Below are 111,421 nucleotides of genomic sequence, written 5' to 3'. Positions count from 1 at the left end.
TTCGACAAGCCGACGCAGAAGAAAGTGCTGGGTCGCTTCGCGCCGCTGCTCAAGCCGGGCGGACTGCTGTTCGCCGGCCACTCCGAGAACGCATCGCTGGTCGACCCCAACTTCAAGCCGCTGGGCCAGACGGTCTATGCGCTGGCGCGCGGCCGCGTCCCGGGCACGGACACAGGCACCTCATGAGCGCAGCGGAACCGGGCTCGGTGGCCAGCCTCCACTACTTCGACCGCGATGTCGGCCGCATGGCCGTCAAGCTGCTGCCGTCGGAGTACTACGTCACCACCACCGGCACCGTGCTGAGCACGGTGCTGGGCTCGTGCGTGGCGGCCTGCCTGCTGGATGCCGAGGCCGGCGTCGCCGGCATGAACCATTTCATGCTGCCCGAGGACGGCGAGCCCGCGAACCGCGATGCCGGCGCCGCGATGCGCTACGGCGCCTATGCGATGGACGTGCTGATCCGCGAGATGGTCCGCGCCGGCGCGCTGCGCGAACGTCTTTCGGCCAAGGTGTTCGGCGGCGCCGCGGTGCTGGCCAACATGACCACGCTCAACATCGGCGACCGCAACGCGGACTTCGTGCTGCGCTATCTGCAGGCGCAGCGCATCGCGATCGCTGCGCAGGACCTGCGCGGCCAGCATGCGCGCCGGGTGTGCTTCCTGCCGATCACCGGCAAGGCCGTCGTGCGCAAGCTGCGCGCGCAGACCGACGTCCAGCTGATCCAGCGCGAGGAGGGCGAGCTGCTGCGCAAGCTGTCGGGACTGCACGCTGCTCCCGGCGCGGAAAAGAACAGGGCCGTGGCCGGCGATGTCTTGCTCGCAGCCCGAAGAAGGGGAAGCTGGTGAGTCCGAACAAGATCAAGGTGCTGTGCGTCGACGACTCGGCGCTGATCCGCAGCGTGATGACCGAGATCATCAACAGCCAGCCCGACATGACGGTGATCGGCACGGCCGCGGACCCGCTGGTGGCGCGCGACCTCATCAAGGCCACGCATCCCGACGTGCTCACGCTCGACGTCGAGATGCCGCGCATGGATGGCCTCGAGTTCCTCGAGAAGCTCATGCGGCTGCGGCCGATGCCGGTGGTCATGGTGTCCTCGCTGACCGAGCGCGGCTCGGAGATCGCGCTGCGCGCGCTCGAGCTCGGCGCCATCGACTTCGTCACCAAGCCGCGCCTGGGCGTGCGCGACGGCCTGCTCAACTACACCGAACTGATCGCCGGCAAGGTCCGCACCGCCGCCGCCGCGCGGCTGCTGCCGGCGCGCCATGCCATCTCGGCGAAGGCCGCGCCCGAGCTGCAGGAGGCCTTGCTGCGCAGTCCGCTCCTGAGCACCGAGAAGCTGATCATCATCGGCGCTTCCACCGGCGGCACCGAAGCCATTCGCGAAGTGCTGCAGCCGCTGCCGCCGGATTCGCCCGCGGTGCTGATCGCGCAGCACATGCCGGCCGGCTTCACGAAGTCCTTCGCACAGCGCCTGGACGGCCTGTGCCGCATCGGCGTCAAGGAGGCCGAGCAGGGCGAGCGCGTGCTGCCGGGCCATGCGTACATCGCGCCCGGCGGCTATCACCTGTCGCTCGGCCGCAGCGGCGCCAACTACGTGGCCCAGGTCGACCAGGCGCCGCCGGTGAACCGCCACCGCCCCTCGATCGACGTGCTGTTCGATTCGGTGGCCCGGCATGCCGGCAAGAACGCCATCGGAATGATCCTCACCGGCATGGGCCGGGACGGCGCGGAAGGCCTGCTGCGCATGCGGCAGGCCGGCGCGCACACGCTGGCGCAGGACGAGGCGAGCTGCGTCGTCTTCGGCATGCCGCGCGAGGCGATCGCGCTCGGCGCCGTGGACGAAGTGGCGCCGCTGGCGGAGATGTGCCGCCGCGTGATGGCGCATCTGCGCACCTTCGGCGCGCGCGCGAACCGGGTCTGACGCGCGCGCACCGGACGACGAACTGAAGTGAACTGAACCGTTGGAGAAATCGTGATCGACAAGAGCATCAAGATATTGGTCGTGGATGACTTTCCGACCATGCGCCGCATCGTGCGCAACCTGTTGAAGGAGCTGGAGTTCCTCAACGTCGACGAAGCCGAGGACGGCGCCGCAGGCATCGAGAAGCTGCGCGGCGGCAACTTCGGCTTCGTGGTCTCGGACTGGAACATGCCCAACATGGACGGGCTGACCATGCTCAAGACCATCCGCGCCGATCCGGCGCTCGGCAAGCTGCCGGTGCTGATGGTCACGGCCGAGGCCAAGAAGGAGAACATCATCGCCGCCGCGCAAGCGGGCGCGAACGGCTACGTGGTCAAGCCCTTCACCGCGGCGACGCTGGAGGAGAAGATCACCAAGATCTTCGAGAAGCTCCACAAAGAGGCGGCCTGACATGAACCGCGACGCGTTCGAAACCGTGGAGCAGGGGAACACCGCCGAACAGTTGCTCGGCCGCATCGGGCAGTTGACGCGCCAGTTGCGCGAAGGCCTGCGCGAGCTGGGGCTCGACAAGGAGGTGGCCAAGGCCGCGCAGGCGATCCCCGATGCGCGTGACCGCCTGAACTATGTCGCTGCCATGACCGAGCGGGCGGCGCACCGCGCGCTCAATGCGGTCGATGCCGCGCAGCCGTTGCAGGAAGGCCTGGCGGCGGATGCCAAGGCGCTCAGCAAGCGCTGGGACGAATGGTTCGCCAGCCCGATCGAGCTCAACGACGCGCGCGAGCTGGTGCGCGACACGCGCGGCTACCTGCAGGAGGTGCCGCAGAAGACCGGCGGCATCAACACCCAGCTGATGGAGATCCTGATGGCGCAGGACTTCCAGGACCTGACAGGCCAGGTCATCAAGAAGATGATGGAAGTGGTCAACGATGTCGAGACGCAGCTGCTGCAGGTGCTGATCGACAACGCGCCGATCGAGAGGCGCCCGGAGGCCGTCAGCACCGTCAGCACCGTCAGCACCAGCTTGCAGAACGGCCCGCAGATCGTCCCCGGCAATCCCGAGGCGGTGACCGATCAGGCGCAGGTCGACGACCTGCTCGAAAGCCTCGGTTTCTGAGGCCGCGCGACATGCAGCCGATTGAGCGAGAAGGAGGACGAAGCCGGCCCTGATCGGTCGATTGTTCCGGCGCACCGAATCCAATAATCAGTCATGAGCAGGCGTCCTTCGCCGGCGCTCTTTCGGAGCATGAATGGCTGAGGAAAGCGATCTCGAGAAAACGGAACCTGCCTCCGCGCGGCGCCTGGAGAAGGCGCGCGAGGAAGGCAACGTGGCTCGCTCGCGCGAGCTGACCACCTTCGTCATGCTGGGCACCGCCATCGCCGGCCTGTGGTTCAGCGCCGGCTCGCTCGGCGGCAGCCTCGGCGGCGCCTTGCGCCACGGCTTGCAGTTCGAGCGCGCCACGGCCTTCGATCCCTCGCAGATGCTGGCCCGCACCGGCCTGATGGCGCTGCAGGCGCTGCTGGCGCTGGCGCCGCTGTTCGCGATGATGGTGGTGGCGGCCGTGGTCGCGCCGATGATGCTGGGCGGCTGGCTGTTCTCGACCAAGTCGGTGGCGCCGAATTTCGGCAAGCTCAATCCGCTGGCCGGCATCGGCCGCATGTTTTCCACGCAGACGCTGGCCGATCTGGTCAAGGCGCTCGTCAAGTCGATGCTGATCGGCGGTGTCGCCTACAAGGTGATCGTCGGCAACCTCGAGGCCGTGATGGCGCTGATGGCGCAGCCGGTGAGCGCCGCGCTGCCGCAGACCGTGATGCTGGTGGCGCGCAACTGCGCGCTGATCGCGGCCACGCTGCTGCTGGTGGCGCTGATCGACGTGCCTTACCAACTGTGGAGCTACTACCGCAAGCTGCGCATGTCGCGCGAGGACCTGCGCCAGGAGCACAAGGAAAGCGAAGGCGATCCGCACATCAAGGCGCAGATCCGCCGCCAGCAGCAGCAGATGGCGCGCCGCCGGATGATGGCCGAGGTGCCCAAGGCCGACATCGTCGTTACCAACCCGACCCACTTCGCGGTCGCGCTCAAGTACCTCGACAGCGACATGCGCGCGCCGCGCGTGGTGGCCAAGGGCACCGACCTGGTGGCTGCGCGCATCCGCGAGATCGCGGTGGCGAACAACGTCGCCATCCTCGAGGCGCCGCCGCTCACGCGCGCGCTCTACAAGCACACGCGGCTGGGCGACGAGATCCCGGGCGGCCTCTACACCGCCGTGGCCGAGGTGCTGGCCTGGGTCTACCAGCTCAAGCGCTGGAAGAGCGAAGGCGGCGAGGCGCCGCGCACGCCGACCGACCTGGCGATTCCCGAATCGCTCCAATATTCCTTGAAGACCGCATGAACGCGATGGCCAACTTGATGCGTCTGCCGACGCAGATGTTCTCCGGCACCCAGTTCAAGGGACTGGCCGGCCCGGTGCTCATCATCATGATCCTGAGCATGATGGTGCTGCCGCTGCCGCCCTTCCTGCTGGACCTGCTGTTCACCTTCAACATCGCGATGTCGGTGATGGTGCTGCTGGTCAGCATGTACACGATGAAGGCGCTGGACTTCGCGGCCTTCCCCGCGGTGCTGCTGTTCTCGACGCTGCTGCGCCTGTCGCTCAACGTGGCGTCGACGCGCGTGGTGCTGCTGCACGGCCACACCGGGCCCGACGCCGCCGGCAAGGTGATCGAGGCCTTCGGCCACTTCCTGGTCGGCGGCAACTTCGCGGTCGGCGTGATGGTCTTCATCATCCTGGTGCTGATCAACTTCATGGTGATCACCAAGGGCGCGGGCCGCATCGCCGAGGTCGGCGCGCGCTTCATGCTCGACGCCATGCCCGGCAAGCAGATGGCGATCGACGCCGACCTCAACGCCGGCCTGATCGGCGAGGACGTGGCCCGCAAGCGCCGCACCGAGGTCGCGCAGGAAGCCGACTTCTACGGCTCGATGGACGGCGCCAGCAAGTTCGTGCGCGGCGACGCGGTGGCGGGCCTTTTGATCATGGTCATCAACATCATCGGCGGGCTGGTGGTCGGCGTGGTGCAGCACGGCCTCGACTTCTCGGCCGCCGGCAAGACCTACACGCTGCTGGCCATCGGCGACGGCCTGGTGGCGCAGATCCCGGCGCTGGTGATCTCGACCGCCGCCGGCGTGATCGTGTCGCGCGTGACCACCGACGAGGACGTCGGCAGCCAGCTGACCGGCCAGCTGTTCTCCAACCCGCAGGTGCTGTTCCTCACGGCCGGCATCATCGGCCTGATGGGCCTGATCCCGGGCATGCCCAACCTGGCCTTCCTGCTGATCGCCGGCGGCCTGTGCTGGCTCGGCCGCCGCATCCTGATGCGCAAGCCGCTCGCGGCCGCCGAGCGCGCCGACGCTGCGGTGCAGGCCGCGGCCGCGACGGCCGCCGAGCCGGCCGAGGCGACCTGGGACGACGTCGCGCTGGTCGATCCGCTGGGCATGGAAGTCGGCTACCGCCTGATCCCGCTGGTCGACCAGTCGCAGCACGGCGAGCTGCTCGGCCGCATCAAGAGCATCCGCAAGAAGGTCGCGCAGGAGATCGGCTTCCTGGTGCCGGTGGTCCACATTCGCGACAACCTCGAGATCAGTCCCAACGCCTACATCGTCAGCCTGAAGGGCGTGGAGATCGGCCGCGGCGAGGCTTTCCCGAACCAGTGGATGGCGATCAATCCCGGCCAGGTGAACGGCACGCTGCCCGGCACGCCGACCAAGGATCCGGCCTTCGGCCTGCCCGCGATCTGGATCGACGGCACGCACCGCCAGCAGGCGCAGATCCACGGCTACACGGTGGTCGATGCCTGCACCGTGATGGCCACGCACCTGAACCACCTGATCCAGACCCATGCCGCCGAGCTGCTCGGCCGCCAGGAAGTGCAGCAGCTGCTCGACCAGATCGCCAAGACGGCGCCGAAGCTGACCGAAGACCTGGTGCCGAAAATCGTCACGTTGAGCACGCTGCACAAGGTGCTGCAGAACCTGCTCGACGAACAGGTGCCGATCCGCGACATGCGCACCATCCTCGACGTCATGGCCGAGCATGCGCCGAGCGTCAAGGACGCTACCGAGCTCACGTCGCTGACGCGCCTGGCCCTCGGCCGCGCGATCACGCAGCAGCTGTTCCCGGGCGATACCGAGCTGCAGGTGATCGGCCTCGACGGCTCGCTCGACGGCGTGCTGCAGCAGGCGATGACCAACAGCAGCGGCATCGAGCCGGGCCTTGCCGACAGCCTGCTGCAGCAGGCGCAGGCCGCGATCGCGCGCCAGGAACAGATGGGCCTGGTGCCGGTGCTGGTCGTCCAGCATCCGCTGCGCGTGCTGCTGTCGCGCTTCCTGCGCCGCAGCCTGCCGCAGCTGAAGGTTCTGTCCCATGCGGAGATCCCTGACTCCCGCAACATCAAGATCACCGCCACCCTTGGAGGAAGAGTTTGAGCATCCCGACCGACGTGCGCACCGCCGCACGCAAATTCGTCGCGACCACCAGCCGCGAGGCCTTGCGCCTCGTGCGCGAGGCCCTGGGCGCGGAAGCCATCGTGCTGACCAACCGTGCGCTGCCCGACGGCGTGGAGATCGTGGCCATGGCGCATGGCGACGTGGCCGAAGCGCTGGAAGGCGCCACGTCCGCGCCGGCACTCGCGCCGCCGATTCAGCCCGCGCCCGCCGACACGGTGCTCAACGAACTGCATTCGATGCGCGGCATGATCGAGGAACAGCTCGCGAGCGTCGTCTGGAACGACAAGCAGCGCCGCGACCCGGTGCGCGGCCGCCTCTTGCGCACGCTGCTCGGCGCCGGCTTCAGCGCGCGCCTGTCGAAGGCCATGCTCGAGAGACTGCCGACCGGCCAGAGCTATGCGCAGGGCATGGCCTTCGCGCGCGCCGAGCTGATCCGCGCGGTGCCGGTGCACGAGGACGAGGATGCGCTGCTCGCGCAGGGTGGCGTCTACGCGCTGATGGGGCCGACCGGCGTCGGCAAGACCACCACCACCGCCAAGCTCGCCGCACGCTGCGTCATGCGCTTCGGTGCCGACAAGCTGGCGCTGGTCACCACCGACAGCTACCGCATCGGCGCCTACGAGCAGCTGCGCATCTACGGCCAGATCCTCGACGTGCCGGTGTATGCGGTGAAGGACGCGGCCGACCTGCACCTGGTGCTGCAGGACCTGCGCGACAAGCACATGGTGCTGATCGACACCGTCGGCATGAGCCAGCGCGACCGCGCCGTCTCCGACCAGATCGCGATGCTGTGCAACAGCCATCGCCCGGTCAAGCGGCTGCTGCTGCTCAACGCGACCAGCCACGGCGACACGCTCAACGAAGTGGTGCATGCCTACCGCAACGGCGGTGGCGGCAATGCGCTGGCCGGCTGCATCTTCACCAAGGTCGACGAGGCCACGCATCCGGGCGCGCTGATCGACACGGTGATCCGTCACCGCCTGCCGGTGCACTACATCTCCAGCGGCCAGAAGGTGCCCGAGAACCTGATGCTGGCCGACCGCGCGCAGCTGGTCGACAGCGTGTTCCAGCCGCGGCGCCACAACCCGCTCTTCGTGCCGGCCGAGATCGACCTGCAGGACGAGCCCGCGGGCGCCGCGTCCTCGGCGCAGGTGGTGCAGGCGCAGGCCGAGACCGATCGACTGCGCGTGCAATACCAGAACCTGATCCGCGCGATGGCGCACGACGCGCAGGAACTCGCGACCGCCGCCGGCGCACTGGCCGGCGCGCAGATCGGCTTCGAGGCGGCGCGCCGCCTCTGGCGGCAGGCGGCCGACGAGGACACCGGCCACAAGGCTGTGCTGCAGGACTTGCTGCTGCATGCGCGCAGCGAGATCGCCGCGGGCTGCGAGACCCATGTGCTGGCGCTGTGCGGCCAGGTCGGGCTGCGCTCCAACGAAGGTGTCGATGCCTACGAATGCCAGGGCAGCCTGATGCTGTCCGATCGCAGCGGCCTGCCGCTGGCCGCGCCGAACCAGTGGCTCTCGACCGCGGCGACCGCGGGCGGAAGCGCCGCGGACGCGAAGCGCAAGCCCGGCATGCGCCAGATCCCCTGGCTGCGCGGGCAGGACTTCGGCAAGCCGCTGGTGCACCTGCTGTCGAAGCTGCCCGGTGCGGACTTCATGGTGCAGTGGCAGGCCCAGGGCCAGCAGTGGCTGGCGCGCGCACCGGGCTCCACCGGCGTGATCGATCCGCGCTCCGGCGCCGCGCGCACGCTGGCGCGCATGGACTGGGACTTCGCGCCGCCGCATCCGGTGGTCTTTCGCGGCAAGCCGGCGCGGCAATGCGAGGCGCAGGCCGAAGTGGTGTTGCGTGGCGCGGCCGTGGCCGATGCCGGCGACGCCGCGATGCCCGCGCTGCGCTGCGTCGTGACGCGCGTGATGGATGCGCAGGGCCGCAAGGTCCTCGCGCAGGGCTATCTGCTCACCAACATCGTCGTCGGCGTCGCCGCGCAGCAGCTCGCGCAGTGGCAGGCCTGGGCCGCCGAGGCGGAGCCGTGCTTTCGCCTGATCCGCCAGGGCGTGCAGCAGGTCGGCGGCATCGGCGAGCCGGGCGATCCGCACATGATGAAGCGCCTGTTGATCGCCGGCCAGGTGACGACCACCGTGTGGCGCCTGCTGCACGCGAAGGGCGAATGGGCCGACCGCACGCGCATGCTGCTGAACCAGCTCACCGGCCGGCCGGTGCGCTCCAGCCGGCCGCTCACCGGCAACGCGCTGTACGGGGGCGTCGGCAAGCTGTTCCTGCTGCTCGAGGCGCTCGGCACCGAATCCACCGCACCGACCCGCCGCTCCGAGGCGATGGCGCAGCATGGGTGAGGCGCGCGCCATGAAAGCCGGAGTGCACCGATGAGCGCCGCCCGGCCGCCCGAAGGCGCTCGCACCGCAGCCCGCAGGGCGGAGGTTGTCTTATGAGCAAACTGGTCACCGACCAGGCCGATGGACTGCGGCGCCTGCTGGCGCGCACGCCCACGCGCGTGATCGCCGTCGCCGGCATGGGCCGCGGCGTCGGCGCCACCACCACCGCGATGAACCTTGCTGCGGCCCTGGTCCACCAAGGCAAGCAAGTGCTGCTGCTGGACGAGCACGACGCGACACCGGCATCCGCCTGCGCGCTGTGGTCGATCGCGCCATCGGGCACGCTCGCCGATGTCGCCGGACGCCGCCTGGCTTGCGAAGAAACCATGGCACTGTCGGACTGCGGTGTCGGCGTGCTGCCCGCACGCCCCGATGCGCAGCCGGCCGGCCTGGACCCGCGCACGCTGTGGCAGGGCAGCGCGATCCTGATCGACGCTGCGCTCGACGGCGAAGGCTGCCTGTCGATGCTGGCGCGGCAGGCGGACGACCTGGTGCTCGTCTTCCGGCCGCAGCCGGCATCCATCACCGCGGCCTATGCGGGCATCAAGCGGCTGCACTACGCGCACGCGCTCAAGCAGCTTCGGCTGCTCGTCAACGGTGTCGGTGCGGGCGACGAAGCCGCGCAGGTGATGACCAACCTGGTCGACACCAGCCGGCGCTACCTCGCCGTTTCGCTGCAGCCTGCCGGAGGGGTCCGCGCCGACCGGCATCTGCGGGACGCGCAGCGCCTGCACCAGACCGTGGTGGAGGCATTTCCCGCCAGTCCGGCGGCCATCGATTTCCGCGGCATCGCGGCCGGCATCGGCCAATGGCCCTGGCGCGCCGCCGCCCTGCGGCCGCCGCCCGCGGGCCGCACGCATGGGGGCCCCGGCGCGACGCCGGCCCGCGACACACAAGCTTCGAACACAGCCGCCGTCTGAGACGGCGCATGGAGAAGGAACAGGACAGTCGTGTACACCGCACAGGGAACCATTGAGAAGTCGCACCTGCTGGAGCAGCACCAGCCGATGGTGCGGCGCATCGCGCTGCAGATGATCGCCAAGCTGCCCGCCAGCGTCGAGCTCGACGATCTGATCCAGGCCGGCATGATCGGCCTGCTGGATGCATCGAAGCGCTACGAGGACAACCGCGGCGCCCAGTTCGAGACCTTCGTCAGCCAGCGCATCCGCGGCGCGATGATCGACGAACTGCGCGCCACCGACTGGGGCTCGCGCGGCCTGCGCGCCTCGGCGCGCAAGGTCGAGCAGGCGGTCCAGGCGCTCGAACACCGGCTCGGCCGCGCGCCGAACGAGGGCGAGATTGCCAAGGAACTCCGGATGACGCTGGAGGCCTACCAGGGCCTGCTGCAGGAAGTGCAGGGCTGCCAGCTGCTGTATGTCGAGGACTTCTCGCAGGGCGAATCCGAGAGCAACTTCCTCGACGCCAACGCGCAGGAGGCGCGCAGTGCGCGCGGCAGCAGCGACGATCCGCTGGAGCAGCTGCTGCAGAGCGGCCTTCGCCATCAGCTGATCGATGCCATCGGTTCGCTGCCCGAACGCGACCAACTGCTGCTCAACCTCTACTACGAGGAAGAGCTGAACCTGCGCGAGATCGGCGCCGTGCTCGAGGTGAGCCAGTCGCGCGTCTGCCAGCTGCACAGCCAGGCCATCAGCCGGCTGCGCGCGAAGCTGAAGGATCTGCTGTAGCGGCGCACCGGCGGCCTCGGCCGCTGGGTGCCTCTACAGCTGCTTCAGGATCTCCTGCGCCATCGCCCCCAGCGCCACCGTGCGCTCGACACCGCCGCGCTTGATCGCTTCGCGCGGCATGCCGTAGACGACGCAGCTGTCCTCGTCCTGCGCGACCGTGCGGGCGCCGGCGTTGCGCATCTCGAGCAGGCCGGCCGCGCCGTCATCGCCCATGCCGGTCATGATCACGCCCAGCGCATTCATGCCGGCGCTCTTGGCGACCGAGCGGAACAGCACGTCGACCGACGGCCGGTGCCGGTTGACCAGCGGCCCGTCGACCACTTCGACCCGGTACTGCGCGCCGCTGCGCTGGAGCACGAGGTGCCGTCCGCCCGGCGCGATCAGCGCCCGGCCGGGCACCACGCGGTCGTTGTGCTCCGCTTCCTTCACCGCGATGTGGCAGAGGCCGTCGAGCCGCGCCGCGAAGGCGGCGGTGAACTTCTCCGGCATGTGCTGCACGATCACCAGGCCGGGCGAGACGCGCGGCAGCGCGGTGAGGATTTCCTCCAGCGCCTGCGTGCCGCCGGTCGAGGTGCCGATGGCGACCACGCGCTCGGTGGTCTGCACCATCGCGCGCGCCGGCTGCGGCGCGAGGATCACGTCGGCCGTGTGCCGCGCCACCGGCACGGCCGGCGCCGTCTCGCGCGCGGTGATGCGCCGCACCCGGGCCTGCGCCGCGCTGCGCACCGTGGCCACCAGATCGTCCGAGGCCTCGACCAGGAACTGCTTGAGGCCGAGCCGGGGCTTGGTGACGATCGCCACCGCGCCGGCGGCCAGCGCCTCGAGCGTGGTCCTGGCGCCTTTCTCGGTCAAGGTCGAGCAGATCACCACCGGCGTCGGCCGCTCCTGCATGATGCGGCGCAGGAAGGTGATGCCGTCCATGCGCGGCATCTCGACATCGAGCACGATCACGTCGGGCCACTGCTGCCTGAGCCGTTCGATGGCCAGGAGCGGATCGGCCACCGCGGCGATCACCTCGATGCCGGCCGCCGCGCCGAGCAGTCCGGCGACCACCTGCCGCACCACGGCCGAGTCGTCGACCACCATCACCTTGATCGGATTCATGCGCAGGGTCGTCCGTGTCTGTTCACGGTTTGCGGTAGATCGACGGCGCCACCTGCTGCACGGCGGTGCTGATCTCGTTCAGGGTCTCGGAGTGTCCGATGCAGAAGTGTCCGCCGGGCTTGAGCAGCGCGAGCACGCGCGCCACCACCTGGCGCTTGGTGTCGCCGTTGAAATAGATCATCACGTTGCGCAGGAAGATCATGTCGAAGCTGCCCAGGGCCGGCAGCACGGCGTTGAGGTTGACCTGCGCGAAGCGCACGCGCTCGCGCAGCGGGCGCTCGACCAGCAGCGTGCCTTCCTGTTCGCCCAGTCCGCGCAGGCAGAAACGCTTCAGGTAGGCCGGCGGCACGTGCCGCGTGCGCTCCAGCGGATAGTGCGCGGCACGCGCGCGCTGCAGCACGCGGCTGCTGATGTCGGTGCCGACCACCTCCCAGGCCGTGGCGCCCAGGCAGTCGGCCAGCACCATCGCGATGCTGTAGCACTCCTCGCCGGTCGAGCAGGCCGCGCTCCAGACGCGCAGCGGCTGCGGGCGCGATGCCGCGGCCAGCGCCAGCGTGCGCAGCAGCTCGAAATGCCTGGGCTCGCGAAAGAAGTAGGTTTCGTTGGTGGTCAGCAGGTCGATCGCGGTCTGCACCTCGGCCGCCGCGCGGCCGCTGTCCAGCAGCGCGAGGTAGTCGGTGTAGCTGTTCAGCCGATGGGCCTGCAGCCGCTTGAAGAGCCGCCCGCACACCAGCGCCTTCTTGGCCGGCGACAGGGTGATGCCCGCGGCCTCGTGGATGAAGCGCTGGAAGCGGCCGAACTCGATGTCGGTGAGGGTGTTGTCCAACACGGTGCGCGCCGGCTCAGTGGGCCGGCTCGTCCTGCGCTTCGGCCTGGAGCGCGGCGAGCGCGCCCGCCTCGTCCAGCGACAGCACGTGGTCGACGTCGAGCAGGATCACGAAGCGGCCCTTCACCTTGCCCATGCCCTGGATGAAGTCGCTGCGGATGCGGGCGCCGAAGTTCGGCGGCGGCTCGATGTCGGCCGGTGCGATGTCCAGCACCTCGTTGACCGCATCGACCATCACGCCGATGACCTGGCGCTCGCCGCCGGTCTCGACTTCGACGATCACGATGCAGGTGCGCTTGCTGACCTCGCTCGAAGGGCGGCCGAAGCGCGCCAGCAGGTCCATCACCGGCACCACCGCGCCGCGCAGGTTGATCACGCCGCGCACGCTGGCGGGCATCATCGGCACCTCGGTCAGGCTGTGGTATTCGATGATCTCCTTGATCGCCAGGATGCCGATCGCGAAGGCCTCGCCGGCCAGCATGAAGGTGAGGTACTGGGCCGGCTCTGCGGAGGCCGGCGCGCCGCCGGCGAGCCGGGCGGTCTGAGCCAATGCATTCATCGCGCCGGCTCCTCAGAACCTGGCGAACTGCGATTCGTCGGGCGCATCGACGCCCGCGAAGGCGAGGGCGCCCACCGGCGCGAAGCCGCCGCCCGTGCCTTTCTTCGCGGCGGCGCTCTTCTTCGCCGCGGCCGGCTTGCCTTGCGGCTTGCCGCGCGCCGGTGCGGCCGGGGCGCCGGCCAGCTTGAAGAAGGACATGGTCTGCTGCAGCTGCTCGGCCTGGCTGCTCATCTCCTCGGCCGTGGCGGCCAGCTCCTCGGAGCTCGACGCGTTCTGCTGCGTGGTCTGGCTCAGCTGCGTGACCGCGGAATTGATCTGGCCGACGCCGGAGGACTGCTCCTCGGAGGCCGCCGTGATCTCCTGCACCAGGTCCGAGGTCTTCTTGATGTTGGGCACGATCTGGTCGAGCAGCCGGCCGGCCTTCTCGGCCAACTCGACGCTGGAGCTGGCGACGGTGCCGATCTCCTGCGCCGCGACCTGGCTGCGTTCGGCCAGCTTGCGCACCTCGGCCGCCACCACCGCGAAGCCCTTGCCATGCTCGCCGGCGCGCGCCGCCTCGATCGCCGCGTTCAGCGCCAGCAGGTTGGTCTGGTAGGCGATGTCGTCGATGATGCCGATCTTCTGCGCGATCTGCTTCATCGCCAGCACGGTGGCTTTCACCGCCTCGCCGCCTTCGCCGGCCTCGCCGGCCGCCTGGGTCGCCATGCCGTCCGTCACCTTCGCGTTCTCGGTGTTCTGCGAGATCGAGGCGGTCATCTGTTCCATCGATGCGCTGGTCTCCTCGACGCCGGCGGCCTGTTCGCTCGAGGCCTGCGACAGCGACTGCGCCGTGGCGCTGACTTCCTCGGACGCACCGGCCAGCGCCTCGGCGCCGCTGTTGACTTCGGTCACCACGCGCGAGAGCTTCGCCACCGTGTTCTGCATCGCCTGCAGCAGCTGGCCGGTCTCGTCGCGGCTGGCGGATTCGACCTGCACCGTGAGATCGCCCTCGGCCAGCCGGTTGGCGACGTCGACGGCGCGCGCCAGCGGCCGGGTGATGCCGCGGCTGATGAAGAAGCCGAGCGCGATGCCGAACAGCACGCCGCCGGCGATGATGCCGATCATGGTCGTGCGGCTGGCGCGGTAGAGGTTGTCGGTCTCTTCCGCCGCGCGCCGGGCGCCCGCTTCCTTCTGCTCGATCAGCTCGTCCAGCATGGTGTCGAGCTTGTCGGCCTTGTCGCGCACCTGGTCCATCGCCTGCATCAGCGCGTCGTCGCGTTCCTGGAACTTGCGCGTCGCGGCCAGCGACAGCGCGCGCTGCATGTCGCGCTGGTACTCCTGCGCGAGGCTGTTGAAGGTCGAGAAGATCTCCTTGGCGCGCGCGTTGGCGAACAGCGGCTGCGCCTTCTCGATGAAGTCCTTCATCGCGGCGCTGCTCTTGTCGATCTGCGCCTGCTGCTTGTCGCGCTCTTCCTGCGACGTGGCCAGCAGGTAGTTGGAGCGCGCGCGGCCGGCGTAGATCAGGTGCACGTTGGCTTCCTTGACGTGCGAGAGCCCCATCAGCTCGTTGTTGTACATGTCGTCGGCCTTCTCGTTCATCTGGCTGGTGTTGCTGATGCCGATGAAGCCGACGACGGCGCTGATGCCCGCCACCAGCACGAAGCCCGCGATCAGCCGCACGCCGATCTTCAAGTTGCTGAACATGGTTGTCCTTTCTGGAGTCTGGAGAGGCCGCCTCAGGCCGGAACGGCGACTGCTGCGGAGGAAGAGAGGGAAGAAATCGGATGGCCCGTGGCCGCCAACACGCGGGTGGCCTGCTGCATTAGCATCGGCACATCGAGGATCAGCGCGACATCGCCGCTGCCCAGGATGCTGGAGCCGCTGATGCCCTGCACCTGGGCGAACATCTTCGACAGCGGCTTGATCACCGTCTGCGCCTCGCCCATCAGCATGTCCACCACCAGGCCGAACTTCTGCCCGGCATGCTTGACCACGACGATGTTCTGGCGTGCGGCGGGCGGGCCCGCGACCTCGAACAGCGTGCGCAGCCGGATGAAAGGCAGCACCTGGCCGCGCAGGTCGATGTAGTCGTGGTCCGCTTCGGCGGCGAACTCGACGCATTCGTCCACCACGTCCAGCGGCACCACGAACACCGACTTGCCGACGCCGACCTGGAAGCCGTTGATGATCGCCAGCGTGAGCGGCAGCCGCACGGTGACGGTGGTGCCCTGGCCCGGCCGGCTGTCGATGCCGACGCTGCCGCGCAGCGCGCTGATGTTGCGCTTGACCACATCCATGCCGACGCCGCGGCCCGACAGGTTGGTCACCTGCGCGGCGGTGGAGAAGCCGGGCTCGAAGATCAGCGCGTAGATCTCGGCGTCGCTCAGGCTGCGGCCGGCCTCGACCAGGCCGCGCTCGACGGCCTTGGCCAGGATGCGGTCGCGGTCGAGGCCGCCGCCGTCGTCGCTGACCTGGATCACGATGCTGCCCGAGTCGTGGTACGCATTGAGCGCTACCGTGCCCTGCGGCGGCTTGCCGCGCGCGGCGCGCAGCTCGGGCGCGTCGATGCCGTGGTCCATGGCATTGCGCACCAGGTGCATCAGCGGGTCGCCGATCTTCTCGACCACGGTCTTGTCGAGCTCGGTGTCCTCGCCGCTGACGCCGAGCGCGATGTCCTTGCCGAGTTCGCGCGCCACGTCGTGCACCACGCGATTGAAGCGGCCGAAGGTGGCGCCGATCTTGACCATGCGCAGCTGCAATGCGCTGTCGCGCACTTCCTCCACCAACTCGGACAGCGTGGCATGGCTTTCCTGCAGCTCGACATGGCGCGTGCGCCGCGCGATCAGGTTGGCGCCGGCCGCGGCGATGATCAGCTCGCCGACCAGGTTGATCAGCCGGTCGAGCTTGTCGGCATCGACGCGCACCGACTGGCTTTCCGGCGCCTTGGCGTCGCGCGGCGGCTTCGGTGCCGGTGCCGATGCCGTCGCGCGGTGTGCGGGCGATGCGGCCTGCGGCGCGGCTTCGATGCCGGGCGCGGGCGTGACACGCAGTTCGCAATCGTCGATCACGAACTCGAACACGTTCTCGATGGCCGCCCGTCCGGCCTCGCTGGCGAACAGGATCCGGAAGCCGAGTCCGCACGATTCCGCGTCCAGCGCTTCGAGCACGGGCACGCCGTCGTGCAGCGTGACGATGTGCTCGATCGTGCCCAGCGTCGCCAGGTAGCGCAGGAAGGACAGCGGGTCCATGCCGTTGCGCAGCACACTGTCGCCGAAGCGCAGCGCGATGTGCCAGCGGGCGGTGTCGCCGTCCGCGCTGGCGACGACCGGACCGGCGGCGGGTGCCTGGTTGCCGGCGCCGAGGTGGTCGTGCAGCCGCTCCAGCAGCGCGGCGCCGTTCTTCTCGTCCTCGGCCGCGAGCGCGCGGCCGCCCGACTCGGCCGCGTCGACCAGCCGGCCGATGTGATCGGCGCAGGCCAGCAGCAGCTCGATCAGCGGCTCGCCGAGCGGGATGGTGCCGCTGCGGACTTCGTCGAGCAGGCTCTCCACCACGTGGGCAAAGGCCACCAGCGCATCCAGGCCGAACAATCCGGCCGAGCCCTTGATGGTGTGTGCGGCGCGGAAGATCGCGTTGACGCTTTCGGTCGTGTCGTCCTCGCCGGCGATGCGCAGCAGCGCGGCCTCCATGTCCTGCAGCTGTTCGCGGGCCTCCACGAAGAAGGTCGGCAGCGCGTCGTCGAAGTTCATGCGGGCTCCTGCAGCAGCGCGCTCGCATCGAGGCCGAGGAAGCGCAGGGATTCGGCCACGGCCGGCGCGATGGCGCACACGTGCAGCACGCGCTGCGCGGCCGATGCGCTCTTCGCGGCAGCGATCAGCAGCTGCACGCCGGCGCTGTCGATCTCGGTGACGGCCGACAGGTCGAGCGCGATGTCGCCCTCGCTGCCGGCCAGCGCGGCCAGCAGGCCGGTGCGCAGCTCGGCGGCGCGATAGATCGTCATCTCGCCCTCGATCGCATGTGCAACGCTCATTGGTGCACCCTTGGCGCTTCGCGCCTTCCCGCCAGGCGGGGGCGAGCTTGCCTGGGGCGGCCCGGCGCGGCGCTCATGGCAGCACCAGCTTCTGCACCACCGCCAGCAGCTGCGGCGGGTTGAAGGGCTTGAGCATCCAGGCCTTGGCGCCGGCGGCCTGGCCTTCGCGCTTCTTGCCCTCCTGCGACTCGGTGGTCAGCATCACGATCGGCGTGAACTTGTAGGCCGGCAGCTCCTTGATCTTCTTCACCAGGCTGATGCCGTCCATGTTCGGCATGTTCACGTCGCTGATGATCAGGTGCACCTTCTGGCCGCCGAGCTTCTTCAGCGCATCGACGCCGTCGCAGCCCTCGATCACGTCGTAGCCGGCGCCCCGCAGGGCAATGCTCACCACCTGCCGCAGCGAGGTGGAATCGTCGACGATCATGATGGTCTTGGCCATGATGTTTCCTGGGGGCTCCGGGGAGGGGATCAGAAGAAGACGACATCGCCGGAGGCGGCCGCGGGGGTCGCGGCGCCGGTGTCGCCGCTGTGCGTGGCGCGCTCGTCGGCCATCGCGTAGCTCTTCTCGAGTTCGGACAGCAGCGCCGCGGCATCGATCGGCTGCAGCGTGCCGGCGCGCTCGAAGTGCTGGCTGCTGTCGGCCAGCAGCACCGGCAGGCGCTCGATGCTGTGGCGCACGTGCGTCATGCGCTGGCTCACGCGGTCCTGGAACTGCAGCTGCACCAGCGCTTCGACGATCTCGGACTGGATGCCCACGCTTTCCTGCTTGAGCACGTCGGCGGAGGCTTCCAGCACTTCGGTCACGCTGCGGAACTGGGCCAGCACGCCGTTGATCGCGGCTTCGGAGGCGACGGCGGATGCCGCCTCGCGCCGTGCCGAGGCCTGCGCGCTGTCGCGCGCCGCGGCGATGGCGGCGCTGATGATCTTCACTTTCTCGGTCATGTGCTTGCCGGTTTCGGCCGACATGGCCGAGAGCTTGCGCACCTCCTGCGCCAGCACGCCGAAGCTGCGTCCGCTGTCGCCCGCATGCGCAGCCTCGATGCGCGCATTGATCGCCAGCAGGTTGGTCTGGGCCGCGATGCTCGCGACCTCGAGCGCCATCTGCTGCAGCTCGTCGACGAAGCGGCCCAGGCTCTGCACCTCGGCATGCATCGCGCCGTTGCTGGCCATCGCGGCGCGCAGCGAATCGAGCACGCCGCGCAGTTCGAGGCCGCTGCGCTCGAAGACGCCGGCCACGCCCTGGTCGCCGCCCTGCATCGATGCCTTGAGCGCCTGGTCCAGCCGGTCCACGATGCCGGCGAAGCGCTGGGTGAGCGCGGCCACGGCATCCTCCATCTGCGCGCGCGAGCTTTCGATGTGCGCGCTCCACACCGGCAGCAGGTCGCGGCCGAGCCGGTCGGTGCCGGCGACGAAGCTGGCGGTCGCGCCGTGTGCGGCGGCCTGCTGCCGCAGCCGCTGGCGATCGGCGAGCACGCCGGCGCCGAGCAGGCCTGCGGCGCCGAGCGCGCCCCACACGGTCCATCCGCCGGCACCGAGCACGCCGATGCCGCCGGCCAGGCCGATGCCGGACGAGTGGAAGCGAGCCAGCGCGTCCTTGCCCGACGGCCACCACGCCCTCGCGAGGAAGGTCGGTCGTAGCGCTGCGCTGAGTGAGATGAAAGCCATGGCCTCTCTTCGGAATGAGTTGTCTGGTTCCGAATGTACGAAGCAGCGGCCGCTTGCAATGGGTCGATCAGCGGCACAAAAGTCCTGCAGATCGCGGGATCGGGCGCTTTGCGGCATCGCCCAAGTTCCTCCCAGATTGGTGGAGATCATTCGCTTCTTCACTCGGTGCTGGACCACCAAGGACTCTCATGAAATTGACATCGATCTGCGGCGCGATCGCGTGCGCCGCCCTGCTTCAAGGCTGCGTCATCGTGCCGCCACCGCCACCGCCACCGCCAGCGCCGCCGATGGCGATGGCGTTCGGCGAGAACCTGCCGCCGCCCGGGATGCGCGAGGCCTGCGATGGCCAGGAGGAGGGCGCGGCCGCGCAGCTGCTCGAGCGGCGCGGCGAGCGTGTCAACGGCATCTGTGCGCGGAACCCGGACGACACGCTGTCGTTCAGGTCCGCGCCGCATCAGTGAGCTTTCGACATGGACACCGGCAGCATCGGGCTTGCCCTCATCGTCGTTCTCGTGCTCGTCGCGTTCTGGCGCTCGCTCGCAGCCAACGTGGCGGCCTCGGCCTCGGCCATGCCGTCCGCGGCCGACACCGTTCGCGCGCCGCAGGCCGCGCCAAGCCGGCCCGAAGACCTGCGCCTGCTGCTGGATGCGATGTCGCGCAGCTGTGCGCCCAGCCTGCATCGCGGCGGCATCCATCTGGACATCCGCCTTCCGCGCGAGGCCTTGATCGTCTGCGTCGCGGAGGACGACATGCATGCGCTGTTCGTGCGCATCGCCGAGCATGCGTCGCAGGTGCTGGACGAGGGCGCGACGCTGCGGGTGCTCGCGTGCGCCGAAGGATCACAGGCCGTGGTGCGCTGGATCGAATCGGACACGGCCCAGGGTCGGCCGCAGCTCGCGCAGTTCCTCGATGCGAAGGACCGTGGCCTGTCGGCCAGTGCGCTCGCGTGCGAGCGGATCGCCCATCGCCACGGCGGGCGCATCTACGCGGCGCCGTCGGTGCTGGGCGGACTGGGCCTGACGCTGCGCCTTCCGCTGCAGGGCGCAGCGCCTCCGAAGTCCAACGCGCCGCGCGGGAGCGCGACCGCCCCATGGGCCTCGCATGCGCTGCGCAGCATGGGCTGCGCGGCGCTCTTCTCGGTCACCGCCTGCCAGGACCACGGCGGCGGTGTCGAGGCGAACGCGCCCGAGAGCCTGTCGACGCTGGCGCCGATCATGGCCATCGAACGGTCAGCCCTGCCCATCGTGGTCTCCGCCCAGCCGGACCGTCGCACGGCGCGGACCCTGCCGCCGCGACTCGCAGGCTCCGGCATCAGCGTCGCCGACGGTCCCGGGGTGGCCGACAATTGAGGTGCACCATCGATCCGGGCCGCGCCGGCCGGGCTCCCGCCGAGCCTCGGCCGTCGGCGCTCCCGCCACCATGCATCCTCTGACACTCTCGAAAAAGATCTTCCTGGCCCTGGCGACCTTGCTGGTGGTCCTGCTGCTGATCTTCGCGGGCTTCTCCATCTTCGGGCTGAAGCGCGGGCTCGGCCCCTATGTGGCCGAGATCGAGATCCGGCGCATGGACTGGCTGGCGCAGATCCTGCAGGTGCACTACGCGGGCCGTGGCAACTGGGACAGGCTGCGCGACGTCGAGGCCTGGCGTCGGATCGAGATGGGCGACATCGGCCTCGGCGCCAGCGTGACGGACGGCGTGGCGAACGATGCCGCCGATCGCCGGCTGCCGCCCTGGTACGCGCGCCAGCTGCCGCCCGGCTTCGGCAACTGGCCGCCGCCGCCGCCGCCGATGGCCGGGTTCTTCGAAGGCACCCGCGAGCTGCCCGATTCGCCCGACTCGGTCTACCAGCGTCTCGGTCTGCTCGATGCGGCCGGCAAGCCGGTGGCCGGAACCACCGGCGATCTGGCGGACGCCGCGCGATTGCCGCTGCACCAGCATGGCCGCACCATCGGCTATCTCGTGCTGTCGCCGCTGAAGGGGCTGGAGAGCGAAGCCGACCGCGCCTTCCTGGCGCGGCAATCGGGCTTCGTGATGCTCACCGGCGTCGCCGGGCTGGTCTTCGCGCTGGCGATGTCATGGCTGCTGGCGCGGCGCTGGTTCGCGCCGATCGACGACCTGATGCAGGGCGCCGAAAGCGTGGCGCGCGGGCGGCTCGGCACGCGCGTGCCGGTGCGGGGCTCGGACGAACTCGCGTTGCTGGGCCGGACCTTCAACTCGATGGCCGAGCGCCTGGACACCATCGACGCCTCGCGCCGCACCTGGCTCGCGAATGCGGCGCACGAGCTGCGCACGCCGCTGGCCGCGATGCGCGCCGAGATCGAGGCGCTGCAGGACGGCGTGCGCAGCTTCGACGACAAGACCGCCCTGCGCCTGCACCGGCAGGTCATGCGTCTCGCACAGCTGGTCGACGACCTTCGAAGCAGCATGCACGAGGCGGAGGATCAGGCACCGGTCCGGGCGCCGGTCTTTCCGCTCACGGTGCTGGCCGAAGCGCTGGCCGCCACGCGCGCGCGTTTCGAACAGCACGGCATCGCGATCGAGGCGCCCGGCGTCGGGCCGTCGAGCGCGGTCTGGAAGACGGTGGTCGACGGCGACAGCCGGCAGCTCCATCAGGTGTTCGGCAACCTGCTGGAGAACACGCTGAGCTACACCGATGCGGGCGGCTGCCTGCGCATCGATGCGAGCGTGGCCGAGACCGCGGACGGGCGCCGGCTGGTGCTGCACTTCGACGACAGCGCGCCCTGTCCCGCGCCGCAGGACATGCCCCGGCTGTTCGACCGGCTGTTCCGTGCCGAGGCCTCGCGCGATCGCGCCTCCGGCGGATCGGGCCTGGGCCTGTCGATCTGCCGCACGATCGTGGAGGTGCATGGCGGCAGCATCCAAGCCTCGGCCTCGCCGCTGGGCGGGCTGCGCATCACCCTGGTCCTGCCGCTGGGAGGCCACGCATGACGCGCATCCTGATCGTGGAGGACGAGCAGGACATCGCCTCGGTGCTGCAGGATTACCTGCGCCATGCGGGCTTCGAGACCGAGCACGTGATGGATGGCCGCACGGCGCTCGAGCGCATGCGGGCCGCGCCGCCGGACCTGAGCCTGCTCGACGTCATGCTGCCGCAGCTGGACGGCCTGGCCGTGCTGCGCGAGGCCCGCGCGCATTCGAGTCATCCGATCATCATGCTGACGGCGCGGGTCGAAGAAGTGGACCGGTTGATCGGTCTCGAGCTGGGCGCCGACGACTACATCTGCAAGCCCTTCTCGCCGCGCGAGGTGGTGGCGCGCGTGCGCGCGGTGCTGCGCCGCTTCGCTGCCGGCGGCGCCGAGGCGGCGACCGCCGCGCAGGCCGGCGCGCTGGCGCTGGACGAGACGCGCTGGCACGCCGCGCTCGAAGGCGCCACGCTGCAGCTCACGCGCAGCGAGTTCCGGCTGCTGCAGGCGCTGGCGAAATCCCCCGGGCGCATCTTCTCGCGCGGCCAGCTGCTCGAACTGGCCTACGACGATGCGCTGGACGTGACCGAGCGCGCGGTCGACAGCCACGTCAAGAACCTGCGCCGCAAGCTGGCGGCCGCGGCGCCGGGGCACGAGTGGATCCGCTCCGTCTACGGCGTCGGTTTCTCGTTCGAGGCGAGGCCCGGCAGCTAGGGCGCCGCGCGCCGCATGCTGCGGTGCCCCGCGTCATGCAGGGCACACGCGCTTGTTGTAATGTGGCGGACCACTGCGTCCTTCACAATCGCCGCCATGGACCCCATCACCTCGATCGATCGCTACGAACCCGATTACACCCAGACCTGCGAAGTCTGCGGCGGCACGCCCGTCGTCACGGGCACGAAGGCCGGTCAGGTGGTCTACAGATCCACCATGTGCGGGCCCTGCCTGTGGAGCGAGCCCAAGGCGGCCGACCCGGCGACGTGGAACGAGGACGTGGCAAGTTAGGCGTCTGCGCGGCGCTCAGTCGTCGCGGCCTGCGGCCGGCACGCGCGTCGCGAGCGGCGCAGGGTGGTAGTCGGGCCGCAGGTGGCAGCCCTTGCCGAAGGTGGGCTCCATCTGCGTGCACAGCTGCGCCACTTTCTGCGGCGTCGGCCGGTCGCCGCGTTCGACCCAGTCGAGCAGCGCGTGCATGAGCGCGGGATATTCGGCATCGCTCAGGTAGCTGTGCTCGGATTCGTCGGCGAAGTTCTGCACCAGCCATTGCGAGGCGCCCGCGCTGTCGACGATCTGGCGGTAGGCGCTTTCGAGTTCGACGAAGGCCGTCGGGTCGTGGATCGCATGCAGCGTCAGCACAGGCAGCCGCAGCCGGCCGCTCGGCCGGCTGTCCGCTGCCAAGGCGCCGACGGCCTGCGGATCGGCCTGGTAGCGCAGCACGCCGGCGTTGAGCGCGGCGTCATCGCTCGACCCGCTGTAGACCACGTGCGCATTGCCGAAGGGGTTGCGGTTGCCGAGGCGCTTCTGCGTCAGGTCCTGGAACAGCCAGGTGGCCCAGTTGAGGTGCGAGACCAGCGTGCGTTCCGGAATGCGCACCACCGACAGGATGGTCTTCAGATGTGCCTGCTGTTCGGGCGTGCGCTGCGCGGCCGGCAGCCCGACGCCGGTGCATGCCTTGACGCGCGCCGCCAGCTCGGCGCGCGTGAGTTTCGAATCGAGCGGCAGGCCCTGCCACAGCGGGTACTGCGGCTCGTCGGGCCGCGGGTGGTTGTGGCACACATACTGGTAGACCACGCGCAGGTCCAGCCGGAAATCGTAGGCATTGCCGCCACCGCCGAGCACGCCGCTGGTCAGCAGCACGCCGTCGTAGGCAGGACGCTCGCCGGGCACCGGGCCGTAGGTTTCGGCCGCCTTGGATGCGACGCCGCCGCCATAGCTCTGGCCATGCAGGATGGTGCGCTCGGGCTGGCCGAAGCGCTGCACGAAGAGGCGGCGCAGGCGTTCGGTGTCCTCGCCCGACATGGTGATGCCGTAGCCGCCGCGCCGGTAGGTCGAGCCGGCCCAGGCATAACCGGCCTTCACCATCACGGACCAGCGCTTCAGGTCCTCGGCGCCGCGCTCGAGCGTCGGCGCGCCGACTTCGGGGCCGCCGTGCGCATGCATGACCAGCACGTGACGATCCCAGTGCGCAGGGATCGCGATCCAGTAGAACGCGCCCTCGCGGTCGCGGCCGTTGTAGCAGTGCGCGTCGGCCGGCACGGTGGCGGGGCAGGTCGCGCTTTGCGGCTGAGTGGCGGGCTGCATCGGCCGTGCCGGAACGTGCGCGGCGAGCATGGCCAGCGACAGTGCAGAGGCGAGGCGGGCGATGAAAAGGACGGTGTTCAATGGATGTCTCCTGCGTGATGACGGGATCGTGTCGCGGACCTCAGCGTGCCACGTGCGCGGTCTTCGCGTTGACGATTTCCTCGGGCTCCTGGGCCTCGATCCAGCTCTCGTTGTTGAGCCCCGCCTGCAGCCGCGCCTCGTCCAGTTCGTTGGTCCACTTGGCCACCACGATCGTGGCCACCCCGTTGCCGATCAGGTTCGTCAGCGCGCGCGCCTCCGACATGAACCGGTCGATCCCCAGGATCAGCGCCAGCCCCGCCACCGGCACGTGCCCCACCGCCGACAGCGTCGCCGCCAGCACGATGAAGCCGCTGCCCGTCACACCCGCCGCTCCCTTGGACGTCAGCACCAGCACCGCCAGCAGCGTGATCTCCTGCACCAGCGTCATCGGCGTGTTGGTCGCCTGCGCGATGAACACCGCCGCCATCGTCAGGTAGATCGACGTGCCGTCCAGGTTGAACGAATAGCCCGTCGGGATCACCAGCCCCACGCAGGTCTTCCTCGCCCCCAGGTTCTCCATCTTCTCCATCATGCGCGGCAGCACGGATTCGGAGGACGAGGTGCCCAGCACGATCAGCAACTCCTCCTTGATGTACTTGATGAACTTCCAGATGCTGAATCCGTGCAAGCGCGCCACCAGCCCGAGGATCACGAAGATGAACAACAGGCACGTCAGGTAGAAGGTGCCCATCAGCTTGCCCAGCGAGAACAGCGAGCCGATGCCGTACTTGCCGATGGTGAAGGCCATGGCGCCGAAGGCACCGAAGGGGGCCAGCTTCATGATGTAGTTGACGATGGTGAAGAGCACGTGCGAGCCCTTCTCGATGACGTCGAAGACCAGCGTGCCGCGCCCGCCGAAGCGGTGCAGCGCGAAGCCGAACAGGATGGCGATCAGGAGCACCTGCAGGATCTCGCCCTTGGCGAAGGCGTCCACCAGGGTGTTGGGGATGATGTTGATGAGGAAGTCGACGGTGCCCTGCATCTTGCCGGGGCCGGTGTAGGCGGCGATGGACTTGGTGTCGATGCTGGCGGGGTCGACGTTCATGCCGGCGCCGGGCTTCAGAAGGTTGACCAGCAGCAGGCCCACGATCAGGGCGATGGTGCTCATGACCTCGAAGTACAGCAGGGCCAGGCCGCCGGTCTTGCCGACTTTCTTCATGTCCTCCATGCCGGCGATGCCGACCACGACGGTGCAGAAGATGATGGGGGCGATCATCATCTTGATGAGCTTGATGAAGGCATCGCCCAGGGGCTTCATGGATTCGCCCACCGAGGGGTAGAAGTGGCCCAGCAGCACCCCGATGATCACCGCGGCGATCACCTGGGCGTAGAGGGAGCGGTAGAGGGGCGGCTTGCGCGGCGGCGCTGAAAGGGACATGGTCAATTGCGGACTCCGAGTTGAAGAACGGCGCCGGTGCCGCTGGCAGGAACGAAGCCCAGCAGGCCGGCGTTGTAGATGAGGTTGCCCGCGCTCGTGCCGGTGCTCTGCACCACGCCGAGCACCGGGTTGTCGTAAGCCAGCGTGCCGCTCGCGCCGCCGAGGTTGAAACTGCTGCCGCTCACCGTGGCTTCCGAGGCGCCGCCGTTGTTGTCGGCGGTGACGAAGTGCCCGTCGGCCGTGCCCGGGCTCAGCGTGGTCTGCGGTGCATAGAGGCGCATGCCATAGCTGGTCGCCGATTCGCGCACCAGGAAGATCGGCACCGTGACTGCGCCGACCTGCCCGAAGATCGCCGAGCCGCTCGGCGTGCCGCCGGTGGTCACCGCGCCGCCGGTCGGCGAGGTGGCCAGCATGTCGAAGGCGTTGCGCGCACTGTTGTACGTGAGGTAGCCCTTGGTGGTCGAGGTGCAGTTGGCGTCGTAGGTGATGAAGCCGCCGCTGACCGGGGCCTGGCACGACTGGAAGGTGCCCGCATTGCGTACGCGCGACGAGGCCGTGTAGGCGCTCGCGGCACCGGCGCTGCCGTACTGCACGCCGACCACGTTGAAGATGTTGGCCACCGGATTGAACACCGCCGGTGTCGCGGCGTTCTGGAAGGTGTTCTGGAACGCGATCAGCGGCACGAAGCTCGCACCCGTCGGCGCCGCGACGCCGCCCTGCACCGCGCCGCCCGCGCCGAAGGTGAAGCCGGCGCCGTTCTCGCCGCTCGTGTAGTTGCAGTTGCCGTTGGACACCAGCGTGCCGTTGCGCTGCGTGCCGGCCGCGCGCTGCAGGCTCGCATCGATGGTGACGGTGTAGTGCAGCGTGGTGGGATCGACCGCCAGGCTGAGCTCTTCGCCGAACAGGTCGCCGCCCTTGTACGTGGTCGCGCTGGCCGGCAGGTTCGGACAGGCGAGCGGGTCACCGACCTCCTGCACGCAGCTGTAGTTGACCGCCGCGTCCATGCTGCCGCTGCCCTTGAACTTGGGCCAGGCCGGGAACTGGCACAGCGGCCGCGTGCGGCCATAGGTGCCGGCCACGCTGTCGGCGACCACGCCGGTCGCGGGCGCGAGGCCATGCTCGACCCAGTTCTCCAGCGCCGCGAGCGAATCCCAGGCGGGGATGAAGACGCCGGTGCCATGGCCCATGCCCGGCACGGTGTAGAAGCGGATGCCCTGGTCGACCGCGGCCTGTCCCAGCGTCGCGATGAGGCGGCCGTAGTAGTCGATGGTCGAGTTGTTGCTGATCACCTCGTCGGCCAGGCCCTGCATCATGATCAGCCGACCGCCGTGCGCGAGAAAGGGCGAGAGGTCGGCGTTGGTCGCATCGGTGATGGCCGAGACCGCGGCCACGCGCGCGGTGTAGGCGCCCGGGTCCAGCGGGTCGAGCGTGAGCGTGTCGAAGCTCGCGTTGCGCGTCACGAAGTACTTGGCCCATTGGTCGCCGGTGACGTACATGTTGGCATCGGCCGTGCTCGCCGGATTGCCCGGCACCGCGCGCGTGCCGAGGTCACGCGACGTGAAGGGGCCGGCCACCAGCGCACCTTCGAGCAGGTTGTAGCCGCCCGCACGCGTCACGCCGTTGGCCAGCGTGTAGTGGGTGAAGACCAGCGGCGACTCGATCGCGCGGATGCTCGCGAGCTGCGGATCCGACAGGCAGGTGTCGCCGTTGTCGGTGCCGCCCGCGCAGCGCAGCGAGGCCAGGACCTGTGCGTTGAGCTGGCGGCAGCTCTCGACGTTGCTGACGATGCCGTCGGTCGCGCCATCGAGCCGGTCGCAGGCCGCCAGCACGGTCTTCTGCACCAGCAGCGTCTTGGCGAGGTTGACCCAGCCCACGCCGCCGTTGGCATAGAGCGCGCGGCCGACCGCGACGTTCGACAGCCGCGTGCCGGTGTAGTTGAGCGCGGGCTCGTTGGCGATCACGCCGTCGTAGTCGTTCGGCCAGCGCTGGATGTGCAAGAGCGCGTCGCGCCCGCCGGTCGAGGTGCCGAGGAAATAGGCCTTGGCCGGCGCGGTGCCGTAGCGCGCCTTCACCAGCAGCAGTGCCACGTCGTGCGTCTTCTTGAGCGACTGGCCGCCGTAGTTGGCGAGCGCCTCGTCGTTGGCGGCGAACTTGCCGTCGGTGATGCTGCTGCTCTGGTGGCCGGCATCGTCGCCGAAGGTGGCGTAGCCGAGCGCCAGCGGCGTCGGCTTGTCGGCCGGGCCGAAGCGCACGGGCTCGGTGCCGTCGATCAGCACGCCGTCGAAGCCGCCGCCGCCGAAGTGGATCACCTTGCGGTTCCATGCGTCCGGCAGGTTGACCGCGAAGGTGATCGCGGGCGCCTGCGGATCGACCGGCTGGATCGTGCCGCGCAGCTGGCAGTAGTCGCCCGACACGTTGCCGGCATCGGCGGCCGCGATGGCGTTGGCGCTGGTGACGACGGCGCCCTGCGTCGGCAGGCCGATCTGGCCGGCGCCGATGGCCATGCCGGCGAGCGAGGCGCAGCTCGCGACCGGCACGACGGGCGTGCCGGGCGGCGTGATCGGTTCATCCGGCTCGGAGCCGCCTGCAGGCGGCGTGGCCGTGCCGCTCGACGGCGGCAGCAGCGCGAAGCCGTTGCCTCCGCCGCCCCCGCCGCCGCAGGCGGCAAGCATCGCGGACAGGCCGAGGATGCACAGGCGTGCGCCGGCATGGCGCATCGAACGCAAGGATGAAGAAAGGCGCGACAGGCGCATGGTGTGTGTCTCCGGCGCGAGGCCTCGCAGGGCCTCTTGAATGAAGGGCGGGCCGAAGATAGTTGGCAGGGTGACTTAGCGTCAAATAAAATAAAGAGCCACTTTCGATATGAAAAAAATATGGAGATGAGACCGCTTCGCTACTTCGCGGCCGTGGCCGAGACCGGCCACATGACACGCGCCGCGGAAAATCTCGGCATCCAGCAGCCGCCGCTCAGCCAGCAGATCAAGGCGCTCGAGCGCGAGCTCGGCGTCGAGCTGTTCCGCCGCCATCCGCGCGGCGTCGCGCTGACCGAGGCGGGCCGCCAGTTCCAGATCGAGGCCACGCGCATGCTGCAGAACATGGAGGCCATGCAGCAGCGCATGGCGCGCGTCGCGCAAGGGCAGGAGGGCGCGCTGTCGGTCGGCTTCACCAGCTCGGCCGCGGCCCACCGCTTCATGCCCGAGGCCTTGCGCGCCTTTCGGCGCACCTATCCCAAGGTCGAGCTGCAGCTGCGCGAGAACAACGCGGCCGAACTCACCGAGGCGCTGGCGGCCGGCCGCCTGCATTGCGGCCTTTTGCGCGTGCCGGTCGCGCGGCCCGAGGGCTTGCTGTTCGAGACGCTGCTGCGCGAGCCCGTCGTGGTCGCGATGCCGAGCGACCATCGCTATGCGCTCGCGCGCGTGGGCAAGCGCGCGCGGCCGCTGTCGCTCGCGCAGCTGTGTGCCGAAGGGCTGATCCTCGTGCGCCGGCCCGGCGCACCCGGCCTCTATGCCGACCTGCTCGCGCTGTGCCACGCGAAAGGGCTGCAGCCGCGCGTGGTGGCCGAGGTCGATCGCATGATGACCAACCTCAACCTCGTCGCCGCGGGCGTCGGGCTGTCGGTAGTGCCGGCCTCGATGACCGGCGCCCACGCGCACGCGATCACCTACTGCGCGCTGGCCGGCAGCGGCGCGCTGGATGCGCCGATCACGCTCGTTCGCCGCAACGACGAAGACAACCTTCCGGCGCGCCACTTCGCGGCACTGCTGCGCGAGCTCGCGGCACGATGAGCCTGCGGCGCCGCGATCTCGCGCGGCTGGCGCTGGGCAGCGCGGCCTTGCAGGGCATCGCACCCGCGTTGCGTGCGGCGCCGGAAGCCGCGCCCTGGCCGAGCCGGCCGGTGCGGCTGCTGGTGGTCTATCCCGCAGGCGGCGTGAGCGATGCGACGGCGCGTGCGCTGGCCGAACAGCTCACGCCTGCGCTCGGCGTGCCGGTGCTGGTGGAGAACCGGGCCGGCGCGGGCGGCAGCGTCGGCATCGAGGCGCTGGCCCGCGCGGCACCCGACGGCCACACGCTGGCCTTTTCCGCGCTGAGCCCGGTCACGCTGCATCCGCTGCTCGTGCACACCGCCGCCGACCCGCTGCATACCGTGGTGCCCGTCGCGAGCGCGATGCGCACGCCGGTGCTGGTGGCCGCCACGCCGGCCTTCGAGGGACACAGCTTCGACGACCTGATCGCGCAGGCGCGCGCGAATCCGGGCGCCGTGCGCTGGGCCAGCTCGGGCGTGGCGACCGTCGGCCACATGGTGCTGGCGCAGGTGCGCATGCAGAGCCGCATCGCGATCACGCACGTGCCTTACCAGGGCGGCGGCCAGCAGCTCAACGATGCGCTCGGCGGGCAGTTCGAGGTGCTGTCGACCAACGTCGCCGCGCTGCAATTGCAGTATCTGCGCGCAGGCCGCCTGCGTGCGCTGGCCGTCGGCGCGCCCGAGCGGCTCGACGTGCTGCCCGAGGTGCCGACGCTGGCCGAGCTCGGCTATCCGCAAGCCAACCTCGTGTCGCTGTTCGGCATCTTCGCGCCGGCGCGCACGCCGGCCGCGGTGGTGGAGCGGCTCAATGCCGAGATCAACCGCGCGCTCGACAGCGAACTCCTGATCGCGCGGCTGCGCGTGGCGCACAACATCGCGGCGCACGGCAGCGTCGAGGCCTTCGCGTGGGAAGCGGCCGAGGACCGGCGGCGCAATCGCGTGTTGGTTCGCAGCCTGGGGATGCGGCTCGATTAGGTGTGGTGCAGGATGGCGGCCCGTTCGGGCATGTCTGCGATTGCGATGTAGTGTGTTGAGCCACCAATCTCACGAAGCACGGCTTCGATCTGGCGGACGCGCAGCAGGTGATCGAAACCGGGCAGACCGTGCCTTTCGAGGATCGGCGGTTCGGCTACGACGAAGAGCGATTCGTAACGCTGGGCCCGCTGGAGGGCACGATCGAGGTGATCGAGACCACGGAAACAGGCGACCACATCCGCGTTATCTCGATGCGAAAGGCAGATCGACATGAGCAAAAAATCTACCATGACAACCATCGATGATGATGCGCCACTGCGCGCGGCAGACATCAAGGCCAACAAGCTCGTACTACGCAAGCGCGGCCGGCGGGCAGGTGCTACCGCGCAAACAGCGCGTCAATATCTTCCTCGACGGCGCGGTGGTCGAGTACTTCAAAGAGAAGGCAGGCGACCGTGGCTATCAGACCTTGATCAACGATGCGCTCAAGCACGCGATCGACGCGGAGTCGCTGGAGACCGTGGTCAGAAAGGCCATTCGCGAAGAGCTTTGCAAGGGCGTCTGAACGGTTTTGGCCCAGCCTCCATACATCCGAGGTGTTCAACTTCTTGCTGTACGTAAAACCAAGGGAGGGTCAACTCTCGGCCCCAAAGTTCTTTTAGATCGACCGTTACATCGCCAATGAGAAAGGCCCCGTTGTTATCGTCTGGACAGCAACAGGGCCTTATCTATATTGGTGCCGGAGAGATGAATCGAACACCCGACCTTCTCATTACGAATGAGCTGCTCTACCGACTGAGCTACACCGGCTAAGCCCGCGATTATAGCGGTTCGTGGTACCCGGTCAGCCGCTCGACCTCATTCTTCGATCCAAGCACCACCGCCACCCGCTCATGGAGCTTCGTCGGCGCCAGGTCGAGGATCCGTTGCCGCCCGTTGGTGGCGGCACCGCCGGCCTGTTCGACCAGCCAGCTCATGGGGTTGGCCTCGTACATCAGGCGCAGCTTGCCGGCCTTCTCGGGCTCGCGCTTGTCCCAGGGGTACATGAAGACGCCGCCGCGCATCAGGATGCGGTGCACGTCGGCGACCATGCTGGCGATCCAGCGCATGTTGAAGTCCTTGCCGCGCGGGCCTTCCTTGCCGGCCAGGCATTCGTCGATGTAGCGCTTCACGGGGGCGTCCCAGTGGCGCATGTTGCTCATGTTGACCGCGAATTCCTTCGTGTCGGCCGGGATCTGGATGTCCTCCTGCGTGAGCATGAAGGAGCCCTGCTCGCGGTCGAGGGTGAACATGGCGACGCCGGCGCCCACGGTCAGCACCAGCGTGGTCTGCGGGCCGTAGATGCAGTAGCCCGCGGCGACCTGCCGGCTGCCGGCCTGCAGGAAGTCGGACTCCTGCACGCCAGGCGTGTCGTCGGGCTTCTTGAGCACGCTGAAGATGGTGCCGATGCTGACGTTGACGTCGATGTTGCTGGAGCCGTCGAGCGGGTCGAACAGCAGCAGGTATTCGCCCTGCGGGTAGCGGTTGGGCACCACGTAGATGCTGTCCATTTCCTCGCTGGCCATGGCGGCGAGGTGGCCGCCCCATTCGTTGGCCTCGATCAGCACCTCGTTGGCGATGATGTCGAGCTTCTTCTGGATCTCGCCCTGCACGTTCTCGCTCTCGGCCGTGCCGAGCACGCCGCCGAGCGCGCCCTTGTTGACGGCCTGGCTGATGCTTTTGCAGGCGCGCGCGACGACTTCGAGCAGGAGGCGCAGTTGCCCGGGGATGAGGCCGTCGGCGCGTTGCTGTTCGACGAGGTAGCGGGTGAGTGAAATCTTGTGGTGTTGAGCCATGGATGAATCAGAGAGAAATGGTTCGCGGCCGAGGCTCAGCCCGCCAGCGCTCGTGTGACGACTTCGTGCGTGTCCTTGCTGAGGTCGGGTTTGGCGGCCACGCGCGCGATCGCCTCGCGCGCCGCGCTGCGGTACGGCTCGGCCAGCTTGCTCCAGCGGTCGAGCGCGCGCGCGAGCCGTGCGGCCACCTGCGGGTTGATGGCGTCGAGCTCGATCACGCGGTCGCTCCAGAACACGTAGCCCGCGGCATCGGGCCGGTGCAGCGCGCCGGGGTTGGCGCTGCAATAGCTGAAGATCACGCTGCGCGCGCGGTTCGGGTTCTTGATCGAGAAGTCGGGGTGCTTCATCAGCTGTTTGACCAGCGGCAGGATGTCGCCGCCGCGGTCGGGCGCGCCGGCCTGCAGCGAGAACCACTTGTCGATCACCAGCGCCTCGTCTTTGAAGATGGCGTGGAAGCGCGCCAGCGCCTGCGCTGCCAATGCATGGCCCGAGGAGACCAGCGCGCTCAGCGCATTGAAGCGGTCGGTCATGTTGCCGGCGTCCTTGAAGCGCTGCAGCGTCTTGCCTGGCCACACGGCATCGCCCGAGGCGCGCGCCGCGAGGCACAGGTGGGCGAGGGCCAGGCCCGCGAGCGCGCGGCGGCCCGACGAGGCCGGGTCGGGCCGGTAGGCGCCGGTGTCGTGGTTCTGCGCGTAGGCCTCTTCCCATTCGGCGAAGAGCGCGGTGGCCAGCTGCGCGCGCATGCCTTCGCGCACCGCGTGCACGCGCTGCGGATCGACCGATTCCAGGTGCTCGGCGATGTAGGTCTCGGAGGGCAGGGTGAGCACCAGATCCTTGAACGCGGCATCGAGCTTCGGATCGCGCAGCACGCGGCGCATCGCTTCGATGTACGCATCGCCGAGCAACGCCTGCGTGCCGTCGGCGGCGGGCGCGTTGATCGCCTGCATCGCCGAGCGCAGCGCCAGGCGCTGGCCGGCTTCCCAGCGGTTGAAGGGGTCGGGGTCGTTGGCCAGCAGCGTGAGCAGCTGTTGGTCGCTGTAGTCGTGGTCGAGGATCACCGGCGCGCTGAAGCCGCGCAGGATCGAGGGCACCGGCTCGGCATCGACGTCGACGAAGACGACCTGCTCGCTGTCGCGAGTGAGAACCAGCGTGCGCGTGCCCTGGCTGGCGCTCTGTTCGCCCTCGAGCCGCAGCGGCAGTTCGCGGCCGTCGGCGCTCAGCAGGCCGAGGTTGACCGGAATCACGAAGGCTTCCTTCACCGGCTGGCCCGGCGTCGGCGGGCAGCTCTGGATGAAGTTCAGCGTGTAGGTGCGGGCCTGCGCGTCGTACACGCCCTGGGCCGCGAGGCGCGGCGTGCCGGCCTGGCCGTACCAGCGCTTGAACTGCGGCAGGAGGCGTGCGAGGTCGGAGTCGGGGTTGGCATCGGCGATGGCCTGCGCGAAGTCGTCGCAGGTCACGGCCTGGCCGTCGTGGCGCTCGAAGTACAGCGTGATGCCGCGCTCGAAGCCCTTGCGGCCGACCAGCGTCTGCATCATGCGCACCACCTCGGCACCCTTCTCGTAGATGGTGACGGTATAGAAGTTGCTGATCTCGATGTAGCTGTCGGGCCGCACCGGATGCGCCATCGGCCCCGCGTCCTCGGGGAACTGCGCGGTGCGCAGCACGCGCACGTCCTCGATGCGCTTGACGGCGCGCGCCGAGGCGTCGGCGCACAGGTCCTGGCTGAACTCCTGGTCGCGGAACACCGTGAGGCCTTCCTTGAGCGAGAGCTGGAACCAGTCGCGGCAGGTCACGCGGTCGCCGCTCCAGTTGTGGAAGTACTCGTGGCCGACCACGCTTTCGATGTTGCCGTAGTCGGCATCGGTGGCGGTGGCCTGGTTGGCCAGAACGTACTTCGTGTTGAAGATGTTCAGTCCCTTGTTCTCCATCGCGCCCATGTTGAAGTCGCTGGTGGCGACGATCATGAAGCGGTCGAGGTCCAGCGGCAGGCCGAAGCGCGCCTCGTCCCAGGTCACCGAGTGGATCAGCGAGTTCATCGCGTGCTCGGTCTTGTCGAGGTCGCCGGCGCGCACGTAGACCTGCAGCAGATGGTCGCGGCCGTTGCGCGCGCGGATGCGCTGCTCGCGCGCCACCAGCTTGCCGGCGACCAGCGCGAACAGGTAGCTCGGCTTCTTGAAAGGATCGACCCATTTCGCGAAGTGGCGGCCCTCGGGCAGCTCGCCTTGCTCGACCAGGTTGCCGTTCGACAGCAGCACGGGATAGGTTGCTTTGGCAGCGCGCAGCGTGACCGTGTAGCTGGCCATCACGTCGGGCCGGTCGAGGAAGTAGGTGATGCGGCGGAAGCCCTCGGCCTCGCACTGGGTGAAGAAGGTGTCCTCGCTGACGAACAGGCCCATGAGCTTGGTGTTCTTGGACGGGCAGCAGGTGGTGAAGATCTCGAGCTCGAAGGTCTCGGGCAGGTTGTCGATCACGAGCTGGTCGGCCTCCATGCGGAAGGACGCGCCCTGGCCGTCGACCAGCACGCGCGCGAGGTTGAGCTCATCGCCGTCCAGGCGCAGCGGCTGCGCGTGCACGTCGGGATTGCGGCGCAGGCGCATGCGGTTGAGCACGCGCGTCTTGGCCGGATCGAGGTCGAAGGTCAGCTCGACGGTGTCGATCCAGTAGGCGGGGGCGGCATAGTCCTCGCGACGGATCGCGACGGGCTGGCCTTGGGCATCACGCAACAGCATCGAGTGTCTCCAGAAATTTTGAGTTTGCGAGTTCTTCGTAGTCACGCACGGCCGCGATCACGTGCGGCCCTGCAAGTTGTTCGGCGCTGTGGCTGCTGCAGATCGCCACCGCCTGCATGCCGCCGCGGCGTGCGGCCTCGATGCCGAAGGGCGCGTCCTCGAACACGATACAGCGCGACAGCGACACGCCGATGCGGCGCGCGGCTTCGAGGAAGATCGCCGGCTGCGGCTTGCCGGGCAGGCCTTCGTCGCCGCCGACGATGGCGAGCGGCGGCGGATCGAGCGCCAGCAGCGACATCGTGAAGGCGATGTTGTGCTTGTCGCCGGCCGTGCCGACCGCGGTCTTCAGGCCGCGCGCGGCCGCCGCGCGTGCGAACGCGCGAAAGCCCGCGACCTCGCGGAACTCGGCGCCGAAGAGCTCGCGGTAGATCGATTCCTTCTGGTGCGTGATCTCGGCGCTCTCGGCTTCGCTGACTTCGCGGCCCATCAGCTCGCAGGCGCACTCGAAGGCCGTGCGGCCGTTGGTGCGGCGCATGAAGTCGGGGATGTCGATGGCCAGGCCGTGGCGGCGCCCGAACTCGACCCACGCCCTGGCGTGCCAGGGCATGGAGTCGACCATGGTGCCGTCCATGTCGAAGATCAGCGCGTCGGTTCTCTTCACGCTAGACGCCTTGCTTCAATGAGGCCTCGATGAACACATCGAGATCGCCGTCCAGCACCTTCTGCGTGGCCGACACCTCGACGTTGGTGCGCAGGTCCTTGATGCGGCTGTTGTCCAGCACGTAGCTGCGGATCTGGTGGCCCCAGCCGACATCGGTCTTGCTGTCCTCGAGCTTCTGCTGCTCTTCCTGGCGCTTGCGCATCTCGTGGTCGTACAGGCGCGAGCGCAGCCGCTTCCAGGCCACGTCGCGGTTGCTGTGCTGGCTGCGGCCGTCCTGGCACTGCACCACGATGCCGGTCGGAAGGTGCGTCAGGCGCACGGCCGAGTCGGTCTTGTTGATGTGCTGGCCGCCGGCACCGCTGGCGCGGAAGGTGTCGACGCGCACGTCGGACGGGTTGATGTCGATCTCGATCGAGTCGTCGATCTCCGGGTAGACGAAGATGCTGGCGAAGCTGGTGTGCCGTCCGCCCGAGGAGTCGAAGGGCGACTTGCGCACCAGCCGGTGCACGCCGGTCTCGGTGCGCAGCAGGCCGAAGGCGTAGTCGCCCTCGACCTTGATGGTCGCGCCCTTGATGCCGGCGGTGTCGCCCGGCGTTTCGTCCTCGATCTGGGTCTTGAAGCCCTTGCGCTCGGCGTACTTGAGGTACTGGCGCAGCAGCATGCTGGCCCAGTCGCAGGCCTCGGTGCCGCCGGCGCCGGCCTGGATGTCGACGAAGGCATTCAGCGGATCGGCCGGGTTGTTGAACATCCGGCGGAACTCGAGCTGCTTGATGTCGGCCTCGAGCGTGGCCGCGTCGTCGGCGATCGACTGCAGGCCGTCCATGTCGCCGTCTTCCTTCGACATCTCGTAGAGCTCGGTGTTGTCCGAGAGGCCGCTGGTGAGCCGGTCGAGCGTGACCACCACGTCGTCGAGGGATTTCTTCTCGCGGCCCAGGTCCTGGGCCTTCTTGGGGTCGTTCCAGACGGTCGGGTCTTCGAGCGACGCGACCACGGTCCTCAGGCGTTCGGCTTTGGCATCGTAGTCAAAGATACCTCCGTAAATCGACCGTGCGGGCGCTCAGGTCCGCAAGGGTGGCGCCGATTTGGTTGATTTGTTCTGCATCCATGGGAGTGTCCTGACGGTGTTCGGGGAAAACCGTGCATTTTCTCATGGCCGCGGCGTCTTCCCGCGGCGGCGTTCGGCGGGCTTCAGCCGGCCTGCGGCGGGGGCTGCAGCGGCAGGCTCACGCGGAACAGCGCGCCCTCGCCGGGGCGGCTCTCCAGCATGATCTCGCCGCCGTGCAGGCGCACGATCTGGCGCGTGATGAAGAGCCCCAGCCCGAGCCCGGGCGCGTGCTTGCGGCTGTCGTCGGTGCGCTCGAACTGTTCGAAGATGCGCGCGTGGTCTTCGGGCGCGATGCCGATGCCCTGGTCGCGCACGCTGATCTGCGCGCTGTCGCCCGTCTGCCGCACCGACAGTTGCACCGGCCGGCCGCCGCCGTAGCGCAGCGCATTGGTCAGCAGGTTGGTCAGCACCTGCTCGATGCGGAACTCGTCCCAGGTGCCGTCGACGCCGTCCTCGGCATCGAGGCCGATCGCGCAGCCGGCGGCTTCGGCCTGCTGGGCCAGGCTTTCCATCACGCGCTGCGCCAGCGCCGACAGGTCGATCGGCTTCGGCTCGATCGACAGCGCGCCGCTGCGCATGCGGGTGACGTCGAGCATGTCGTCGATCAGCCGCACCATGCTGCGGATCTGGCGCTGATCGCGCTCGATCATCGCGGGCAGCCGCTCGGCCTCGAAGGGCGCAAGGTTGCCCTTGGCGAGATGGAGCTTGCGCACCTGCGTCTCCAGGTACAGCGTGTTGAGCGGCGTGCGCAGCTCGTGCGAGACCATCGACATGAAGTTGTCGCGCATGCGCACCGCGTGTTCGAGTTCGCGCTGGGCGCACTGCAGTTTCTGCACCAGCAGCTCCTGCTGGTGGTTCGACGCGGCCAGCGCCTCCATCTCGCGCTTGAGCGCCTTGCGGTGCCGGTGCAGGTCGACGAACACGCTGACCTTGCTGCACACCACGTGGGCGTCCAGCGGCTTCTGCAGGAAGTCGACCGCGCCGCTCTCGTAGCCCTTGAAGCGTAGTTCATCTCGCTGCCGGCCGCGCTCACGAAGATGATCGGGATATGCCGCGTGCGCTCGGGGCCGCGCATCATCTCGGCCAGCTCGAAGCCGTTCATGCCCGGCATCTGGACGTCGAGGATCGCGAGCGCGAACTCGTGCGCCAGCAGCAGGTCGAGCGCTTGCTCGGCCGAGCCCGCCTTGAAGACCTGGCGCTCCGGGCCGCGGATCAGCGCTTCCAGCGCCAGCAGGTTCTCGGGCAGGTCGTCGACGATCAGCAGCTTGCTTTCGACATCAAAGTGCATGGGCGGCGTCCAGTCGCAGGAGCAGGGTGCGCATCTCGCGCAGCGGCAGCATGAAGTCGGGGGCATGCCGGCGCAGCGCCGCCTGCGGCATGGTGGCGACCTGCGCCTCCATCGGATCCTGCACCGCGGTCAGGCCGCCCGCGCGGTGGATCTGCAGCAGGCCTTCGGCGCCGTCCTCGTTGGCACCCGTGAGCAGCAGGCCCGCCAGGGCCGAGCCATAGACATCGGAGGCGGAAGCCATCAACACGTCGATGGACGGCCGCGAGAACAGCACCGGCGGCTCGCAGCTCAGTGAGAAGCGGCGGTCGCGCTCGATCGACAGGTGGTAGCCTGGCGGCGCGAAATGCAGCGTGCCGTCGGTGACCGGCACCTTGTCCTCGGCTTCATGCACGGCGAAGGGCAGGCGGTGGCTGAACACCTCGGCCAGCCGGCTCTCGCGGCCTTCGGGCAGATGGATGACGACCACCAGCGGCAGTTTCCAGTGCGGCGGCAGGTCGTGCAGCAGGGTCAGCAGCGCGTCGACGCCGCCGGCCGAGGCGCCGATCACGGCGGCATCGATGCGGCGCGCGATCTGGGGAATGCGCTTCATGATGCCTTGCGGTAGATGCGCTCCGCGCGCGACAGCGCGTCGAAGCTCTCGGCATGGCGGGAGAAGTCGATGCTCTCCTTGGCGCCGAGGCCGAGGAAGCCGCGATGGCACAGCGACTCGTGGAACAGGCTCAGCGCGCGGTCCTGCAGCTGGCGATTGAAGTAGATCAGCACGTTGCGGCAGGACACCAGCTGCGTCTCGGCGAACACGCTGTCGGTCGCCAGGCTGTGGTCGGCGAAGATCACGTCGGCGCACAGTGCCGGGTCGAAGCGCGCGGCGTCGTAGGCGGCCGTGTAGTAGTCCGAGAAGGCACGCTGGCCGCCGGCGCGCTGGTAGTTGGCGGTGTAGCCGCGCACCGCCTCGAGCGGGAAGATGCCCTGGCGCGCCTTCTCGAGCGACATGGGGTTGATGTCGGTGGCATAGATGCGGCTGCGCGCGAGCAGGCCTTCTTCCTCGAGCAGGATGGCGAGCGAGAACACTTCCTCGCCGGTGCTGCAGCCGGCGACCCAGACCTTGATCGACGGATAGGTCTGCAGGACCGGCACCACCTGCCGGCGCAGCGCGAGGAAATACGCCGGGTCGCGGAACATCTCGCTCACCGGGATGGTGAGGAATTGCAGGAGCCGGCTGAAGACGGCCGGGTCGCGCAGCACCTTGTCCTGCAGCGCCGAGATGCTCGGCAGGTTGAGCTGGCCGAGCGCATACAGCACGCGCCGCTTCTGCGACGCACCGGTGTAGTCGCGGAAGTCGTGGCTGTACTTGAGGTAGATCGCCTCCATCAGCAGCCGCAGCTCGATATCGGTGTCGCTCGGCGGTTCGCTCGCAGGGTTCACGGCAGTCGTTCCATCTTCGGCATCCACACGCGCAGCAGCGAGAACAGGCGATCGAGGTCGACCGGCTTCGCGAGGTAGTCGCTGGCGCCGGCCGCCAGGCACTGGGCCTGGTCGTCCTTCATGGCCTTGGCAGTGACGGCGATCACCGGCAGCTTGCCGAAGCGCGGATCCTGGCGTAGCCGCCGCGTGGCTTCGAGGCCGTCCATCTCGGGCATCATCACGTCCATCAGCACCAGGTCGATGTCGGGCACCTGGTCGAGCTTCTCGAGCGCCTCGCGGCCGTTGCGGCCGATCTCCACTTTCGCGCCGCGCTGCTCCAGCGCGCTGGTGAGCGCGAAGATGTTGCGCACGTCGTCGTCCACCAGCAGGATCGAGCGGCCCTCGAACACGCGGTCGCGGCCGCGCGCGGTCTTCAGCATGGTCTGGCGTTCGCTCGACATGCTGGCCTCGACCTTGTGCAGGAACAGCGTGACCTCGTCGAGCAGCCGCTCGGGCGAGCGCGCGCCCTTGATGATGATCGAGCGCGAATAGCGCAGCAGCTCGGCCTCTTCGGCGTGCGTGAGGTTGCGGCCGGTGTAGACGATCACCGGCGGGAAGGAGCAGATCTCCTCGGTCGCCATCCGCTTGAGCAGCTCCGCGCCCTGCATGTCGGGCAGGCGCAGGTCGGTGACCATGCAGTCGAAGACGCGGGTGCGCAGCAGCGCCATCGCCTCTTCGCCGGACTCGACCGCGGTGATGACGACGTCCTCGTCGCCGATCAGTCTGACCACGCTTTCGCGCTGCAGCGCATCGTCCTCGACCAGCAGCACGGTCTTGACCTTCTGCGTGAGCTTCTCCTCGAACTTGCGGAAGACCTGCGTGAGCTGTTCGCGCGTGGTCGGCTTGAGCGCATAGCCGATCGCGCCCATGTGCATCGCGGCCTCGGTGTTGTCCTGCGCGGACACCACGTGCACGGGGATGTGGCGCGTCTGCGGATCGTCCTTCAGATGCTGCAGCACGCCCAGGCCGGGGCTGTCGGGCAGGCGCATGTCGAGCAGGATCGCATCGGGCAGGAACTGCTCGGCGAGGCTGAAGCCCTCGGCTGCGCCCTGTGCGACCAGGCAGCGGTAGCCGAGCTCGTGCGCGAGGTCGTAGAGGATGTGCGCGAACTGCGGCTCGTCCTCGATCACCAGCACGCGGCGCCGCTGGTCGTGCGGCAGCGCGCGATCGTCGGCGAAGGGCGGCTGGAGCGGCGCCGGTGCTGGCGCGGGGGCCACGATCGGCGCGGCGGCGAAGGCGGGGCGATGCGTGCCGGCAGCGGGCCTTGGCGGTGCCGGCTGCCTGGATTGCGGCGCCCGCGCCGGCAACTGCAGCGTGAAGGTGCTGCCCTCGCCGGGCACGCTCTGCACGCTGAGCGCGCCGCCGAGCAGATGGGTCAGGTCGCGCGAGATCGACAGGCCGAGGCCGGTGCCGCCGTAGCGGCGGCTGGTGGTGCCGTCGGCCTGGCGGAAAGCCTCGAAGATCACGTCCTGCTGGCTCGGTGGAATGCCGATGCCCGAGTCGGTCACGGCGAACAGCGCACCGCCGTCGGGCGCGCCGGAGACGGTCAACGCCACTTCGCCGCGCTCGGTGAACTTGATGGCGTTCGACAGCAGGTTCTTCAGGATCTGCTCGACGCGCTGGCGGTCGGTTTCGAGCGTGGCCGGCGCGCCGGGCCGCACGTCGAGCCGGAAGGCGAGGTGCTTCTGTGCCGCCAGCGGCGTGAAGGTCATCTCCAGGCTGGCTGCCAGCCGTGCGGTGGCGACGTCCTCGGCCACCAGGTCGAGCTTGCCGGCCTCGACCTTGGCGATGTCGAGGATGTCGTTGATCAGCACCAGCAGATCGTTGCCCGAGGCGTAGATGGACTCCGCGAACTTCACCTGTTCCGCGCTCAGGTTGCCCTGCGTGTTGTCGCCGAGCAGCTTGGCGAGGATCAGCGCGCTGTTGAGCGGCGTGCGCAGCTCGTGCGACATGTTGGCGAGGAATTCCGACTTGTAGCGGCTCGCGCGCTGCAACTCGTCGGCACGCTCCTCGAGGTCCTGCTGCACGCGGCGCAGCGCGGCGTTGCGCTGGTCCAGGGCCTCGGTGCGTTCGGACAGCTGGCTGTTGGTCTGCTCCAGCTCGGCCTGCTGATTCTCCAGCGTGGCCTGCGAGGCGCGCAGGGCGCGCGACTGCTCCTCGAGTTCCTCGTTGGCGGTGCGCAGCTCTTCCTGCTGCACCTGGAGTTCCTCGTTGAGCTGCTGGGTTTCGGCCAATGCGTCCTGCAGCTGCTCGCGAAAGCGTGCGGCGGCAACCGAGCTGCCGATGTTGCCGGCCACCAGTTCCAGCAGGGCCGTGCCGCGCTCTTCGACGGCCTGGAGCATGCCGAGCTCGACAACGCCGTTGACGATGCCGTCGTTGGCCACCGGCAGCAGCAGCGACGCGGCCGGCGCGCTGCCGCCCAGGCCCGAGTTGACCTTGAAATAGGCGGCCTCGACCGGCGCGACCCGCATCAGCCGATTCTCGGTGGCGGCCTGGCCGACGAGGCCTTCGCTCGGGGACAGCACCTGCGGCGTGGCTTCGGCCGCATCGGAGAAACCGTAGCTTGCCACGCGGCGCAGCGTGCCGTGGCGTTCGCGCACATACATCGCGCCGACCACGTTGCCGACATGGCGCGCGAAGAAGGCCAGCACCTTGCGGCCCATCTCCTGCGCGCCGAGTTCGCCGACCAGTTCGCCGGTGAGCTCGGTTTGCGCGGTGCGCAACCAGGCCTGCCGCTGAAGGATTTCGGCGTGCGCGGCCTGTTCCTGCAGCACGCCTTCGTAGCTTTGGGACATCTGCATGAGCTGGCGGCGTCCGAAAAAGGCCAGCAGGCCGGTGACTGCCAGGGTGAAGAAGACGAACACGCCGACCACCGCGTAGCTGGTGTTGTTCGCCTCGGTGTTGCGCTGGAAGCGCAGCGCCAGCTCGGTGCTCATGAAGTTGGTGAACTCGGCGCGGACGTCGTCGGTCAGCCGCTTGCCGCGGCCCAGCGCCACCGGCTGCTGGTAGTCGCCGCCGTCGCGGCGCAGCGCGATCATCTCGCGCGCGAAGTCGTTCCAGGTGTTCTGCAGCGCGCCGATGCGGTCGACGCGGTCCACTTGCGACTGGTTGTCCGAGACCAGTGTCCTGAGCGCCGCCAGACCGATCTTGACCCGGGGCAGGGCGCTTTCGTACGGTTCGAGGAAGCTGGTGTCGCCCGTGATCAGGTAGCCGCGCATGCCGGTCTCGAGATCGATGATCTGCCGCTGGACCTCGCTGGCGCTGCGCGTGACGCGATCGGTGTGTTCGACCCAGGCGATCGTCGAGAGCAGGTAGAAGATGAGCAGCGCGAAGACCACCGCCCCGATCAGGCCGCCGATGATCGGGATCTTCAGATTGCGATTCAGCAGGCGCTGGAAGTCCTCGGGATCGATCGCGGATGGGCTGTTCATGAAGGGGCTTTGAGCAAAACCCGACAAGTCTGCCCGACCCCCGGTCCTTTGCTTGTCGGAGAAGGCCGCGCGAACCGGCTCAACCGGCGAGGAAGGCGTCGATCAGCGCCGCCACGCGCGCGGGCTGGTCGTGGTGGAGCATGTGCCCGGCGTCCTCGACGCACGCGATGCGCGTGTCGGGCACCGTCTTCAGGCGCTCGTGGTAGTCGGCCAGCGTGTAGCCGCCTTTCCACCAGCGGCCGAGGCTGTCGTCAGCGGCTTCCACCGCCAGCAGCGGCGCGGCGATGCAGGCATAGAGCGCGAGCGTCTCGTCGACGCGGAACAGGTTGGCGTTGATGATCTTGTGCGCCGGATCGCCGAGGATCTCCCAGGCCTCGCGGCCATCGGGCTGACGCCTGGCGACCGACCAGTGGGCCGCGAGCCAGTCGGCCTTGTCCTGCGTGAGGCGCGGGTTGGTCTTCATCAGGCGCCGGGCCACGCCGCCGGCCTCGGGGTAGGTCGCGAGTCCCATCTCGCCGCGGTGCAGGCGCTTGAGCTGGTCGATCCACTTGCCGAAGCGCGCGGGCGCTTCGTCGGCCCGCAGCGGCGCCATGCCGAAGCCTTCGAGGTTGACCAGCCGGCGCACGCGCTGCGGGCGCACGCCCGAATACTGCATCGCGATGTTGCCGCCCATGCTGTGGCCCACGAGGTCGATCGGCGTATCGCCCGCGTAATGGTCGAGCAGCCAGTCGAGGTCGGCCAGGTAGTCGGGCATCCAGTAGTTGTCGACCCCGCCGCCGTCGGTGAGGCCGAAGCCGCGCCAGTCGGGCGCGAGCACCCAGCGCGCCTCGGCCAGCGCGTCGACCACGAACTGCCACGAGGCCGCGACATCCATCCAGCCGTGCAGCAGCACCAGCGGCGGCCGCGCCGGCGAGGGCTCGCCCCAGAGGCGCACGTGATAGCGCAGGTTGCGCACGGGAACGAACTCGCTGCGGGAGGGGCGCAAGGCTTGGTACATGCGGCCGATGATAAGCAGCGCCCGGCGGCGGGCCTGCCTCCGGGGCGACTCGGCGGCGGCCGACGGCCGGGCGCGTTAGCATTTCGCCCATGAAAAAAATCCGGCTTGGCCACAGCGACCTCTACGTCACCCCGATCTGCCTCGGCACCATGACCTTCGGCGAGCAGGTGGACGAACCCACTGCGCACGCGATCCTGAACCGCTCGTTCGAGCGCGGCGTGGATTTCATCGACACCGCCGAGATGTATGCGGTGCCGACCCGCAAGGAAACCTTCGGTGCGACCGAAACCATCATCGGCAACTGGTTCGCGAAGCATCCGGGCATGCGGGCGAAGACGGTGCTGGCCACCAAGGTCGCAGGCCCGTCGCGCGGCATGGACTGGGTGCGCCAAGGCAGCGGCATGACGGCCGAGGACATCGTCGCCTCGTGCGAGAACAGCCTGCGGCGGCTGCAGACCGACGTGATCGACCTCTACCAGATCCATTGGCCGGAGCGGCACGTGCCGGCCTTCGGCAACCTGTACTACGACCCGTGCAAGGAAACGTCGCGCACGCCGATCCGCGAGCAGCTCGAAGCGTTGGCGAAGCTGGTCGAGGCAGGCAAGGTGCGCGCCATCGGCCTGTCCAACGAGACGCCCTACGGCGTGCACGAGTTCGTGCGGCTGGCCGAGGAGCATCGACTGCCGCGCGTGGCCACGGTGCAGAACGTCTACAACCTGCTCAATCGCACGGTCGAGAACGGCCTGGACGAAACCATGCACCGGCTCGGCGTCTCGCTGCTGGCCTACTCGCCGCTGGGCTACGGCCTGCTGACCGGCAAGTACGACGCCGGCGGAAGCACGGGGCCCGGTGCGCCTGCCGGCGCGCGCATCACCCTCTACGAGTCGGTGCGCAAGCAGCGCTGGGGCCGGCCCGGCTCGCTGGCGGCGGCGCGGCGCTACAACCAGCTGGCGCGCGAGCACGGCATGACGCCGACGAAGTTCGCGCTGGCCTTCTGCAACAGCAAGTGGCAGGTCGCGAGCACCATCCTCGGCGTCACCTCGGTCGCCCAGCTCGACGAGAGCATCGACAGCTGGGGCGCCACTCTCTCGCCGGAAGTTCTGGCCGAGATCGACCAGTTGCGCCTCGAGATGCACGACCCCGCGTTCTGATGTCAGCCCCCCGGCTTGCCACTTCGTGTGCTTCGCCACCCCCCGAGGGGGAGGCGCGGCTCGCCTTGGGGCGGCCCGGCGGCGGCCGCTGTCCTCGCTTCTCATGAGCAGCCGCAAGACCCACGTCAGCGAAACGCCCGCCACGCAGATGCTGAAGGCGAACGGCATCGCATTCACCGGGCATCCCTACGAGTACCTCGAGCACGGCGGCGCGCAGCACAGCGCCGCCGTGCTCGGGCTCGACCCCTTCACGGTGGTCAAGACGCTGGTGATGCAGGACCAGGACGCCCGGCCCCTGATCGTGCTGATGCACGGCAACCGCACGGTATCGACCAAGAACCTCGCGCGCCAGATCGGCGCCAAGTCGGTGGAGCCGTGCAAGCCGGAGGCGGCGAATCGGCACAGCGGCTACCCGGTCGGCGGCACCTCGCCCTTCGGCATGCGGCGCGCGATGCCCGTGTATGTCGAGGCCACGATCCTCGAGCTGCCGAGGATCGCGATCAACGGCGGGCGGCGCGGCTACCTCGTGGGCATCGACCCGCAGGTCTGCGTGAAGCTGCTCGACGCCAAGCCGGTTCACTGCGCGCTGGCAGAATAGCCCGCCGGTTCAGCGGCGCATGGCCTGTCCGGCGCGCCTGGAGACAACGTGAGTTTTCATCTTCCTTCGATCGTCGCGATCGTCCTGTCCTACCTGCTGGGGTCGCTCTCTTTCGCCGTCATCGTCAGCAAGTCGCTCGGCATGGCCGATCCGCGCAGCTACGGCAGCGGCAATCCCGGTGCGACCAACGTGCTGCGCTCGGGCCGCAAGGGCGCCGCGCTCGCGACGCTGCTGCTCGACGCGCTCAAGGGCTGGCTGCCGGTGTTCGCGATCCAGCACTTCGGCGGCCGCTTCGACCTGGGGCCGGACACCGCGGCGCTGGGCGGGCTTGCAGCTTTCCTCGGGCACCTCTATCCGGTGTTCTTCGGCTTCAAGGGCGGCAAGGGCGTGGCCACCGCGGCCGGTGCATTGATCGGGATCGAGTGGCTGCTGGGGCTCGCGACCGGCACCACCTGGCTGATCATCGCGGTCTTCTTTCGCTACTCGTCGCTGGCCTCGATCGTGGCCGCCTTCTTCGCGCCGGCCTACTATCTGCTGGGCGGCGGCATCGCCTGGCCGCTGAACCGCACGGTGCTGCTGGCGCTGATCGTCATCAGCCTGCTCCTGATCTGGCGCCACCGCGCCAACATCCGCCGGCTTGCGGCCGGCACCGAATCGAGACTCGGCTCGACAAAGAAGGAATGACCATGACATCCATCCAGCGCTTTCACGTCGGTCCGCGCCTGAGCGAAACCGCCGTCCACAACGGCACCATCTACCTCGCGGGCCAGGTGCCCGACGACACCTCGCAGGACATCCGCGGCCAGACCGCGCAGGTGCTGGCGATGGTCGATCGTCTGCTGGCCGAAGCCGGCAGCGACAAGTCGCGCATCCTGATGACGCAGATCTTCCTGGCCGACATTGCGGACATCGGCGCGATGAACGAGGTCTGGGACGCATGGATCCCGGCCGGCCACACGCCGCCGCGCGCGACGGTGCAGGCGGCGATGGCGAACAAGGCTTACAAGATCGAGATTGTGGTGACGGCGGCAATGGCTTGAGCATCGAGCCCGTCGTTGACCACGTGCTCCCGATGCCAGGAGCACCGCGGATCCGGCTTGGCCAGTCCGCCGGTGTTGCCCCCGGTAGGGGGAAGGCGAAGCGACACGAAGTGCGCGCAGCCTGGGGGCGAGCCTAGTACCGCTTCTCGAGCACCATCTGATCGGCGTCGCGCCGCATCGAAAAGTGGCTGATGAAACTGTTGCCGAGCAGCACGTACGGCATCGGCTGCTGCGAGACGATGGCCTCGATGTCATACACCTCGACATCGCCGACGCGCACCGAACCGAGCCGCACCCGATAGCCCGGCGCCACGCCGTTGGCAGTGTTCACGCGGATGGGCTGCCCCTTGCTGTAGTCGAGCCCGATGCGCTGTGCGTCGGCGGCCGACATCGCGACGGTGGTGGCGCCGGTGTCGACCATGAAGCTGACCGCCCGGCCGTTGATGGCGCCCTGCGTCGTGAAATGGCCGCCGCTCGACGCCGGCAGCACGATGCGGGTCCCGCCGCCACTGCCGCCACCACCGCCGATGCTGACCGGCGTGTCCATGCGCAGCGCGACGCGCTTGCCGCCGGATTCGACGGTGGCCTGCTCGGCCTGCAGGGCCAGCAGCTTGACGCCCTGGTAGGTCTCGCCGACCGCCACGGTCTTGGGTGCGCCGCCGTTGACGATGAGGATCGCGCGGCTGCCGATCGTGCCGGTCAGCATGATGGATTGCGCGTGCGCGAACGTGCAGGCTGCGGCCAGCAGCCATGCCGAAAGGACCGGCTTCATGACGGGCCTAGTCCCGGAAGTTGTTGAACGACAGCGGGGTGTCGGGCACGTCCTTCTTGATCAGCGCCATCGCCGCCTGCAGGTCATCGCGCTTGGCACCCGTCACGCGCACCGCGTCGCCCTGGATGGCGGCCTGCACCTTGAGCTTGCTGTCCTTGAGCAGCCGGGTGATCTTCTTGGCCTGCTCGCTCTCGATGCCGCTCTTGACCTTGATCACCTGCTTGACCTTGTCGCCGCCGATTTTCTGCACCGCGCCCTTGTCGAGAAAGCGCACGTCGACGCTGCGCTTGGTGAGCTTGCTGCGCAGGATGTCCTCGACCTGCACCAGCTGGAATTCGGCGTCGCCCGTCAGGGTGATTTCCTTGTCCTTCAACTCGACGGCGGCAGCGGTGCCCTTGAAGTCGAAGCGCGTCGCGATTTCCTTGGCGGTGTTCTCGACCGCGTTCTTCACCTCGGGCAGGTTGGGTTCACAAACGGTGTCGAAAGACGGCATGAAGGCTCCGGCAGCAACGAATTGAATTGCGCCGCGTGCGGTGCCGCGCGGCGTGCGAATGCGACAATTCTCCCATGATCGTGGAGCACAACGTACCGCTGCAGCAGCACAACAGCTTCGGCATCGTCGCGCGCGCGCAGCACCTGGTCCGCATCACCGGCGAGGCCGACGTGGCCGCGCTGCGCGCGGATGCACAGTGGCGCGACGCGCCGAAGTTCGTGCTCGGCGGCGGCAGCAACATCGTGCTGACCGGCGACGTGCGGCCGCTGGTGCTGAAGGTCGAGATCAAGGGCCTGAGGCTGGTCGACACCACGCCGCGCGCCTGGATCGTCGAGGCCGGCGCCGGCGAGAACTGGCACGACACGGTGCGCTGGACGCTGGCCCAGGGCTTTCCCGGCCTGGAGAACCTGGCGCTGATTCCCGGCACGGTGGGCGGCTCGCCGGTGCAGAACATCGGCGCCTACGGCGTCGAGCTGCAGGACCGCTTCGAATCGCTCGACGCGATCGACCTCGAGACCGGCCGCGGCTTCACGCTCGATGCCGCGCAGTGCGCCTTCGGCTACCGCGACTCGGTGTTCAAGCACGCGGCCAGCGGCGGCAACGACTTCGGGCTTGCGGGGCGCGCGCTGATCACGCGCGTGCGTTTGCGCCTGCCGCGGCCGTGGAAGCCGGTGCTGGGCTACCTCGACCTCGAACGCAAGATGGCCGAGACGGGCAACTTCACGCCGAGCGCGATGGAGATCTTCGACTGGGTCTGCGCGATTCGCCGCGCCAAGCTGCCCGACTGGCGGGTGCTCGGCAATGCCGGCAGCTTCTTCAAGAACCCGACGGTGACGCCGGAGCAGTGCGCCGACATCATCGCGCGCGATCCGAAGATCGTTCATTACCCGATGGCCGACGGCAGCATCAAGCTGGCCGCGGGCTGGCTGATCGATGCCTGCGGCTGGAAGGGCAAGTCGGTCGGCAATGCGGGCGTCTACGAGCGGCAGGCGCTCGTGCTGGTGAACCGCGGCGGCGCCGCCGACCCGGTCACCGGCGGCGAGGTGATGACGCTGGCCAAGGCGATCCAGACCAGCGTCTACGAGCGCTTCGGCATCCGGTTGGAGCCCGAGCCTGTGGTGGTCTGACCCTGCCTGGTCAATCCTTGTTGTCGTTTTTCAGCTGCGGCAGCGAGGCGCCCTGCGTCGACGACAACAGCCCCGTCGCCGTATAGATCGCCAGCTTGTCGCGCGTGTCGACGATGTCGAGGTTGCGCATCGTCAGCTGGCCGATGCGGTCCAGCGGCGTGAACGCGCCCTCGACCTTTTCCATGCTCAGCCGCTCGGGCTTGTAGGTGAGGTTGGGCGAGACGGTGTTCAGGATCGAGTAGTCGTTGCCGCGGCGCAGCTCGACGCTGACCTCGCCGGTGATCGCGCGCGCGACCCAGCGCTGGGCGGTCTCGCGCAGCATGATGGCCTGCGGATCGAACCAGCGGCCCTGGTAGAGCAGGCGGCCGAGGCGGCGGCCCTGGTCGCGGTACTGCTCGATCGTGTCCTCGTTGTGGATGCCGGTGACCAGCCGCTCGTAGGCGATGAACAGCAGCGCCAGGCCCGGGGCCTCGTAGATGCCGCGGCTCTTGGCCTCGATGATGCGGTTCTCGATCTGGTCGCTCATCCCCAGGCCGTGGCGGCCGCCGATGCGGTTGGCTTCGAGGATCAGGTCGACCAGGCTTGCGTACTCGACGCCGTTGATCGCGACCGGGCGGCCCTCGACAAAGCGCACCGTGACCTCTTCGCGCTTGACTTCGACTTCGTCCTTCCAGAAGGCCACGCCCATGATGGGCTGGACGATCTTCATGCCGCTGTCGAGGTGCTCGAGGTCTTTCGCCTCGTGCGTGGCGCCGAGCATGTTGGAGTCGGTCGAGTAGGCCTTCTCGGCCGACATCTTGTAGGCGAAGCCGGCCTTCTGCATGAACGCGGACATCTCTGCGCGGCCGCCCAGCTCGTCGATGAAGGTCTGGTCGAGCCAGGGCTTGTAGATCTTCAGCGCCGGGTTGGTGAGCAGGCCGTAGCGGTAGAAGCGCTCGATGTCGTTGCCCTTGTAGGTGCTGCCGTCGCCCCAGATGTGGACGTCGTCTTCCTTCATTGCCGACACCAGCATGGTGCCGGTGACCGCACGCCCGAGCGGCGTGGTGTTGAAGTAGGTGACGCCGGCCGTGGTCACGTGGAAGGCGCCGGCCTGCAGCGCGGCCAGGCCTTCGGCGGCGAGCTGGGTGCGGCAATCGATCAGGCGCGCCTTCTCGGCGCCGTAGAGCATCGCCTTGCGCGGGATCTCGTCGTAGTCGGGCTCATCGGGCTGGCCGAGGTTGGCGGTGTAGGCGTAGGGGATGGCGCCCTTGTTGCGCATCCAGTGCAGCGCGGCGCTGGTGTCGAGGCCGCCTGAAAAGGCGATGCCGACCTTCTGGCCGGCGGGTACGTTCTGGAGGATGGTGGACATGCTCGGATCCCGGTTCAGCCGAAGTGGCAGATGTAGCTGTAGGGCTCGCCGCTCACGCGGATCTGAAAGCTCGAGTTGCCAGGCACGCTGAATTTTTCGCCGGCGCCCGAGGCCACCCATGCATCGCTGCCGGCCAGCTTGTATTCGCAGCGGCCGCCCGTGCCTTCCATCAGCTCGGGCGCGCCGGTGTTGAAGGTCAAGGTGGAGGGCAGGATCACGCCAACCGATTTCTTCGTGCCGTCGGCGAGCGTGAGGCTGTGGCTCACGCATTTGCCGTCGAAGTAGACGTTGGCCTTGGTCGACACCGCGACGCTGTGGAGGGATTCGGTTGTGCTCATTGGAAAGAAGGAGGGCCTGGCGCCGGTTGCGGTCGGCAACCGGCAGCGCGCCGTTGCCGGACGCTCCGTGCGATGGTTGGAAAGCCCGTGATTTTAGGCTTGCCGGCCGGCCCTCCGGCCCGAGGCGCCGCTCAGCGCCAGCGGCCGCCGTGCCAGCCGCCGCCCCAGCCGCGCGAGTAGCCGAGGTTCAGCGACAGCCCGATGGGCGGATAGATGTAGGGATAGGGCGCGTAGCCGTAGGCGTAGGCCGGCTGGACAACCACCGGCGCGGGGTAGTAGGCCGGTGCGGGCTGCGCGTAGCCGGGCGCCTGGTCGCCCGACACCACGACGCCGGGCTCCGGCTGCACGTCGTTCCAGGCTTGCTGCGGCTGTTCGCCGCCGGGTACCAGCTGCGGTTGCGGCGCCACGGGCGAGGTGGTGACGCCGTAGTTGTTGACCTCGATCGGGATGCTGGCGCCCGGGCGGGTGTCGGTGTGGATCGTGTACTGGCGGCCTGCGTATTCGTAGGTCACGGAATAGCGGGTGACGCCGGGGGCTTCTTCCACCGGCTTGGCCGAGATGACGCGGGCCATCACTTGCTGGGCCTGCGCCATGGTGGCGACGCCGGCCAGTGCCGCGAGAAGCGAAAGGCCCAGAATGTTGCGAACGATCTTCTTGCTCATGTCAGAACTCCTTGAGGGGGCGCGTACGCCGCTGAACGGGTTGGATGAGTCCGCTCGGGTCGGGTTCCGGCCCTTTACACAGCGTAGCCTTTCCACTGCGTGGCGTCGAATCCAGTCGTAACGCCGGCCTTCGCGCCCCAGTTGACCACCGGTCGCTTGATGAGACTCGGGTTGGCCAGCAGCACCGTGCGCGCCGATGCACGATCGACGACCGCCGCGCGGGTCGCGTCGTCAAGTCGACGCCAGGTGGTGCCGCGGCGGTTGACCAACGCTTCCCAGCCCGGCGCATCCAGCCATCGGTCGAGTTCGGCCTCGGGCACGCCGTCCTTCTTGAAGTCGTGATAACGGTAGGCCACGCCCTGTTCGTCGAGCCAGGCGCGGGCGCGTTTCACCGTGTCGCAGTTCGTGATGCCATAGAGAGTCGTCATGCGGCGATGATGCCCGCGCCGCGCGTCGGCGACAATGCCGGCCTCCATGAAAACCCTTGTCGACTGGCTGGCGCACGCCGAGCACCTGCATCCCAAGAGCATCGAGCTGGGGCTCGACCGCGTCCGCGCCGTGGCCGCGCGCCTCGGCCTTGCCTTCGATTGTCCGGTGATCACCGTGGCCGGCACCAACGGCAAGGGCTCGACCTGCGCGATGCTCGAATCGATCCTCGTGCGTGCGGGCTACCGCACCGCGGTGTTCACCTCGCCGCACCTGGTGCGCTTCGAGGAGCGGCTGCGGCTCGTGGGCGGGGCGGTCGACGGCGTCGAACTGGCGCGGCATTTCGAGACAGTGGAAGCCGGCCGCGGCGATGTCGCGCTGACGTACTTCGAATTCACCACCCTGGCCATCCTGCTGTGCATGGCGGCGAGCAAGCCCGATGTGGCCATTCTCGAAGTCGGCCTCGGCGGCCGGCTGGACGCGGTCAACATCATCGATGCCGATTGCGCGGTGATCACCAGCATCGACCTCGACCACATGGATTTCCTCGGCCCCGATCGCGAGAGCATCGGCTTCGAGAAGGCCGGCATCCTGCGCGCCGGCCGGCCCGCGATCGTCAGCGACCCGATGCCGCCGCAGAGCGTGATCGACCACGCCGAGGCCATCGGCGCCGACCTCTGGCGCGTGGGCCGCGATTTCAACGTGACGGGCGACAAGCAGCAATGGGGCTGGAGCGGCCGCGGACGGCGCTACAGCGGCCTGGCCTATCCGGCCCTGCGCGGCGCCAACCAGCTGATCAATGCGGCCGGCGTGCTGGCGGCGCTCGAATCGCTGCGCCCGCGTTTGCCTGTCACTGCCCAGGCGATTCGCACCGGCCTCGCGATGGTCGAGCTGCCGGGGCGCTTCCAGATCGTCCCGGGCGAGCCCGTGCTGGTGCTCGACGTGGCGCACAACCCGCATGCGGTCGCGGCGCTGGCCGAGAACCTCGATGCCATGGGTTTCTATCCGACCACCCACGCGGTCTTCGGCGTGATGGCCGACAAGGACCTGGCGCCGATGTTCGCGCGCATCGGGCCGATGATCGACCGCTGGCACTTCACCGATCTGCCGACTGCGCGGGCCGCGCAGGCCGCCGACTTGCTCGCCCGCTGGCAGGCGCAGAACACGCGCGCCGATGCCTCGGGCAGCGTGCACGCGGCACCGATGGCAGCGCTCCGGGCGGCCATCGAGCAGGCGAACCCCGCTGATAGAATCGTCGTCTTCGGATCGTTCTTCACAGTGGGTGGCGTGCTCGAAAACGGAACACCCCGTCTGCGCGCCAGGCACCTGTCGTCCGGCTCCTGATCCGCCTGATTGCCGGCGCCTTTTCCACCTCACGCTGTACTCTCTCAGGAAAACGAATTTCATGGCGTTCTTCAAGTTCCGCACCCGCGGTCCGCAGGGCAACGAAGGGCGAAACACGAGCGTCGCTTCGGCGCCGGCAGAGAGCATCGAGGCCATGCGCCGGCGCGCGCGCCACAGGCTGCTGGGCGCCGCGGTGCTGGTGCTGGTCGGTGTGATCGGCTTCCCCTTGCTGTTCGACACCCAGCCGCGTCCCATCGCGGTCGACATTCCGATCGAAATCCCCGACCGGGCCAAGGTCAAGCCGCTGCCCTTGCCTGCGACACCCGCGCCGGCACCCGCTGCGGCATCGACGCCAGCGCCGACCCCCGGCAGCGATGCCGGCAAGGCCGCCGAGCCGAGCACGCGCGTGGCGGCCGCACCGCGCAGCAGCAGCCCCGACATGATCACGGAGTCGGCCGACGGCGTCGAGATCGCGCCCGACAAGCCCTCGCTCCCGGCACCCGACGGGAAGTCCGAGTCCGCACCCGCCCCCGAAACCAAGCCGCATCCCAAGCCCGAGCCCAAGGCCGAAGTCAAGCCGAAAGCGGAAGCCAAGGCCGAGTCGAAGCCCGAACCCAAGCCGGCCCCCGCCAAGCCTTCGCCTGCCGACGATGCAAGCCGGGCGCGCGCGCTGCTCGAAGGCAAGAGCGCCCCGACCGTGGTCGCCGCCGCCAAACCGGCTGCTGCGGCCGAGGACTCGGGCCGCTTCGTGGTCCAGGTCGGCGCCTTCGCCGACGCCGACAAGGCGCGCGAGGTGCGGCAAAAGCTCGAGAAGGCGGGGCTCAAGACCTTCACCACCGTCACGAAGACGGCCGGCGGCGAGCGCACGCGTGTGCGTGTCGGTCCCTTCGGCTCGCGCGCCGAGGCCGACCGCGCGGCGGGGCGCGTCAAGGGCTTGTCATTGCCCGCGGCCGTCCTCAGCTTGTAGTCACCGCTGGCTGACGTGGCACCGCTCGACTGGATCGCCGTTGCGCTGCTGGTGATCTCGATGCTGCTGGGCCTGGTGCGAGGGTTGGTGTTCGAGGTGATCTCGCTGGCGGGCTGGGTGGTCGCGTTCCTGTGCGCGCAGTGGTTTGCGGAGGATGTGGCGCGCTGGCTGCCGTTCGGCGATCCGGCGGCCACATGGCGCTATGCGGCGGGTTTCGTGCTGGTGTTCGTGGGCGTCGCGTTCGGTGTGGGGCTGGTGGCCTCGCTGGTTCGCAAGCTGGTCACGGTGATCGGGCTTCGGCCGGTGGATCGTCTGCTGGGCGCGGCCTTCGGCCTGGCGCGCGGTGCGGTCGCGCTGCTGGCGCTGGCGGTGGTGGTTCATTTGCTGGTCCTGAGCGACAGCGTCTGGTGGCGCGAATCGCGCAGCGCCATTGTTCTCGATGCGGCATTGCAGGGCCTGAAACCCGCGCTGCCTGAAAAGTTGGCAAGCTACCTGCCCTGAGAGGAAACGTTCATGTGTGGAATCGTCGGCGTTGTCAGCAGCGCCCCCGTCAATCAGCTGCTCTACGACGCGCTGCTGCTGTTGCAGCATCGCGGCCAGGATGCGGCCGGCATCGTCACGCTGCTCGAACGCAAGTTCTTCATGCACAAGGCCAAGGGCATGGTGCGGGACGTGTTCCGCACCCGCAACATGCGGGGCCTGCCAGGCGATATCGGCCTGGGCCAGGTGCGCTACCCCACCGCGGGCAATGCCTACAGCGAGGAAGAGGCGCAGCCCTTCTACGTCAACGCGCCCTTCGGCATCGTGCTCGTGCACAACGGCAACCTCACCAATGCGCATGCGTTGCGTGCCGAGCTGTTCTCCACCGACCATCGGCACACCAACACCGAAAGCGATTCCGAGGTGCTGCTCAACGTGCTCGCGCACGAGCTCGATCAGGCGACACGCGGCGGCCAGCTCAACTCGGCGACGGTGTTCGAAGCGGTGCGCCACGTGCATCGCCGGCTGCGCGGCTCCTATGCGGTCGTGGCGCTGATCGCCGGGCACGGCCTGCTCGCATTCCGCGACCCCTACGGCATCCGCCCGCTGGCCATGGGACGCAATGCCGACGGCACGGTGATGGTGGCGAGCGAATCGGTGGCGCTCGAAGGCTCGGGCCACGTGTTCGAACGCAACATCGCGCCGGGCGAGGCGGTCTTCATCGACCTGCAGGGCCAGGTGCATGCCGAGCAGTGCGCCGAGGCGCCGACGCTCAACCCCTGCATCTTCGAGTTCGTCTACCTCGCGCGGCCCGACTCGGTGCTCGACGGCATCTCGGTGTACCAGGCGCGCCTGAATCTCGGCGAGACGCTGGCCAAGCGCGTGGTCTCGACCGTGCCGCCGAGCGACATCGACGTGATCATCCCGATCCCCGAATCGAGCCGGCCGAGCGCGACGCAGCTGGCGCACCTGCTCGGCATCCCCTACCGCGAAGGCTTCGTCAAGAACCGCTACGTGGGCCGCACCTTCATCATGCCGGGCCAGGGCGTGCGCAAGAAGTCGGTGCGCCAGAAGCTCAACGTGATCGCGAGCGAATTCAAGGGCCGCAACGTGCTGCTGGTCGACGACTCGATCGTGCGCGGCACCACCAGCCGCGAGATCGTGCAGATGGCGCGCGACGCGGGCGCGCGCAAGGTCTATCTCGCCAGCGCCGCGCCGCCGGTGCGCTTTCCGAACGTCTACGGCATCGACATGCCGACCAAGGACGAGCTGGTGGCGCACGACCGCAGCATCGAAGAGATCCGCCAGCTGATCGGCTGCGACGCGCTGATCTACCAGGACGTCGAAGGCATGAAGCGCGCGATCCTGAAGGCCGCGTCGAGTTCGCCGGCGCAGAAGCTCGACGGCTTCGATGCCTCGTGCTTCGACGGCGTCTACGTGACCGGCGACATCGACACCGAAGCCATCACACGCATGAACGGCAACCGCCCGCGCATCGAGGAGAACGAGGAAGACTCGTCGCGCCTCGCGCTGCCCAACCTGAGTTGAAAGTCGAACCACCCGTGACCGACCGATCCCTGCCCGCCGGCCTGCACCGCGACACCCTCGCGGTGCGCACCGCGCTCGACCGCAGCCAGTACGGCGAGAACTCCGAGGCGCTCTTCCTGTCGAGCAGCTTCGTGCAGCCCGATGCCGAGACCTCGGCGCGCCGCTTCGCCGGTACCGAAGAAGGCTTTACGTACACGCGAACCTCGAACCCGACCGTGAGCAGCTTCGAGCGCCGCCTTGCCGCGCTCGAAGGCACCGAGGCCGCCGTCGGCGCATCGAGCGGGATGGGCGCGATCCTGATGATGTGCATGGGCCTGCTCAAGGCGGGCGACCACGTCGTGTGCTCGCGCTCGGTGTTCGGCTCCACGCTCAACCTGGTCGGCCGCGAGTTCGGCAAGTTCGGAGTCGAGACGACCTTCGTCTCCCAGACCGACGCCGTCGAATGGAAGGCCGCGGTGCGGCCGACCACGAAGCTGCTCTTCGCCGAGACGCCGACCAATCCGCTGACCGACGTGTGCGACATCCGCGCACTGGCGGACATCGCGCACGACGCGGGCGCGCTGCTGGCGGTCGACAACTGCTTCTGTTCGCCGGCCCTGCAGCGGCCGACCGAGTGGGGCGCCGACCTCGTCATCCATTCGGGCACCAAGTACCTCGACGGCCAGGGCCGCGTGCTGGCGGGTGCCATCTGCGGCCCGCAGAAGCTGATCGACGTGTTCGCCACCGTGGTCCGCACGGCGGGCATGGCCTTGTCGCCCTTCAATGCGTGGGTCGTGCTGAAGGGGCTCGAAACGCTGGGCATCCGCATGCAGGCCCATTGCGCCAGCGCGCTCGCGCTCGCGCAATGGCTCGAGACGCAGTCCGGCATCGCACGCGTCTACTACCCCGGCTTGCCTTCGCATGGGCAGCACGAACTGGCGATGCGCCAGCAGGCGGGGCAGGGCGGTGCGGTCGTGTCCTTCGACGTGCGCGGCCAGCCGTCCAACGAGACGCCCGAAACGGCGCGCGCCAACGCCTTCCACGTGATCGACAGCACGCGCGTGCTGAGCATCACCGCCAACCTCGGCGACACCAAGACCACCATCACCCATCCGGCCACCACCTCGCACGGGCGCCTGTCCGAAGCGCAGCGGCAGGCGGCCGGCATCGGTCAGGGCCTGATCCGCGTCGCGGTCGGGCTCGACCATATCGACGACATCAAGGCCGACTTGCTGCGCGGCCTCGGCACCCTCGCATGACATCACAGAAGACCCGCACCCGTTTCGCTCCCTCGCCGACCGGCTTCATCCACCTCGGCAACATCCGCTCGGCGCTCTACCCATGGGCCTTCGCGCGCTCCACCGGCGGCGACTTCATCCTGCGCATCGAGGACACCGACGTCGAGCGTTCCACGCAGGCGGCGGTCGACGTGATCCTCGAAGGCATGCAGTGGCTCGGCCTCGATCATGACGAGGGCCCGTACTACCAGATGCAGCGCATGGACCGCTACAAGACGGTGCTGGCCGAGTTGCAGGCCGCGGGCCAGGTCTACCCCTGCTACATGAGCGTGGCCGAACTCGACGCGTTGCGCGAGCGGCAGATGGTGGCCAAGCAGAAGCCGCGCTACGACGGCACCTGGCGCCCCGAGCCCGGCAAGACGCTGCCGCCAGTACCGCCGGGCGTGCAGCCGGTGCTGCGCTTTCGCAATCCGCAGGGCGGCGCGGTGGCGTGGGACGACAAGGTCAAGGGCCGCATCGAGGTCAGCAACGACGAGCTCGACGATCTCGTGATCGCGCGCCCCGACGGTACGCCGACCTACAACTTCTGCGTCGTGGTCGACGACATCGACATGGCCATCACGCACGTGATCCGCGGTGACGACCACGTGAACAACACGCCGCGCCAGATCAACATCTTCCGCGCGCTCGGCAAGGAGCCGCCGGTCTACGCACACCTGCCCACGGTGCTGAACGAGCAGGGCGAGAAGCTGAGCAAGCGCACCGGCGCCAAGCCCGTCACGCAGTTCCGTGACGAAGGCTATTTGCCCGATGCGATGGTCAACTACCTCGCGCGTCTCGGCTGGAGCCACGGCGACGACGAGATTTTCACGCGCGCTCAGTTCATCGAGTGGTTCAACCTCGATCATCTGGGCCGCAGTGCGGCGCAGTTCGATGAGGCGAAGCTGCGCTGGGTCAATGCGCAGCATCTGAAGGCGATGGCCGACGATGCGCTGGCGCCGCTGGTCGCAGCGCAACTGCAGCAGCGCGGCATCGCCGCCGACGAGCGGCTGGCCGCGATCTGCGGACTCTTCAAGGATCGCTGCGACACCACGGTCGCGCTCGCGAGCTGGGCAGCGGCCTTCTACGCCGACGTGGCGCCAAGCGAAGCCGATCGCGCGCAGCACCTGACCGACGCGGTGCGCCCCGCGATCGCCACGCTGGCGGACAAGCTCGCGGGCGTCGCATGGGACAAGGCCGGCATCGCAGCCGCCATCAAGGAAGTGCTCGCGGCGCATGGCCTCAAGATGCCTGTGCTCGCGATGCCGGTGCGCGTGCTCGTGATGGGAACGCCGCAGACGCCATCGCTCGATGCGGTGCTCGCGCTGTTTTCTCGTGAAACAGTGTTGGCACGTTTGAAAACAGCCTGATTTCTCAGGCTATAATTCGAGGCTCGACACCCGAGGGGGTATAGCTCAGCTGGGAGAGCGCTTGCATGGCATGCAAGAGGTCAGCGGTTCGATCCCGCTTACCTCCACCATCAGGGCGTCGAGAAGAACAAGCGCTGATCGCAGCGCGGTTCCTAAGGTTTTGACCCTATCGTCTAGAGGCCTAGGACACCACCCTTTCACGGTGGCTACCGGGGTTCGAATCCCCGTAGGGTCGCCAGTTTTCACTGCAAGGTGAAGCGGGCACAAGTCGCAGCACTTGGCTCCAATCGGAGCGAACGTTGTCTACCAGGAGTGGTAGTTCAGTTGGTTAGAATACCGGCCTGTCACGCCGGGGGTCGCGGGTTCGAGTCCCGTCCACTCCGCCAGAACTTCGGCCTTCAGAGGGAAATCTCTGAGGGCCTTGTCGTTTCTGGGCTTTTCCCTCGAAGCTTTCCCCACATTGCATCGGACCCGCACCTGCGAGAGCGCGAGGCACTGGCAGCGCGCGGACCTCGAGGCACGAGAGGTCGTCCTGCGAGCAAACTCATCTACCATCCGATGAAGAACGAAAGGAATGCTTCTTGAAGGACGCCATCACGACCACGCAATCCATGGACTGCGGCGCTTCTGCCGGATCACGAATTCGCGAGATGTCGTCTTCGACCGAGGCCCCGATGGATCGCGTCGCGCGCAGCCTGCTGTTCGTTCCGGGTGATCGGCCGGAGCGCTTCGACAAGGCCGTGGCGAGCGGTGCGCACGCAGTGATCCTCGATCTGGAGGACGCCGTCGCGCCCGACGCCAAGGCTTCCGCGCGCGAAACCGTGGGCGCCTGGCTCGCTGCGGGACGCCACGCGATCGTTCGCATCAATGCCGCGGACACCGACTGGTACGACGATGACCTGCGCATGCTCCAGGCGGCATCGGGTGCCAGCCTGATGCTGGCCAAGGCCGATGGCGACTCGCTCGCGCGCACAGCCCGTGCATTGCCCGGCCGGCCGCTCATCGCGCTGATCGAAACCGTGTCCGCGTACCTGGACCTGCGGCAATTTGCAAAGACACCGGGCCTGGTGCGGCTGGCGTTCGGAAGCGTGGATTTCGCCGTCGAAAGCGGCATCGCGGACGAGGGCGAGGCGATGACGGGCATTCGCACCCGGATCGCGTTGGAGTCCGTGCACGCGGGGCTTGCTGCGCCGATCGATGGCGTCAGTCTGGAGTTGAGCGATGCAGAGCGGATGCGCTCGGATGCCTTGCGCTCGCGGCAGCTCGGCTTCGGCGGCAAGCTCTGCATCCACCCCCGGCAGGTTGCCGCGGTCAACGCGGCCTTCGAGCCGACACCCGCGGAGCTGGCGTGGGCGCAGCGCGTGCTCGCCGCCTTCGAGGCCAGCCGGGGCGGCGCGACGACCGTGGACGGCAAGATGGTCGACAAGCCCGTCGTCGAACGGGCCAGGCGCATCGTTGCCTCGGGTCGTCCCGCCGGCGCCGCCCAGATGGCCAACCACGGCATCACCGCGCCAACAGGTGAAGCTTTGTCTTGACCTGGGCCCATTCTTCCGCGTCGGGCAGTGCGCCCTTGCTGCGAACGATGGGCTTCCAGATGCTCGCCAGTTCCACGTTGAGTTCGATGAAGTGGGCCTGGTCGGGCGGGACGTCCCGATCGGCAAAGATCGCGTTGACCGGGCATTCGGCCACGCACAGCGCGCAGTCGATGCAATCGTCGGGTCCAATGGCCAGGAAGTTCGGGCCTTCGCGAAACGCATCGGTCGGGCAAACGTGCACACAGTCCGTGTACTTGCACCGGATGCAACTCTCGGTCACGACGTAGGTCATGCGAATCCACCATGCGCCCGGCGTCACGATCGCTTGATCAGCACCTTCGCCGGGCCGCCGCGTTCGGGGACGGGTCGAATCATCATCGGCACGAAGCGCCACAGATAGAGGGCGAACGCGCCGATCCACGCAATGGCCGCAAGCTGGAGCACGACGAAGCTGGCATTCGAGGGCGCGAGGGCGATCAGTCGCAGGACGAATGCCGCCAGCATCAGGCAATAGCATGCCTTCGACATCCGATCGAGCACCAGGGGCCGGCCCAGGTGGCCCAGTGCGGTGCGCGTCATCATGCCCACGATGAGGACGGAAAAGCCGCCGATCGCAAGGACGTGGACGTGAATCGCCGCGCGTTGGACCAGGCCCAGGGAATGCAATGCGGCGAGCAGCAGTCCCACGCCGAGGCATGCATGGCCCACATAGAGAATCCACAGGATCGGGCGGCGCCGGACCGCGAGCGGCTTCCAGTCGAGCAACTGCACTCCGCACAGGAAGGCCGTGCATGCGAGTGCCAGTGCCAGCGCGAAATGCCATTGCAGCAGCGTGAACAGCACGGCCAGTGCGCCTGCTGCCAGCTGCCACCGTCCGCTGCGCTCGTGCATCGGAATCTTCAGTCCTTCGACGGCTCTCATTGCGAAGAACGGAATCACCCGCCGTGTGATGAGCAGCGCGATGACGGCCATGCACAGCAAGCCCGCATCGAAACGCTGCATCAGCAGCGAATAGTCGCCTTGCCAGGCGGCCAGCAAATAGAGGCCGTCCGCCGCGCCGAGCGCGAGGACCAGCCACGGGATCCCGTAGTTGCGCCGGTTTCTGGCGGTGTGAACGGCACGCCCGAGCGCCGCAGCGGCCAGCGCGAAGAAGGTCAGTTCGCTGGCCGCGGCGATCACGAACCCCAGCGGCGATGCGCACAGGAAGCCGATGCGCGCGATCGTCCAGAGCAGGCACGCCAGGGCCAGGGTCTTGCCTTGCATCGGATTGATGCCCGTCCACGTGGCGCCGGCCGTCATCAGGAAGCCCACCGCCATGGTCGCCACGAAACCCCACAGCATTTCGTGCGCATGCCAGGCCGGTCCTGCCAGCGTTCCCGATGCAAGCCGGGGCGCGAAGATCCAGATGCCGATCGAGGCGGCGGCCCAGAAGGTGCCGGCCGGATAGAGCGGCCGGAATCCCATGCCGAGAAACGCCGACAACTGCGGCTGCGGACGCGGCGTCGTCTGGAGCGGCTCTGGGTTTTGCATGGCGTCTTAAGATCTATTTTGAATAGATCTTAAGACAAACCTGCCTGCAGATCAACCAGGGTCGCGCGAGTCCTGGATGGAAAACGGCCCGGCCCACTCCGCCGAAGTCACATGAAGCCCGGATTGCGAGGCAGGTATCGGGTCCAGTCGCCAAAGGCCTGTGCGGACATCAGCACCATCGGAAGCGTGATGCGCATCCCATGCGCGATGGCGACACCCAGCGTCGCGCTCACGCCGGGAAGGAATGCCGACACATTCGGCGCGCCGCTCTGCGCCGCCAGGTGCAACGCGGCCCGGAACGCCTCGCCGCAAGCCTCGGGATGCGTGACCGCCAGTGGCCCGACATGCCCGTCGGCACTGACGTAGGCATAGCCGACGCGATCGGCGCCTGCATGGAGGATGACGCCGCGCATCGCCTGGTCGTGGATCAAGTACCTGTGATGCTTCTCGCGCGACACGCCCAGGGCTTCGGCATCGATCCTGGCAAGGCTCTCCAGATCGGAAGCGGTGTCTTCGAGCGGAACGCAGCGAAGTTGCGTGCCTTGCAAATGAAGCGCCAAGGTCTGTGCATTGACCTTCAACAAGTAGATCGGAAGCCGCGGGAACAGCCCGTGCCGGATATAGAGCCCTTGCGATACCGTGTTGAAGGTGAATGTGATCAGCGCCTTGCGGGTGCTGGCCGCTTTTTGCGCATGCGCCAGCGCTCGCGTCAGTAGCTCATTGCCGATGCCGCGCCCCTGGTGAGCCGGAGACACGAACAATTCCGAGAGAAACCACAGGTCACCGCAGACCCAGCTGTGGGTGAAGCCCAGGATCTGCCCCGCCTCTTCGGCCACCCACAACCCATCCGGATCGTCCTGCAGCGAAAAGTTCTGAAAATGAGGCGGGCGCAAGCTGGCCATCCGGCCGAAGCCGTGCCGTTCGCAGAGGTCGTTGATGCTGGAAACGACGAGCTCCTCGGCGCGTCCCAGTTCCTCGGCATGAGCGGGTCGGAAAACGACTGGCATGGGCGGCTCCTTCAAGGGCATGGCCGGCAGGCTTGGGCACCGGCGCGACAGCAGCACCTGCAGCTTACATGCGTGAGGGCGCATCGTGCGCCCCGATCAACGCGCAATAGGCCCGGCGCGTCTCCGGCGCCACCGCGTCGATCAACTGCGCATACGAGGTCTTGTGCCGGGCCAGCATGCGCGCGGACGCCACGGTCTTCGAGCGGCAGAACCAGTGGCAGGTGTGCTGCATGAGGAACAGCTCGGCCGACATGAGGAAGGCATTGCTCTTCGGTGGCCGGCCCAGGCTGTTCTTTGCCGCGCTGTCGATGCCCTGCGCATGGATCGCGAAAACCCGGCGCGCGTCGAAGGTCAGGGCGGGGAACAGCCGGTCGGCGTAGGGGACGGCCACTGCGAGCCTGCTGACGCGCGTGTCGGCCTCGGCGAGGCGGGAAAAATCCGCGACAAAGCTGTTGAACTGCGTCGCCAGCGCTTCTTCCGTCGTGTTCAGCAGGCGCCATATCTGCGCGCGGCGCTCGGGATCGTCTTCGCCGAGGCAGCGCAGGTAGCCCTCGGTCAGGCTTTCCATCAGCCGCTCGATCTGGTATTTGCCGAGATGGCTTCCCAGGAGGGCGATGCGGCGGCTCTGATCTCTGGCCCGGAGGATGTAGGCGCCGATGACGATCAGCGTCACCAGGGTGAGGATTTCCATGGCGGGGGCAGGGTGTTGTGGATGCGGCAGTCCAGTGTAGTGAGCGCAGCGCAAGCACGAGATGCCGTGAACAGGCCGATCCATGGCGAGCCGCCGCGCTAGCCAGCCAGCCAGCCAGCCAGCCAGCCAGCCAGGGTCGCACCGAAATCGGCCCCGCGCTTCAACATTGGCAAATTGCCTACGCGCGTTCGCGCTTTCGCCTCCGATACTCTGAGGCTTTTTCCAAGGCACGTGCTGTGAACGTACTGATCGTCGACGACAACGAGGCCGCGGCCGACCTTCTGCAGGAGCTGCTGGCGCTTCAGGACCACGGCGCGCGTTGTGCCTACACGGCGCAGCAGGCCATGGATGCGGCCGCGCAGCAGGCCTTCGACGTCGCGCTGATCGATCTCACGCTGCCCGATTTTCCGGGGCACGAGGTCGCGCGCCGGCTGCGTGCCGGCGCCGCGGGCAAGCCCTTGCTGCTGGTGGCCATCTCGGGCTTCGCGGCCGATGAATCGCCGGAGGCCTCCGAGGCCGGCCTGTTCGACCATCACCTGCAAAAGCCGATCGACTTCGAAACGCTCGACCGCATCCTGGCGGCGTACGCCGCGCAATGAAGGCATCCCCCGGGGCCCGCAGCTGGATCGCCGCCGGCGTGCGTCACGAGCTGCTCACGCGCGTGCTGCCGGCGCTGCGCCACGACATGGCCGCGCCGATGTCGGTGATCCGCATGGGCCTGCTCATGCTTAAGCGGCAGGCCTCGGCGCCGGCCGTCGACGAGGCGGCCTGGGAAGAGCGCATCGCCCTGGTCGAGGACCAGGTCGTCGCGCTGGTCAGCGGCGTGCGCTCGCTGCGCGACTGGGAGCTCGCGGTCAGCGACGACGGCATCACCCGCAGCGCGCTGGTGGCGCAGTGCACGGGGCTGATGCGCACGGCCTTCGAGTTCAGCGGCATCGGCCTCCAGGTCGGCGACGGACTCGAGCCCGAAGAGGCCGAGCCGCGCTTTCCTGCGGGCGCCGCCGTGCGCTACATGTTCCTCGGCGCGCTGAGCTATCTGCACGACAGTGCGCCGCAGATCAGCGCCATCCGCGTCGAGGCCGAGGGTGCCGACGCATTGCGCTTCACCGCGGCGCGCGGCGCCTCCGACGCTGCGGACCCGATGAAGCAGGCGCACCGCGCGCCGCGCAAGCTGGCGATCGACGTCATCGCGTTGCAGTCGCTGGCCGACGATCTCGGCTATGCGGTGGCGGTCGATCGCAGCACAGTGCGCCTGACGCTCGCACCGGCCTGATCCGCGCAGCGCGGCGGCCGATAGAATTTGCCGATGTTTCGCGTCCGCGTGCTCCTGCTCTGGCTCGTGATGCTTGCCGTGCCCTTCCAGGGTTACGCGGCGGCGTCGATGGGCGTTTGCACGGCACGCATGCCGGCGCCGGCGGCGGCCGCCGTGGGAGGCCATGCGCAGCCGCATGAACATGCCATGCACGATCACGCATCGGCCACGCAAACCCACCATCCCGCACACGCGAAGAGCGCCAAAGCGCAGCCGGACCTCGGCGCCTCGCAGTGCGCGAGCTGCAGCCTCTGCGCCGCCTGCCATGCGGCGGCGTTGACGGGCGTGCTGGCGGTCGCACTGCTCGCGCCTGTGCCGCAAGCCGATCCGGCAGAGCCTGCCGACGCGATGGCGACGCTCGCGCCACGCGTTCCCGACAAACCTCCCCGCGCATAGGCGCGCCACGTCGCCGGCAGCCCGCGCTGCCGGTGCACGGGCATTCATTCCTGCATTGCTTGTCGTCGCAGGCCCCGGGGCCTGCGACGCCACTCCGTTCATGAACATTGCGAGGACCCCATGTTCCATTCATCGCCGGCCCGTTGGTCGGCCATCTTGCCTGCCGCCGGCACCTTGCTGCTCGCGGGCTGCGCCACGGTCGGCATCGACGACGCGCTGCAGCAGGCGAACACCCGCACCCGATCCTTCACCGAGGGCAAGCTCACGCTCGCCCGCACCGACGCCGAGCGGCAGGCACGCACGGCACTGGCCACGGACCTGCTGTCGAGGCCGCTGTCGCAGGACGATGCCGTGCAACTGGCGCTCGCCAACAGCCCGGCCGTGCAGGCGCTGCTGGCGCAGGCCGGGGCCGAGATCGCGGGCGCCGTGCAGAGCGGCCGGCCGGCGAACCCGGTCTTCACTTTCGAACGCATGCGGCTGAATCCGCAGCTGGAGCTCGACCGGCTGCTGTCCTTCGGCCTGCTCGACCTGCTCCTGTGGCCGCAGCGCCGGTCGGTCGCGCAGAACCGCGAGGCCGAGGCGAGGCTGATGCTGGCGGGCGCCATCGTCGATCAGGTCACGCAGGTCCGGCAGGCCTGGGTGCGCGCCGTCGGAGCGCAGCAGTCGCTGCAGTACGCCGGGCAGGTGAACGAGGCCGCCGAGGCCAGCGCGGAACTCGCGCGGCGCATGCAGCAGGCCGGCAACTTCAGCCCGCTGCAGCGCGCGCGCCAGCAACTGTTCCAGTCCGATGCCATGGCGCGGCTCGCAGCGGCGCGACATGCGAGCATCGCGGCCCGCGAGGCGCTGGTTCGTGCGCTCGGCCTGGACGATGCGCAAGCCGCGAGGCTGCAGTTGCCGCCGCGCCTGCCCGAGCTGCCCGATGCGCCGCGCGATGCGCACGAGGTGGCCGCGACCGCCGCCGCGCAGCGGCTCGACGTCCAGCTTGCGCGCGAACGGCTCGAGATCGCCGGCAAGTCGCAGGGCATGAACCTGCTGCCGAGCTTCGTCGGCGTCGATGCCGGCCTGCGGCGCGACACGGTGTTCGACAACGGCACCGGCGCGCGCGGCACGCGCCGCGGCTTCGAGCTCGACATCCGGCTGCCGCTGTTCGACTGGGGCACGGCCCAGCGCGGCGCGATGGATGCGCAGGCGCTCGCGGCCGCCCATCGCTACGACGCCACGGTGCGCGATGCCACGTCGCGGCTGCGCGAGGCCTATTCCGGCTACCGCAGCGCCTACGACATCGCGCGCCACGAGCGCGACGACGTCGTGCCGCTGCGCCAGAGCATGGCCGACGAGAACCTGCTTCGCTACAACGGCATGCTGATCGGCGTGTTCGAGCTCCTGGCCGATGCACGCGACCAGATCGCGGGCGTCGATGCCGCGCTGCAGGCGCAACAACAGTTCTGGCTGGCCGATGCCGCGCTCGCGGCGTCGGTGATTGGCAGGCCGATCGCATCGGCCGCGTCGACCAGCCCTCTTTTCGAATGAGCGACATGAATCATCATCGACGCAATTTTCTCGGCGGCGCGGGCGCGATCGCCGGCGCGGTCGCGGCCACCTCGGTCGCGCGCGCGGCCATGGTCGCGCTGCCCGAACCCGCGCTGCAGACCCGCCCCGACACCATGCCGCCGCTCGCGCCGACGAGCGGCCGGCCCTACAACCCCGTCGTCACGCTCAACGGCTGGACGCTGCCCTGGCGCATGAACGACGGCGTGAAGGAATTCCACCTCGTCGCCGAGCCCGTGGTGCGCGAGATGGCGCCCGGCTTCAAGGCCGGGCTCTGGGGCTACAACGGCCAGTCGCCGGGTCCGACGATCGAGGTCGTCGAAGGCGACCGCGTGCGCATCTTCGTCACCAACCGGCTGCCCGAGCACACCAGCGTCCACTGGCACGGCCAGCGCCTGCCCAACGGGATGGACGGCGTCAGCGGGCTGACGCAGCCGGCCATCCCGCCGGGCAAGACCTTCGTCCACGAGTTCGTCGCACGCCGCCCGGGCACCTTCATGTACCACCCGCATGCGGACGAGATGGTGCAGATGGCGATGGGGATGATGGGCTTTTGGGTCACGCATCCGAAGGCCGCCCATCCGCTGATCGCCGAGGTGGACCGCGACTTCGTCTTCCTGCTCAACGCCTACGACATCGAGCCCGGCAGCGCGACGCCGAAGATCATGACCATGCTGGACTTCAACCTCTGGTCATGGAACAGCCGCATCTTCCCCGGCATCGACTCGCTCAACGTGCGGCACAACGACCGGGTGCGCATCCGTTTCGGCAACCTCACCATGACCAATCATCCGATGCACCTGCACGGGCATGAGTTCATGGTGACCGGTACCGACGGCGGGCCGGTGCCGCAGGGTGCGCGCTGGCCCGAAGTGACGACCGACGTCGCGGTGGGCCAGATGCGCCAGATCGAATTCATCGCCGATGCGGAGGGCGACTGGGCGCTGCACTGCCACAAGAGCCACCACACGATGAACGCGATGGGCCACGACCTGCCGACGATGATCGGCGTCGATCAGAGCGACCTGGTCGGCAAGATCACGCAGCTGGTGCCCGACTACATGGCGATGGGCGGGCGCGGCATGGGCGACATGGCGCGGATGCAGATGCCTCTGCCCGACAATACCGCGCCGATGATGAGCGGCGCAGGGCCCTTCGGTCCGGTCGAGATGGGCGGGATGTTCAGCGTAGTCAAGGTTCGCCGCGGCCAGAAGCCCGGCGACTACACGGACCCCGGCTGGTACAGGCATCCTGCCGGCACCGTCGCGCACGAGCAGAGCGCCGCGCTGGCGCAGGTGCCGCGCGCACCGGGCGCCGGCCCGGCGGCCATGCCGGTGCGCAACATGCCGGCCGCCGAGGTGGAAGTGCAGGTGCGCAAACCGAACGGCCATGCCGGCCATTGAACAAGGGAAAACCGGATGCAAAAACCAATCGGCAAGATCCTCGCGGCGACCCTGCTCGCCCTCGCGGGCATGGCTCACGCGCAGGCGCCCGATCTGAGCGACGGCGAGGTCCGCAAGGTCGAGAAGGACCGCGGCCTGCTCACCCTCAGGCACGGGCCGCTCAAGAACCTCGACATGCCCGGCATGACGATGATGTTCAAGGTCAGGGACCCGGGCATGCTCGACGCCGTGCATGTCGGCGACAAGGTCCATTTCAAGGCCGAGATGGTCGACGGCAGCCTCACGGTCACGCAGATTGAACCGGCGCGCTGAAGCCGCGCGGCGGACTCAGTCGGCCAGCTCGTCGAGGATCGGGCAGTCCGGCCGCTGGTCGCCGTGGCAGCAGTCGGCCAGGCGCTCCAGCGTGCGCTTCATCGCGGCCATTTCCTCGATACGCCGGCTGAGGTCGGCCGCATGGGCGAGCGCGATGCGCTTCACGTCCGCGCTCGCGCGGCGCCTGTTCTGCCACAGCTTGAGCAGCTCCGCGATCTCCGCCATGCCGAAGCCGAGCGCCCGCGCGCGCCGGATGAAGCGCAGCGTGTGCACGTCGTTGTCGGTGTACTGCCGGTAGCCCGCGTCGGTGCGGTTCACGCGGGGCACCAGCCCCAGCGATTCGTAGTGCCGCACCATCTTGGCCGAGACGCCCGAGCGTGCCGCCGCCTGGCCGATGTTGAAGGGCGCCGCCGCCGTGTCCGAGTGGCTCATCGTGCGCTTCCTTTCCAGCGTCGCAGCAGCAGCGCATTGCCCACCACGCTCACGCTGCTGAAGGCCATGGCCGCGCCGGCGATCACCGGGTTCAGCAGGCCGAAGGCCGCCAGCGGAATGCCCACCGCGTTGTAGACGAAGGCCCAGAACAGGTTCTGCCGGATCTTGGCGTAGGTGCGGCGCGAGATGTCGATCGCATCGCCGACCAGCGCCGGATCGCCGCGCATCAGCGTGATGCCGGCCGCGTGCATCGCGACATCGGTACCGGTCGACATCGCGATGCCGACATCGGCCGCGGCCAGCGCCGGCGCATCGTTGATGCCGTCCCCCACCATCGCCACGCGCTCGCCACCGGCCTTCAGCTGCATGACGATCGCGGCCTTGTCCCCGGGCAGGACTTCGGCGCGCACGGTGTCGATCTTCAGCATCCGGGCGATGGCCTCGGCGCTGCCGCGGTTGTCGCCGGTGACGAGCAGCGTGCGGATGCCTTGCGCATGCAGGCCGCGGATGGCGTCGGCCGCGCTGGCCTTGGGCGCGTCGCCGAAGGCCAGCAGGCCGATCAGCGCAGGGTGCCCGCTCACGTCCGCCAGCCATGACACGGTGCGTCCCTCGGCCTGCAGCTGCGATGCGCGCGCATCGAGCCGGCCCAGCGGCACCGACAGCTCGTGCATGAAGCGGGTGCTACCCAGCCGCAGCGCGCGGCCCTCGACGACGGCCTCCATGCCGCGCCCGGCCACGGCCTGGACGCCGCTCGCACGCGGCACTTCGATGTCCGCCTTTTGCACCGCAGTGAGAACCGCGCGCGCGAGCGGATGTTCGCTGCCGGCCTGGATGGCGGCGCTGGCGCGCAGCAGGGCCGCGGCATCGCCATCGACCGCCTCGAAGGCCAGCAGCTCGGGGCGGCCTTCGGTCAGCGTGCCGGTCTTGTCGAAAGCCACGACCCGGATGCCATGCGCCACTTCGAGGGCCTCGGCGTCCTTGATCAGGATGCCGTGGCGCGCCGCGACGCCGGTGCCGGCCATGATTGCGGTCGGCGTGGCCAGCCCGAGCGCGCAGGGGCAGGCGATCACCAGCACCGCGACCGCATTGAGGATCGCGGTCTCCCAGTCGCCGGCCGCGAACCCCCAGCCCAGCAGCGTCAGCAGCGCAACGCCGATGACCACGGGCACGAACACGCTGCTCACGCGATCGACGAGGCGCTGGATCGGCGCCTTCTCGGCCTGCGCCGATTCGACCTGCCGCACGATGCGCGCGAGCGTCGATTCGGCGCCCACGGCGGTCGTGCGCAGCAGCAGCAGGCCCGAGCCGTTGACCGCGCCGCCCGTCACGGGGTCGTCGGCCTGTTTGGCGACCGGCAGGCTCTCGCCGGTGATCAGGGATTCGTCGATCTCGCTGCGGCCTTCGATCACCCGGCCATCCACGGGCACGCGTTCGCCGGGCCGCACCACCACCAGGTCGCCGACCTTCACCTCGGCAATGGGCACGTCCTGCTCGATGCCGTCGCGGCGCACGCGGGCGCGCTCGGGCCGCAGCGCATTCAGCGCGCGGATCGCCTCGGTGGTCTGGCGCTTGGCCCGCGTTTCCAGCCACTTGCCGAGCAGCACGAGGGTGATCACGATCGACGAGGCTTCGAAGTAGAGGTGCGGCATGCCGCCGCTGCCCGCGTGCTTCCAGAGCAGGTAGAGGCTCAGGCCGTAGGCGGCCGTGGTGCCGAGCGCCACCAGCAGGTCCATGTTGCCGGCGCCGGCCCGCAGGGCCTTCCACCCGGCGCGGTAGAAGCGCGCGCCGAGCCAGAACTGGACCGGCGTTGCGAGCGCCAATTGCAGCCAGCCGTCGAGCATCCATTCCCTGCCGAAGAGGAGGCCGAGCATCGGCAGTGCGAGCGGCACCGAGAGGACCGCGGCCGCGACCACGGGGCCGCTGCCGGCCCAGCCGCTGGTCGGCGCCGCGGCTTCGCTCGCGCTTTGGTCGACGGCGTGCGCCGCGTAGCCGGCCTTCTGCACGGCCTCGATCAGTGCGTCCACCGCGGTCCCGGGGTCGGCCAGCCGGACCTGCGCCTTCTCGGTCGCCAGGTTGACGGTGGCCGAGCTCACGCCCGGCACGCGCGCCAGCGCCTTCTCGACGCGCGCCACGCAGGACGCGCAGCTCATTCCCTCGATCTGCAGCGACCATTCGCTGGAATCGGTGCCGGCGGCGGCCGGCAGTGCCACGCTGTTGCTCATCGAACTCACGCTCCTGTCTTTCATGCAGCGTTGTCGCTGGATGAGGGAAGTGTCAACCCTCCCATCATGGGAAGGTCAAGGGCGCTGCGGGCGACCTTGCGCGGCACAAGGTCTCAGGCGGGCCAAATGGCTGTATCGTTCGCTGGCATCCTCTTGCAATCCCTTCCCGCAAACCCGTTGACAAGGAGACATTCCATGGCCAATGAAAGCAATCCCTTCGGCGACGTCACCAAGATCATCGAGCAGTTCAAGGTGCCCGGTATCGACATGGCCGCCATCGCCGAAGCGCGGCGCAAGGACATCCAGGCGCTGGTCGATGCCAACAAGGCGGCCTACGAAGGCATGCAGGCGCTGTCGCGCAAGCAGGCCGACATGCTGACGCAGACGCTGCAGGGCATCCAGGAAGTCGCGGGCGGCGCCGGCTTCGGCGATCCGTCGAAGCAGACCGAACTGGTGCGCAAGGCCTTCGAGAAGACGCTGGCCGACATGAAGGAGCTGGCCGAGCTGGCGCGCAACTCGCAGGCCGACGCGATGTCGCATGTCACGCAGCGCGCGGCCGAGCACATGCAGGAGCTCAAGAAGCTGATGCAGCCCAAGTAGGCCGGCCGGAGCCGGGGCTGCCGACGACGATGGATTTCTACGACGGGCTCGCGCCGTTCTATCACCTGATCTATCCCGACTGGAACGCGAGCATCCGCCGTCAGGGCGAGCAGCTGTCGCAGCTCGTCGCATCCGAATGGCCGGGCACGCACCGCGTGCTCGACGTGGCCTGCGGCATCGGCACGCAAGTCCTCGCGCTGGCCGAGCGCGGCCATGCGGTCACCGGCGCCGACCTGTCGGCCGGGGCGGTCGAGCGCGCCCGCGAGGAGGCCCGGCTGCGCGGCCTCGCCATCGACTTCCGTGTCGCCGACATGCGCGAGGCCCATGCGGCACATGGCGGCGGTTTCGACCTGCTCGTCGCGTGCGACAACGCCGTGCCGCATCTGCTGAGCGACCAAGACCTGTTGCACGCGTTCCGGCAATTCGCGGCCTGCCTGAAGCCCGGCGGCGGCTGCCTGATCAGCGTGCGCGACTACGAGCGCGAGGCGCGCGGCACGAACCTCGTCAAGCACTATGGCGCCCGGGTGGAGAACGGCAAGCGTCACGTGCTGTTCCAGGTCTGGGACTTCGAGGGCGAGCATTACGACCTCGGCTTCTTCATCGTCGAGGAAGACCTCGTCACCGCGCAAGTCACGACGCGCGTGCTGCGCTCCAGGTACTACGCCGTGTCGACCACGCGGCTGTGCGAGCTGCTGCGCGAAGCGGGCTTCGACAACGTGCGGCGCCTCGACGGCGTGTTCTACCAGCCCGTGCTCGTCGGCACGAAGCCGGCCGGCGCATCCGCCTGACCGATGCGCATCCTGTGGCGCTACCTGCGGCCGCACGGCGGCCTCGTCCTGTGGGCGCTGCTGCTGGCCGGCGTGAGCCAGGTGCTTGCGCTGGTGGATCCGATCATCTTCGGCCGGATCATCGATGGCTATGCGATCCATCGCGCCGGCAAGACCGACCATGAACTCGTCACCGGCGTGCTGTCGCTGCTGGGGCTCGCGGTCGTGGTGGCGATCCTGTCGCGCCTCGCGAAGGCGGTGCAGGACTACCTCACGCGCCTTGTGGTGCAGAAGATGGGCACGCGCATCTTCAACGACGGTTTGCGCCAGGTGCTGCGGCTGCGCTTCCAGGAGTTCGAGGACCTGCGCAGCGGCGAGACGCTGTCGTTGCTGCAGAAGGTGCGCGCCGACTGCGAGCGCTTCATCAATACCTTCGTCAACACCGTGTTCGCGGCGCTGGTGGGCGTCGCTTTCCTGGTCTGGTATGCGGTGGCGAAGAACTGGATCCTGGTGCCGGTGTTCCTGGTCGGCGTGCTGCTGCTGGGCGGGCTCACCGGACTGCTGAGCCGCGAGATCAAGAGCCAGCAGCGCTCGATCGTGCGCGAGACGAACCGCAACTCGGGCTTCATCACCGAGTCGCTGCGCAATGTCGAGCTCATCAAGAGCCTGGGCCTGACCTTCGCCGAGATCCGTCGGCTGCAGGCGCAGACGGCGCGCATCTTTGCGCTCGAGATGCAGAAGGTCAAGCGCATCCGCCTCTTGTCCTTTCTGCAGGGCGCGACGCTGAGCCTGCTGAAGCTGGCGATCCTGTTCGCGCTCTTGTGGCTGATCTTCCGCAACGTGCTGAGCACCGGCGAACTGATCGCGATGCAGTTCATCTCGGTGGCGATCTTCACGCCGCTGCAGGAGCTGGGCAACATCATCCTGGCCTGGCGCGAGGCGGACGCGTCGCTCTTGAATTTCGATGCGCTGATGCAGCGGCCGGTCGAGCGCCGGCCCGAATCGCCGATCGACACCGGGCCGATCACGCACGTGCGCTTTTCCGATGTGAGCTTTCGCCACAAGGGCGCGGCCGACAACGCGCTGGACGGCGTGTCCTTCGCCGCCGGCCTCGGCGACACCATCGCTTTCGTCGGCCCGTCGGGCTCGGGCAAGTCGACGCTCGTGAAGCTGCTGGTCGGGCTCTACACGCCGGCCGCCGGTGAGGTGTTCTACAACGACATCTCGACGCGCGACCTGCGCTACAACCGTGCGCGGCGGCAGATCGGCTTCGTGACGCAGGAGCCGCATCTGTTCGCCGGCACGGTGCGCGAGAACATGCAGCTCGTGAAGCCGGACGTCAGCGATGCCGAGATCGTGACCGCGATGGCGCAGGCCTCCTGCGCCCATCTGCTGGAAAAGTCGCCCGAGGGCCTGGACATGACGATCGGCGAGGGCGGGCTGAAGCTCTCCGGCGGCGAGAAGCAGCGGCTGTCGATTGCCCGTGCACTCGTGCGCCAGCCGCGCCTGCTGATCTTCGACGAGGCGACCTCCGCGCTCGATTCGCTGACCGAGGAGCAGATCACCGACACCGTGCGCCAGGTGTCGGCGCGCAGCACGCAGATCACGATCCTGATCGCGCACCGGCTGTCGACCATCCTGCACGCCGGCACCATCTTCGTGCTCGAGAAGGGCCGCATCGTCGAAAGCGGCGATCACGCGACGCTGCTCGAACGCAAGGGCCTGTACCACGCGATGTGGCGCCAGCAGATTGGCGAGCGGCCGGTGCCGCGCTAAGCTGCGCGCCAAACGAAACCAAGGAGGTCTTTCATGAGCAACGCAGGCACAACGCCGGAACCACAGGCCGCCGTGCCTTCACCCGATGTGCGACGCCGCGCGCCGCTGCCGGCCGGCTATCGCGAGGGCGTCATCACGGCCATCACGGTGATGATCGGCTTCTCGCTCTCCTTCGTCCGCTACTGGGCCTTCGAGGCACCCGGCGACTGGACGGCGAATTCGGTGATCGCACTGGTCGTGCTGGTGATACCCATCGTCGTGCAGATCTACACGCTGTACCGCGCGCTGCTGGTGGCCGATGACGACGAGACGACCTACAGGTCCACCATCCGATGGTTCATCGGTTCCATCTGCGGCATGCTGGTATCGGTCGCGCTGGCTGCGATCGTGCTGTCGGGCCGCAACTGAGCGCACCCGCAATGCCTGGATGGTGCAGGCCTCACTGGGTGTTGAGGTAGCGCTCGATCTGGCAATCCCGGCCACCGGGATCGGTGCCGCAGGGCGACGGCGATGGCACATACGGCGTGGTCCCGCAGCCGGCCAGGATCAGCAGCGCCGTCAGTGCCAAGAGAATTCGCATCCGGTTTCCTTCAGGTCGTCGCGATGCAGTCATTCTCCGGCAATCGGACATGAGGCGCAGACGAAGCGCAGCACCATCTCGACCACGCTGTCGCGCCGCGCACGCAGGGCTTGCGGCGCCTGTGTGTCGCGCCTGAAGATCATGCCGAAGGTGTGCTGGTTCGAGACGTTGAAGAAGGTCAGCGCCGAGATCGACGCGTGGATGTCGATCGGGTCCAGCCCGGGGCGGAACAACCCGCTGGTCACGCCGCGGGCATAGACCCCGGACACCGTCTCGATGGCCGATCCGTTGAGCTGGCGGATGTTCCTGCTCTGCTTCAGGTAGGCGCCGCGCTCGATGTTCTCGGCCATCACCAGCCGGATGTAATCCTGGTTGCGCTGGTGGTGATCGAAGGTGAAGACCACGAGTCTCCGCAAGGCCTCCAGCGGTTCCAGGTCGTCCAGGCGCAACGCCGACTCGATCGCACGCATGCGCCGGTACGACTCCTCCAGCACGCGCACATACAGCTGCTCCTTGCTGCCGAAGTAGTAGTAGATCATCCGCTTGCTGGTTCGGGTGGCGGCGGCGATCTCGTCAATGCGCGCGCCGCTCAGGCCCTTCTCGGCAAACTCGTGGGTCGCCACCTCCAGAATGCCCGCCATCGTGCGCGCCGGATCGTTGGTGCGATAGGCCCGCCGCGCATCCCGCGGGACCTCGGCCTGCGCGCCGGACGCACGCAGCGGCGCAGCCACCGTTGCTGCCTTGGCTGCCATGGTCGGCTACTTCTTCGCGTCGGCGTCCTTGACCGCGGTCTGGATGCTGTCGATCAGCTTCGGATCGATCTTGGTCTTCAGGAAGTCGATCACCGGCGGCTGGGCCGCGGCGCGGAACTCGGCCAGCTCGGCGGCGGTCGGCGTGTACACCGTCACGCCCTTGTCGGCCATGGTCTTGTTGCCGTTGGCGGTGAACGTGCGGTTGACCTTGCGCTCCTCGGCGCAGGCCACCTTGCCCGCGTCGGTGACGACCTTCAGCAGATCCGGCGGCAGCGACTTGTAGAACTTGTCGCTGAGCACGAACCAGTCGATGCCGTAGTTGTGGCCGTCCAGCGTGACGTTCTTCTGGACTTCGTAGAACTTGGCGAAGATGAGCGTCGGGATCGGGTTCTCCTGGCCGTCGACCACGCCGGTCTGCAGCGCGGTGTAGGTCTCGGGGAATGCGATCGGCGTCGGCTGCGCGCCCAGCGCCTTCATCTCGGTGACGTACAGCGGCGTCTCCTGGACGCGGATCTTCATGCCGACCAGGTCCTTGGGCGAATGGATCGGCTTCTTGCCGCTGCTGAAGTGGCGAAAGCCCACTTCGCCGAAGCACAGGTTGTGCATGCCGGTGGCGGCGTTGAAGTCCGCCGACAGCTTCTGGCCGAAGGGGCCGTCCATCACCTTGTCCGCGACCTCGTCGCTCGGGAACAGGTAGGGAATGTCGGTGACCATCGCGCCGGGGAAGAAATTGGCCATCACGCCCGAGGCCAGGCCGGCCTGGATGAAGCCGTTCTTCACGCCTTCGACCACTTCGCGCTCGCCGCCCAGGGCGCCTGCACCGAAGATCTGCACGTCGATGCGGCCGCCGCTCTTGGCCTTGACCTCCTTGGCGAAGGTGTCGGCCATCACCGCCTTACGCGAGGTGCCGAGGTCGGCCGAATCGGCGTGCGCCAGCTTCAACACGAACTTGCTCTGGGCCAGGACGCTCGAGCTGGCACAGCACGCAAGCGCCGCCGCGGCGACGGTGGACAACAGGCGGAACGAGGGCTTCATGTGAGTGACTCCTGTGAGGTTGACGGTGGGAACGGAAAACGGGTGCGCTCAGTGAAGGTTGAACGCGTGCGGCAAGGCCAGGCTGATGGCGGGGAAGAGGGCGATGCAGATCAGTCCGATGAGCAGCACGGCCAGGTAGGGCAGAAAGCGCGGCGTCACCTTCTCGACCGAGGTGTCCATCACCGAACAGGTCACGAAGTAGCACACGCCGAAGGGCGGTATGAAGGTGCCGATGCCCATCGAGATGATGATCACGATGCCGAAGGCCATCGGATCGATGCCGTAGTTCCTGGTGAGCTGCAGCAGCATCGGGCCGAAGATCAGGAGTGAAGGCAACCCTTCCAGGATCGAGCCCATCACCACCATCAGCACGATGGAGAAAGCCATGAACGCGAAGGCCGAGCCGCCGAACATGGCCAGGAACTCGGCCACCACCGGCTGCAGGCCGCTGATCGCCAGGGTCCACGAGAAGGCGCTGCCGGCGCTGACCATGAACAGCACCATGCCCGCCATCGCACCCGAATCGGCCAGCGTGGTGATGAAGCTCTTGAGGTTCATGCCGCGGTAGATGAAGACCGAGACCGCGATCGAGAACACCACCGCGATCGACGACACCTCGGTCGTGGTCGCGAAGCCGCCGACGATGCCGATGATCAGGATGATCGGCACCATCAGCGCCGGCAGGGCGCGAATGCTCAGCCTCGTGCGCTCGGTCCAGGAGACCGCGGGGCAGCGCGGCCAGTCGAACCTCTTCGCGCGTCGGTTGATCATGATCATCAGGCACAGACCGAGCACCGCCGCGGGCACCACGCCGGCGACGAAGAAGGTGGCCACCGACAGCGTCGTGATCGAGGCCAGCACCATCATCACCAGGCTCGGCGGAATGGTCTCGCCCATGATGCCGGCGGCCGACAGCACCGCGCCGCTTTCAGCCGGGTCGTAGCCCTGCTCCTTGAGCATGCCCTTGAGCGTGGTGCCGACCGCGGCCACGTCGGCGATCTTCGAGCCCGAGATGCCGGAGAAGATGTACATCGCGATGACCAGCGCCTGCAGCAGGCCGCCGCGCATGCGCCCGACCATCGCGGTGACCCAGTCGGCCAGCGGCTTGGTCAGGCCGCCGTCGGTCATCACGTTGCCGGCCAGGATGAAGAAGGGCACCGCCAGCAGAATGAAGCTGCTGATGCCGTTGGACATTGCCAGCGACACGGCCATCGGCTCCTCGCCCGAGCTGTAGATCAGGATGTAGGCGGTGACCGAGAGCACATAGGCGATCGGCACGCCCGCGAACACCAGGAACAGCAGCAGCAACAGCGCGAAGCCGATGCCGGCCGTGCCCAGCCAGGGACCGGTGAAGTACTGCGCGAGGAACCAGGCCAGCGTCAGGCCGCCGACCAGCAGCACGGCGACGACGTGCTGCCGGGCGGTGTGCCGGCGCAACTCGGCCAGCGCGAAGACCACGGTCAGGGCCATGCCGATGAAGAAGGGCAGCAGGGTCCACGACTTCGGGATCTGCAGCACCACGGTCAGGGTGTTCCAGGCCTCGTGCCACATCGGCACCGCATAGCGCAGGCCGATGAGGGCCACCACGATCACGAAGTAGTGGCGGGCGCACTCGACGCACTCGCGCCAGCGCTCCGGCAGCTTGTCGATGGCGAAGCGCACCACCAGGTGCAGGCCGCGGTGGTAGGCGATCGCGCCGCCGATGAAGGCCAGGCTGGTGAGCGAATACTCGGCCACCTCGTTGGCCCAGACCAATGAAGTCCCGAGCAGCCCGCGCATCGCGGTGTTGCCGAACAGCAGCAGCAGTTCGAGGAACAGCATCAGCGAGAGCAGCACGTCGAACGTGCGCTCCAGGCGCGGCGAAAAGCGTTGATGGGGCAGCTCGAGATCCGCGGACATCTCGACACCGAGCGTGCGGTGTTCCGAGGTCGCGGCTGCAGGCTTCATCTGGGGTTCTCTTTTTTCGAATGCGGGTGCGAGCGCGGTGCCGACCGAGGGTCGGCCGACCTCCTCCGCACAAGAATGTACGAACTGGTTAGTTTTCCAGCCATACCCAATAACCCGCACGGTGCGGCGTTGCGCGCCGGCGCAGGAGCTTGCGAAGCGCTTATCGCTCGCGGCGGCTCTTCACATCGCCGAAGTCCACGAACGCCGTCGCAGCGAACGCGATGTCCGATGCGTTCTCGCGCGGCTCGGGTGGCGGCGGCGCGATGTCCACCAAGTCCGTCGCCGCAAGGCCGACTTCGCGTTGCGCGAGCAGTTCTGCGTGACGCTCCTTCGCGTTCTGGCGCAGGCGCGCGAGGTCGGCCCGGATCTCCTCGATCGAACGCATCTTGTTGGCGGGCGGCGTTGCCGCCTCCGGCTGAGCGGGGAGAGGCTGTGCAGCGTTCGATTGTGCGGCCGGCGCGGGCTGGGGCGATGCCGCAAGCATTGGCGCGGGCACCTGCGCCTCGAGCGCCGCCGGTTCCGTCACGTCCGTGGTGTTCGCGGCCGCTGCGATCGACGTCGGGGCGAATGCCGAAACCTGCGGCGCCGGTTCGGCCGTTCGCCGCACGCCCAGCGCCGCGCCGATGCCCTGGCCGATTCGAAGAAGGATTCCGAAAAAGCGAGACGCTTGCATGGCGGGGAGTCCGAAAAAAGTTCGCACGATTGTGAAGCGAACTGCGGCGGCCCATCAGGCGCGTTGTCCCGCATGTGGCGATTTGTCCACACGCTTGGCCGCGTTGGCGCAGGCGGCCACGCGGCGACGTCCTCAGCGCCGCATCGTGTCGCGCCGGCTGACCGGCGCCGCGTCGTTGCCCCAGGAGCCCCGGATGTAGGTGAGCACGGCGGCGATGTCGTCGTCGTCGAGCACATGGCCGAAGGGTGGCATGCCGTAGGGCCGCGGGTTGCCCGCGGTCGCAGGCAGGAAGCCGCCGTTGCGCACGACCTGGATCAGGTTGGCGGTCGAGTCCATCAGCACCGCACGGTTGCCCGCGAGCGGCGGGTAGGCGTTTTCGGCGCCCTGGCCCGCATCGCCGTGGCAGTAGGCGCAGCGCTGGTCGTAGATGCGGCTGCCGCGCGCCATCTGGCCGGCGTCGCGGCGCTGCGGCGCGGTGTCGGCCGCAGGTGCCGTGCCCGGCGTGCTGTCGGGCAGCTGCTTCAGGAAGACGGCCATCGCGTGCAGGTCGGCGTCGCTCAGGTGCTGGGTGCTGCGGTACACCACGTCGGCCATCGGCCCCATCACCGAGCCGCGCGGCGAGCTGCCGTTCTTCAGCAGCGCCACCACGTCCTCGGGTGGCCAGTCGGCGACGCCGGCCTCGCGCTTCGAGGTGAGCGAAGGCGCATACCAGTTCTCGACCGGAATGAGTCCGCCCGAGAGGCCGAGCTTCTCCTCGGTGGCGCCGAGCACGTTGCGCGTGCCGTGGCAGGCGATGCAGTGGCCCAGGCCCTCGACAAGGTAGGCGCCGCGGTTCCACTCGGCCGGCCGCGCGGGATCGGCGACGAAGCTGCCCGGCGTGAAGAAGAGCGCGCGCCAGACGGCCAGTGCGGCCTGTGTGTCGTACGGAAAGCGCAGCTTGTGCGGCCGGTTGGGCGTGGCCGCGGGCGGCACGGTGCGCAGGTAGGCATAGATCGCATCCGAGTCCTCGCGCGTCACGCGGGTGAAGCTGGGATAGGGGAACGCCGGGTAGAGCAGGTGGCCGTCCTTCGAGCGGCCGTTGTGCATCGCGCGCCAGAAGTGCGCCGCGCTCCAGCTGCCGATGCCGGCGTTGCGCTCGGGTGTGAGGTTGCTCGCGAAGACGGTGCCGAAGGGCGTCTCGATGCCGACGCCGCCCGCGAAGGGCGAGCCGCCATGCGTCGTGTGGCAGCTCGCGCAGTTGCCGGCGAGCGCGAGGTAGCGGCCGCGCTCGATCTGCGCCGGCGTGGCGACGAAAGCGGCGGAGGGTTCGGACACGGCGTCCTCGCCGCGCAGGTTGAGCGCGACGAGTGCGGCGACGGCCAGCAGCACGAGTGCCGCGAGGAAGATCAGGGAATAGACGAGGCGTCGCATGAAGAAGGGCCTCAGGGATTCATCGCGCTGCAGCGCAGGGGCAGCGGCGCGCGCGGCGCTGCGAGCGGATGGGGATCGGCCGGCACCGGCTGCACGGCCAGCCAGCTGGCCATGGCATTGATGTCGGCGGTCGTGAGCTTGCGGCCGACCTCGGCCATGCAGTCCGGCGCCAGCGCATGGCGCTCGCCGGTGACCCAGGTGCCGAGCTGCGACGAGAGATACAGCCGTGGCAGGCCGACCAGCGCCGGAATGCCCGGCTGAACGCCGGTGAGCGCCTCGCCGTGGCATTGCACGCAGGCCGGGATGTCGCGCGCCGCATCGCCGTGCATCACCAGCGCCTTGCCGCGCGCGAGCGTGTCGGCCGAGGCATCGCTGGTGGTCGCGACCGCGGGATAGGGCAGGTCGAGCGTGGCGAAGTAATGGGCGATCTCGCGCAGGTAGTCGTCGGACAGGTGCCGCACCATGTGGGCCATGTCGGCATTGAAGCGGCGGCCGTCGCGAAAGCTGCGCAGCTGGTTGAACAGGTAGCCCTCGGGCTTGCCGGCCAGGCGCGGGAAGAAGCCCTGGTCGCTGCTGGCGCCTTCGCGTCCGTGGCAGGCGATGCAGGCCGCGACGCGCTGCTCGATGGTGTCCGGCACATGGCCGGGCGCCGGCGAGGGCGCGGCGGCCTGCGCGATGGCTGACAGGCCGCAGGCCGCGAGCAGCAGGGCGGTGCGCCGCAGGGGTTGGTGAAGGAAGCGTGGGATGTTCATGCGTGTCGTGCGGCCGCTGCGGCACCTCGGTGCGCCGCGCGTGGCCACGTCGTCATTGTTCTTGATCGCCGAAGTGAAGGACAGCATCAGTGTGCCCGGATTCGACCGGAGCAGTCGCACGCGAGGCCCCTAAGCGATGGCGGCCGTGGCCAGCCGTCCCAGCGTGGCCAGCGCCTGTTCGCTGCGCGCGTCCCATGCGTGGCCATAGTTCAGCCTGAGGCAGTTCGTGAAGGCGCGCGAGGCCGAGAAGATCGGGCCGGGCGCGACGCTGATGCCGAGCGCCAGCGCCTGCCGATGGATCGCCAGCGCATCGGCGCCCGGCGGCAGCTCGACCCACAGGAAGTAGCCGCCCGCCGGATGCGTGGCGCGCGTGCCGGGCGGGAAGTGCTGGGCCACCGCCTGCGCGAACGCGGATTGCTGCGCGGCCAGCGTCTGCCGCAGCCGGCGCAGATGCTTGTCGAAGCCGCCGTGCTCGAGGTAAGTGGCCAGCGCGAGCTGCGACGGTGCCGAGGCGCCCAGCGTGGTGGTCAGCTTCTGCCGCGCGACCGCGCGCGCGTAGCGGCCGGGCGCGGCCCAGCCGATGCGGTAGCCGGGCGCCAGGCATTTGGAGAAGGACGAGCAATGCAGCACCAGGCCCTGCGTGTCGAAGGCCTTCGCGGGCACGGGGCGCTTGTCGCCGAAGTAGAGCTCGGCATAGACGTCGTCCTCGATCAGCGGCAGTTCATGGCGCGCGAGCAGCTCGACCAGCGCCTTCTTGCGTTCGTCGGGCATCGAGCTGCCGAGCGGATTCTGGAAGGTCGTCATCAGCCAGCAGGCCTTCGGCTGGTGGCGTGCAATGGCATGTTCGAGCGCCGCCAGGTCGATGCCTTCGCGCGGATGGGTCGGCACCTCGACGGCCTGCAGGCCCATGCGTTCGAGTGCCTGCAGCGCGGCATAGAAGGTGGGCGATTCGATCACCACTGCGTCGCCGGGGCGCGTCACCGCCGCGAGGCAGAGGTTCAGCGCTTCGAGCGCGCCGTTGGTGACCACGATCTCGTCCGTGTGCACCTGCAGCCCGCCGGCGAGGTAGCGCAGCGCGATCTGGCGCCGCAGCCGCGCATTGCCAGGGCTCAGGTCGTCGACGGTGCTCCACGGATCGAGCGCCTTGGCGCTCGATGCCATCGCCTGGCCCAGGCGCGCGAGCGGAAACAGGAGCGGGCTCGGAAAGGCCGAGCCGAAGGGCACCACCTCGCGCGTCATGCTGGCCTCGAGGATCTCGAACACGTGCTCGCTGACATCGACCGCCACCGAGGCATCGCTCGGCTGCGAGGTCTGCTCGGGTTCGGGCGGTGCCAGCCGCGCGCCGGCCGAGACGTAGTAGCCGGAGCGCTCCCGCGCCTGGATCAGACCGCGCGCCTCGAGCAGGTAGTAGGCCTGGAAGACCGTCGAGGCGCTCACCCCGCGGCTGGTGCTCGCGTGGCGCACCGAGGGCAGGCGGTCGCCCGGCCGCAGCACGCCGCCGCGGATGGAGGCCTCGACATCCGCGGCGAGCAGCTCATAGCGCTTCATGTAGTGGTTTCTGATCTGCTTTTTTCCGTGCCCACTGCGTCTTTCATAATGGCCGGGGTTGGGTCACATTATCTCTATCGCTTCACCGACGAAAAACGAGGCTGCCATGTCGAAATTCCTGCGCTACCTGCGTGCCGTGCTCTGGGCCTTCATCGGGCTCGGCGGCCGCCGCTCCGACGCGGCCGGGCGCGTCGATCAGGCCGGCGTGCTGCCGACGATTGCCATCGCGCTGGTGCTGGTGCTCTTGATCGTCTGCGGGCTGATCGCGCTCGCGAAGTTCGCCGCCGGGGCTTGAGTCAGGTAGCCCGGCTACAGTCCGGGCCATGCATTCCCGTTTCTACAGGCTGACCGGCTGGCACCGGTTGCTGGCCGGCGCCGTGGTGGGCGTTCTCGTGGCCCTGATCCCATGGCCGCTCGATGGTGTCTCGCGCGGACTGCTGGGCTGGTGCTGCGGCGCCGCGAGCTACCTGCTGCCGGCCTGGTGGATGGCCGAGGTGTCGAACGCGCAACGCACGCGGTCGCGCGCGCAGTCGCTCGATCAGCCCAGTGCGGTGATCCTCGGCATCATGCTGACCGTGGTCGGCGTCAGCGTGGTGGTGATCGTGATGCTGCTGCAGCAGGCGCGCCCGCTCCACGGCTCCGACCGCGCCGCGCACATCGCGCTCGGCCTGGTCGCGCTGGCGGGGTCGTGGCTGATGATCCACACGATCTATGCCTTTCATTACGCGCACCGCTTCTACCAGGAGGAGCGCGAGAAGTCGGCCGCCGGCCCGGGGCTGGATTTTCCGGGCGAGCTCGATCCGGACTACTTCGACTTCCTCTACTACTCGTTCGTGGTCGGCATGACCTCGCAGGTGTCCGACGTGCAGGTCACCTCGCGCGAGATGCGGCGCATCACGCTGATCCACGGCGTGCTGTCCTTCGCCTTCAACATGCTGGTGCTGGCGCTGTCCATCAACGTGGTGGCGGGCGCGATGCAGTAGCCGCCGCGGGCCGGCGCCGGCCGAGCACGACCATGCCCGTCGACAGTGCCACGCCGCACACGATCACGGCGGCGCAGACCAGCATCCACGGCGTGATCTGCTCGTCGAGGAACACGGCGCCGTAGAACAGCGCGAACACCGGCACCAGGAAGGTCACGGTCAGCGCACGCGCCGGCCCGGCACTCTCGATCAACCGGAAGTACAGCACGTAGGCGAGGCCGGTGCACGCCGTGCCGACCGCCACCAGCGCCAGCCATGCGTGCAGGCTCGGCATGTGCGCCGGCCACAGCCACCACGCGGGCAGCGCGAGCATGAGCGTGGCGCCGATCTGGTTGCCGGTCGCCGTGGCCAGCGCGGGAACGCCGGTCAGGTGCTTGCGCGTGAGGCTGGCGCCGAAGGCATAGCAGATGCACGCGCCGAGACAGGCCGCGATGGCCCAGAGCGCCGCGGTAGGGTCCGCGCCCGAGTGGAAGCCCGCACTGCGCGAGGCCAGCATCGCGACGCCGGCGAAGCCGGCCACCAGCCCCGCGCTGCGCGAGCCACCGGGCCGGTCGCCGAAGAAGGCCCAGGCCACCAGGGCGCCGAACATCGGTGTCGTTGCATTGAGCACCGCCGCCAGGCCGCTGTTGACGGTCAGCAGCGCGAACGAGAAGAAGGCGAAGGGCAGGCCGCAATTGAGGATGCCGAGCGCGAGCGCGGGTTTCCAGCGCTGCCGCAACGCGGGCCACTGGCCGCGCGCGAACAGCAGCGGCAAAAGGAACAGGGCGGCGATCGCGACCCGCACCGCGGCCGTGGGCAGTGCGCCGAACTCGGCCGCGCCGATGCGCATGAAGAGGAAGGACGCGCCCCACAGCGAGGCCAGCAGCAGCAGGTCGACCAGCCAGGCGCGGCGTGCAGGCCGGGCCGCGCCCGGTGCTTCCGTGAGGGAGCTGACGATGGTCGTGCCAGCGGTCGCACACTCGCCTTCGCTCATCGGGCGCCTTCGAGTTCGAGCAGCGCGGCCTTGCGATCGAGCCCGCCCGCATAGCCGGTCAGCGAGCCGTCGGTGCCGAGCACGCGGTGGCAAGGCACGATCACGCTGAGCGGATTGCGGCCGACCGCCGCACCCACCGCACGCACCGCAGCGGGATTGCCGACGCCGGCGCTCAACGCGCCGTAGCTGGTGGTCTGGCCCGGCGGGATGGCGAGCAGCGCCTGCCACACCGATTGCTGGAAGGCCGTGCCGTGCGAAAGGTCCAGCGGCAGGTCGAAGTGCTTGCGCGTGCCGGCGAAATAGTCGCGCAACTGGGCGGCCGCCTCGCGCAGCACCGGATGATCGGCATCGGGCACCCAGCCGGTCATGTCGGGCCAGTGACGCTGCTGGTCGAACCAGACGCCGGCCAGGCCCTGGTCGGTGGCCGCCAGCGTGATGCCGCCGAGCGGGCTGTCGAAATGCGCGGTGCGCAGGTGGGAGGTCTTGAATTTCATGGCTGTCAGGCAGGAATGCCGGTGGTGGTTGCGGGAGCGGGGCTGTACCAGGCGCGCAGCACCGCGTAGCTGCGCCACGGTCGCCAGGCCTGCGAGGCCTCGGCCGCGGCGCGCGCCGTCGAGACGCCGAGCGCTTTCTGCAGCGCCACGTCGCCGGAGGGAAAGGCATCGGGCCAGCGCAGCGCGCGCATCGCGATGTACTGCGCGGTCCAGTCGCCGATGCCGGGCAGCGCCTGCAGCGCCGCCAGGGTGGCCGGCACGTCGGCGCCGGCATGCAGGGTGAGCCGGCCTGCGATCACCTCGCGCGCCAGCGCGAGCAAGGCCGCCTGCCGCTGGCGCACGATGCCGAGTTGGCCCAGCGCATCGCCGCTGGCCTCGGCGATCGCGGCCGGTGTCGGGAACAGCCGGTCGAGCCCCGCGACCGGCGTCGCCAGCGCTTCGCCGAAGGCCTGCACCAGCCGCGTGCCCAAAGTGCGTGCCGCGGCCACGGTGATCTGCTGGCCGAGCACCGCGCGCACCGCGAGCTCGAAGCCGTCGACCGTGCCCGGCACGCGCAGGCCATCGCCATGCGGGAAGGCCGCATGCAGCGCGTGGTTGATCGCCATCGGCTCGGCATCGAGATCGAGCATCGCGCGCACGCGGCTGATCACGGTCGGCAGCACCGCCGCGAGCGAATCGCCGACGCGCAGCAGCAGCTGCTCGCGCAGCGGATCGAAGCGAAGCTGCAGCCAGCCCGTGTGCAGCCGCGTCGACTGCACGACGCGCAGCGTGCGCGCGAGCTGCATCGCATCGCCGGTGCCGGACACCACCTCGACGCCGTCCAATGCGCGGCGGGCGAAGAAGCCCAGCATGGTCTCGCCGTCATAGGGTGGCCGGAAGCCCAGCCGCACCTCGACCGCCTCGCCTTCGCGGCCGTGGCGCGAGGGTCCGGCGCGGCGCAGCGCGCTCGGATTGAGGCCGTAATGCCCGACGAAGGCGGCATTGAAGCGCCGCACGCTCGCGAAGCCGCTGGCCAGCGCGACCTGCGTCATCGGCAGGCGCGTGTCGGCGATCAGCTGCTTGGCGGCGAGCAGGCGGCGCGTCTGCAGGTATTGCAGCGGGGAGACGCCGAACTGCGTCTCGAAGATCCGTCGCAGGTGGCGGTCGCTGACGCCGAGCCGGGCCGCGATGTCGGCCGCGCCTGGGCCGTCCTCGGCCCAGGCATCGGGCTCGTCGATCAGGCGCGCGGCCTGCAGCGCGAGGATGCGCGAGGCGTCCTCGGTCGACCAGCTCGCCGCGCGCGGCGCGAGTTCGGGCCGGCAGCGCAGGCAAGGACGAAAGCCCGCGGCTTCCGCCTGCGCCGCGTGGCGGAAGAAGCGGCAGTTCTCTCGCCGCGGCAGCTTCACGCGGCAGACCGGGCGGCAGTAGACGCCGGTCGAGGTGACGCCGGTGAAGAACGAGCCGTCGAAGCGCGCGTCGTGCGCCTTCATCGCCAGGTAGCAGGCGTCGTTCTCGAGGCCGGGGCTGGATGCGGGGGTGGAGGACATGAACGGATGATAGGGTCGCGCGCCGCGCGAACTGGCCATTTTCGGACATGTGGCTTCGATGCGCCCGCACCGGGCTGCCGCAGCCGGGCTGCAGGAAGCGCATGCCTACAATGGTCTTCATTTTTCTTGCAAGTTCAGAGGAAGCCCATGCAGCTCAGCGCATCGATCTTCAAGGCCTACGACATTCGGGGCGTGGTGCCCATGACCCTCGATGCAGAGGTCGCGGAGGGCCTGGGCAAGGCCTTCGGCAGCGCGGCGCGCGCTGCTGGCGAGAAGACGGTGGCGGTGGGGCGCGACGGCCGCCTGTCGGGCCCGGCCCTGGCCGAGGCCCTGATCCGTGGCCTGGTGGCCACCGGCATCGAGGTGATCGATGTCGGCGCGGTCACCACGCCGATGCTCTATTTCGCCGCGCACACCTTGTCGCGCAGCGGCATCCAGGTCACCGGCAGCCACAACCCGAAGGACTACAACGGCTTCAAGATGGTGCTGGCCGGCCGTGCGATCTATGGCGACGAGATCCAGGGCCTGCGCCGCGTGATGGAAGCCGACAGCGCGAAGCTCGCGCCCGGCGGCAGCGTGCGCAAGGTCGATGTGACCGAGGCTTATACGCAGCGCATCGTCGGCGACATCAAGTTGGCGCGGCCGCTCAAGATCGTGGTCGATTCCGGCAATGGCATCGCGGGCGCCTCGGCACCGGGCATCCTGCGCGCGATCGGCTGCGAGGTCACCGAACTGTTCAGCGATGTCGACGGCGACTTCCCCAACCACCATCCCGATCCCAGCAAGCCCGAGAACCTCAAGGACCTGATCGCCGCGCTGCAGGCCGGCGATGCCGAGCTGGGCCTGGCCTTCGACGGCGACGGCGATCGCCTGGGCATCGTGACCAAGGACGGCACCAACATCTACCCGGACCGCCAGATGATGCTGTTCGCGCAGGACGTGCTCTCGCGCGTGCCCGGCGGCACCATCGTCTACGACGTCAAGTGCTCGCAGCGCCTGGGCCCGGCCATCGAGGCCGCGGGCGGCAAGCCGCTGATCTACAAGACCGGCCATTCGCTGATCAAGGCGAAGATGAAGGAGATCGATTCGCCGCTCGGCGGCGAGATGAGCGGCCACATCTTCTTCAAGGAACGCTGGTTCGGCTTCGACGACGGCACCTATGCGGGCTGCCGGCTGCTCGAGATCCTGAGCCGGAGCCCGAACGCGAGCGACGTGCTCAACGCGCTGCCGACCAGCTTCTCGACGCCCGAGCTCAATGTCGCCTGCGCCGAGGGTGAGCCGCACACGCTGGTGGCCGAACTCGTCAAGACCGCGAAGTTCGCCGCGCCCGCGAAGATCTCCACCATCGACGGCGTGCGCGTCGACTGGCCCGACGGCTTCGGCCTGATCCGCGCCTCCAACACCACGCCGGTGCTGGTGATGCGCTTCGAAGGCCAGACCGAGGCCGCGCTGCAACGCATCCAGGACGAGATGCTCGCGCTGCTCAGGAGCGTCAAGCCCGACGCCACCCTCGCGGAAGCCGCTCACTGAGATCCGACAAGCGTGCGTTCGTTGCTGCTGCGCCTGTACGGCGCCTTCACTTCCCTGGCCCAGCCGCTGGTGCGGCGCAAGCTGCGGCGCCGCGCGGTGGCCGAGCCGGGCTATGCGTTCGCCGTCGAAGAGCGCTTCGGCCACTACGACACGGCCGCCACCGGCACCGGCTGGTGCTGGGTGCATGCGGTCTCGCTCGGCGAGGCGCGCGCCGCCGGCATCCTGATTGACGAGCTGCGCCGGCAGTACGCCGACATCCCGATCCTGCTCACGCACGGCACCGCCACCGGACGCGAAGAGGGCGCCAAGCTGCTTTCGCCCGGCGATCTGCAGGTGTGGCAGCCGTGGGACGCGCCAGTCGCGGTCGCGCGTTTTCTCGATCGCTTCCAGCCACGCATCGGCGTGCTGATGGAGACCGAAGTCTGGCCCGAGATGGCGGCTGCCTGCGCCGAGCGCGGCATTCCGCTGGTGCTGGCCAACGCGCGCCTGAACGAGAAGTCGCTGGCCGCGGCCGAGCGCCTGTCGTGGCTCGCGCGGCCGGCCTATTCGGCGCTGGCCGCCGTGTGGGCGCAGACCGAGCCCGATGCGCACCGGCTGGTCTCGCTCGGCGCCAAGGTGGCGGGCGTGTATGGCAATCTGAAGTTCGACGCCACGCCCGACGCGCGCCAGCTCGCCGCTGCGACCCGGCTGCGCACGCAGCTGCCGCGGCCGGTGGTTGTGTTCGCCAGCTCGCGCGACGGCGAGGAGCAGCTGCTGCTCGAGGTGCTCAAGCGCTTCGGCGCACTCGCGCCGGTGCCGCCCGCGCACGATGCGGTGCAATCGATCGCCAAGCGGGTACAGGACGTGCAATGGATGATCGTGCCGCGCCATCCGCAGCGCTTCGACGAGGTCGCGGCCCTGGTCGAGTCCCATGGCTTCGCGGTGGCGCGGCGCAGCGCGGCGGGCGCGCCGGCCGCGGCCGAGATCTGGCTCGGCGATTCGCTCGGCGAGATGGCGCTGTACTACGGCCTGGCCGACGTCGCGCTGCTGGGCGGCAGCTTCGAGCCGCTCGGCGGCCAGAACCTGATCGAGGCCGCGGCCTGCGGCTGTCCGGTGATCATGGGACCGTCCACTTTCAACTTCGCCGAGGCTGCGGCGCTGTCGCTCGCCGCCGGCGCCTCGCTGCGCGTCGAGGACATGGAGCATGCGGTGACCGCCGCGCTCAAGCTGGTCGAGAACCCGGAGCGCCGCGAGGCGATGGCCGAGGCCGCGCTGGCCTTCGCGTCGTCGAACCGCGGCGCGGCCGAACGCACCGCCGCAGCGGTGCTCGCGATTGCGCAGAACGCGCCGGTGCGCACCGAGGAACGCGCCGAGCCGCGGCTCGAATAGCGTCTCTTTTTCGCGGCATCGGCGTGCGAGATGCGGGCGGCCGGACGATTCGCGGCCGCTCGTGAAATCCTGCCTTTCCCTCGCACGCCTGCGCCGGTCCAATGTAGTCATTCGATTTAACTGAATGGCAAGAATGAAGAACGAATTCGAACTGATCGTCGACGAGCCCATGGCAGGCCTCTTCTTCTGGACGATCGTTCGGCCCGGGCGCCCCGACGAACTGGAAGCCATCGTGGACTACGCCTGCGGCCCGCTGCCGACGCGCGGCCTGGCGACGGACGCGGGCATCGCCGCGCTGCGCTGGCATCGCGAAGTCGGTGCCGATGCCTTCGAGGCGCCGCCGGTCGGCCATGCCAGCGCCCACGCCGAAACGGTGCCTGGGCACCTCTGGCCCTGAGCGCGCCCCGGCGGTCGCGCCGGTGCCGGTTTGCGGCGTGAGGTTGAGCAGGTCCTGCTCGCGGCTTACAGTCGGGTGCTCCCGCCACAAGCCGATCGCCATGCATTCCGCCCTGCCAGCTCCCTTGCGCCAACCTCTGCACGCGTCACGAATCACAGTGATCGGAGACGCAGCTTGACTGAGGAATTCGCGCGCGAAGAGATCTGCCGCGTCGGCCGCAGCCTGTTCGAACGCGGCTACGTGCACGCCACGGCGGGCAATGTCAGCGTGCGCCTCGATGACGGATTCCTGATCACGCCGACCGACGCCTGCCTGGGCTTTCTGGATCCTGCGCGTCTGGCCAGGCTCGACCGCCAGGGCGAGCAGATCGGCGGCGATCGTGCGAGCAAGACGATCGCATTGCATCGCAAGATCTACGAGGCCTCGGCTGCCACCGCATGTCCCGCGAAGTGCGTGATCCATACGCACAGCACGCATTGCGTGGCACTCACTTTGACACCGGGTGAAGCGCACGCGAGAAGCGCGGAACTGCTGCCCGCACTCACCCCGTACTTCGTCATGAAAGTCGGCCATGTGCCGCGGGTGCCCTGTGCGCGTCCGGGCGATGCCACGGCCGCGGAGCATGTCGCGACCGCCATCGGCCGCTATGCCGGTGCGGGGACGCCCATTCGCGCCGTGATGCTCGATCGGCTCGGCCCGAATGTCTGGCACGACTCGCCCGCGGCCGCGATGGCGACGCTGGAAGAACTCGAGGAGACGGCGCGGCTCTGGCTGCTCTCGGGCCGCACCGCGCCGTCTCTGGCGGACGCGGCGATCGGCGAATTGCGGCGCGCGTTCGGCGCTCACTGGTGACCCGCATGCGTTTCGGACTTGTCGCCCACCGTTTTCATCGTCAATCGGACGGTGCCCTGCTGCGCTGGGTTCGCGCGTGCGACCCCGGCATCCGGGCGCTCGGGCTTGGACTGCATGCAGTCGGCGGCACCTGCGACGCGCTGGCGAAACAAGGCCTGCTGAGCGCCTACCCGCCGCTGGTCCGGCTGCCCTACGGCCCCGAGGGCGGCGTCATGCGGCTGGTGTCGTGCATCGCGGGCGGCCTGGAGGCGGAAGGGGAACTCGACGGGATCATCTACTTCGTCGATCCCGTGGACCCGTCGTCGCTCTGTCCCGAGACGCAGGCGCTCAAGCGCCAGTGCGTGATTCACGGAAAGCCCTATGTGGCCATCGCCGCCGGCGCGGCCGAGTGGATCGACGTGGAACTCGCCCACGCCCGCAAGCCCTGCGGCAATCTTCGCGGCCCGCTGGCAAGCCGCACCGTCGCGTGCGCGGCGACGCGCAGATCGCCGAGCTGGTGCTCGATCGCCGCTGCCACCAGGTGATCTTCTTCGAGGAACCCCACGTGGCGCGGCAACATGAGGCGGACATCCAGCTGCTCGAGCGAGCCGTCTGCAGCGCGACCCACGAGACCACTTGCTTCAACTCGCCGGCGATGGCCGCGCGCTGGGCGACGGCGCTCGGCCTTGCGCCGATCCTCTGAGAGCGACCCTTCGGGCTCGCTGCCGAAGTCGCAAGCAGCGCGGGATCTCGAGCGACGGTGTCATGCGCACAGCTTGCGCGCGATCAGGTCCTTCATGATCTCCGTGGCGCCGCCATAGATGCGCTGCACGCGCGCATCGGCATACAGCCGCGCAATCGGGTACTCGGCCATGTAGCCATAGCCGCCGAAGAGCTGCAGGCACTCGTCGACGACCTTGCCCTGCTGCTCGCTGCACCACCACTTGGCCATGTAGGCGGCTTCGTCGTCGAGCGTGCCGTCGAGCAGCCGCTGGATGCAGTCGTTGACGAAGCTGCGCACCACGTGGGCCAGCGTCGCGCATTCGGCGAGCTTGAAGCGGGTGTTCTGGAAGTCGGCCAGCGGCTGGCCGAAGGCCTTGCGCTGGCGCGTGTAGTCCACCGTCAGTTCCACCGCGCGCTCGATCACCGCGGCTGCGGGCACGGCGATCAGCAGGCGCTCATAGGGCAGCTGGCTCATCAGTTGTGCGAAGCCCTGGCCTTCCTTCTCACCCAGCAACTGATCGGCCGGCACGCGCACGCGGTCGAAGAACAGCTCGGCGGTGTCGGACGCATGCTGGCCCAGCTTCTCGAGCCGGCGGCCGACGCGAAAGCCAGTCAGCGCTTCGGTTTCCAGCACCACCAGCGACACGCCGCGGCTGCCGGCATCGCCCGTGCGCACCGCCACCACCAGCAGGTTGGCGGTGAAGCCGTTGGTGATGAAGGTCTTGGCGCCATCGATCACATAGTCGTCGCCCTCGCGCCGGGCACGGGTGCGCAGCGCCTTGAGGTCCGAGCCGCAGCCGGGCTCGGTGAGTGCGATGCCGGCCAGCATCTCGCCGCTCGCGAGCCTGGGCAGCCAGCGCTGCTTCTGCGCTTCGGTGCCGTAGTCGAGGATGTAGTGGGCGGCGATCGTGTGCACGCCGGTGATGGCCGGGACCTCGGCCTTGGCCAGCTCGTCCTGCACCACCAGCTGGTAGGCCAGCGAGGCGCCCGCGCCGCCGCAGGCTTCGGCCAGTTCGGGCAGCAGGAAGCCCATCCGACCGAACGGGCGCCAGACCTCGCGCGGGATGAAGCCCTGGCGGCGCCAGCCATCCAGATGCGGTGTCAGCTCGGCCGCGATGTAGCGTCGCACCTGTTCGCGAAAGGCTTCGATGTCGTCGTCCATCCATCGATGGCGCAAGAGTCGGGGCAGCATGGTGTTCACCTAGATCCCGGTGAGGCCGCCGCTGCACATCAGCGTCTGGCCGCTCACGTAGTCGGACTCGGGAATGCACAGCAGGTAGACCGCGCCCGCCGCCTCGTCGGGCGTGCCGCCGCGGCCGAGCGGAATGCTCCGCTCCATCGCCGCCATCAGATCGGGATTGACCCCGACCTTGATCTCGCGGCCGTCGATGGTGGCAGTGGCGTCGCCCGCCGCGCTGACGGTCAGCCGCGTCTTGATGAAGCCGTAGGCCACGCAATTGACCGTGACGTTCATGCGGCCCCATTCCTTGGCCAAGGTCTGCGTCATGCCGACGATGCCGGCCTTCGCGGTCGAATAGTTGGCCTGGCCGGCGTTGCCGAAGAGGCCGGCGACCGACGAGATGTTGACCACCTTGCGCACCACGCGCTGTCCCGCCTCGGCTTCGGACTTGGACAGTGCGCGGATCACCGGCTGCGCGGCGCGCAGGATGCGAAAGGGCGCCGTCAGGTGGCAGTCGAGCATCGCGTACCACTGCTCGTCGCTCATCTTCTGGATCACGTTGTCCCAGGTGTAGCCGGCGTTGTTGACGACGATGTCCAGGCCCTTGTATTCGCTGACTGCGGTGCCGACGAAGCGTTCGGCGAAATCCGGCGCGGTGACGTTGCCCACGCAAGCGACGGCCTGGCCGCCGGCCTCGCGGATGGCCTGCACGGCTTCTTCTGCCGGCTCGGCATCGAGGTCGTTGACGACGATGCGAGCGCCTTCGTTGGCGAGCTTCTGCGCGATCGCACGGCCGATGCCGCGGCCCGAGCCGGTGACGAGGGCGACCTTGCCTTCGAGTTTGCGTGTCATGGTGGGGGTTCTCCTGAAAGATGCCTCAAGGCAGGGCGACGAGGGCTTCGCCGACGATCTTGGTTTGTCCGAACTGGTTGGCGCTTTGCAGCTCGATGCGCACGCAGCGCTCGCCGTCGTGTTCGAGCTTCTCGACCACGCGGCCCGTGCAGCGCATGGCATTGCCCAGGTGCGTGATGCCCTGGAAGCGCGCCTCGAAGCGGCGCAGCCGGCTCTGCGGCGCCCAGCCGGTCAGCAGGCGGCCGAGCCAGGCCATGCCCAGCATGCCCTGCGCGAACACGTCCGGCATGCCGGACGTGCGCGCCACGTCGGTGTCGATGTGGATCGGGTTGTGGTCGCCGGAGGCGCCGGCGAACAGGGCCAGCGTCGTGCGGGTCACGGGCTGCAATTGCAGCGGCGGCAGTTCGTCGCCGATCCGGATGTTGTCGAATTCGAGTCGGTTCATGCTTCAGTTCCGGCAAACGATGACGGTGCGAAGCTCGGCTACAAGCTCATCGCGCTGGTTGGTGGCCCGTGCGGTCTTGACGACGAATTCGAGCGCGCCGTTCTTCTTGTCGTAGATGTCGTCGATCGTCGAGCGCACGGTGACCGTGTCGCCCACGCAGGCCGGCCGGTGGAAGCTGAAACTCTGCTCGCCATGCAGCAGCCTGGCGATCGGGATCTGCAGGTCCGCGAGCAGCCGGTCCAGCACGCCCGAGTCGAGCTCGGCCGCGAACAGGAAGGTCGGCGGCGCGGGCAGATCCGGATAGCCGGCATCGTGCGCGGCCGCGGCATCGGTGTAGACGGGATCGGTCTCGCCGATCGCCTTGGCGAAGAACCGCAGCCGGCTGCGCTCGATCGGCAGCACCGATGCGGGCAGCGCGTGGCCGATCCATTTCCTGTCGATCATGGGGCTTCCTTCTTGCTTTTTGTTCAGACGCGTTCGTACAGCGTCACCACGCACGCGCCGCCCAGACCCAGGTTGTGCTGCAGCGCGAGCCGCGCACCTTCGACCTGACGCTCGTCGGCCGTGCCGCGCAGCTGGTGCGTGAGTTCGTAGCACTGCGCCAGGCCCGTCGCGCCCAGCGGATGCCCCTTGCTCAGCAGCCCGCCCGACGGGTTGGTGACGACCTGGCCGCCGTAGCTGTTGTCGCCGTCGCAGACGAACTTCTCGGCGCCGCCTTCGGGGCACAGGCCGAGCGCCTCGTAGCTGATCAACTCGTTGTGGGCGAAGCAGTCGTGCAGCTCGACCACGTCCACGTCCTGCGGGCCGATGCCGGCCGCCTCGTAGACCTGCGCGGCCGCGGCCCTGGCCATGCCGAAGCCGACCACCTCGCGCATGTCGCGCGCCTCGAAGCTGATCGGCCGGTCGGTGGTCATGGCCTGCGCCCGGATGCGCACGCGTCGGTCGAGGCCGTGGCGCTCGGCGAAAGCGGCCGAGCAGACGACGGCCGCGGCCGCGCCGCAGGTCGGCGGGCAGGCCATGAGGCGCGTCATCACGCCAGGCCACATCACGGGCGCGGCGAGCACCTCGTCTTCCGTCACGACCTTGCGAAAGAGCGCGAGCGGATTGTTCGCCGCATGGCGGCTGGCCTTGGCGCGGATCTTCGCGAAGGTCGACAGCTGCGTGCCGTACTGCTGCATGTGCGCGAGGCCGGCACCGCCGAAGTAGCGCAGCGCGAGCGGCACGTCGCCCTGGCCGACCAGCTCGTCGGTGGCGCGGTCGAAGCGCTCGAAGGGGCTCGGCCGGTCCTTGAACACGGCACCGAGTGCGCCCGGGCTCATCTGCTCGAAGCCGAGCGCGAGCACGCAGTCGGCCGCGCCGCTCGCCACCGCCTGGCGCGCGAGGAAGAGGGCGGTCGAGCCGGTGGAGCAGTTGTTGTTGACGTTGACGATCGGGATGCCGCTCATGCCGACTTCGTACAGCGCGCACTGCCCTGCGGTGGAGTCGCCGTACACGTAGCCCACGTAGGCCTGCTGCATCTGCTCGTAGCCGACGCCGGCATCGGCGAGCGCGGCGCGCGCAGCCCTGGCGGCCATCTGCGGATAGGGCTCGTGGGCCCCGGGCTTGGTGAAAGGGATCATGCCGACCCCGGCGACGAAGACGTCACGGCTCATGAGAAAACTCCTGGAGAAAGAAAAAGAAGAGGGGCGCGTTCACGCCACATGCCGTTCGCGGCCCTGCCAGAAGGGCTCGCGCAATTGGGTCTTGAGCACCTTGCCGGCGCCCGACAGCGGCAGCGCCTCGACGAAGTCCACGCTGCGCGGGCACTTGTAGCCGGCGATCAGCGTCTTGCAATGCGCCATCAGCGCCGCGGCATCGGCATCGCTGCCGGGCCTTCGCACCACCACCGCGTGCACCGCCTCGCCCCATTCGTCGCTCGGCACGCCGATCACGGCGCAGGCGGCGACGCCCGGATGCTGGGCGAGCGCGTTCTCGACCTCGGCCGAGTAGACGTTCTCGCCGCCGCTGATGATCATGTCCTTCAGGCGATCGGCGATGAAGACGAAGCCGTCCTCGTCCATCCACGCGCCGTCGCCGGTGTGCATCCAGCCGTCGCGCAGGGCGGCGGCCGTGAGCTCGGGCTTGTTCCAGTAGCCCTGCATCACGTTGGGGCCGCGCACCACGACCTCGCCGACGGTGCCGCGCGGCACTTCCTCGTCCATCGGATCGACGATCCGCACCTCCATCGCGAAGCTTGCGCGCCCGGCCGAGCGCAGCTTGCCCAGGTAGCGCGTCTCGGGCCGGTGGTACGAGGCCGGGTTGATGGTCGCGACCGGCGACAGCTCGGTCATGCCGTAGGCCTGCACGAAATCGACGCCGGGCAGCGCCGCCATCGCGCGTTCGATCAGCGCTTCCGACATCGGCGAGGCGCCGTAGGCGATGGCCTTCAGCGAGCCCAGGTCGCGCGGCTTCTTCATCGACGGATGGTCGACCAGCATCTGGATCATCGTCGGCACCAGCAGCGTGTGCGTCACGCGGTCGCGCGCGATCGCGTCGAGCACCTGCTCGGGGTGGAAGGCCGGGATGATCGCGTGCGCGTTGCCCTCGATCCAGTGCGGCATCGCACAGCCCATGTCGGCCAGATGGAACATCGGCGCGGCATGCAGGTAGGTGCCGTCCGGCGTCGCGAAGCTCTCGGCGCGCAGGGCCAGGCCCGAGCTGCACAGGTTGGTGTGGCTCAGCATCACGCCCTTGGGAAAGCCGGTGGTGCCGCCGGTGTAGAAGATGCCGGCGAGGTCTTCGCCGCGGCGCAGGGCGTCGGCCATCGGGTCGGCTTCGGCGATCAGCGCCTCGTAGCCGTGCATGCCCTTCGGCGCATCGCCGTCGCCGCAATGAATCACCTGGCGCAGGCTGCCCGACTGGTGGCGGAACTGCTCGACCATGGGACGGAAGGTCTCATCGACCAGCAGCAGCGTCGAGCCCGAGTCTTCCAGCGAGTACAGGATCTCCGCGGCGGACCAGCGGATGTTGCAGGGGTTCAGCACGCCGCCGGCCCAGGGCACCGCCATCTGGTATTCGAGGTAGCGGTCGGAGTTGAGCGACAGCATCGCGACGCGATCGCCGGTCTGCATGCCGAGGGCGCGCAATGCGCCGGCCAGGCGTGCGACGCGATCGGCCAGCGCGCGGAACGTGCGCTCTCGTTCGCCGAAGCGCACCGCGATCCGGTCGGGATGCTGCTGCACTGCGCGGTGCAAGGCTTGGGTGAGGTACATGCTGCGTCTCCGTTCGACCCCGGGATTGCGAGGTCTCCTTGGCTATGGGCTCATGGTAGAAACCGGCGGCCCCGCGCGCGATTGCGCAATGCGTCGATCCCATGGCAAAAGACCTCAATCCCTTGCTCGGCACGCCTTGATGCTGCGTCCTCCCGTCACGATTCCGATGGCCTTCGTGCAGGGCATGGTGTCCGGCGTGCAGGCACGCCATCAACCCTGCGACGCCTTCCTGGCCGGCGCTGGCATTGCGCCGGAACTGCTTCATCAGGTCGGTGCGCGCGTGACCGCGGACCAGTACGTGGCGCTGTTCCGACTCTTGATGGAAGGCCTCGACGACGAATGCCTCGGCTTCCTGTCGCGGCCTCTCAGGCGCGGCAGCCTGGCGCTGGTGATCCGCTCGGCCATCGGTGCCGCGACGCTGGAGGTGGCGATGCGCCGCATCGCGCGCAGCTTTCGCCTGTTGCAGGACGACCTTCTGCTGGTGCCGGTGCACGATGGTGCGCTGGCGGGTCTGGCCCTGCATTTCACCGAGGCGTCCGTCGCGCGCCCGACCTTTCTGCACGAGCTGTTGCTGCGCATCTTCTGGCGCCTGCTGGCCTGGCTGGTAGGCGGCCAGCTGCCTGCCGCAGGCTTCGACTTCGCCTTCGAGCGCCCGCTGCATGCGGCCAGCTACGGCAAGGTCTTTCCGGCGCCGCTGCAGTTCGAATGCCGCCACTCGGCGTTCTGGTTCGATGCGGCGCAATTGCAGTCGCCGGTGCGTCGCGATGAGGCCGCGCTGCGCGCCTTCCTGGCCGACGCGCAGACCCAGGTCATCGTGCCCCGGCGCGGCGACGACCTCGTCAGCGCGCGCGTGCGGGACCACCTCCAGCACACGCAGCCCGCGTGGCCCGAGCTCGCCGCGACGGCCGATGCGCTGCACATGTCGACGTCGACGCTGCAAAGGCGCCTCGCGAATGAGGGCGTTTCGTTCCAGTCGTTGAAGGACGAACTGCGACGCGACATGGCGATCGTGCGCCTCAACACCAGCACCGTGCCCCTGGCCACGCTGGCCTACGAGCTGGGCTTCGCGGACAGCGCGGCCTTCCAGCGCGCCTTCAAGGGCTGGACGGGCAGCGCGCCGGGCGCGTACCGCCGCGGCGGCCCCTGAACCGCTACCTGCCGGGTGGTGCGACGATCACCGGCGGCGGTGGCGGCACCGGCATCATGGGCGCACCGGGATTGAAGGGCGGCACCGGCACCGGCGGCACGCGCGGGATGGTGTTCCGCGGCACCGGCACCGGACTCTGCGTCGCGGCCGAGGGCTGCGTCGGCGAGGCGGCGCTTTCGGGCGTGGCGCGATCGCCGGTCGCCAGCGCGAGGTTGATGCCCTGCAGATCGTCCGCACTGAGCGTGCCGTTGGCCTGGCGCAGCTTGAGGTGGCCCAGCAGCACGTTGTAGCGCGCCAGTGCCAGGTCGCGCTTGGTCTGGTAGAGCTGGCTCTGTGCGTTGAGCACGTCGATGTTGATGCGCACGCCGACCTGGTAGCCGAGCTTGTTGGCGTCCAGCGCGCTCTGGCTGGAGGACTCGGCGGCTTCCAGCGCCTTGACCTGGCCCGCACCCGAGACCAGACCGAGGTAGGCGGCCCGCGTGGCCTGGGTGACGCTGCGGCGCGTGCCTTCGAGCACCGAGCGCGACTGGTCTTCGAGCGCCAGCGTTTCCTTGATGCGGTTCTCGGTCGCGTAGCCCGCGAACAGCGGCAGGTTGAACACCACGCCGACGGTGGCGGCGTTGATGCGCGAGCGGCCGGTGGTGGTGCTGGTGCCCTGCGGATTGTTGGCGACGTTGTAGCCCAGGGTCGCATCGAGCGTGGGCTTGTGGCCGGCCTCGGCCTTCTGCACTTCGAGCCCGGCCACGTCGACGCCGAGCCGGGCCTGCCGGATCGATGGATGCACGTCCTCGGCCTGGGCCACCCAGGCTTCCATGCTGGCCGGCGAGACCGTGGGCAGCACGACCGGCGCGGCCAGCGGCACCGGCACGCTGCCCGTGCGGCCGACCAGCTGGTCGAGTGCGATCTTCTTGACCTGCAGGTCGTTCTCGGCCGCGATCTCCTGCGAGACCACGAGGTCGTGGCGCGCCTGCGCCTCGCGCGTGTCGGTGATGGTCGAGGTGCCGACCTCGAAATTGCGCTTGGCGGAGGCCAGCTGCTCGGCCACCGCGGTCTTCTGCGCCCGCACCAGCGCGAGGCTGTCCTGGCTGCCGAGGACATCGAAGTACGCCTGGCTGACGCGCACCACCAGGTCCTGTTCGGCCGCGGTCAGCACGGCCTGTGCGATGTCGGCCTGGCGCTTGCCCTGCTCGTAGGTGGCCCAGTTCGCCGGCCGGTAAAGCGGCTGCGTGGCATTGATGCCGACGGTCTGCGTGCTGAAGCCGCGCGACACGTTGCTGCCGGGCACGTCGACATCGAGCTGGGTGCGCGTGTCGCCGGCCGACAGGCCGACGGTCGGCAGGATGCCCGCCTTGGCCTGCGCCGCGCGCGCGACACTGGCGTCGTACTGCGCGCGCGCGCCCTGGTAGCTCGCGTCGTAATCGCGTGCGGCATCGTAGAGTTCGATCAGGCTCTGGCCCTGGGCCGGCAATGCGATCGCTGCGGCGAACGCGGCCGCGAGCGCCGCGCAGAGAGAAGAAAGCCGGCGCACGGGCATGCAGGTCCTTGGATGGAATCAATAGCGCGGCACGGACGTGTCGTGCTGGGCCGACCAGGCATCGATGCCGCCGGCGATGTTCGCCACCGTGTCGAAGCCGCTCTGGGCCAGGAAGGCGGCCACGCGCTGGCTGCGCGCGCCGTGATGGCACAGGCAGGCGATGCGCTGGCCGGGGTCGAGCTCGGCCAGGCGGCCGGGGATCTCGTTCATCGGGATCGCAACCAGCGCGAAGCCCTGCGGCACCACGCTGGCGGTCTGCAGCTCCCAGGGTTCGCGCACGTCCAGCAGCACCGGCGCGGCGCCGGCATCGCGCGCGAACCAGGCGGCGACTTCGGCAGGGCGGATCTGTTCGATCATGAGGCGGGCCGGCTTCAGAAGTTGAAGCGCGAAGGCTCGGGGAAGCGCAAGAGGCGCGGCGCGACCGTGTCCCACGGCTGCGTGCTTTCCCACTTGCCTTCGCCGACGCGGGTGACGAAGTGGGCGCGCATCATCGGCTCTTCGCCGACGATCGCAGCCAGCCGTCCGCCCATCTTCAGCGAGCCCAGCAGGCCTTGCGGCACGCGCGCCACCGAGCCGCTCAGCACGATCACGTCGAAGGTCGGCCCGCTGGGCAGCGGCACCGCACCATCGGCAACGCGCACCTCGACGTTGGCCACACCGTTGCGCCGCAGGTTCTGCGTGGCGATGGCGGCGAGGCCGGGGTCGATCTCGAGTGTCAGCACTTCGGCCGCGCGGTGCGCGAGCAGGGCGGCCATGAAGCCGGAGCCGGTGCCGATCTCGAGCACCGAGTCGGTCTTCTGCACATGCAGGTCCTGCAGCATGCGCGCCTCGACCTTCGGCGACAGCATGCACTGGCCCGGTTCGCGGGCGCCCTTGGCACCTTCCAGCGGGATCTCCATGTCGAAGAAGGCGAGCGGCCGGTGGGGCGGCGGCACATAGTCTTCGCGCCGGATCTGCGCCAGCAGGTCGAGGATCTCGAGATCGAGCACGTCCCAGGGGCGGATCTGCTGCTCGATCATGTTGAAGCGCAGGCGCTCCAGGGTGGGTGTGGGGTTCATGGGCTTTTCCTCGGGGACTCGGGACAAACCTTCAATTCTAGGGTCGGGGTGCGACCAGGCCGTGGAGCACGATCTCGGTCTGCAGCGCGATGTACTTCTCGGGATCGAGTTCGGCCTCGCCGTCGATGCAGATCGGGGTCGAGTGCTTCCACATCATCAGGAACAGCATGGGCGCGGCGATGGCGTAGATCGCATGATCGACGTCGATCGGCGCGAACTCGCCGCTGTCGATGCCGCGCCGCAGGATGCGCCGCAGCAGCGAATGGCCCGGACGCACCACCTCCTGGCGATAGAACTCGGCGAGCTCCGGGAAATTGCGGCCTTCGCCGAGCATCAGCTTGGTGAGTCCCGACGCCTGGGTCGAACCCACGCGCTCCCACCAGATGCGCATGCAGTAGCGCAGCATGTCGGCGGTGCTGCCCTCGAAGACCTCGAACTCCTGGTTCCACTCGGTGAAGCGGCCCGCGAGGTTCTCGATCACGACGGCCTTGAACAGCTCTTCCTTGCTCGGAAAATAGAGAAAGAGGGTGCCCTTGGAAACGCCGGCCCGCGCGGCCACTTCCTCGGAGCGGGTGGCGGCGAAGCCCTTCTCGACGAACAGGTCGAGCGCCGCCTGGAGCAGCTCGCCGGGCCGCGCCTCCTTGCGACGCTCGCGCTTGGCCCGCACGGGGCACAGTTTGTCGGCAAGGAAGCGGCGGGCGGGCATCGGATTGTTAATGACTGACGGGTTAGTAATGTAGTGAGGCCTCTGGCGGCCGTCAAGCCGGAAAGCCGGCAGATGCCCACGAACGCAGCTGCGCCGATCGGTCATGCGAAGCCTGTTCAGCGCGCGATTTTCGAGGCAGAATCGACGAGACCCTACTTGTACATACAGGCTCATACATTATGAAAGAAGCTGCTGAAAACCCATCGGCCGTTGCAGGCAACCCGGAGGAGGGCGCCCTGCTCCCGGGCCATGTCGGCCTGCCCCTGCTGCGCCGTATCCATGCCGGCGGCATGCGGCTCGCGCTCGATCCATCGGCGCATGCCCGCTTGCTTGCATCGCAGGCCACGGTGCGCAGCATCGTCGACGGGGGGGCCGTGGTCTACGGCATCAACACCGGCTTCGGCAAGCTCGCGCAGACCCTCATCCCGCACGAGCGCCTGGCCGAGCTGCAGCGCAACCTGGTGCTCTCGCACAGCGCGGGTACCGGCGAGCCGCTGGCCGCCGGCGTGGTGCGCCTCGTGCTCGCGACCAAGGCCGTGAGCCTGGCGCGCGGCCATTCGGGCATACGGCCGGAGATCGTCGATGCGCTGCTCGCGCTCGGCAATGCCGGGCTGCTGCCGCGCATTCCGTCCAAGGGCTCGGTCGGCGCCTCGGGCGATCTCGCGCCGCTCGCGCACCTGGCCTGCGTGCTGATCGGCGAGGGCGAAGTCACCACGCCCGAAGGTGCAGTGATCGGCGGCGCCGAGGCGCTGGCGCGCATCGGATTCGCGCCCTTCGTGCTCGGCCCCAAGGAAGGCCTGGCGCTGCTCAACGGCACGCAGGTGTCGACCGCGCTCGCGCTGGCCGGCCTCTTCGGCGCCGAGGACGTGTTCGCGGCCGGCCTGATGGCGGGCGCGCTTTCGCTCGAGGCGATCCAGGGCTCGATCAAGCCCTTCGATGCGCGCATCCATGCCGCGCGCGGCCAGCCGGGCCAGATCGCCGTCGCCGCCGCGGTGCGCGCGCTGCTCGACGGCAGCGAGATCGTTCCCTCGCATGCCGACTGCGGCCATGTGCAGGATCCGTACTCCTTGCGCTGCGTCCCGCAGGTGATGGGCGCCTGCCTCGACAACCTCGCGCATGCCGCGCGCGTGCTGCGCATCGAAGCCAATGCCGCATCGGACAACCCGCTGGTGTTCGACAACGGCGACGTGATCTCCGGCGGCAACTTCCACGCCGAGCCGGTGGCCTTCGCGGCCGACATCATCGCGCTCGCGGTGAGCGAGATCGGCGCCATCTCCGAACGCCGCATGGCGCTGCTGCTCGACAGCGGCCTGTCGGGCCTGCCGCCGTTCCTGGTGCGCGACGGCGGCGTCAACTCCGGCTTCATGATCGCGCAGGTCACCGCGGCGGCGCTGGCGTCGGAGAACAAGTCGCTCGCGCATCCGGCCAGCGTCGACAGCCTGCCGACTTCGGCGAACCAGGAAGACCACGTGTCGATGGCGACCTTCGCGGCGCGACGCCTGGGCGAGATGGTCGAGAACACCGCGGTGGTCGTCGGCATCGAGGCCATGGCGGCGGTGCAAGGCATCGAGCTGAAACGAGGTCCGAAAAGTTCACCGCTGCTCGAAGCCGAATTCGCCGCCATCCGCGAGCGCGTTGCCTTCATCGAGCAGGACCGCTTCCTTGCGCCTTCCATCGAAGCCATGCGCCTGTGGGCGCGCCAGCGCAGCTGGCCCGAGGTCGTGCAGGCCCTCCTGCCCAGCCGATTTCAGGTCGAAAGCGGCGAGAGCTAGCGGCAAGGCCCGTGGGAGAATGCGGGCCTCGCCATGCATCTGCCCACCCGCTCGAACCGAACCCGCGCACTGCTCTGTGCGCTGGCGTTCGCCGTGTGGCTGGCGACGACGCTGGGGCTGGTGCACGGCACGATCCACAACGCGCTGACGGAGCGCGCACACACCACGTCACCGGCAACGGATGAGGTGGGCAGCCCGAACGCCGATCCAGCCGAACAGTTGCCGGCGCGCCACCCCTGGCTGGCGGCGCTGTTCGATCACCACAGCGGTGCCGACTGCCGCTTGTACGACCAGCTCTCGCACGGCTCGGCCGCACTCTGCGTGCCGCTGGTCATGTTGCCGGTCGTGCTGCCGGCCGCCACCTTCTCCTATCTCGAGGGCGAGGCACTCGCCCGATGGGTCGCGCTGTTCGACGCGCGCGGCCCGCCTTCCACTCGCTGAATCCCCCGTGTCCGGCCGAGCTGCACCTGCGTTTGCGGGTGGCGGCGGGCTGCCCCTTGATTCAACGAGTGTTCTTCCATGTCCTTTTCCTTTCATCGCAGCGCGATCGGCGCTGCTGTTTTCTCGCTCGCGTCCTGCGCGGCGCTGGCCCAGTCCGATGCGCCGCCCGCGGCGGCTCCGGCTGCGGACAATCCCTCCGGCCTGTCCATCTCGCCGCAGGTCGACAGCCTGTCCGCCGTGAACGTCACGGCCGAGCGCCTGAAGAAGGCGCGCATCGAGCTGTCGCCGCAGGTCGGCACCACGGTCTACCGCATCGACCGCTCGGCCATCGATGCGCTCGGCAAGGGCGACGCCGCTTCTTTCGACGACGTGCTGCTGACCCTGCCCGGCGTGGCCAAGGATTCGAAGGCTTCCGGTGCGCTGCATGTGCGCGACGACCACGGCAACGTGCAGTACCGCATCAACGGCGTGCAGCTGCCCGAGGGCATCTCGGGCTTCGGCCAGTCGCTCGACACGCGCTATGTCGAGAGCATCGATTTCCTCACCGGCGCCTTGCCCGCGCAGTACGGCCTGCGCACCGCGGGCGTGGTCGACATCCAGACCAAGGAGGGCTTCGGCAAGCCCGGCGGCTCGCTGGGCTTCACCTTCGGCAGCCACCAGACGCTGGAGGAGAACGGCTCGGTCTACGGCACCAAGGGCAACCTCAGCTACTACCTGTCGGCCAGCATGGTGTCCAACACCGAGGGCATCGAGAACCCGCTGCCCAGCTTCAATGCGCAGAACGACCGCACCCGGCAGGGCCGCAGCTTCGGCAATCTCTCGTATTTCATCGACGACGACACGCGCGTCGGCCTGATGTTCGGCACCTACAACGGGCAGTTCCAGATTCCGACCAATCCGGGCCAGACGCCGGCCTGGTCGCTGGCCGGCGTGAGCGACCTGGCGACAGGCTTCAACGCATTGCCTTCGAGCGACGTGCGCGAGCGTCAGACCGAGGCCACGCGTTTCTTCGCGCTGTCCTTCCAGAAGAGCCTCGGCGCGCTGGATTTCCAGGTGTCGGCCTTCCATCAGTATTCCCAACTGCACTACACGCCCGATCCGATCGGCGACCTGATCTACAACGGCGTCGCCTCGGACACGCTGCGATCCAACTCGGCCAACGGCCTGCAGTTCGACGGCTCGTACAAGCTCGGCGACGCGCACACGCTGCGCTTCGGCGCCGCCTACACGCGGCAGTCGACGCAGAGCATCAATGCGGTCGGGGTGTTCCCGGTCGACAGCAGCGGCGCGCAGACCGGCAGCGACCCGATCCTGATCAACGACGACTCGGGCAAGCGCGGCCAGCTCGGCAGCCTCTATCTGCAGGACGAATGGCGCATCGATCCGAAGCTCACGCTCAACTACGGCCTGCGCTACGACAGCGTCGATGCCTTCACCAAGGAGCACCAGTGGAGCCCGCGCGTCAACCTCGCGTACAAGCTCTCGGACGACACCGCGCTGCATGCGGGCTATGCGCGCTACTTCACGCCGCCGCCGCAGGAGCTGGCCTCGCAGCAGAGCATCAATCTGTACTCGGGCACCAGCAACCAGCCCGAGATCCCGAGCTCCGATCCGGTGAAGGCCGAGCGCACGCATTACCTCGATGTCGGTGCCTCGCACAGGCTGAGTCCGAAGCTCACGCTGTCGGCCGATGCGTACTACAAGCGAGTCACGAATCTGCTGGACGAAGGGCAGTTCGGGCAGGCGCTGATCCTGTCGCCCTTCAACTACCAGAAAGGCTTTGCGCGCGGGCTCGAGCTTTCGGCGCGCTACAACGACGATCATTGGTCGGCCTATGCGAACTTCGCCTGGCAGAAGGCGATGGGCCGCAACATCGTGTCGAGCCAGTCGCTGTTCGGCGCCGACGAGCTGGCCTACATCGCCAACCACTACGTGTACCTGGACCATGACCAGACCTACACGGTGTCGGCCGGCGCGAGCTATCGCTTCGGCAGCAACCGGGTGAGCGGCGACCTGATCTTCGGCAGCGGCCTGCGCAGCACGCCCGACGGCGGCGCGCCCAACAGCGCCTCGCTCAAGTCGTACACGGTGGCCAATGTCTCGTACACCCACACCTGGAAGCAGCCTTCGGGCGGCGACATCGAAGGGCGGATCGCGATCCTGAACCTGTTCGACACCTCGTACCTGCTGCGCGACGGCACCGGCGTCGGTGTCGGCGCGCCGCAGTACGGCACGCGCCGCAGTCTGTACGTGGGCGTCACCACGCACTTCTGAGGCTTCGGGGCGCGGGCCGCGTCAGTCGATCGTGATGTGGTTGGTCTTGACCAGCGCGGCCCAGCGCGTGATCTGCCCCTGCAGGAAGGCGGCGAATTCCTTCGGCGTGTTGCCGACCGGCTCGATGCCGATCCCCAGCAGCCGGCGGCGCGTCTCGGGCTGCCGGATCGCGTCGCGCACCGCGCCCGAGAGGCGCTCGACGACGGGCGCCGGCGTGGCCGAAGGGACGAAGAAGCCGTTCCACTCGACCACCTCGAAGTCCTTGAAGCCGCTCTCCATCACGGTCGGCACGTCGGGCAAGGCCTCCATGCGCTGCGCGCCGGTGGTCGCCAGCGCGCGCAGGCTGCCGGCCTTCACATAGCTCAGGCCCGACACCGGATTCGCGAAGTAGGCCGACACCTGTCCGGCCAGCAGGTCGGTGATGGCCGGCGCGCCGCCCTTGTAGGGCACGTGCAGCCAGTCGATGCCGGCGTCGCGGCGCAGCATCTCGCCCGCGAGATGCGCCGAGCCGCCGGCGCCATACGACGCAAAGCTCAGCTTGCCCGGATGGGCGCGTGCGTAGGCGATGAATTCCTTGAAGGTCTTGTAGGGCGCCGAGCTCGGCACCACCAGGATGTTCGGCATGTTGATCGCCTGCGACACCGGCGTGAAGTCCTTGACCGGGTCGAAGGGCAGCTTGCGCAGCACCGCGTTCACCGCATAGGGGAAGGTGTCGAAGAGCACCGTGTAGCCATCCGCGGGCGCCTGCAGCACCGAGGTGGCGGCAATGATGCCGCTCGCGCCGGGCTTGTTCTCGATCACGAGGGTCTGGCCCAGCAGCGCCGCCATCGGCTGCGACAGCAGGCGCGCATTGCCGTCGGCGCCGCCGCCCGCTGCGTAGGGAACGATCACGCGGATCGGCTTCGTGGGATAGACCTGCGCCTGCGCAGCGGCCGGCAGCGCGGCGAGCGCGGCCGTGCCCAGCAGCAGCTGTCGGCGCCGCAGGGTGAAGGATGCTTCTGTCATGGTGCTTGTCTCCTGAGGTTGTTCTGTGGACGATGAAAACTTCTGCAGAATCCGGCCCTGGCCATCGAGCCGAAGAAAGACGCATGAAACTCCAGTTTCTCCAGACCCTGACGGCGGTGCTGCGTCACGGCTCCTTCGCCGCTGCGGCGAAGGAAGTGAACCTCACGGCCAGCGCCGTCAGCCTGCAGATGCGGCAGCTCGAGGACTACTTCGGCCGGCCGCTGTTCGACCGCTCGGCGCGGCAGGCCAGGCCGACCGCCTTCGCGGCGGAGGTCGCCGGCACGATGCAGCAGACCCTCGACGCCCTGAAGGCGTTGCGGCTGCGCGAGGACACCGTGGTGTCCGGGCGCATGCGCCTGGGCACCATCGAGTCGGCGCAGGTGGCGCTCCTGCCCACCGCGCTGCAGGTGCTGCGCGACCAGGCGCCGGGCCTCGCGTTCGAGATCGCGCGCGGCGTCTCCGCCGCCTTGCTCGACGACGTCAAGGCCGGCCGGCTCGATGCGGCGGTGCTGGTGCGCCCGCAGTCGGGCGGCTCGAGCCGGCTGCACTGGTTCGCGTTGCAGCAGGAGACCTTCGTGATGATCGCGCCGCCGCATGTGCGGCGCGGCTCGCCGGTCGAGATGCTGCGGCGCCACGACTGGATCCGCTTCGATCGCGTGACCACCGGCGGCCTCATCGCCGCCCAGCACGTCAACCGCATCGCGCCGCGCACGCGCTGCGCCTTCGATCTGCCGGGCACCGATGCGGTGGCGGCGATGGTGTCCGCGGGGCTCGGCGTCTCGGTGGTTCCGGCCCTGCGGCACGAGGTGCTGCAGGCCTATCCGCTGCAGGTGATCAGCCTCGGCAAGGACGCGCCGGTGCGGCACATTGCGATGGTGTGCCGGCCCGCCGATGCGGAAGGCCGCCGCATCCAGGCCGTGCTCGAGGCCTTCCAGTTCGCGATCCGGCGGCGTCATGGCGAGGGCGCGGGCGCGAGGCATCAGAAGCCGTAGAGCGTGGCCGGGTTGTCGACCCACACACGCTGCCGCAACGCCGCGCCGGGCACCCAGGCGCCGAAGCGATCGAGCAGCGCGGCATCGTCGGGCGTCGCCTTCTTCTCGGTGGGAAGCGGCCAGTCGCTGCCCCATACCAGCCGCTCGGGCGCGCGCCGGCACAGCGCCTCGACGACGCGCGCGCGGCTGTCGTCTTCCGTCGTGCCGCCGTCGAGGTAGGGCGCCGACAGCTTGACCCATGCGCGCCCGGCATCGAGCAGCCGCGTGACGATGGCGAAGGCCGCATGCGCCTCGCCCTGCGGGTGCGGCAGCCGCGCCATGTGGTCGAACACGATCGGGCAGGGCAGGCGCTCGATCAGCGCGGCATGCGCGACGATCTGGTCCGCGCGCCAGTGCAGCTGCACGTGCCAGCCGAGCGGCGCGATCCGGCGTGCGAGCGGCTCGACCATGTCGAAGCGCGTCACGGCCGTGGCCGGATCGAAGAGCGTGAAGCGGATGCCGCGGATGCCGCCGGCATTCAGCGTGTGCAGCGTCGCGTCGTCGACCTCCGGATGCAGCACGCCGATGCCGCGCGCGTGCGTTGGTCCGAGTTGCCGGATCGCGTCCAGCGTCACGCGGTTGTCGGTGCCGTAGACCGTCGGCGTGACCACCACGGTGCGCGTCGTTCCGAGGCGCGCCTGCAGCCGGCGGTAGTCGCTCGCCGTCGCATGCGCAAGCACGCGGGCCGGGTCGCCGATCGAGGGAAAGCGCGCGTCGTACACATGGATGTGCGCGTCGCAGGCCTGCGGCGGCAGGGCCAGCACAGGCGGCTGCGTGCCGGTGGTATGAGGGATGGAATCTTGTGGCATCAGGATGCGCCGGTGCGTGCCTCGCCGAGGGTCTGCCGCACATGCTCGCCGATCGCCAGCGAGGCGGTGAGGCCGGGCGATTCGATGCCGAACAGGTTCACGAGGCCGGCGGCGCCGTGCTGTCTTTCGTCCTGCACCACGAAGTCGGTCGCCGCGTTGTGCATCGAGGATCCGGGGCCCGCGAGGCGCGGACGGATGCCGGTGTAGCCGGGCTGCAGATCGCCGTCGCGCAGGCCGGGGTAGTAGCGGCGGATCGCGTCGCGGAAGGCGGGCTCGCGCGTGGGATCGAAGCGGTAGTCCACGCCATCGCGCCAGCTCAGGTCGGGGCCAAACTTGCACTGGCCGCCGAGGTCGATCGTCACGTGCGCGCGCAGCGCGCCTTCGCGGCCGGTGGGATAGACGAGATGGTGGAAGGGCGACTTGCGCGCCAGCGTGAAGTAGTGGCCGACGGCGAAATACAGCGGCGGAATCAGCGCGGCGGGCATGCCGGCGATCGCACCTGCCACCCGCTGCGCGCCGAGCCCGGCCGCATTGACCACGGTGCGGCACAGCACCGTGCTCGGCTCGTCGCCGCCGACCTGCAGCGCGATGCCGCCCTGCGTGGCCTCGCCCGACAGCACCGGGCTCTGCAGTGCCAGCGTCGCGCCATGGACTTCGGCATCGCCGAGGTAGGCGAGCATCAGGCCGTGGCTGTCCACGATGCCGGTCGAGGGCGAATGCAGCGCGCCGACGCAATGCACCTCGGGCTCCATCGCGCGCGCTTCGGCGGCGCCGATCACGCGCAGGTCGGTGACGCCGTTGGCGGCGCCGAGCGCGATGTAGCGATCCAGCTCCGGCAGCTCCGAGGCCTGCGTCGCCACGATGAGTTTGCCGATGCGCCGGTGCCCGATGCCGCGCTCGGCGCAGTAGGCATACAGCGCGGCCTTGCCGGCCACGCACAGCCGTCCCTTGAGCGAACCGGGCGCGTACGAGATGCCGGCATGGATCACCTCGGAATTGCGCGCGCTGGTCTGCGTGCCGATGGCGCTCTCGGCTTCGAGAATGACGACCTCGCGCCCCGCCATCGCGAGTGCGCGCGCCACTGCGAGGCCCACCACGCCGGCGCCGATCACGGCGCAATCGATGCGGTCCATCGTCTCAGGCGCCTCGCATCGCGTTCATCGTGCGGGCTTCATCTGATCGTCGTGCTGGCCCAGCGTCGGCGCCGCGAACGGGTCCGGTCCGGGCGTGCGGCCGAAGGCGACCGCGCGCGTGAAGCCGCGGTAGCTGCCGAGCACCGGGTGCGCGAAGCGGCCCACCATGTCCTCGGCCAGCACCTGCGGAAAGTCGAACATGTCCTCGACCGTGCGCGCCGCCGCGCACGGAACCTCCTCGCCGAAGAGGGCTTCCCATTCGAGCGCACTGTGCTCCGCCAGCGCCGCATGCAGGCGCGGCACGATCTCCTCGTGGTGCTGCGCGCGCTTGCGCACGCTGTCGTAGCGCTCGGTCGCCAGCAGTTCACCCAGGCCGGTCTTCTCGCACAGCGCGCGCCAGAAGTGGGGCGTGTTGGCCGAGATGTAGAGATGGCCCTCGCGCGTCGGATGGATGCCGGTGATGCCGCCCGAGCGCATGTCGCGCCCGACTTCGCGCGGCTCGTCCTCGGCCCACACCAGGCGTGCCGACTGCATCGCGAGCGCCGAGCGCAGCAGCGAAACGCCGACCTCCTGGCCTTCGCCGCTCTTCTCGCGCTCGTACAGCGCCGACGCCACGCCGGCTGCCACCAGTGCGGCGGCGTAGTAGTCGACCACCGAACCGTAGAGGATCTGCGGCGGCTGCCCGGGCGCCGCCTGCATCGCGCACATGCCGGTCATGGTCTGCAGCACCTGGTCATAGCCGGCCTTGGCCTTGAGCGGCCCGCTGTCGCCATAGCCGGTGACCGCGCAATAGATCAGGCGCGGATTGGCGGCCTTCAGGCGCTGGTAGTCGATGCCGAGCCGCACCGGCACGCCGGGCCTGAAGTTGTGCACCAGCACGTCGGCCGTCTTCACCATCGCGTGCAGCGCCTGGAGGTCGGCGGGATCCTTGAGGTCGAGCACGATGCCCAGCTTGCTGCGGTTGACACCGAGGAAGGCGCGGCTCTCGGCCTCCAGCGTCGACGGGTACCTGCGCAGGTTGTCGCCCGCGGGCGGCTCGATCTTGATCACTTCCGCGCCCTGGTCGGCCAGCAGCGTGCAGCCGTAGGGGCCGGCGATGTAGGCGCTGAGGTCGAGCACGCGCAGGCCCGAGAGCGGACCGGCCGGACCGGTGCGCGGCAACGGATTGCGCAG

General features: G+C 68.8%; 108 protein-coding genes, 4 tRNA genes and 2 pseudogenes (2 of these 114 cut by a window edge). 56 read left to right on the top strand and 58 right to left on the bottom strand.

The window, feature by feature from the left end; genetic code table 11:
* The 10 genes from WDLP6_RS17945 to WDLP6_RS17900 all read left to right on the top strand — a co-directional run.
* Positions 1-186 carry the 3' end of a CheR family methyltransferase gene (locus tag WDLP6_RS17945; RefSeq protein ID WP_443083458.1) on the top strand. 720 nt of this gene lie to the left of the window's left edge, so only the last 186 of its 906 coding nucleotides appear in the window; its start codon lies off the left edge, out of view; its stop codon occupies positions 184-186.
* On the top strand, positions 183-845 hold the full coding sequence (cheD, locus tag WDLP6_RS17940) for a chemoreceptor glutamine deamidase CheD (protein ID WP_162593436.1): 663 nt from the start codon (positions 183-185) through the stop codon (positions 843-845). Before WDLP6_RS17945 ends, cheD begins: the two co-directional genes overlap by 4 nt.
* 56 nt (positions 846-901) lie before the next feature.
* On the top strand, positions 902-1,924 hold the full coding sequence (locus WDLP6_RS17935; RefSeq protein ID WP_232077476.1) for a protein-glutamate methylesterase/protein-glutamine glutaminase: 1,023 nt from the start codon (positions 902-904) through the stop codon (positions 1,922-1,924).
* A gap of 51 nt (positions 1,925-1,975) precedes the next feature.
* On the top strand, positions 1,976-2,374 hold the full coding sequence (gene cheY / locus WDLP6_RS17930) for a chemotaxis response regulator CheY (RefSeq protein WP_162568495.1): 399 nt from the start codon (positions 1,976-1,978) through the stop codon (positions 2,372-2,374).
* Position 2,375: 1 nt separating this feature from the next.
* Positions 2,376-3,038 carry a protein phosphatase CheZ gene (cheZ, locus tag WDLP6_RS17925; RefSeq protein ID WP_162593435.1) on the top strand — a complete coding sequence of 221 codons (663 nt, stop codon included), beginning with the start codon at positions 2,376-2,378 and terminating at the stop codon, positions 3,036-3,038.
* 133 nt (positions 3,039-3,171) lie between these two features.
* The gene (flhB, locus tag WDLP6_RS17920) at positions 3,172-4,314 is read left to right on the top strand and encodes a flagellar biosynthesis protein FlhB (RefSeq protein WP_162593434.1); all 1,143 of its coding nucleotides are present in this window, start codon (positions 3,172-3,174) and stop codon (positions 4,312-4,314) included.
* A complete protein-coding gene (flhA, locus tag WDLP6_RS17915) occupies positions 4,311-6,407 on the top strand; it encodes a flagellar biosynthesis protein FlhA (RefSeq protein ID WP_162593433.1) in 2,097 nt (698 codons plus the stop codon). Before flhB ends, flhA begins: the two co-directional genes overlap by 4 nt.
* Positions 6,404-8,785: a flagellar biosynthesis protein FlhF gene (gene flhF, locus WDLP6_RS17910; protein WP_162593432.1), complete on the top strand. Its 2,382-nt coding sequence runs from the start codon at positions 6,404-6,406 to the stop codon at positions 8,783-8,785. Before flhA ends, flhF begins: the two co-directional genes overlap by 4 nt.
* A gap of 92 nt (positions 8,786-8,877) precedes the next feature.
* Positions 8,878-9,744, top strand: a complete 867-nt coding sequence (locus WDLP6_RS17905) for an AAA family ATPase (RefSeq protein WP_162593431.1) — start codon at positions 8,878-8,880, stop codon at positions 9,742-9,744.
* Between the two features lie 30 nt (positions 9,745-9,774).
* Complete coding sequence (locus WDLP6_RS17900) at positions 9,775-10,509, top strand: RNA polymerase sigma factor FliA (protein WP_162593430.1); 735 nt, start codon at positions 9,775-9,777, stop codon at positions 10,507-10,509.
* A gap of 33 nt (positions 10,510-10,542) precedes the next feature.
* Here the strand turns inward: WDLP6_RS17900 and WDLP6_RS17895 are convergent, their stop codons facing one another.
* The 8 genes from WDLP6_RS17895 to WDLP6_RS17860 form a co-directional block, all read right to left on the bottom strand.
* On the bottom strand, positions 10,543-11,613 hold the full coding sequence (locus WDLP6_RS17895) for a protein-glutamate methylesterase/protein-glutamine glutaminase (protein ID WP_162593429.1): 1,071 nt from the start codon (positions 11,611-11,613) through the stop codon (positions 10,543-10,545).
* Positions 11,614-11,635: 22 nt separating this feature from the next.
* The gene (locus tag WDLP6_RS17890; protein WP_162593428.1) at positions 11,636-12,442 is read right to left on the bottom strand and encodes a CheR family methyltransferase; all 807 of its coding nucleotides are present in this window, start codon (positions 12,440-12,442) and stop codon (positions 11,636-11,638) included.
* Between the two features lie 13 nt (positions 12,443-12,455).
* Positions 12,456-12,998 (bottom strand): chemotaxis protein CheW, encoded by a 543-nt coding sequence (locus WDLP6_RS17885; protein WP_162568486.1) that lies wholly within the window; start codon positions 12,996-12,998, stop codon positions 12,456-12,458.
* 12 nt (positions 12,999-13,010) lie between these two features.
* A complete protein-coding gene (locus tag WDLP6_RS17880; RefSeq protein ID WP_162593427.1) occupies positions 13,011-14,681 on the bottom strand; it encodes a methyl-accepting chemotaxis protein in 1,671 nt (556 codons plus the stop codon).
* Positions 14,682-14,713: 32 nt separating this feature from the next.
* Positions 14,714-16,723: a chemotaxis protein CheA gene (locus WDLP6_RS17875; RefSeq protein WP_162593426.1), complete on the bottom strand. Its 2,010-nt coding sequence runs from the start codon at positions 16,721-16,723 to the stop codon at positions 14,714-14,716.
* The gene (locus WDLP6_RS17870) at positions 16,720-17,004 is read right to left on the bottom strand and encodes an STAS domain-containing protein (RefSeq protein WP_162593425.1); all 285 of its coding nucleotides are present in this window, start codon (positions 17,002-17,004) and stop codon (positions 16,720-16,722) included. Before WDLP6_RS17870 ends, WDLP6_RS17875 begins: the two co-directional genes overlap by 4 nt.
* A gap of 73 nt (positions 17,005-17,077) precedes the next feature.
* The gene (locus WDLP6_RS17865; protein ID WP_162568482.1) at positions 17,078-17,446 is read right to left on the bottom strand and encodes a response regulator; all 369 of its coding nucleotides are present in this window, start codon (positions 17,444-17,446) and stop codon (positions 17,078-17,080) included.
* Positions 17,447-17,475: 29 nt separating this feature from the next.
* Positions 17,476-18,672: a methyl-accepting chemotaxis protein gene (locus tag WDLP6_RS17860; protein WP_162593424.1), complete on the bottom strand. Its 1,197-nt coding sequence runs from the start codon at positions 18,670-18,672 to the stop codon at positions 17,476-17,478.
* A 188-nt stretch (positions 18,673-18,860) separates the two neighbouring features.
* Between WDLP6_RS17860 and WDLP6_RS17855 the strand changes: the two genes are divergently transcribed.
* From WDLP6_RS17855 to WDLP6_RS17835, 5 genes are all read left to right on the top strand, one after another.
* Positions 18,861-19,133 (top strand): hypothetical protein, encoded by a 273-nt coding sequence (locus WDLP6_RS17855; RefSeq protein WP_162593423.1) that lies wholly within the window; start codon positions 18,861-18,863, stop codon positions 19,131-19,133.
* Between the two features lie 9 nt (positions 19,134-19,142).
* Positions 19,143-20,021 (top strand): hypothetical protein, encoded by an 879-nt coding sequence (locus WDLP6_RS17850; RefSeq protein WP_162593422.1) that lies wholly within the window; start codon positions 19,143-19,145, stop codon positions 20,019-20,021.
* Between the two features lie 70 nt (positions 20,022-20,091).
* A complete protein-coding gene (locus WDLP6_RS17845; RefSeq protein WP_162593421.1) occupies positions 20,092-21,621 on the top strand; it encodes an ATP-binding protein in 1,530 nt (509 codons plus the stop codon).
* Positions 21,618-22,310 carry a response regulator gene (locus WDLP6_RS17840; RefSeq protein WP_162593420.1) on the top strand — a complete coding sequence of 231 codons (693 nt, stop codon included), beginning with the start codon at positions 21,618-21,620 and terminating at the stop codon, positions 22,308-22,310. Before WDLP6_RS17845 ends, WDLP6_RS17840 begins: the two co-directional genes overlap by 4 nt.
* Before the next feature lie 96 nt (positions 22,311-22,406).
* Positions 22,407-22,601: a hypothetical protein gene (locus WDLP6_RS17835; RefSeq protein ID WP_162568476.1), complete on the top strand. Its 195-nt coding sequence runs from the start codon at positions 22,407-22,409 to the stop codon at positions 22,599-22,601.
* Between the two features lie 15 nt (positions 22,602-22,616).
* Here WDLP6_RS17835 and WDLP6_RS17830 read toward each other — a convergent pair whose 3' ends face one another.
* From WDLP6_RS17830 to WDLP6_RS17820, 3 genes are all read right to left on the bottom strand, one after another.
* Positions 22,617-23,924, bottom strand: coding sequence for a hypothetical protein (locus tag WDLP6_RS17830; protein WP_162595140.1), 1,308 nt, complete (start codon positions 23,922-23,924; stop codon positions 22,617-22,619).
* A gap of 91 nt (positions 23,925-24,015) precedes the next feature.
* On the bottom strand, positions 24,016-25,353 hold the full coding sequence (locus WDLP6_RS17825; protein ID WP_162593419.1) for a dicarboxylate/amino acid:cation symporter: 1,338 nt from the start codon (positions 25,351-25,353) through the stop codon (positions 24,016-24,018).
* Positions 25,354-25,355: 2 nt separating this feature from the next.
* On the bottom strand, positions 25,356-28,106 hold the full coding sequence (locus WDLP6_RS17820) for a tannase/feruloyl esterase family alpha/beta hydrolase (protein ID WP_232077104.1): 2,751 nt from the start codon (positions 28,104-28,106) through the stop codon (positions 25,356-25,358).
* Between the two features lie 120 nt (positions 28,107-28,226).
* Between WDLP6_RS17820 and WDLP6_RS17815 the strand changes: the two genes are divergently transcribed.
* From WDLP6_RS17815 to WDLP6_RS17800, 4 genes are all read left to right on the top strand, one after another.
* On the top strand, positions 28,227-29,138 hold the full coding sequence (locus tag WDLP6_RS17815; RefSeq protein ID WP_162593418.1) for a LysR substrate-binding domain-containing protein: 912 nt from the start codon (positions 28,227-28,229) through the stop codon (positions 29,136-29,138).
* Entirely contained in the window at positions 29,135-30,130 is a 996-nt protein-coding gene (locus WDLP6_RS17810) for a Bug family tripartite tricarboxylate transporter substrate binding protein (RefSeq protein WP_162593417.1), read from the top strand. The genes WDLP6_RS17815 and WDLP6_RS17810 overlap by 4 nt, the downstream gene beginning before the upstream one ends.
* 107 nt (positions 30,131-30,237) lie before the next feature.
* On the top strand, positions 30,238-30,435 hold the full coding sequence (locus WDLP6_RS35505) for a BrnT family toxin (protein ID WP_443083417.1): 198 nt from the start codon (positions 30,238-30,240) through the stop codon (positions 30,433-30,435).
* The gene (locus tag WDLP6_RS17800) at positions 30,432-30,695 is read left to right on the top strand and encodes a BrnA antitoxin family protein (protein WP_197910166.1); all 264 of its coding nucleotides are present in this window, start codon (positions 30,432-30,434) and stop codon (positions 30,693-30,695) included. Before WDLP6_RS35505 ends, WDLP6_RS17800 begins: the two co-directional genes overlap by 4 nt.
* 169 nt (positions 30,696-30,864) lie before the next feature.
* On the opposite strand, the gene WDLP6_RS17795 is transcribed toward WDLP6_RS17800, so the two are convergent.
* The 10 genes and pseudogenes from WDLP6_RS17795 to WDLP6_RS17750 all read right to left on the bottom strand — a co-directional run bounded on the left by WDLP6_RS17795 (position 30,865) and on the right by WDLP6_RS17750 (position 43,637).
* Positions 30,865-30,940 (bottom strand) — tRNA-Thr (locus tag WDLP6_RS17795).
* 11 nt (positions 30,941-30,951) lie between these two features.
* Complete coding sequence (locus WDLP6_RS17790) at positions 30,952-31,965, bottom strand: class 1 fructose-bisphosphatase (RefSeq protein ID WP_162593416.1); 1,014 nt, start codon at positions 31,963-31,965, stop codon at positions 30,952-30,954.
* A gap of 35 nt (positions 31,966-32,000) precedes the next feature.
* Positions 32,001-34,694 carry an aminopeptidase N gene (gene pepN, locus WDLP6_RS17785; RefSeq protein WP_162593415.1) on the bottom strand — a complete coding sequence of 898 codons (2,694 nt, stop codon included), beginning with the start codon at positions 34,692-34,694 and terminating at the stop codon, positions 32,001-32,003.
* Complete coding sequence (locus tag WDLP6_RS17780; protein ID WP_269475578.1) at positions 34,681-35,355, bottom strand: HAD family hydrolase; 675 nt, start codon at positions 35,353-35,355, stop codon at positions 34,681-34,683. Before WDLP6_RS17780 ends, pepN begins: the two co-directional genes overlap by 14 nt.
* 1 nt (position 35,356) lies before the next feature.
* Positions 35,357-36,461 (bottom strand): peptide chain release factor 2 gene (gene prfB, locus WDLP6_RS17775; protein ID WP_162568427.1). Its coding sequence is split into 2 segments (ribosomal slippage): positions 35,357-36,379 and positions 36,381-36,461, totalling 1,104 coding nucleotides; the frame shifts between segments, so codons are not numbered across the junction.
* A gap of 82 nt (positions 36,462-36,543) precedes the next feature.
* A pseudogene (locus WDLP6_RS17770) lies at positions 36,544-37,748 on the bottom strand (hybrid sensor histidine kinase/response regulator).
* A complete protein-coding gene (locus WDLP6_RS17765) occupies positions 37,738-38,337 on the bottom strand; it encodes a chemotaxis protein CheB (RefSeq protein WP_162593414.1) in 600 nt (199 codons plus the stop codon). Before WDLP6_RS17765 ends, WDLP6_RS17770 begins: the two are co-directional and overlap by 11 nt.
* The gene (locus tag WDLP6_RS17760) at positions 38,334-39,170 is read right to left on the bottom strand and encodes a CheR family methyltransferase (protein ID WP_269475577.1); all 837 of its coding nucleotides are present in this window, start codon (positions 39,168-39,170) and stop codon (positions 38,334-38,336) included. Before WDLP6_RS17760 ends, WDLP6_RS17765 begins: the two co-directional genes overlap by 4 nt.
* A complete protein-coding gene (locus WDLP6_RS17755) occupies positions 39,167-42,640 on the bottom strand; it encodes a response regulator (protein WP_162593413.1) in 3,474 nt (1,157 codons plus the stop codon). The genes WDLP6_RS17760 and WDLP6_RS17755 overlap by 4 nt, the downstream gene beginning before the upstream one ends.
* A 79-nt stretch (positions 42,641-42,719) precedes the next feature.
* Positions 42,720-43,637 carry an alpha/beta fold hydrolase gene (locus WDLP6_RS17750; protein WP_162593412.1) on the bottom strand — a complete coding sequence of 306 codons (918 nt, stop codon included), beginning with the start codon at positions 43,635-43,637 and terminating at the stop codon, positions 42,720-42,722.
* 89 nt (positions 43,638-43,726) lie between these two features.
* Here WDLP6_RS17750 and WDLP6_RS17745 point away from each other — a divergent pair, with 89 nt between their 5' ends.
* The 4 genes from WDLP6_RS17745 (at position 43,727) to WDLP6_RS17730 (ending at position 46,426) form a co-directional block, all read left to right on the top strand.
* Positions 43,727-44,788 carry an aldo/keto reductase gene (locus WDLP6_RS17745; RefSeq protein ID WP_162593411.1) on the top strand — a complete coding sequence of 354 codons (1,062 nt, stop codon included), beginning with the start codon at positions 43,727-43,729 and terminating at the stop codon, positions 44,786-44,788.
* 103 nt (positions 44,789-44,891) lie between these two features.
* Positions 44,892-45,386, top strand: coding sequence for an aminoacyl-tRNA deacylase (locus WDLP6_RS17740; protein WP_162593410.1), 495 nt, complete (start codon positions 44,892-44,894; stop codon positions 45,384-45,386).
* 48 nt (positions 45,387-45,434) lie between these two features.
* Positions 45,435-46,070 (top strand): glycerol-3-phosphate 1-O-acyltransferase PlsY, encoded by a 636-nt coding sequence (gene plsY, locus WDLP6_RS17735; protein WP_162568420.1) that lies wholly within the window; start codon positions 45,435-45,437, stop codon positions 46,068-46,070.
* 2 nt (positions 46,071-46,072) lie between these two features.
* Positions 46,073-46,426, top strand: a complete 354-nt coding sequence (locus WDLP6_RS17730; protein WP_162593409.1) for a RidA family protein — start codon at positions 46,073-46,075, stop codon at positions 46,424-46,426.
* Positions 46,427-46,559: 133 nt separating this feature from the next.
* Here the strand turns inward: WDLP6_RS17730 and WDLP6_RS17725 are convergent, their stop codons facing one another.
* Both WDLP6_RS17725 and WDLP6_RS17720 read right to left on the bottom strand, forming a co-directional pair.
* Complete coding sequence (locus WDLP6_RS17725; protein WP_162593408.1) at positions 46,560-47,198, bottom strand: retropepsin-like aspartic protease family protein; 639 nt, start codon at positions 47,196-47,198, stop codon at positions 46,560-46,562.
* Between the two features lie 7 nt (positions 47,199-47,205).
* Positions 47,206-47,691 carry a YajQ family cyclic di-GMP-binding protein gene (locus WDLP6_RS17720; RefSeq protein WP_162593407.1) on the bottom strand — a complete coding sequence of 162 codons (486 nt, stop codon included), beginning with the start codon at positions 47,689-47,691 and terminating at the stop codon, positions 47,206-47,208.
* Positions 47,692-47,765: 74 nt separating this feature from the next.
* On the opposite strand from WDLP6_RS17720, the gene murB reads away from it, so the two are divergent.
* Entirely contained in the window at positions 47,766-48,818 is a 1,053-nt protein-coding gene (murB, locus tag WDLP6_RS17715; protein ID WP_162593406.1) for a UDP-N-acetylmuramate dehydrogenase, read from the top strand.
* Between the two features lie 10 nt (positions 48,819-48,828).
* Here the strand turns inward: murB and argG are convergent, their stop codons facing one another.
* The 4 genes from argG to WDLP6_RS17695 all read right to left on the bottom strand — a co-directional run bounded on the left by argG (position 48,829) and on the right by WDLP6_RS17695 (position 51,594).
* On the bottom strand, positions 48,829-50,166 hold the full coding sequence (argG, locus tag WDLP6_RS17710) for an argininosuccinate synthase (protein ID WP_162593405.1): 1,338 nt from the start codon (positions 50,164-50,166) through the stop codon (positions 48,829-48,831).
* 14 nt (positions 50,167-50,180) lie between these two features.
* Positions 50,181-50,504 carry a pyrimidine/purine nucleoside phosphorylase gene (gene ppnP / locus WDLP6_RS17705; RefSeq protein WP_162568414.1) on the bottom strand — a complete coding sequence of 108 codons (324 nt, stop codon included), beginning with the start codon at positions 50,502-50,504 and terminating at the stop codon, positions 50,181-50,183.
* 131 nt (positions 50,505-50,635) lie between these two features.
* Positions 50,636-51,166: a hypothetical protein gene (locus WDLP6_RS17700; protein ID WP_162593404.1), complete on the bottom strand. Its 531-nt coding sequence runs from the start codon at positions 51,164-51,166 to the stop codon at positions 50,636-50,638.
* Between the two features lie 74 nt (positions 51,167-51,240).
* Positions 51,241-51,594: an ArsC family reductase gene (locus WDLP6_RS17695; RefSeq protein WP_162595135.1), complete on the bottom strand. Its 354-nt coding sequence runs from the start codon at positions 51,592-51,594 to the stop codon at positions 51,241-51,243.
* Positions 51,595-51,628: 34 nt separating this feature from the next.
* On the opposite strand from WDLP6_RS17695, the gene folC reads away from it, so the two are divergent.
* The 10 genes from folC to WDLP6_RS17645 all read left to right on the top strand — a co-directional run bounded on the left by folC (position 51,629) and on the right by WDLP6_RS17645 (position 60,092).
* Complete coding sequence (gene folC, locus WDLP6_RS17690; protein WP_162593403.1) at positions 51,629-52,936, top strand: bifunctional tetrahydrofolate synthase/dihydrofolate synthase; 1,308 nt, start codon at positions 51,629-51,631, stop codon at positions 52,934-52,936.
* A 61-nt stretch (positions 52,937-52,997) separates the two neighbouring features.
* Positions 52,998-53,903 carry an SPOR domain-containing protein gene (locus WDLP6_RS17685; protein ID WP_162593402.1) on the top strand — a complete coding sequence of 302 codons (906 nt, stop codon included), beginning with the start codon at positions 52,998-53,000 and terminating at the stop codon, positions 53,901-53,903.
* 15 nt (positions 53,904-53,918) lie between these two features.
* Positions 53,919-54,404 (top strand): CvpA family protein, encoded by a 486-nt coding sequence (locus tag WDLP6_RS17680; protein WP_162568409.1) that lies wholly within the window; start codon positions 53,919-53,921, stop codon positions 54,402-54,404.
* A 12-nt stretch (positions 54,405-54,416) separates the two neighbouring features.
* Complete coding sequence (gene purF, locus WDLP6_RS17675; RefSeq protein WP_162593401.1) at positions 54,417-55,931, top strand: amidophosphoribosyltransferase; 1,515 nt, start codon at positions 54,417-54,419, stop codon at positions 55,929-55,931.
* 14 nt (positions 55,932-55,945) lie between these two features.
* Positions 55,946-57,169 carry an O-succinylhomoserine sulfhydrylase gene (locus WDLP6_RS17670; RefSeq protein ID WP_162593400.1) on the top strand — a complete coding sequence of 408 codons (1,224 nt, stop codon included), beginning with the start codon at positions 55,946-55,948 and terminating at the stop codon, positions 57,167-57,169.
* The gene (gene gltX / locus WDLP6_RS17665; RefSeq protein WP_162593399.1) at positions 57,166-58,557 is read left to right on the top strand and encodes a glutamate--tRNA ligase; all 1,392 of its coding nucleotides are present in this window, start codon (positions 57,166-57,168) and stop codon (positions 58,555-58,557) included. Before WDLP6_RS17670 ends, gltX begins: the two co-directional genes overlap by 4 nt.
* Before the next feature lie 34 nt (positions 58,558-58,591).
* Positions 58,592-58,667: transfer RNA gene (locus WDLP6_RS17660), tRNA-Ala, on the top strand.
* 52 nt (positions 58,668-58,719) lie between these two features.
* Positions 58,720-58,795: transfer RNA gene (locus WDLP6_RS17655), tRNA-Glu, on the top strand.
* A gap of 71 nt (positions 58,796-58,866) precedes the next feature.
* A tRNA-Asp gene (locus tag WDLP6_RS17650) sits at positions 58,867-58,943 on the top strand.
* Between the two features lie 195 nt (positions 58,944-59,138).
* A complete protein-coding gene (locus WDLP6_RS17645) occupies positions 59,139-60,092 on the top strand; it encodes an HpcH/HpaI aldolase/citrate lyase family protein (protein WP_332105587.1) in 954 nt (317 codons plus the stop codon).
* Here WDLP6_RS17645 and fdxA read toward each other — a convergent pair.
* The 4 genes from fdxA to WDLP6_RS17625 form a co-directional block, all read right to left on the bottom strand.
* Positions 60,061-60,384 carry a ferredoxin FdxA gene (gene fdxA, locus WDLP6_RS17640; RefSeq protein ID WP_162593398.1) on the bottom strand — a complete coding sequence of 108 codons (324 nt, stop codon included), beginning with the start codon at positions 60,382-60,384 and terminating at the stop codon, positions 60,061-60,063. The two genes, WDLP6_RS17645 and fdxA, sit on opposite strands and share 32 nt — an antisense overlap.
* A 23-nt stretch (positions 60,385-60,407) precedes the next feature.
* On the bottom strand, positions 60,408-61,622 hold the full coding sequence (locus WDLP6_RS17635; protein WP_162593397.1) for an NnrS family protein: 1,215 nt from the start codon (positions 61,620-61,622) through the stop codon (positions 60,408-60,410).
* A gap of 107 nt (positions 61,623-61,729) precedes the next feature.
* The gene (locus tag WDLP6_RS17630) at positions 61,730-62,650 is read right to left on the bottom strand and encodes a GNAT family N-acetyltransferase (RefSeq protein WP_232077102.1); all 921 of its coding nucleotides are present in this window, start codon (positions 62,648-62,650) and stop codon (positions 61,730-61,732) included.
* 43 nt (positions 62,651-62,693) lie between these two features.
* Positions 62,694-63,320, bottom strand: coding sequence for a hypothetical protein (locus WDLP6_RS17625; protein WP_162593396.1), 627 nt, complete (start codon positions 63,318-63,320; stop codon positions 62,694-62,696).
* Between the two features lie 236 nt (positions 63,321-63,556).
* Between WDLP6_RS17625 and WDLP6_RS17620 the strand changes: the two genes are divergently transcribed.
* From WDLP6_RS17620 to WDLP6_RS17595, 6 genes are all read left to right on the top strand, one after another.
* Positions 63,557-63,919: a response regulator gene (locus tag WDLP6_RS17620; RefSeq protein ID WP_162593395.1), complete on the top strand. Its 363-nt coding sequence runs from the start codon at positions 63,557-63,559 to the stop codon at positions 63,917-63,919.
* A complete protein-coding gene (locus WDLP6_RS17615) occupies positions 63,916-64,593 on the top strand; it encodes a hypothetical protein (RefSeq protein ID WP_162593394.1) in 678 nt (225 codons plus the stop codon). The genes WDLP6_RS17620 and WDLP6_RS17615 overlap by 4 nt, the downstream gene beginning before the upstream one ends.
* Positions 64,594-64,626: 33 nt before the next feature.
* Positions 64,627-65,028 (top strand): hypothetical protein, encoded by a 402-nt coding sequence (locus WDLP6_RS17610; protein ID WP_162593393.1) that lies wholly within the window; start codon positions 64,627-64,629, stop codon positions 65,026-65,028.
* A 120-nt stretch (positions 65,029-65,148) separates the two neighbouring features.
* Complete coding sequence (locus tag WDLP6_RS17605) at positions 65,149-66,558, top strand: TolC family protein (RefSeq protein ID WP_162593392.1); 1,410 nt, start codon at positions 65,149-65,151, stop codon at positions 66,556-66,558.
* Between the two features lie 5 nt (positions 66,559-66,563).
* A complete protein-coding gene (locus tag WDLP6_RS17600) occupies positions 66,564-67,979 on the top strand; it encodes a multicopper oxidase family protein (RefSeq protein WP_443083416.1) in 1,416 nt (471 codons plus the stop codon).
* A gap of 15 nt (positions 67,980-67,994) precedes the next feature.
* Positions 67,995-68,291 (top strand): copper-binding protein, encoded by a 297-nt coding sequence (locus WDLP6_RS17595; RefSeq protein WP_162593390.1) that lies wholly within the window; start codon positions 67,995-67,997, stop codon positions 68,289-68,291.
* Positions 68,292-68,306: 15 nt separating this feature from the next.
* On the opposite strand, the gene cueR is transcribed toward WDLP6_RS17595, so the two are convergent.
* Together cueR and WDLP6_RS17585 are read right to left on the bottom strand one after the other, a co-directional pair.
* On the bottom strand, positions 68,307-68,723 hold the full coding sequence (gene cueR / locus WDLP6_RS17590; RefSeq protein ID WP_162593389.1) for a Cu(I)-responsive transcriptional regulator: 417 nt from the start codon (positions 68,721-68,723) through the stop codon (positions 68,307-68,309).
* Positions 68,720-70,945, bottom strand: coding sequence for a heavy metal translocating P-type ATPase (locus WDLP6_RS17585; RefSeq protein WP_269475576.1), 2,226 nt, complete (start codon positions 70,943-70,945; stop codon positions 68,720-68,722). The genes cueR and WDLP6_RS17585 overlap by 4 nt, the downstream gene beginning before the upstream one ends.
* Positions 70,946-71,140: 195 nt before the next feature.
* Between WDLP6_RS17585 and WDLP6_RS17580 the strand changes: the two genes are divergently transcribed.
* The 4 genes from WDLP6_RS17580 to WDLP6_RS17565 are packed head-to-tail and all read left to right on the top strand — an operon-like array spanning position 71,141 to position 74,496.
* The gene (locus tag WDLP6_RS17580; RefSeq protein ID WP_162568397.1) at positions 71,141-71,545 is read left to right on the top strand and encodes a phasin family protein; all 405 of its coding nucleotides are present in this window, start codon (positions 71,141-71,143) and stop codon (positions 71,543-71,545) included.
* A gap of 29 nt (positions 71,546-71,574) precedes the next feature.
* Positions 71,575-72,333 (top strand): class I SAM-dependent methyltransferase, encoded by a 759-nt coding sequence (locus WDLP6_RS17575; protein WP_162593387.1) that lies wholly within the window; start codon positions 71,575-71,577, stop codon positions 72,331-72,333.
* A gap of 3 nt (positions 72,334-72,336) precedes the next feature.
* Positions 72,337-74,088: an ABC transporter ATP-binding protein gene (locus WDLP6_RS17570; protein WP_162593386.1), complete on the top strand. Its 1,752-nt coding sequence runs from the start codon at positions 72,337-72,339 to the stop codon at positions 74,086-74,088.
* A 33-nt stretch (positions 74,089-74,121) separates the two neighbouring features.
* Entirely contained in the window at positions 74,122-74,496 is a 375-nt protein-coding gene (locus WDLP6_RS17565) for a hypothetical protein (RefSeq protein ID WP_232077101.1), read from the top strand.
* Positions 74,497-74,527: 31 nt separating this feature from the next.
* Here the strand turns inward: WDLP6_RS17565 and WDLP6_RS17560 are convergent, their stop codons facing one another.
* The 8 genes from WDLP6_RS17560 to WDLP6_RS17525 all read right to left on the bottom strand — a co-directional run bounded on the left by WDLP6_RS17560 (position 74,528) and on the right by WDLP6_RS17525 (position 82,785).
* On the bottom strand, positions 74,528-74,668 hold the full coding sequence (locus tag WDLP6_RS17560; protein ID WP_162593385.1) for a hypothetical protein: 141 nt from the start codon (positions 74,666-74,668) through the stop codon (positions 74,528-74,530).
* A 29-nt stretch (positions 74,669-74,697) separates the two neighbouring features.
* Positions 74,698-75,420 (bottom strand): TetR/AcrR family transcriptional regulator, encoded by a 723-nt coding sequence (locus WDLP6_RS17555; protein ID WP_162593384.1) that lies wholly within the window; start codon positions 75,418-75,420, stop codon positions 74,698-74,700.
* A 6-nt stretch (positions 75,421-75,426) separates the two neighbouring features.
* Positions 75,427-76,455, bottom strand: a complete 1,029-nt coding sequence (locus WDLP6_RS17550) for a TRAP transporter substrate-binding protein (RefSeq protein ID WP_162593383.1) — start codon at positions 76,453-76,455, stop codon at positions 75,427-75,429.
* Between the two features lie 48 nt (positions 76,456-76,503).
* Positions 76,504-78,402, bottom strand: a complete 1,899-nt coding sequence (locus WDLP6_RS17545; protein WP_162593382.1) for a TRAP transporter large permease — start codon at positions 78,400-78,402, stop codon at positions 76,504-76,506.
* A gap of 160 nt (positions 78,403-78,562) precedes the next feature.
* Positions 78,563-79,009: a hypothetical protein gene (locus WDLP6_RS17540; protein WP_162593381.1), complete on the bottom strand. Its 447-nt coding sequence runs from the start codon at positions 79,007-79,009 to the stop codon at positions 78,563-78,565.
* A gap of 198 nt (positions 79,010-79,207) precedes the next feature.
* Entirely contained in the window at positions 79,208-80,485 is a 1,278-nt protein-coding gene (locus WDLP6_RS17535; RefSeq protein ID WP_162593380.1) for a c-type cytochrome, read from the bottom strand.
* Between the two features lie 11 nt (positions 80,486-80,496).
* Positions 80,497-81,237 (bottom strand): c-type cytochrome, encoded by a 741-nt coding sequence (locus tag WDLP6_RS17530; RefSeq protein WP_162595131.1) that lies wholly within the window; start codon positions 81,235-81,237, stop codon positions 80,497-80,499.
* Positions 81,238-81,366: 129 nt separating this feature from the next.
* On the bottom strand, positions 81,367-82,785 hold the full coding sequence (locus WDLP6_RS17525) for an aminotransferase-like domain-containing protein (RefSeq protein ID WP_162593379.1): 1,419 nt from the start codon (positions 82,783-82,785) through the stop codon (positions 81,367-81,369).
* A gap of 106 nt (positions 82,786-82,891) precedes the next feature.
* On the opposite strand from WDLP6_RS17525, the gene WDLP6_RS17520 reads away from it, so the two are divergent.
* Both WDLP6_RS17520 and WDLP6_RS17515 read left to right on the top strand, forming a co-directional pair.
* Complete coding sequence (locus tag WDLP6_RS17520; protein ID WP_162568388.1) at positions 82,892-83,080, top strand: DUF2970 domain-containing protein; 189 nt, start codon at positions 82,892-82,894, stop codon at positions 83,078-83,080.
* 28 nt (positions 83,081-83,108) lie between these two features.
* Positions 83,109-83,768 carry a DUF1345 domain-containing protein gene (locus WDLP6_RS17515; RefSeq protein ID WP_162593378.1) on the top strand — a complete coding sequence of 220 codons (660 nt, stop codon included), beginning with the start codon at positions 83,109-83,111 and terminating at the stop codon, positions 83,766-83,768.
* On the opposite strand, the gene WDLP6_RS17510 is transcribed toward WDLP6_RS17515, so the two are convergent.
* The 3 genes from WDLP6_RS17510 to WDLP6_RS17500 are packed head-to-tail and all read right to left on the bottom strand — an operon-like array spanning position 83,740 to position 86,761.
* Positions 83,740-84,741 (bottom strand): DMT family transporter, encoded by a 1,002-nt coding sequence (locus WDLP6_RS17510; protein WP_162593377.1) that lies wholly within the window; start codon positions 84,739-84,741, stop codon positions 83,740-83,742. The two genes, WDLP6_RS17515 and WDLP6_RS17510, sit on opposite strands and share 29 nt — an antisense overlap.
* Positions 84,738-85,235: a methylated-DNA--[protein]-cysteine S-methyltransferase gene (locus WDLP6_RS17505; RefSeq protein WP_162593376.1), complete on the bottom strand. Its 498-nt coding sequence runs from the start codon at positions 85,233-85,235 to the stop codon at positions 84,738-84,740. Before WDLP6_RS17505 ends, WDLP6_RS17510 begins: the two co-directional genes overlap by 4 nt.
* 5 nt (positions 85,236-85,240) lie before the next feature.
* Positions 85,241-86,761 carry a DNA-3-methyladenine glycosylase 2 family protein gene (locus WDLP6_RS17500; protein ID WP_162593375.1) on the bottom strand — a complete coding sequence of 507 codons (1,521 nt, stop codon included), beginning with the start codon at positions 86,759-86,761 and terminating at the stop codon, positions 85,241-85,243.
* Positions 86,762-86,908: 147 nt separating this feature from the next.
* Between WDLP6_RS17500 and WDLP6_RS17495 the strand changes: the two genes are divergently transcribed.
* The 5 genes and pseudogenes from WDLP6_RS17495 (at position 86,909) to WDLP6_RS17475 (ending at position 91,590) form a co-directional block, all read left to right on the top strand.
* Positions 86,909-88,291 carry a phosphomannomutase/phosphoglucomutase gene (locus WDLP6_RS17495; protein WP_162593374.1) on the top strand — a complete coding sequence of 461 codons (1,383 nt, stop codon included), beginning with the start codon at positions 86,909-86,911 and terminating at the stop codon, positions 88,289-88,291.
* Positions 88,292-88,303: 12 nt separating this feature from the next.
* Positions 88,304-89,659 (top strand): 3-deoxy-D-manno-octulosonic acid transferase, encoded by a 1,356-nt coding sequence (locus WDLP6_RS17490; protein ID WP_162593373.1) that lies wholly within the window; start codon positions 88,304-88,306, stop codon positions 89,657-89,659.
* A 133-nt stretch (positions 89,660-89,792) separates the two neighbouring features.
* Positions 89,793-90,056, top strand: a complete 264-nt coding sequence (locus WDLP6_RS17485; protein ID WP_162568381.1) for a hypothetical protein — start codon at positions 89,793-89,795, stop codon at positions 90,054-90,056.
* A 174-nt stretch (positions 90,057-90,230) separates the two neighbouring features.
* Positions 90,231-90,908, top strand: coding sequence for a class II aldolase/adducin family protein (locus WDLP6_RS17480; protein WP_162593372.1), 678 nt, complete (start codon positions 90,231-90,233; stop codon positions 90,906-90,908).
* 5 nt (positions 90,909-90,913) lie between these two features.
* Positions 90,914-91,590: pseudogene (locus WDLP6_RS17475) on the top strand (methylglyoxal synthase).
* 60 nt (positions 91,591-91,650) lie between these two features.
* Here the strand turns inward: WDLP6_RS17475 and WDLP6_RS17470 are convergent.
* The 6 genes from WDLP6_RS17470 to WDLP6_RS17445 are packed head-to-tail and all read right to left on the bottom strand — an operon-like array spanning position 91,651 to position 97,338.
* Positions 91,651-92,802, bottom strand: coding sequence for an acyl-CoA dehydrogenase family protein (locus WDLP6_RS17470; RefSeq protein ID WP_162593371.1), 1,152 nt, complete (start codon positions 92,800-92,802; stop codon positions 91,651-91,653).
* 9 nt (positions 92,803-92,811) lie between these two features.
* Positions 92,812-93,642 (bottom strand): SDR family NAD(P)-dependent oxidoreductase, encoded by an 831-nt coding sequence (locus WDLP6_RS17465; RefSeq protein ID WP_162593370.1) that lies wholly within the window; start codon positions 93,640-93,642, stop codon positions 92,812-92,814.
* Positions 93,643-93,667: 25 nt separating this feature from the next.
* Positions 93,668-94,087 (bottom strand): MaoC family dehydratase, encoded by a 420-nt coding sequence (locus WDLP6_RS17460; protein ID WP_162593369.1) that lies wholly within the window; start codon positions 94,085-94,087, stop codon positions 93,668-93,670.
* Between the two features lie 3 nt (positions 94,088-94,090).
* A complete protein-coding gene (locus tag WDLP6_RS17455) occupies positions 94,091-94,531 on the bottom strand; it encodes a MaoC family dehydratase N-terminal domain-containing protein (RefSeq protein ID WP_162593368.1) in 441 nt (146 codons plus the stop codon).
* A 23-nt stretch (positions 94,532-94,554) separates the two neighbouring features.
* A complete protein-coding gene (locus WDLP6_RS17450) occupies positions 94,555-95,739 on the bottom strand; it encodes a lipid-transfer protein (protein WP_162568374.1) in 1,185 nt (394 codons plus the stop codon).
* Between the two features lie 39 nt (positions 95,740-95,778).
* Positions 95,779-97,338, bottom strand: coding sequence for a long-chain-fatty-acid--CoA ligase (locus WDLP6_RS17445; RefSeq protein WP_162593367.1), 1,560 nt, complete (start codon positions 97,336-97,338; stop codon positions 95,779-95,781).
* Between the two features lie 139 nt (positions 97,339-97,477).
* Between WDLP6_RS17445 and WDLP6_RS17440 the strand changes: the two genes are divergently transcribed.
* The gene (locus tag WDLP6_RS17440) at positions 97,478-98,485 is read left to right on the top strand and encodes an AraC family transcriptional regulator (protein WP_162593366.1); all 1,008 of its coding nucleotides are present in this window, start codon (positions 97,478-97,480) and stop codon (positions 98,483-98,485) included.
* Positions 98,486-98,489: 4 nt separating this feature from the next.
* Here WDLP6_RS17440 and WDLP6_RS17435 read toward each other — a convergent pair whose 3' ends face one another.
* Genes WDLP6_RS17435 through WDLP6_RS17420 form a run of 4 tightly spaced genes read right to left on the bottom strand, consistent with a single transcriptional unit; the run spans position 98,490 to position 101,783 of the window.
* Complete coding sequence (locus WDLP6_RS17435; protein ID WP_162593365.1) at positions 98,490-100,019, bottom strand: TolC family outer membrane protein; 1,530 nt, start codon at positions 100,017-100,019, stop codon at positions 98,490-98,492.
* Positions 100,020-100,037: 18 nt separating this feature from the next.
* Entirely contained in the window at positions 100,038-100,376 is a 339-nt protein-coding gene (locus tag WDLP6_RS17430) for a rhodanese-like domain-containing protein (protein ID WP_162593364.1), read from the bottom strand.
* A 14-nt stretch (positions 100,377-100,390) separates the two neighbouring features.
* Positions 100,391-101,077, bottom strand: coding sequence for a protein-L-isoaspartate O-methyltransferase family protein (locus tag WDLP6_RS17425; protein ID WP_162593363.1), 687 nt, complete (start codon positions 101,075-101,077; stop codon positions 100,391-100,393).
* A 37-nt stretch (positions 101,078-101,114) separates the two neighbouring features.
* Entirely contained in the window at positions 101,115-101,783 is a 669-nt protein-coding gene (locus WDLP6_RS17420) for a TetR/AcrR family transcriptional regulator (RefSeq protein WP_162568368.1), read from the bottom strand.
* 179 nt (positions 101,784-101,962) lie between these two features.
* On the opposite strand from WDLP6_RS17420, the gene hutH reads away from it, so the two are divergent.
* The 3 genes from hutH to WDLP6_RS17405 all read left to right on the top strand — a co-directional run bounded on the left by hutH (position 101,963) and on the right by WDLP6_RS17405 (position 106,270).
* Positions 101,963-103,555, top strand: a complete 1,593-nt coding sequence (gene hutH / locus WDLP6_RS17415; RefSeq protein ID WP_162593362.1) for a histidine ammonia-lyase — start codon at positions 101,963-101,965, stop codon at positions 103,553-103,555.
* Between the two features lie 33 nt (positions 103,556-103,588).
* Positions 103,589-103,996, top strand: coding sequence for a hypothetical protein (locus WDLP6_RS17410; RefSeq protein WP_162593361.1), 408 nt, complete (start codon positions 103,589-103,591; stop codon positions 103,994-103,996).
* Between the two features lie 78 nt (positions 103,997-104,074).
* Positions 104,075-106,270, top strand: a complete 2,196-nt coding sequence (locus WDLP6_RS17405) for a TonB-dependent receptor (RefSeq protein ID WP_162593360.1) — start codon at positions 104,075-104,077, stop codon at positions 106,268-106,270.
* A gap of 21 nt (positions 106,271-106,291) precedes the next feature.
* Here the strand turns inward: WDLP6_RS17405 and WDLP6_RS17400 are convergent, their stop codons facing one another.
* Positions 106,292-107,275 (bottom strand): tripartite tricarboxylate transporter substrate binding protein, encoded by a 984-nt coding sequence (locus WDLP6_RS17400; RefSeq protein WP_162593359.1) that lies wholly within the window; start codon positions 107,273-107,275, stop codon positions 106,292-106,294.
* 83 nt (positions 107,276-107,358) lie between these two features.
* On the opposite strand from WDLP6_RS17400, the gene WDLP6_RS17395 reads away from it, so the two are divergent.
* The gene (locus tag WDLP6_RS17395; protein ID WP_162593358.1) at positions 107,359-108,267 is read left to right on the top strand and encodes a LysR family transcriptional regulator; all 909 of its coding nucleotides are present in this window, start codon (positions 107,359-107,361) and stop codon (positions 108,265-108,267) included.
* On the opposite strand, the gene WDLP6_RS17390 is transcribed toward WDLP6_RS17395, so the two are convergent.
* The 3 genes in view from WDLP6_RS17390 to WDLP6_RS17380 are tightly spaced (at most 24 nt apart) and all read right to left on the bottom strand, a layout consistent with a single transcriptional unit that may run on beyond the window.
* Positions 108,255-109,115: an amidohydrolase family protein gene (locus WDLP6_RS17390; protein ID WP_162593357.1), complete on the bottom strand. Its 861-nt coding sequence runs from the start codon at positions 109,113-109,115 to the stop codon at positions 108,255-108,257. The genes WDLP6_RS17395 and WDLP6_RS17390 overlap by 13 nt on opposite strands.
* Complete coding sequence (locus WDLP6_RS17385) at positions 109,115-110,248, bottom strand: NAD(P)/FAD-dependent oxidoreductase (protein WP_162593356.1); 1,134 nt, start codon at positions 110,246-110,248, stop codon at positions 109,115-109,117. The genes WDLP6_RS17390 and WDLP6_RS17385 overlap by 1 nt, the downstream gene beginning before the upstream one ends.
* 24 nt (positions 110,249-110,272) lie before the next feature.
* A protein-coding gene (locus tag WDLP6_RS17380) for a CoA transferase (RefSeq protein ID WP_162593355.1) crosses the window boundary here: on the bottom strand, positions 110,273-111,421 show its 3' portion. It continues 18 nt past the right edge of the window; 1,149 of the gene's 1,167 nt are visible here — the last part of the coding sequence; the start codon falls outside the window, past its right edge; its stop codon occupies positions 110,273-110,275.

This window comes from Variovorax sp. PBL-E5 (genome assembly GCF_901827185.1).
Lineage (GTDB): Bacteria > Pseudomonadota > Gammaproteobacteria > Burkholderiales > Burkholderiaceae_C > Variovorax.
This window is presented reverse-complemented; position numbering and strand designations above follow the sequence as displayed.

Coding starts and splice junctions, on each gene's coding strand:
- WDLP6_RS17825 (WP_162593419.1), bottom strand. CDS start 25,353: ATGTCCCTTTCAGCGCCGCCGCGCAAGCCGCCCCTCTACCGCTCCCTC.
- WDLP6_RS17400 (WP_162593359.1), bottom strand. CDS start 107,275: ATGACAGAAGCATCCTTCACCCTGCGGCGCCGACAGCTGCTGCTGGGC.
- WDLP6_RS17875 (WP_162593426.1), bottom strand. CDS start 16,723: ATGAACTTCGACGACGCGCTGCCGACCTTCTTCGTGGAGGCCCGCGAA.
- WDLP6_RS17430 (WP_162593364.1), bottom strand. CDS start 100,376: ATGATCGAACAGATCCGCCCTGCCGAAGTCGCCGCCTGGTTCGCGCGC.
- WDLP6_RS17810 (WP_162593417.1), top strand. CDS start 29,135: ATGAGCCTGCGGCGCCGCGATCTCGCGCGGCTGGCGCTGGGCAGCGCG.
- WDLP6_RS17575 (WP_162593387.1), top strand. CDS start 71,575: ATGGATTTCTACGACGGGCTCGCGCCGTTCTATCACCTGATCTATCCC.
- WDLP6_RS17405 (WP_162593360.1), top strand. CDS start 104,075: ATGTCCTTTTCCTTTCATCGCAGCGCGATCGGCGCTGCTGTTTTCTCG.
- WDLP6_RS17555 (WP_162593384.1), bottom strand. CDS start 75,420: ATGGCAGCCAAGGCAGCAACGGTGGCTGCGCCGCTGCGTGCGTCCGGC.
- WDLP6_RS17425 (WP_162593363.1), bottom strand. CDS start 101,077: ATGAACCCCACACCCACCCTGGAGCGCCTGCGCTTCAACATGATCGAG.
- WDLP6_RS17860 (WP_162593424.1), bottom strand. CDS start 18,672: ATGGCTTTCATCTCACTCAGCGCAGCGCTACGACCGACCTTCCTCGCG.
- WDLP6_RS17935 (WP_232077476.1), top strand. CDS start 902: ATGACCGAGATCATCAACAGCCAGCCCGACATGACGGTGATCGGCACG.
- WDLP6_RS17580 (WP_162568397.1), top strand. CDS start 71,141: ATGGCCAATGAAAGCAATCCCTTCGGCGACGTCACCAAGATCATCGAG.
- WDLP6_RS17395 (WP_162593358.1), top strand. CDS start 107,359: ATGAAACTCCAGTTTCTCCAGACCCTGACGGCGGTGCTGCGTCACGGC.
- WDLP6_RS17830 (WP_162595140.1), bottom strand. CDS start 23,924: ATGCTCGCCGCGCACGTTCCGGCACGGCCGATGCAGCCCGCCACTCAG.
- WDLP6_RS17560 (WP_162593385.1), bottom strand. CDS start 74,668: ATGCGAATTCTCTTGGCACTGACGGCGCTGCTGATCCTGGCCGGCTGC.
- WDLP6_RS17750 (WP_162593412.1), bottom strand. CDS start 43,637: ATGTACCAAGCCTTGCGCCCCTCCCGCAGCGAGTTCGTTCCCGTGCGC.
- WDLP6_RS17440 (WP_162593366.1), top strand. CDS start 97,478: ATGCTGCGTCCTCCCGTCACGATTCCGATGGCCTTCGTGCAGGGCATG.
- hutH (WP_162593362.1), top strand. CDS start 101,963: ATGAAAGAAGCTGCTGAAAACCCATCGGCCGTTGCAGGCAACCCGGAG.
- WDLP6_RS17455 (WP_162593368.1), bottom strand. CDS start 94,531: ATGATCGACAGGAAATGGATCGGCCACGCGCTGCCCGCATCGGTGCTG.
- WDLP6_RS17850 (WP_162593422.1), top strand. CDS start 19,143: ATGGACACCGGCAGCATCGGGCTTGCCCTCATCGTCGTTCTCGTGCTC.
- WDLP6_RS17700 (WP_162593404.1), bottom strand. CDS start 51,166: ATGAGCAAGAAGATCGTTCGCAACATTCTGGGCCTTTCGCTTCTCGCG.
- WDLP6_RS17435 (WP_162593365.1), bottom strand. CDS start 100,019: ATGCCCGTGCGCCGGCTTTCTTCTCTCTGCGCGGCGCTCGCGGCCGCG.
- WDLP6_RS17460 (WP_162593369.1), bottom strand. CDS start 94,087: ATGAACCGACTCGAATTCGACAACATCCGGATCGGCGACGAACTGCCG.
- WDLP6_RS17625 (WP_162593396.1), bottom strand. CDS start 63,320: ATGGAAATCCTCACCCTGGTGACGCTGATCGTCATCGGCGCCTACATC.
- WDLP6_RS17765 (WP_162593414.1), bottom strand. CDS start 38,337: ATGAAGCGCATTCCCCAGATCGCGCGCCGCATCGATGCCGCCGTGATC.
- WDLP6_RS17525 (WP_162593379.1), bottom strand. CDS start 82,785: ATGAAGCGCTATGAGCTGCTCGCCGCGGATGTCGAGGCCTCCATCCGC.
- WDLP6_RS17695 (WP_162595135.1), bottom strand. CDS start 51,594: ATGACGACTCTCTATGGCATCACGAACTGCGACACGGTGAAACGCGCC.
- WDLP6_RS17685 (WP_162593402.1), top strand. CDS start 52,998: ATGGCGTTCTTCAAGTTCCGCACCCGCGGTCCGCAGGGCAACGAAGGG.
- WDLP6_RS17905 (WP_162593431.1), top strand. CDS start 8,878: ATGAGCAAACTGGTCACCGACCAGGCCGATGGACTGCGGCGCCTGCTG.
- WDLP6_RS17845 (WP_162593421.1), top strand. CDS start 20,092: ATGCATCCTCTGACACTCTCGAAAAAGATCTTCCTGGCCCTGGCGACC.
- WDLP6_RS17465 (WP_162593370.1), bottom strand. CDS start 93,642: ATGACACGCAAACTCGAAGGCAAGGTCGCCCTCGTCACCGGCTCGGGC.
- WDLP6_RS17445 (WP_162593367.1), bottom strand. CDS start 97,338: ATGTACCTCACCCAAGCCTTGCACCGCGCAGTGCAGCAGCATCCCGAC.
- WDLP6_RS17885 (WP_162568486.1), bottom strand. CDS start 12,998: ATGAATGCATTGGCTCAGACCGCCCGGCTCGCCGGCGGCGCGCCGGCC.
- folC (WP_162593403.1), top strand. CDS start 51,629: ATGCCGGCCTCCATGAAAACCCTTGTCGACTGGCTGGCGCACGCCGAG.
- cueR (WP_162593389.1), bottom strand. CDS start 68,723: ATGAGCCACTCGGACACGGCGGCGGCGCCCTTCAACATCGGCCAGGCG.
- WDLP6_RS17565 (WP_232077101.1), top strand. CDS start 74,122: ATGAGCAACGCAGGCACAACGCCGGAACCACAGGCCGCCGTGCCTTCA.
- WDLP6_RS17635 (WP_162593397.1), bottom strand. CDS start 61,622: ATGCAAAACCCAGAGCCGCTCCAGACGACGCCGCGTCCGCAGCCGCAG.
- flhB (WP_162593434.1), top strand. CDS start 3,172: ATGGCTGAGGAAAGCGATCTCGAGAAAACGGAACCTGCCTCCGCGCGG.
- murB (WP_162593406.1), top strand. CDS start 47,766: ATGATCGTGGAGCACAACGTACCGCTGCAGCAGCACAACAGCTTCGGC.
- WDLP6_RS17600 (WP_443083416.1), top strand. CDS start 66,564: ATGAATCATCATCGACGCAATTTTCTCGGCGGCGCGGGCGCGATCGCC.
- purF (WP_162593401.1), top strand. CDS start 54,417: ATGTGTGGAATCGTCGGCGTTGTCAGCAGCGCCCCCGTCAATCAGCTG.
- WDLP6_RS17835 (WP_162568476.1), top strand. CDS start 22,407: ATGGACCCCATCACCTCGATCGATCGCTACGAACCCGATTACACCCAG.
- WDLP6_RS17725 (WP_162593408.1), bottom strand. CDS start 47,198: ATGAAGCCGGTCCTTTCGGCATGGCTGCTGGCCGCAGCCTGCACGTTC.
- WDLP6_RS17485 (WP_162568381.1), top strand. CDS start 89,793: ATGAAGAACGAATTCGAACTGATCGTCGACGAGCCCATGGCAGGCCTC.
- fdxA (WP_162593398.1), bottom strand. CDS start 60,384: ATGACCTACGTCGTGACCGAGAGTTGCATCCGGTGCAAGTACACGGAC.
- WDLP6_RS17500 (WP_162593375.1), bottom strand. CDS start 86,761: ATGTCCTCCACCCCCGCATCCAGCCCCGGCCTCGAGAACGACGCCTGC.
- WDLP6_RS17730 (WP_162593409.1), top strand. CDS start 46,073: ATGACATCCATCCAGCGCTTTCACGTCGGTCCGCGCCTGAGCGAAACC.
- WDLP6_RS17855 (WP_162593423.1), top strand. CDS start 18,861: ATGAAATTGACATCGATCTGCGGCGCGATCGCGTGCGCCGCCCTGCTT.
- WDLP6_RS17550 (WP_162593383.1), bottom strand. CDS start 76,455: ATGAAGCCCTCGTTCCGCCTGTTGTCCACCGTCGCCGCGGCGGCGCTT.
- flhA (WP_162593433.1), top strand. CDS start 4,311: ATGAACGCGATGGCCAACTTGATGCGTCTGCCGACGCAGATGTTCTCC.
- WDLP6_RS17615 (WP_162593394.1), top strand. CDS start 63,916: ATGAAGGCATCCCCCGGGGCCCGCAGCTGGATCGCCGCCGGCGTGCGT.
- WDLP6_RS17570 (WP_162593386.1), top strand. CDS start 72,337: ATGCGCATCCTGTGGCGCTACCTGCGGCCGCACGGCGGCCTCGTCCTG.
- WDLP6_RS17410 (WP_162593361.1), top strand. CDS start 103,589: ATGCATCTGCCCACCCGCTCGAACCGAACCCGCGCACTGCTCTGTGCG.
- WDLP6_RS17895 (WP_162593429.1), bottom strand. CDS start 11,613: ATGAATCCGATCAAGGTGATGGTGGTCGACGACTCGGCCGTGGTGCGG.
- WDLP6_RS17545 (WP_162593382.1), bottom strand. CDS start 78,402: ATGAAGCCTGCAGCCGCGACCTCGGAACACCGCACGCTCGGTGTCGAG.
- WDLP6_RS17535 (WP_162593380.1), bottom strand. CDS start 80,485: ATGCGACGCCTCGTCTATTCCCTGATCTTCCTCGCGGCACTCGTGCTG.
- WDLP6_RS17450 (WP_162568374.1), bottom strand. CDS start 95,739: ATGAGCCGTGACGTCTTCGTCGCCGGGGTCGGCATGATCCCTTTCACC.
- WDLP6_RS17720 (WP_162593407.1), bottom strand. CDS start 47,691: ATGCCGTCTTTCGACACCGTTTGTGAACCCAACCTGCCCGAGGTGAAG.
- argG (WP_162593405.1), bottom strand. CDS start 50,166: ATGTCCACCATCCTCCAGAACGTACCCGCCGGCCAGAAGGTCGGCATC.
- gltX (WP_162593399.1), top strand. CDS start 57,166: ATGACATCACAGAAGACCCGCACCCGTTTCGCTCCCTCGCCGACCGGC.
- WDLP6_RS17755 (WP_162593413.1), bottom strand. CDS start 42,640: ATGAACAGCCCATCCGCGATCGATCCCGAGGACTTCCAGCGCCTGCTG.
- ppnP (WP_162568414.1), bottom strand. CDS start 50,504: ATGAGCACAACCGAATCCCTCCACAGCGTCGCGGTGTCGACCAAGGCC.
- WDLP6_RS17800 (WP_197910166.1), top strand. CDS start 30,432: ATGATGATGCGCCACTGCGCGCGGCAGACATCAAGGCCAACAAGCTCG.
- WDLP6_RS17815 (WP_162593418.1), top strand. CDS start 28,227: ATGGAGATGAGACCGCTTCGCTACTTCGCGGCCGTGGCCGAGACCGGC.
- WDLP6_RS17745 (WP_162593411.1), top strand. CDS start 43,727: ATGAAAAAAATCCGGCTTGGCCACAGCGACCTCTACGTCACCCCGATC.
- WDLP6_RS17385 (WP_162593356.1), bottom strand. CDS start 110,248: ATGGACCGCATCGATTGCGCCGTGATCGGCGCCGGCGTGGTGGGCCTC.
- WDLP6_RS17505 (WP_162593376.1), bottom strand. CDS start 85,235: ATGAAATTCAAGACCTCCCACCTGCGCACCGCGCATTTCGACAGCCCG.
- WDLP6_RS17595 (WP_162593390.1), top strand. CDS start 67,995: ATGCAAAAACCAATCGGCAAGATCCTCGCGGCGACCCTGCTCGCCCTC.
- WDLP6_RS17610 (WP_162593393.1), top strand. CDS start 64,627: ATGTTTCGCGTCCGCGTGCTCCTGCTCTGGCTCGTGATGCTTGCCGTG.
- WDLP6_RS17510 (WP_162593377.1), bottom strand. CDS start 84,741: ATGAGCGAAGGCGAGTGTGCGACCGCTGGCACGACCATCGTCAGCTCC.
- WDLP6_RS17520 (WP_162568388.1), top strand. CDS start 82,892: ATGTCGAAATTCCTGCGCTACCTGCGTGCCGTGCTCTGGGCCTTCATC.
- WDLP6_RS17880 (WP_162593427.1), bottom strand. CDS start 14,681: ATGTTCAGCAACTTGAAGATCGGCGTGCGGCTGATCGCGGGCTTCGTG.
- WDLP6_RS17420 (WP_162568368.1), bottom strand. CDS start 101,783: ATGCCCGCCCGCCGCTTCCTTGCCGACAAACTGTGCCCCGTGCGGGCC.
- WDLP6_RS17820 (WP_232077104.1), bottom strand. CDS start 28,106: ATGCGCCTGTCGCGCCTTTCTTCATCCTTGCGTTCGATGCGCCATGCC.
- WDLP6_RS17790 (WP_162593416.1), bottom strand. CDS start 31,965: ATGGCTCAACACCACAAGATTTCACTCACCCGCTACCTCGTCGAACAG.
- WDLP6_RS17740 (WP_162593410.1), top strand. CDS start 44,892: ATGAGCAGCCGCAAGACCCACGTCAGCGAAACGCCCGCCACGCAGATG.
- WDLP6_RS17530 (WP_162595131.1), bottom strand. CDS start 81,237: ATGAACATCCCACGCTTCCTTCACCAACCCCTGCGGCGCACCGCCCTG.
- WDLP6_RS17840 (WP_162593420.1), top strand. CDS start 21,618: ATGACGCGCATCCTGATCGTGGAGGACGAGCAGGACATCGCCTCGGTG.
- pepN (WP_162593415.1), bottom strand. CDS start 34,694: ATGCTGTTGCGTGATGCCCAAGGCCAGCCCGTCGCGATCCGTCGCGAG.
- WDLP6_RS17390 (WP_162593357.1), bottom strand. CDS start 109,115: ATGCCACAAGATTCCATCCCTCATACCACCGGCACGCAGCCGCCTGTG.
- WDLP6_RS17470 (WP_162593371.1), bottom strand. CDS start 92,802: ATGCTGCCCCGACTCTTGCGCCATCGATGGATGGACGACGACATCGAA.
- WDLP6_RS17585 (WP_269475576.1), bottom strand. CDS start 70,945: ATGAGCAACAGCGTGGCACTGCCGGCCGCCGCCGGCACCGATTCCAGC.
- WDLP6_RS17605 (WP_162593392.1), top strand. CDS start 65,149: ATGTTCCATTCATCGCCGGCCCGTTGGTCGGCCATCTTGCCTGCCGCC.
- cheD (WP_162593436.1), top strand. CDS start 183: ATGAGCGCAGCGGAACCGGGCTCGGTGGCCAGCCTCCACTACTTCGAC.
- WDLP6_RS17870 (WP_162593425.1), bottom strand. CDS start 17,004: ATGAGCGTTGCACATGCGATCGAGGGCGAGATGACGATCTATCGCGCC.
- WDLP6_RS17865 (WP_162568482.1), bottom strand. CDS start 17,446: ATGGCCAAGACCATCATGATCGTCGACGATTCCACCTCGCTGCGGCAG.
- WDLP6_RS17515 (WP_162593378.1), top strand. CDS start 83,109: ATGCATTCCCGTTTCTACAGGCTGACCGGCTGGCACCGGTTGCTGGCC.
- WDLP6_RS17495 (WP_162593374.1), top strand. CDS start 86,909: ATGCAGCTCAGCGCATCGATCTTCAAGGCCTACGACATTCGGGGCGTG.
- WDLP6_RS17630 (WP_232077102.1), bottom strand. CDS start 62,650: ATGCCCTTGAAGGAGCCGCCCATGCCAGTCGTTTTCCGACCCGCTCAT.
- cheZ (WP_162593435.1), top strand. CDS start 2,376: ATGAACCGCGACGCGTTCGAAACCGTGGAGCAGGGGAACACCGCCGAA.